This is a genomic window from Achromobacter xylosoxidans (genome assembly GCF_014490035.1).
Classification (GTDB): Bacteria; Pseudomonadota; Gammaproteobacteria; order Burkholderiales; family Burkholderiaceae_B; genus Achromobacter; species Achromobacter bronchisepticus_A.
In genome coordinates this window covers 903,658-1,019,000 of the sequence record NZ_CP061008.1, presented here as the reverse complement: position 1 = coordinate 1,019,000, position 115,343 = coordinate 903,658, and the positions used below count along the sequence as shown (strand labels likewise).

At 66.5% G+C, this 115,343-nt stretch carries 93 protein-coding genes, 1 tRNA gene and 2 riboswitches (2 of these 96 only partly in view); of the genes, 45 read left to right on the top strand and 49 right to left on the bottom strand.

Translation table 11 applies throughout. The features are described 5' to 3' along the window. The 7 genes from pth to IAG39_RS04615 all read right to left on the bottom strand — a co-directional run. A protein-coding gene (gene pth / locus IAG39_RS04645; RefSeq protein ID WP_013396185.1) for an aminoacyl-tRNA hydrolase crosses the window boundary here: on the bottom strand, positions 1–27 show its 5' end (the start). The gene continues 570 nt to the left of window position 1, outside the view; 27 of the gene's 597 nt are visible here — the first part of the coding sequence; the start codon lies at positions 25–27; the stop codon falls past the left edge of the window. Between the two features lie 97 nt (positions 28–124). Next, positions 125–739: a 50S ribosomal protein L25/general stress protein Ctc gene (locus IAG39_RS04640; RefSeq protein WP_042797362.1), complete on the bottom strand. Its 615-nt coding sequence runs from the start codon at positions 737–739 to the stop codon at positions 125–127. A 148-nt stretch (positions 740–887) separates the two neighbouring features. Beyond that, positions 888–1,838 (bottom strand): ribose-phosphate pyrophosphokinase, encoded by a 951-nt coding sequence (locus IAG39_RS04635; RefSeq protein WP_006227587.1) that lies wholly within the window; start codon positions 1,836–1,838, stop codon positions 888–890. Positions 1,839–1,978: 140 nt separating this feature from the next. After that, positions 1,979–2,055 (bottom strand) — tRNA-Gln (locus tag IAG39_RS04630). A gap of 1 nt (position 2,056) precedes the next feature. After that, positions 2,057–2,968, bottom strand: coding sequence for a 4-(cytidine 5'-diphospho)-2-C-methyl-D-erythritol kinase (ispE, locus tag IAG39_RS04625; protein ID WP_118931363.1), 912 nt, complete (start codon positions 2,966–2,968; stop codon positions 2,057–2,059). A gap of 76 nt (positions 2,969–3,044) precedes the next feature. Continuing rightward, the gene (gene lolB, locus IAG39_RS04620) at positions 3,045–3,587 is read right to left on the bottom strand and encodes a lipoprotein insertase outer membrane protein LolB (protein ID WP_059371488.1); all 543 of its coding nucleotides are present in this window, start codon (positions 3,585–3,587) and stop codon (positions 3,045–3,047) included. A gap of 53 nt (positions 3,588–3,640) precedes the next feature. Beyond that, positions 3,641–5,527: a tetratricopeptide repeat protein gene (locus IAG39_RS04615; RefSeq protein WP_059371350.1), complete on the bottom strand. Its 1,887-nt coding sequence runs from the start codon at positions 5,525–5,527 to the stop codon at positions 3,641–3,643. Here IAG39_RS04615 and mutM point away from each other — a divergent pair. The 4 genes from mutM to IAG39_RS04595 all read left to right on the top strand — a co-directional run bounded on the left by mutM (position 5,526) and on the right by IAG39_RS04595 (position 9,441). Continuing rightward, on the top strand, positions 5,526–6,353 hold the full coding sequence (gene mutM / locus IAG39_RS04610; RefSeq protein WP_118931364.1) for a bifunctional DNA-formamidopyrimidine glycosylase/DNA-(apurinic or apyrimidinic site) lyase: 828 nt from the start codon (positions 5,526–5,528) through the stop codon (positions 6,351–6,353). The two genes, IAG39_RS04615 and mutM, sit on opposite strands and share 2 nt — an antisense overlap. Positions 6,354–6,492: 139 nt before the next feature. Beyond that, positions 6,493–7,446, top strand: a complete 954-nt coding sequence (locus IAG39_RS04605) for an MBL fold metallo-hydrolase (protein WP_059371348.1) — start codon at positions 6,493–6,495, stop codon at positions 7,444–7,446. Positions 7,447–7,556: 110 nt separating this feature from the next. Next, on the top strand, positions 7,557–9,227 hold the full coding sequence (locus IAG39_RS04600; protein WP_118931365.1) for an FAD-dependent oxidoreductase: 1,671 nt from the start codon (positions 7,557–7,559) through the stop codon (positions 9,225–9,227). Positions 9,228–9,246: 19 nt separating this feature from the next. Next, complete coding sequence (locus IAG39_RS04595) at positions 9,247–9,441, top strand: DUF2783 domain-containing protein (RefSeq protein WP_054451956.1); 195 nt, start codon at positions 9,247–9,249, stop codon at positions 9,439–9,441. A 6-nt stretch (positions 9,442–9,447) separates the two neighbouring features. On the opposite strand, the gene IAG39_RS04590 is transcribed toward IAG39_RS04595, so the two are convergent. After that, positions 9,448–10,356 (bottom strand): LysR family transcriptional regulator, encoded by a 909-nt coding sequence (locus IAG39_RS04590; RefSeq protein WP_118931366.1) that lies wholly within the window; start codon positions 10,354–10,356, stop codon positions 9,448–9,450. Positions 10,357–10,521: 165 nt separating this feature from the next. Between IAG39_RS04590 and hmgA the strand changes: the two genes are divergently transcribed. Beyond that, complete coding sequence (hmgA, locus tag IAG39_RS04585; protein ID WP_088142609.1) at positions 10,522–11,820, top strand: homogentisate 1,2-dioxygenase; 1,299 nt, start codon at positions 10,522–10,524, stop codon at positions 11,818–11,820. Between the two features lie 124 nt (positions 11,821–11,944). Then, complete coding sequence (gene fahA / locus IAG39_RS04580) at positions 11,945–13,261, top strand: fumarylacetoacetase (RefSeq protein ID WP_118931367.1); 1,317 nt, start codon at positions 11,945–11,947, stop codon at positions 13,259–13,261. Here the strand turns inward: fahA and IAG39_RS04575 are convergent. From IAG39_RS04575 to IAG39_RS04540, 8 genes are all read right to left on the bottom strand, one after another. Then, positions 13,258–14,175, bottom strand: a complete 918-nt coding sequence (locus IAG39_RS04575) for an acyltransferase (RefSeq protein WP_118931434.1) — start codon at positions 14,173–14,175, stop codon at positions 13,258–13,260. The two genes, fahA and IAG39_RS04575, sit on opposite strands and share 4 nt — an antisense overlap. 537 nt (positions 14,176–14,712) lie before the next feature. Then, complete coding sequence (locus IAG39_RS04570; protein WP_118931368.1) at positions 14,713–16,608, bottom strand: LTA synthase family protein; 1,896 nt, start codon at positions 16,606–16,608, stop codon at positions 14,713–14,715. A 144-nt stretch (positions 16,609–16,752) separates the two neighbouring features. Next, complete coding sequence (locus IAG39_RS04565; RefSeq protein WP_118931369.1) at positions 16,753–17,481, bottom strand: FadR/GntR family transcriptional regulator; 729 nt, start codon at positions 17,479–17,481, stop codon at positions 16,753–16,755. A 156-nt stretch (positions 17,482–17,637) separates the two neighbouring features. Beyond that, positions 17,638–18,372 carry a phosphatase PAP2 family protein gene (locus tag IAG39_RS04560; protein ID WP_059371341.1) on the bottom strand — a complete coding sequence of 245 codons (735 nt, stop codon included), beginning with the start codon at positions 18,370–18,372 and terminating at the stop codon, positions 17,638–17,640. 62 nt (positions 18,373–18,434) lie between these two features. Beyond that, complete coding sequence (locus IAG39_RS04555; RefSeq protein WP_118931370.1) at positions 18,435–19,805, bottom strand: sensor histidine kinase; 1,371 nt, start codon at positions 19,803–19,805, stop codon at positions 18,435–18,437. Next, the gene (locus tag IAG39_RS04550; RefSeq protein WP_059371339.1) at positions 19,802–20,518 is read right to left on the bottom strand and encodes a response regulator transcription factor; all 717 of its coding nucleotides are present in this window, start codon (positions 20,516–20,518) and stop codon (positions 19,802–19,804) included. Before IAG39_RS04550 ends, IAG39_RS04555 begins: the two co-directional genes overlap by 4 nt. Before the next feature lie 29 nt (positions 20,519–20,547). Beyond that, a complete protein-coding gene (locus IAG39_RS04545) occupies positions 20,548–21,963 on the bottom strand; it encodes an FAD-binding oxidoreductase (protein WP_118931371.1) in 1,416 nt (471 codons plus the stop codon). 118 nt (positions 21,964–22,081) lie between these two features. Continuing rightward, the gene (locus IAG39_RS04540; RefSeq protein WP_118931372.1) at positions 22,082–22,714 is read right to left on the bottom strand and encodes a BPTD_3102 family carboxylase-like protein; all 633 of its coding nucleotides are present in this window, start codon (positions 22,712–22,714) and stop codon (positions 22,082–22,084) included. Positions 22,715–23,046: 332 nt separating this feature from the next. Here IAG39_RS04540 and IAG39_RS04535 point away from each other — a divergent pair, with 332 nt between their 5' ends. Together IAG39_RS04535 and pgi are read left to right on the top strand one after the other, a co-directional pair. After that, on the top strand, positions 23,047–24,438 hold the full coding sequence (locus tag IAG39_RS04535) for a phosphomannomutase/phosphoglucomutase (RefSeq protein WP_118931373.1): 1,392 nt from the start codon (positions 23,047–23,049) through the stop codon (positions 24,436–24,438). Positions 24,439–24,446: 8 nt separating this feature from the next. Further along, positions 24,447–26,000, top strand: coding sequence for a glucose-6-phosphate isomerase (gene pgi / locus IAG39_RS04530; RefSeq protein ID WP_118931374.1), 1,554 nt, complete (start codon positions 24,447–24,449; stop codon positions 25,998–26,000). Positions 26,001–26,038: 38 nt separating this feature from the next. On the opposite strand, the gene IAG39_RS04525 is transcribed toward pgi, so the two are convergent. The 10 genes from IAG39_RS04525 to coq7 all read right to left on the bottom strand — a co-directional run bounded on the left by IAG39_RS04525 (position 26,039) and on the right by coq7 (position 38,891). Further along, entirely contained in the window at positions 26,039–27,172 is a 1,134-nt protein-coding gene (locus IAG39_RS04525; protein WP_118931375.1) for a glycosyltransferase family 4 protein, read from the bottom strand. Then, on the bottom strand, positions 27,169–28,326 hold the full coding sequence (locus IAG39_RS04520) for a glycosyltransferase family 4 protein (RefSeq protein ID WP_165867755.1): 1,158 nt from the start codon (positions 28,324–28,326) through the stop codon (positions 27,169–27,171). Before IAG39_RS04520 ends, IAG39_RS04525 begins: the two co-directional genes overlap by 4 nt. Next, a complete protein-coding gene (locus tag IAG39_RS04515) occupies positions 28,323–29,438 on the bottom strand; it encodes a glycosyltransferase family 4 protein (RefSeq protein ID WP_059371332.1) in 1,116 nt (371 codons plus the stop codon). The genes IAG39_RS04520 and IAG39_RS04515 overlap by 4 nt, the downstream gene beginning before the upstream one ends. Before the next feature lie 3 nt (positions 29,439–29,441). After that, a complete protein-coding gene (gene asnB, locus IAG39_RS04510) occupies positions 29,442–31,373 on the bottom strand; it encodes an asparagine synthase (glutamine-hydrolyzing) (protein ID WP_118931376.1) in 1,932 nt (643 codons plus the stop codon). Between the two features lie 45 nt (positions 31,374–31,418). Then, on the bottom strand, positions 31,419–32,561 hold the full coding sequence (locus IAG39_RS04505; RefSeq protein ID WP_118931377.1) for a glycosyltransferase family 4 protein: 1,143 nt from the start codon (positions 32,559–32,561) through the stop codon (positions 31,419–31,421). Further along, positions 32,562–33,911, bottom strand: a complete 1,350-nt coding sequence (gene murJ / locus IAG39_RS04500) for a murein biosynthesis integral membrane protein MurJ (RefSeq protein ID WP_059371329.1) — start codon at positions 33,909–33,911, stop codon at positions 32,562–32,564. It abuts the gene before it with no gap. A 1-nt stretch (position 33,912) separates the two neighbouring features. Further along, a complete protein-coding gene (locus tag IAG39_RS04495; protein ID WP_118931378.1) occupies positions 33,913–34,938 on the bottom strand; it encodes an SDR family oxidoreductase in 1,026 nt (341 codons plus the stop codon). Positions 34,939–34,947: 9 nt separating this feature from the next. Continuing rightward, the gene (gene tviB / locus IAG39_RS04490) at positions 34,948–36,225 is read right to left on the bottom strand and encodes a Vi polysaccharide biosynthesis UDP-N-acetylglucosamine C-6 dehydrogenase TviB (protein ID WP_118931379.1); all 1,278 of its coding nucleotides are present in this window, start codon (positions 36,223–36,225) and stop codon (positions 34,948–34,950) included. A gap of 102 nt (positions 36,226–36,327) precedes the next feature. After that, positions 36,328–37,434 (bottom strand): MraY family glycosyltransferase, encoded by a 1,107-nt coding sequence (locus IAG39_RS04485; RefSeq protein ID WP_013396215.1) that lies wholly within the window; start codon positions 37,432–37,434, stop codon positions 36,328–36,330. A gap of 779 nt (positions 37,435–38,213) precedes the next feature. Further along, positions 38,214–38,891 (bottom strand): 2-polyprenyl-3-methyl-6-methoxy-1,4-benzoquinone monooxygenase, encoded by a 678-nt coding sequence (gene coq7, locus IAG39_RS04480; protein WP_118931380.1) that lies wholly within the window; start codon positions 38,889–38,891, stop codon positions 38,214–38,216. Positions 38,892–39,015: 124 nt separating this feature from the next. Here coq7 and IAG39_RS04475 point away from each other — a divergent pair, with 124 nt between their 5' ends. The 4 genes from IAG39_RS04475 (at position 39,016) to IAG39_RS04460 (ending at position 43,535) form a co-directional block, all read left to right on the top strand. Beyond that, positions 39,016–39,459 (top strand): OsmC family protein, encoded by a 444-nt coding sequence (locus IAG39_RS04475; RefSeq protein WP_088142589.1) that lies wholly within the window; start codon positions 39,016–39,018, stop codon positions 39,457–39,459. Positions 39,460–39,569: 110 nt separating this feature from the next. Next, positions 39,570–40,541, top strand: a complete 972-nt coding sequence (locus tag IAG39_RS04470; protein WP_059371324.1) for a thymidylate synthase — start codon at positions 39,570–39,572, stop codon at positions 40,539–40,541. Between the two features lie 360 nt (positions 40,542–40,901). Next, entirely contained in the window at positions 40,902–42,965 is a 2,064-nt protein-coding gene (locus tag IAG39_RS04465; RefSeq protein WP_118931381.1) for a putative bifunctional diguanylate cyclase/phosphodiesterase, read from the top strand. Positions 42,966–43,049: 84 nt separating this feature from the next. Beyond that, positions 43,050–43,535 (top strand): dihydrofolate reductase, encoded by a 486-nt coding sequence (locus tag IAG39_RS04460; RefSeq protein ID WP_059371322.1) that lies wholly within the window; start codon positions 43,050–43,052, stop codon positions 43,533–43,535. 1 nt (position 43,536) lies between these two features. Here the strand turns inward: IAG39_RS04460 and IAG39_RS04455 are convergent, their stop codons facing one another. Further along, positions 43,537–44,964, bottom strand: a complete 1,428-nt coding sequence (locus IAG39_RS04455) for a PLP-dependent aminotransferase family protein (protein ID WP_118931382.1) — start codon at positions 44,962–44,964, stop codon at positions 43,537–43,539. Between the two features lie 161 nt (positions 44,965–45,125). Between IAG39_RS04455 and IAG39_RS04450 the strand changes: the two genes are divergently transcribed. The 10 genes from IAG39_RS04450 to IAG39_RS04405 all read left to right on the top strand — a co-directional run bounded on the left by IAG39_RS04450 (position 45,126) and on the right by IAG39_RS04405 (position 60,106). Continuing rightward, the gene (locus IAG39_RS04450; protein WP_165867756.1) at positions 45,126–46,451 is read left to right on the top strand and encodes an aspartate aminotransferase family protein; all 1,326 of its coding nucleotides are present in this window, start codon (positions 45,126–45,128) and stop codon (positions 46,449–46,451) included. A 91-nt stretch (positions 46,452–46,542) separates the two neighbouring features. Continuing rightward, positions 46,543–48,036, top strand: coding sequence for a CoA-acylating methylmalonate-semialdehyde dehydrogenase (locus IAG39_RS04445; protein WP_059371319.1), 1,494 nt, complete (start codon positions 46,543–46,545; stop codon positions 48,034–48,036). A gap of 190 nt (positions 48,037–48,226) precedes the next feature. After that, positions 48,227–49,735 carry a M81 family metallopeptidase gene (locus tag IAG39_RS04440; protein WP_118931383.1) on the top strand — a complete coding sequence of 503 codons (1,509 nt, stop codon included), beginning with the start codon at positions 48,227–48,229 and terminating at the stop codon, positions 49,733–49,735. An 82-nt stretch (positions 49,736–49,817) separates the two neighbouring features. Further along, complete coding sequence (locus tag IAG39_RS04435; protein WP_054451985.1) at positions 49,818–51,383, top strand: ABC transporter substrate-binding protein; 1,566 nt, start codon at positions 49,818–49,820, stop codon at positions 51,381–51,383. A gap of 26 nt (positions 51,384–51,409) precedes the next feature. Then, positions 51,410–52,351: an ABC transporter permease gene (locus tag IAG39_RS04430; RefSeq protein ID WP_059371317.1), complete on the top strand. Its 942-nt coding sequence runs from the start codon at positions 51,410–51,412 to the stop codon at positions 52,349–52,351. A 4-nt stretch (positions 52,352–52,355) separates the two neighbouring features. Next, positions 52,356–53,261 (top strand): ABC transporter permease, encoded by a 906-nt coding sequence (locus tag IAG39_RS04425; RefSeq protein ID WP_059371316.1) that lies wholly within the window; start codon positions 52,356–52,358, stop codon positions 53,259–53,261. A gap of 5 nt (positions 53,262–53,266) precedes the next feature. After that, the gene (locus IAG39_RS04420; RefSeq protein WP_118931384.1) at positions 53,267–54,958 is read left to right on the top strand and encodes an ABC transporter ATP-binding protein; all 1,692 of its coding nucleotides are present in this window, start codon (positions 53,267–53,269) and stop codon (positions 54,956–54,958) included. Between the two features lie 34 nt (positions 54,959–54,992). After that, positions 54,993–56,402, top strand: a complete 1,410-nt coding sequence (locus IAG39_RS04415) for an amidase (RefSeq protein WP_118931385.1) — start codon at positions 54,993–54,995, stop codon at positions 56,400–56,402. A gap of 33 nt (positions 56,403–56,435) precedes the next feature. Then, positions 56,436–57,911, top strand: coding sequence for a M81 family metallopeptidase (locus IAG39_RS04410; RefSeq protein WP_118931386.1), 1,476 nt, complete (start codon positions 56,436–56,438; stop codon positions 57,909–57,911). Positions 57,912–58,141: 230 nt separating this feature from the next. Beyond that, positions 58,142–60,106, top strand: a complete 1,965-nt coding sequence (locus tag IAG39_RS04405; RefSeq protein WP_118931387.1) for a DUF945 family protein — start codon at positions 58,142–58,144, stop codon at positions 60,104–60,106. 97 nt (positions 60,107–60,203) lie between these two features. On the opposite strand, the gene gcvP is transcribed toward IAG39_RS04405, so the two are convergent. From gcvP to IAG39_RS04365, 8 genes are all read right to left on the bottom strand, one after another. Beyond that, complete coding sequence (gcvP, locus tag IAG39_RS04400) at positions 60,204–63,077, bottom strand: aminomethyl-transferring glycine dehydrogenase (RefSeq protein WP_118931388.1); 2,874 nt, start codon at positions 63,075–63,077, stop codon at positions 60,204–60,206. 103 nt (positions 63,078–63,180) lie between these two features. Further along, complete coding sequence (gene gcvH, locus IAG39_RS04395; RefSeq protein WP_042795177.1) at positions 63,181–63,558, bottom strand: glycine cleavage system protein GcvH; 378 nt, start codon at positions 63,556–63,558, stop codon at positions 63,181–63,183. 98 nt (positions 63,559–63,656) lie between these two features. Beyond that, a complete protein-coding gene (gene gcvT / locus IAG39_RS04390; protein WP_118931389.1) occupies positions 63,657–64,757 on the bottom strand; it encodes a glycine cleavage system aminomethyltransferase GcvT in 1,101 nt (366 codons plus the stop codon). Between the two features lie 86 nt (positions 64,758–64,843). Then, positions 64,844–64,966, bottom strand: a riboswitch (glycine riboswitch). A 35-nt stretch (positions 64,967–65,001) separates the two neighbouring features. After that, a riboswitch (glycine riboswitch) is annotated at positions 65,002–65,097 on the bottom strand. Between the two features lie 55 nt (positions 65,098–65,152). Then, entirely contained in the window at positions 65,153–66,046 is an 894-nt protein-coding gene (locus IAG39_RS04385; RefSeq protein ID WP_059371309.1) for a ZIP family metal transporter, read from the bottom strand. Positions 66,047–66,076: 30 nt separating this feature from the next. Then, on the bottom strand, positions 66,077–66,691 hold the full coding sequence (locus IAG39_RS04380; protein ID WP_118931390.1) for a superoxide dismutase: 615 nt from the start codon (positions 66,689–66,691) through the stop codon (positions 66,077–66,079). 149 nt (positions 66,692–66,840) lie between these two features. Beyond that, on the bottom strand, positions 66,841–68,043 hold the full coding sequence (locus IAG39_RS04375) for an NAD(P)/FAD-dependent oxidoreductase (RefSeq protein ID WP_059371307.1): 1,203 nt from the start codon (positions 68,041–68,043) through the stop codon (positions 66,841–66,843). After that, a complete protein-coding gene (locus IAG39_RS04370; protein WP_054451997.1) occupies positions 68,043–70,304 on the bottom strand; it encodes an arginine/lysine/ornithine decarboxylase in 2,262 nt (753 codons plus the stop codon). The genes IAG39_RS04375 and IAG39_RS04370 overlap by 1 nt, the downstream gene beginning before the upstream one ends. A 265-nt stretch (positions 70,305–70,569) precedes the next feature. Beyond that, a complete protein-coding gene (locus IAG39_RS04365; protein ID WP_059371486.1) occupies positions 70,570–71,022 on the bottom strand; it encodes a hypothetical protein in 453 nt (150 codons plus the stop codon). Positions 71,023–71,135: 113 nt separating this feature from the next. Between IAG39_RS04365 and IAG39_RS04360 the strand changes: the two genes are divergently transcribed. Then, positions 71,136–71,654, top strand: a complete 519-nt coding sequence (locus tag IAG39_RS04360; protein ID WP_059371306.1) for a GNAT family N-acetyltransferase — start codon at positions 71,136–71,138, stop codon at positions 71,652–71,654. Positions 71,655–71,664: 10 nt separating this feature from the next. Here the strand turns inward: IAG39_RS04360 and IAG39_RS04355 are convergent, their stop codons facing one another. Beyond that, complete coding sequence (locus tag IAG39_RS04355) at positions 71,665–72,906, bottom strand: sensor domain-containing diguanylate cyclase (RefSeq protein ID WP_059371305.1); 1,242 nt, start codon at positions 72,904–72,906, stop codon at positions 71,665–71,667. A 165-nt stretch (positions 72,907–73,071) separates the two neighbouring features. Here IAG39_RS04355 and IAG39_RS04350 point away from each other — a divergent pair, with 165 nt between their 5' ends. Continuing rightward, positions 73,072–73,923, top strand: coding sequence for a GNAT family N-acetyltransferase (locus IAG39_RS04350; protein ID WP_118931391.1), 852 nt, complete (start codon positions 73,072–73,074; stop codon positions 73,921–73,923). A gap of 4 nt (positions 73,924–73,927) precedes the next feature. Here IAG39_RS04350 and dcd read toward each other — a convergent pair whose 3' ends face one another. From dcd to apbC, 4 genes are all read right to left on the bottom strand, one after another. Next, positions 73,928–74,491 (bottom strand): dCTP deaminase, encoded by a 564-nt coding sequence (gene dcd, locus IAG39_RS04345; RefSeq protein ID WP_041654363.1) that lies wholly within the window; start codon positions 74,489–74,491, stop codon positions 73,928–73,930. A gap of 101 nt (positions 74,492–74,592) precedes the next feature. Then, positions 74,593–78,297 carry a translocation/assembly module TamB domain-containing protein gene (locus tag IAG39_RS04340; RefSeq protein ID WP_118931392.1) on the bottom strand — a complete coding sequence of 1,235 codons (3,705 nt, stop codon included), beginning with the start codon at positions 78,295–78,297 and terminating at the stop codon, positions 74,593–74,595. Continuing rightward, complete coding sequence (locus IAG39_RS04335; RefSeq protein ID WP_118931393.1) at positions 78,294–80,186, bottom strand: autotransporter assembly complex protein TamA; 1,893 nt, start codon at positions 80,184–80,186, stop codon at positions 78,294–78,296. The genes IAG39_RS04340 and IAG39_RS04335 overlap by 4 nt, the downstream gene beginning before the upstream one ends. Before the next feature lie 3 nt (positions 80,187–80,189). Continuing rightward, entirely contained in the window at positions 80,190–81,278 is a 1,089-nt protein-coding gene (apbC, locus tag IAG39_RS04330; RefSeq protein ID WP_059371302.1) for an iron-sulfur cluster carrier protein ApbC, read from the bottom strand. 101 nt (positions 81,279–81,379) lie between these two features. On the opposite strand from apbC, the gene IAG39_RS04325 reads away from it, so the two are divergent. Both IAG39_RS04325 and metG read left to right on the top strand, forming a co-directional pair. Then, entirely contained in the window at positions 81,380–81,655 is a 276-nt protein-coding gene (locus IAG39_RS04325) for a hypothetical protein (protein ID WP_006226181.1), read from the top strand. A gap of 252 nt (positions 81,656–81,907) precedes the next feature. After that, entirely contained in the window at positions 81,908–83,974 is a 2,067-nt protein-coding gene (gene metG / locus IAG39_RS04320) for a methionine--tRNA ligase (RefSeq protein WP_059371301.1), read from the top strand. 72 nt (positions 83,975–84,046) lie between these two features. On the opposite strand, the gene IAG39_RS04315 is transcribed toward metG, so the two are convergent. From IAG39_RS04315 to IAG39_RS04305, 3 genes are all read right to left on the bottom strand, one after another. Continuing rightward, positions 84,047–84,784 carry a sulfurtransferase gene (locus tag IAG39_RS04315; protein ID WP_059371300.1) on the bottom strand — a complete coding sequence of 246 codons (738 nt, stop codon included), beginning with the start codon at positions 84,782–84,784 and terminating at the stop codon, positions 84,047–84,049. Between the two features lie 85 nt (positions 84,785–84,869). Beyond that, on the bottom strand, positions 84,870–85,667 hold the full coding sequence (locus tag IAG39_RS04310; RefSeq protein WP_118931394.1) for an META and DUF4377 domain-containing protein: 798 nt from the start codon (positions 85,665–85,667) through the stop codon (positions 84,870–84,872). Between the two features lie 132 nt (positions 85,668–85,799). Next, positions 85,800–86,330, bottom strand: coding sequence for an META domain-containing protein (locus IAG39_RS04305; RefSeq protein WP_054452006.1), 531 nt, complete (start codon positions 86,328–86,330; stop codon positions 85,800–85,802). A 304-nt stretch (positions 86,331–86,634) separates the two neighbouring features. Here IAG39_RS04305 and IAG39_RS04300 point away from each other — a divergent pair, with 304 nt between their 5' ends. Continuing rightward, the gene (locus IAG39_RS04300) at positions 86,635–87,783 is read left to right on the top strand and encodes an acyltransferase family protein (RefSeq protein WP_059371297.1); all 1,149 of its coding nucleotides are present in this window, start codon (positions 86,635–86,637) and stop codon (positions 87,781–87,783) included. Here IAG39_RS04300 and IAG39_RS04295 read toward each other — a convergent pair. Next, the gene (locus tag IAG39_RS04295) at positions 87,764–88,105 is read right to left on the bottom strand and encodes a helix-turn-helix domain-containing protein (protein ID WP_059371296.1); all 342 of its coding nucleotides are present in this window, start codon (positions 88,103–88,105) and stop codon (positions 87,764–87,766) included. The genes IAG39_RS04300 and IAG39_RS04295 overlap by 20 nt on opposite strands. 715 nt (positions 88,106–88,820) lie before the next feature. On the opposite strand from IAG39_RS04295, the gene IAG39_RS04290 reads away from it, so the two are divergent. Both IAG39_RS04290 and kch read left to right on the top strand, forming a co-directional pair. Then, complete coding sequence (locus IAG39_RS04290) at positions 88,821–89,636, top strand: response regulator transcription factor (RefSeq protein ID WP_118931396.1); 816 nt, start codon at positions 88,821–88,823, stop codon at positions 89,634–89,636. A 429-nt stretch (positions 89,637–90,065) separates the two neighbouring features. Next, complete coding sequence (gene kch / locus IAG39_RS04285; protein ID WP_054452010.1) at positions 90,066–91,277, top strand: voltage-gated potassium channel protein; 1,212 nt, start codon at positions 90,066–90,068, stop codon at positions 91,275–91,277. A 3-nt stretch (positions 91,278–91,280) separates the two neighbouring features. Here kch and IAG39_RS04280 read toward each other — a convergent pair whose 3' ends face one another. Together IAG39_RS04280 and IAG39_RS04275 are read right to left on the bottom strand one after the other, a co-directional pair. Continuing rightward, entirely contained in the window at positions 91,281–92,855 is a 1,575-nt protein-coding gene (locus IAG39_RS04280; RefSeq protein WP_118931397.1) for a cyclic diguanylate phosphodiesterase, read from the bottom strand. Positions 92,856–92,951: 96 nt separating this feature from the next. Next, entirely contained in the window at positions 92,952–93,569 is a 618-nt protein-coding gene (locus IAG39_RS04275; protein ID WP_059371293.1) for a TetR/AcrR family transcriptional regulator, read from the bottom strand. 195 nt (positions 93,570–93,764) lie between these two features. On the opposite strand from IAG39_RS04275, the gene IAG39_RS04270 reads away from it, so the two are divergent. Genes IAG39_RS04270 through phbB form a run of 6 tightly spaced genes read left to right on the top strand, consistent with a single transcriptional unit; the run spans position 93,765 to position 101,459 of the window. Further along, positions 93,765–95,249, top strand: a complete 1,485-nt coding sequence (locus IAG39_RS04270) for an efflux transporter outer membrane subunit (RefSeq protein ID WP_059371292.1) — start codon at positions 93,765–93,767, stop codon at positions 95,247–95,249. A gap of 21 nt (positions 95,250–95,270) precedes the next feature. Further along, complete coding sequence (locus IAG39_RS04265; protein ID WP_059371291.1) at positions 95,271–96,338, top strand: HlyD family secretion protein; 1,068 nt, start codon at positions 95,271–95,273, stop codon at positions 96,336–96,338. Then, positions 96,338–99,082, top strand: coding sequence for a ribosome-associated ATPase/putative transporter RbbA (gene rbbA, locus IAG39_RS04260; RefSeq protein WP_118931398.1), 2,745 nt, complete (start codon positions 96,338–96,340; stop codon positions 99,080–99,082). Before IAG39_RS04265 ends, rbbA begins: the two co-directional genes overlap by 1 nt. Before the next feature lies 1 nt (position 99,083). Further along, complete coding sequence (locus IAG39_RS04255) at positions 99,084–100,208, top strand: ABC transporter permease (protein ID WP_059371289.1); 1,125 nt, start codon at positions 99,084–99,086, stop codon at positions 100,206–100,208. A gap of 47 nt (positions 100,209–100,255) precedes the next feature. Next, positions 100,256–100,723, top strand: a complete 468-nt coding sequence (locus tag IAG39_RS04250) for a hypothetical protein (protein WP_118931438.1) — start codon at positions 100,256–100,258, stop codon at positions 100,721–100,723. After that, positions 100,713–101,459, top strand: coding sequence for an acetoacetyl-CoA reductase (gene phbB / locus IAG39_RS04245; protein WP_118931399.1), 747 nt, complete (start codon positions 100,713–100,715; stop codon positions 101,457–101,459). Before IAG39_RS04250 ends, phbB begins: the two co-directional genes overlap by 11 nt. 22 nt (positions 101,460–101,481) lie before the next feature. Here the strand turns inward: phbB and IAG39_RS04240 are convergent, their stop codons facing one another. Next, positions 101,482–102,378 (bottom strand): LysR family transcriptional regulator, encoded by an 897-nt coding sequence (locus IAG39_RS04240; RefSeq protein WP_059371286.1) that lies wholly within the window; start codon positions 102,376–102,378, stop codon positions 101,482–101,484. Between the two features lie 138 nt (positions 102,379–102,516). Here IAG39_RS04240 and IAG39_RS04235 point away from each other — a divergent pair, with 138 nt between their 5' ends. From IAG39_RS04235 to IAG39_RS04190, 10 genes are all read left to right on the top strand, one after another. Beyond that, a complete protein-coding gene (locus tag IAG39_RS04235) occupies positions 102,517–103,134 on the top strand; it encodes a nitroreductase family protein (RefSeq protein WP_187523952.1) in 618 nt (205 codons plus the stop codon). A gap of 20 nt (positions 103,135–103,154) precedes the next feature. Further along, positions 103,155–104,033: an EamA family transporter gene (locus IAG39_RS04230; RefSeq protein ID WP_118931401.1), complete on the top strand. Its 879-nt coding sequence runs from the start codon at positions 103,155–103,157 to the stop codon at positions 104,031–104,033. A gap of 87 nt (positions 104,034–104,120) precedes the next feature. After that, on the top strand, positions 104,121–104,816 hold the full coding sequence (locus tag IAG39_RS04225) for an alpha/beta hydrolase (RefSeq protein ID WP_059371283.1): 696 nt from the start codon (positions 104,121–104,123) through the stop codon (positions 104,814–104,816). Between the two features lie 300 nt (positions 104,817–105,116). Next, positions 105,117–106,553: a cytochrome ubiquinol oxidase subunit I gene (locus IAG39_RS04220; RefSeq protein ID WP_054452023.1), complete on the top strand. Its 1,437-nt coding sequence runs from the start codon at positions 105,117–105,119 to the stop codon at positions 106,551–106,553. A gap of 4 nt (positions 106,554–106,557) precedes the next feature. Next, positions 106,558–107,565 (top strand): cytochrome d ubiquinol oxidase subunit II, encoded by a 1,008-nt coding sequence (gene cydB / locus IAG39_RS04215; RefSeq protein ID WP_059371281.1) that lies wholly within the window; start codon positions 106,558–106,560, stop codon positions 107,563–107,565. Then, positions 107,565–107,708 (top strand): DUF2474 domain-containing protein, encoded by a 144-nt coding sequence (locus tag IAG39_RS04210; RefSeq protein WP_118931402.1) that lies wholly within the window; start codon positions 107,565–107,567, stop codon positions 107,706–107,708. Before cydB ends, IAG39_RS04210 begins: the two co-directional genes overlap by 1 nt. A gap of 27 nt (positions 107,709–107,735) precedes the next feature. Next, on the top strand, positions 107,736–109,145 hold the full coding sequence (locus IAG39_RS04205; protein ID WP_059371280.1) for a PLP-dependent aminotransferase family protein: 1,410 nt from the start codon (positions 107,736–107,738) through the stop codon (positions 109,143–109,145). A 77-nt stretch (positions 109,146–109,222) separates the two neighbouring features. Continuing rightward, a complete protein-coding gene (locus tag IAG39_RS04200; protein WP_059371279.1) occupies positions 109,223–109,735 on the top strand; it encodes a sigma-70 family RNA polymerase sigma factor in 513 nt (170 codons plus the stop codon). After that, entirely contained in the window at positions 109,732–110,709 is a 978-nt protein-coding gene (locus IAG39_RS04195) for a DUF4880 domain-containing protein (protein WP_118931403.1), read from the top strand. Before IAG39_RS04200 ends, IAG39_RS04195 begins: the two co-directional genes overlap by 4 nt. Positions 110,710–110,813: 104 nt before the next feature. Further along, a complete protein-coding gene (locus IAG39_RS04190; protein ID WP_118931404.1) occupies positions 110,814–113,258 on the top strand; it encodes a TonB-dependent siderophore receptor in 2,445 nt (814 codons plus the stop codon). Here the strand turns inward: IAG39_RS04190 and IAG39_RS04185 are convergent. Then, positions 113,255–114,232 (bottom strand): Bug family tripartite tricarboxylate transporter substrate binding protein, encoded by a 978-nt coding sequence (locus tag IAG39_RS04185; RefSeq protein ID WP_118931439.1) that lies wholly within the window; start codon positions 114,230–114,232, stop codon positions 113,255–113,257. The two genes, IAG39_RS04190 and IAG39_RS04185, sit on opposite strands and share 4 nt — an antisense overlap. Before the next feature lie 73 nt (positions 114,233–114,305). After that, a protein-coding gene (tcuB, locus tag IAG39_RS04180; RefSeq protein ID WP_118931405.1) for a tricarballylate utilization 4Fe-4S protein TcuB crosses the window boundary here: on the bottom strand, positions 114,306–115,343 show its 3' portion. 192 nt of this gene lie beyond the right edge of the window; the window shows 1,038 of its 1,230 coding nt (coding positions 193–1,230); its start codon lies beyond the right edge, outside the window — the gene reads right to left on this strand; it ends in the stop codon at positions 114,306–114,308.

Sequence of the window (115,343 nt, the reverse complement as noted above, 5' to 3'; positions counted from 1 at the left end):
GACGATGAGGCGTATAGGAGTAGACATGATGGGGGTGTTTAAACCAAAAAACCCTGCGCATGCAAATGCACACGCAGGGTTTCGGGTACCAGCCGGGGAAAGCCCGCAGGCTTTCCGGCGGAACTTAGGCGGCCGGAGCTTCGGCAGCGCCTTCGTCGGCGGCAGCGCCGCCCTTGACCACGGCCGTGGCGGCCAGCAGCGGGTTGGCGTCACCGCCGTGGGGCACGTACGTCACGCCCTTGGGCAGCTTGATGTCGGCCAGGTGGACCGAAGCGCCAGGCAGCAGATCCTTCAGGTCCACTTCGATGAACTGAGGCAGCGCTGCCGGCAGGCAGGTGATTTCCAGTTCGGTCAGGACGTGGCTGATGATGGCGCCGCCCAGCTTCACGGCCGGCGAGACTTCAGCGTTGATGAAGTGGAACGGGACCTTGGTGTGCAGGGCCTGGTTGGCGTCCACGCGCTGGAAGTCCACGTGCAGGACTTGCGGCTTGTAGGCGTGCCATTGAACCGAACGCAGCAGGACTTGCTCTTCCTTGGCTGCGCCTTCCAGCGCCATTTGCAGGATCGACGCGTGGAATTCTTCCTTGCGCAGGGCGTGGTAGATCTCGTTGTGGTCGAGTTCGATGTTCAGGGGGGCAGCCGTACCGCCATAAACGATGGCGGGAACGCGGCCCGCGCGGCGCAGGCGGCGGCTCGCACTCGAACCCTGGACGCTACGCGCAGTGGCATTGAATTTCATGGAAAACTCCAAAAACAATAAATGGCGAAGAGGCTTCGCCGATTAGTGCACGGCACGCGAAATGCGCGCCGTGTTGGTTGCCCCTTGCCGCGACCAGCAAGGCGCAAAACTCTGTACCCGGACTACCCGTCCGAGGGGACGCTGCGTCTTAATCGACGAACAGCGAGCTGACCGATTCCGCGTTCGAGATACGCAGGATGGTCTCGCCCAGCAGCGCGGCGCACGACAGCTGGCGGATCTTGCCGCTGGCCTGGCCTTGCTCGGAGAGCGGAATGGTGTCGGTGACGACCAGTTCGTCCAGTTCCGACGCTTCGATGCGGTCGATGGCGCCGCCCGACAGCACGGGGTGCGTGCAATAGGCGTAAACGGCGCCGGCGCCGCGGTCCTTCAGGGCCTGCGCCGCCTTGCACAGCGTGCCGGCGGTGTCGACCATGTCGTCCATGATGATGCAGGTGCGGCCGTCGACTTCACCGATGATGTTCATCACTTCCGACACGTTGGCGCGCGGACGGCGCTTGTCGATGATGGCCAGATCGGCTTCCAGCTGCTTGGCCAGCGCGCGGGCCCGCACCACGCCGCCGATGTCCGGGGACACGACGACCAGGTTCGAGAAATTGCGGCGCCAGATGTCGCCCAGCAGGATCGGACCCGCGTAGATGTTGTCCACGGGGATATCGAAGAAACCCTGGATCTGGTCAGCGTGCAGGTCCATCGTCAGGACGCGGTCGACGCCAGCCACTTGCAGCATGTTGGCCACGACCTTCGCCGAGATGGCCACGCGCGCCGAGCGCGGGCGGCGGTCCTGGCGGGCATAGCCGAAATAGGGAATGGCGGCGGTGATGCGGCCAGCGGAAGCGCGGCGCAGGGCATCGACCATCACCATGATTTCCATCAGGTTGTCGTTGGTGGGAGCACAGGTGGGCTGCAGGACGAACACGTCCTTGCCGCGCACATTCTCGTTGATCTCGACCATCACTTCGCCGTCCGAGAAGCGACCGACGGTCATCTTGCCCAGGGACATATCGAGGTGGTTGACTACGTCCACGGCCAGCCGAGTGTTGGCGGTGCCCGTGAAAATCATGAAGCTATCGTTTGCCATGATGGATGATGCGATGGTCGTTTTAAGACACTAACGAGGTGATGCGAGGTGATGCACCAGCGGACCCGGAAAATAAAAAAGCTGCTGAACCCGGGCCAGTGTCTTACAGGCGTGTTCAACAGCTTTTTTATGTATTCGGTTGGCTGGGGAGGAAGGATTCGAACCTTCGCATGCCGGAATCAAAATCCGGTGCCTTAACCAGCTTGGCGACTCCCCAACTATCTTGCAATCCAATTCCGCAACGGATGTTCAGCTAACCCAGTACATGCCTGCACTAACCGAAACCGTGGATGCGTTTGGCTGAATGTTTTATCAGCGCCGCGCATTATAGCGGATATTTCTGCTTCTGCCAAAACGGCTTCGGAGAGTTCGGAAAATTCGGCGAATAAACACGCACCAGATCCCGACATGCGAACTGGGTTTCCACGAAGGACTCCCTGTTCAGCAAGCCACCGCGATGCCCCAAGCACTTCTGGGTAAAGACGGTAGACCACCGGCTCCAAATCATTCCTGCCGAAGCGGGAATTAGGCGAAGCAAGAAAGACCGCTATTGTGATGGAAGAAGAATCCCTTGTCAAATCGGGTGCGGAAAATATTCGTGGCGTGGGCACGCTGGCGTCCGGCTGCGCCACCAGATACGCGCAATCCGGCAGCGTCACCGCCGTCAGGTCTTCGCCGACGCCCTGGGCAAATGCGGACTGGCCGAAGACGAATACGGGTACATCGGCGCCCAGCGGCAGCGCAAGCGCCATGAGTTCGCGCCGCGACAGCCCGGTGCCCCACAACCTGTTCAGCGCAATCAGCACCGAGGCGGCATCGCTCGAGCCTCCGCCCAACCCTCCACCTTGCGGTATGCGTTTTTCCAGTCCGATCTGCACGCCCTGCTTCGTGCCCGTGGCCCGCTTGAGCGCATGCGCGGCGCGCAGGGTCAGGTCCAGTTCTTCCGGCACGCCCGGCAGTTCCTGGGCGCGGCTGATGACGCCATCGGCGCGCACATCGAAATGCAAGGTGTCGCACAGGTCGATAAAGCGGAAGGCGGTCTGCAGCAGGTGATAACCGTCGGCGCGCCGGCCTACGACGTGCAGGAACAGATTGAGCTTGGCGGGAGCGGGTACGTCGTAGAGAGTCACGGCTGAACGAACAAAAAAAAGCGGTCGCCCGATTTTACCGGGCGACCGCTGATTCCGGGCCACGACGGCCCGCTATTCAAGGCTGATTGACGACCAGGCGCAGCATGATGCGCCGGCCCGGCTCCAGGCGTTCCAGCACCAGCAATTGGGGACCTAGCGTGTCGTAGCGCGAGAGCCGCGCGCGCCAGCCGCCCTGCTCGAAAGCCGCCGGGCGGCCCAGTTCATCGCGCGACACTTCGGTCGCTTCGGGCGTGGCGGCCAGCTTACCGCGCAACCAGTCGCGCAGCCCGGACACGGGCATGCTGCTGCCCAGCGCTTCCGCAGCCAGGGCATCGGGGTTGTCGGCAACCAGACGGGTGCCGTCGGCCTTGGTCAGACTGGCCGCGCCGGGCCGTCCTTCCACCCGCGCCTCGGTCGAGCCCAGGGGATTGGTCAAGTCCAGCACATAGTGGCGGCCATCGTCAGACCACGAGAAGCCGCCCTGCACGGCGTTCTGCTTGCCGCTTTCCTCGTTGACGGTGATGGCGAAGCGGCCGATACGCGAAAACGCGTCGGCGCTGGCGCCTTCAATCGGCTTGGGCGTGGTGCAGGCGGCCAGCGTCGCCGCCAGCATCGCCATCAGGAACCAGCGCAGCGGCGCGGCGGCGCCGAGCGCACGTTGAAACACTGCGGTCACAGGCTGATCCCCAGGCGCTTGGCAACGTCCTGAACGGTCTTGTTCTTGGGATCCTTGGACACCGCGGCGCGCAGCAATTCGACGGCTTGGTCGCGCTTGCCCTGGGTCCAGAGGACTTCAGCCAAGTGGGCGGCAATGTCGGCTTCCGGACGCACGCTGTAGGCGCGCCGCAGGTAGTCGGCGGCGGCCGCCGAATCGCCCATGCGGTACTTGACCCAGCCCATGCTGTCGAGGATGAACGGATCGTTGGGCGCAAGCTCCAGCGCTTGCGTAATCAGATCCAGGGCCTCGGGCAGGCGCTGGTTGTGGTCGGCCAGGGTGTAGCCCAGCGCGTTATAGGCATGCGCATGATCCGGGTCCAGCGCGATGACCTGCCGCAGCATGCGTTCCAGGTCAGCCAGGCGGTTCTGGCGCTCGTACAGCATGGCCAGTTCGTATTTGATCTCGACCGTGTCGGGGAGCGCCTGATCGGCCGCTTCCAACACTGACACCGCCTGCTGCACGCGGTCGGCGTCGCGCAGGATCTGGGCCTTGGTCAGCACGCCCAGCGTGCGCTCTTCCTCGTCCTGGGGACCGGCGGCGTCGATCATGGCGAGCGCGTCGTCCACGCGGCCGCTCTTGGCGCGCAAGGCAGCCTGGCGCATGCGCACCGAGTAGCGCAGCGTCGGATCGTCGATGCGGCCCAATTCGGCAATGGCGTCGTCGTATTGCCCCTGGTCTTCGGCGATGCGGGCCAGCAGCACATGGGCATCGGCCGCGGCGGCGCCGGCGTCGGTCGCGCCCGGCACGGTAGCGCGCTGGCGCTGCTGCTGCACGTCCAGGTACTGCTGCAGCAGGTTCTTGGCCTGCGGCAGTTGCCCGGCCTTGTAGGCCAGTTGCGCCTGCATGAACAGGAGGTCGAAATCTTCCGGGGAACGGCGCGACATGGCCTGCAATTCAGACAACGCGCCGTTGTAGTCGCCGCTGTCGGCCAACTGGCCGGCCAGCATCAGGCGCACCTTGCGGGAGTTGGGGTTGCGGGCGATGTAGGCGCGCGCCTCGGTCTGCGCGCGCTGCGGGTCCACCTTGTAGCCGTACTCCAGCACGCGCAGAGCCGCGGGCTCCGACTTGGGATCCGCCGCCAGGGCCGCTCGGGACTCCTGCGCGGCGCGGGTGTAGTCGCCAGAGGCGGAAGCCACATCCGCCAACGCCAAGTGCGCGGCCGGCAGCTTGCGCACGTTGTCGCTCAACGATTCATCCAGGATGCGCAAGGCCAGGCGGCGGTCGTTCAACCGGCTCAGCACGGCCAGCGCCTGGCCAATGGCGGCCGGCTTGTCGCGCGAGGAATCGATGCGGTTGCGCAAGGCCTGCGACAGACCCTTGGTCTGGCCGTTGGCCGCGGCCAGCGCCAGCTCGGTGGAACTGGCCTCGACGTCATTGGGAGACAGGCGCGCCCAGACCCGGGCCGCGTCCAACGCGCCCGGCAGGTTACCGCCGGCCAACTGGAATTCCAGGGCGCGGCGGGCCAGGCGTGGATCACCGGTATCCCGCGCCAGGCCCAGCATGGTGGTCGCCGCGGAACCGTACATACCGCGCTGCGCGGCGATCTCGGACGCGAGCACGCGATAAAAGATGTCCGCGGTCAGCGAGACATAGGGCAACTGCCCGGGGCGCAGCCGGATGACTTCGGTTTCAGGGTGGCGGCTCTGGGGCGCCATCCTGGGCCCGGTCGCATCGCGCGTCCGGCTGTCGGCGGCCTGGGCCGGCGGGGTCAATATTGCTGCCAGCGCAAGCGCTAGCGCGGCGATCCCGATATTTATAGGTTTGAAAGACGACTTCACGCGGCCCGTCCGGTTGATGGCACAATCTTCGTACACGCAATTAATGATCTTACACTGGCTCATGCCGGAACTGCCTGAAGTCGAAACCACGCGTCGGGGAATCGACGCCGTCATCACCGGCCGGACGCTGACGCGGCTGGTCATCCATGAATCCCGCATGCGCTGGCCGATCCCGCAGGATCTGCCAGCGCAGGTCGCCGGCCGCGCCGTGCTGGAATGCGCGCGCCGCGGCAAGTACCTGCTGCTGCGGTTCGAACACGGCACCCAGATCGTGCATCTGGGCATGTCGGGGTCGCTGCGCAGCGTCGCGCCCGGCGAATTCCTGCGCAAGCACGACCATGTCGAATGGGTCTTCGAGCAAGCGGTACTGCGCCTGCACGACCCGCGGCGCTTCGGCGCGGTGCTGTGGCACCCCGAATCCGACGGCCCCATAGAGGCCCATCCCCTGCTGGCCAAGCTGGGCATCGAACCCTTCGACCCGCGCTTCGACGGCGCCTGGCTGCACCGCCACTTCAAGAACCACGGCGCTGCCATCAAGCAGGTGCTGCTTGCCGGCATGGCGGTGGTGGGCGTGGGCAATATCTATGCGTCGGAAAGCCTGTTCCGCGCCCGCATCAATCCCAAGACGCCGGCCAACAAGCTGTCGCCGGCCCGCTGCGAACGCCTGGCCGAGATGGTGCGCGCCACCCTGGCCGATGCCCTGACCTCGGGCGGCAGCACGCTGCGCGACTATGTCGGGGCCACCGGCGAGCCGGGCGCCTACTTCGAGATCCACGCCGCCGTCTACGAACGCGAGGGTCAGCCCTGCCGGGTCTGCGCCATCCCGATACGGCGCATCGTCCAAGGGCAGCGTGCCACCTACTATTGCCCGAAATGCCAAAGGAATTGACCGCTGACACCGCTGAAATCCGCGGGAAATCCCTGTAAAAACAAGACCATTTGTTTATAGCAAACGTATTGCACGAAAACTAACGCCGGGCTATATTCCTTCCACACACCCTATTCCTATAAAAGTGGAAGGAGCCTCCATGAGCAAGCAATTCGCCTCGCACGCCGACCTGGACGACAAGGTCGTCTCGTTCGAAAAACTGTCCGACAACGCCTATGCCTACACGGCCGAAGGCGACCCCAACACGGGCGTGATCATCGGCGACGAGGCCGTCATGGTGGTCGACACCCAGGCCACCCCGGTCATGGCGCAAGACGTGATCCGCCGCATCCGCGAAGTCACGGACAAGCCCATCAAGTACATCCTGCTGTCGCACTATCACGCCGTGCGCGTGTTCGGCGCGTCGGCCTACAACGCCCAGGAAATCCTGGCCAGCCGCGACACCTACGACCTGATCGCCGAACGCGGCGAACAGGACAAGGCCAGCGAGATCGGCCGTTTCCCCCGCCTGTTCCGTAACGCCGAATCGATTCCGCCTGGCCTGGTCTGGCCGACGATGACGTTCAAGGGCGAAATGACCGTCAACCTGGGCAACCTGGAAGTCAAGCTGCTGCAAGTGGGTCGCGGCCACACCAAGGGCGACACCATCGCCTGGCTGCCCGAGCAGAAGATCCTGTTCGCCGGCGACCTGGTCGAATACCAGTCCACCCCCTACTGCGGCGACGCCTACTTCCGCGACTGGCCCAGCACGCTGGACGCGCTGTCGAGCTTCGAAGCCGAGAAGATGGTGCCGGGACGCGGCCCCGCCTTGAAGAACGCCACTGAAGTGCGTCAGGGCCTGGCCGGCACGCGCGCCTTCCTGACCGACCTGTACGGCGCGGTGAACCGCGGCGTGGCCGAAGGCAAGGACCTGAAGACCATCTACCGCGAGGTCTACGACTTCATGAAGCCGCGCTACAGCGACTGGGTGATCTTCGACCACTGCATGCCGTTCGACGTGTCGCGCGCCTATGACGAAGCCACCGGCTACACCCACCCGCGCATCTGGACCGACAAGCGCGACCTGGAAATGTGGGCACAGCTGGAAGGCTGATCCCCGCCGGGCCGCCAACGGCCCATCCAAGCAGCAACCGTAATCGCGCGCCGCAAGGCGGCGCGCGGCTTCGCGACATAAAAACAATATGACCCACACAGGAGACAACCGTGGGAGACATCGACTTTCAGGCGATGGAATTCGCCTATGAAAAACACGCCGACCAGGCCGCCAGCGAGCTGGCGCGCCATCAGGTGGTGGTGGTGGGAGCCGGCCCGGTCGGCCTGACCACGGCGCTGGACCTGGCGCGCCAGGGCGTGCGCGTGGTGGTGCTGGACGACGACTTCCGCCTGTCGACCGGCTCCCGCGCCATCTGCTTCTCCAAGCGCACGCTGGAGATCTGGGACCGCCTGGGCGTGGGTCAGCGCATGATCGACAAGGGCGTGTCCTGGAACGTGGGCAAGGTCTTTTTCCGCGAGCAGGAAGTCTGGCGCTTCGACCTGCTGCCCGAACCCGGCCACCGCCGCCCGGCGTTCATCAACCTGCAGCAGTACTACGCCGAAGGCTATCTGTACGAGCAGGCGCGCCAGGAACCCAATATCGATCTGCGCTGGAAGAACAAAGTTGTCGGCCTGGAACAGCGCGATGACGGCGTGGTCCTGAACGTGGAGACCCCGGACGGCGCGTATGCCTTGCATGCCGACTGGTTGATCGCCTGCGACGGCGCGCGTTCGCCGGTGCGCAAGCTGATCGGCCAGGAAAGCCATGGCCGCATCTTCCGCGACCGCTTCCTCATCGCCGACGTCAAGATGCAGGCAGACTTCCCGACCGAGCGCTGGTTCTGGTTCGACCCGCCCTTCCATCCCAACCAGTCCGTGCTGCTGCATCGCCAGCCCGACAATGTCTGGCGCATCGACTTCCAGCTGGGCTGGAACGCCGACCCGGTCGAGGCCGTCAAGCCTGAAAACGTGCTGCCGCGCATCCGCGCACTGCTGGGCCCCGACGCGCGCTTCGAGCTGGAATGGGTCAGCGTCTATACCTTCGCGTGCGAACGCATGGACAAGTTCCGCCACGGCCGTGTCGTCTTCGCCGGCGACTCCGCGCACCGCGTATCGCCGTTCGGCGCCCGCGGCGCCAACAGCGGCGTGCAGGACGCGGAGAACCTGGCCTGGAAACTGAAGCTGGTGCTAGCCGGCCAGGCGCCCGAGACGCTGATCGACAGCTACGCCGTCGAGCGCGAATACGCCGCCGACGAGAACATCCTGAACTCCTCGCGCGCCACCGACTTCATCACGCCCAAGAGCGACATCAGCCGCAACTTCCGCAACGCGGTGCTGAACCTGGCCAAGACCCATCCGTTCGCGCGCTCGCTGGTCAACAGCGGCCGCCTGTCGCTGCCCGCGACCTACGCCGGTTCACCGCTGAACACGCCGGACACCGACGCCTTCAGCGGCCGCATGGTGCCGGGCGCGGTCGCTCTGGACGCCCCCGTGAACGCGCAGGATTGGTGGCTGGCGCAGCTGGACGGCGAATTCGTGCTGGCGCTCTTCTGTGGCGACTCCCTGCCCGACCGCGAGACGCTGATCGCCCTGCAGGCCCTGCGCATGGCGCCCGTGCCGGTGAAGGCCGTGCTGGTCGCCAGCCCGCAATGCGACCTGTCCGCGCTGCCCAAGGAACTGGCTTGCGTCACGGACCGCGAAGGCTGCCTGGGCAAGCGCTATGACGCGCAAGCCGGCACGGCTTACCTGATCCGCCCCGACCAGCACATCACCGCCCGCTGGCGCGCTTTCGCCCCCGGCGCCGTCACCGCGGCCGTCAGCCGCGCCACGGGCCGCGCCTGAACTTCGAGATGACTCCATCATGCTGATTACCGAAACCAACCTGGTCTCGCCGGACGACTTCTACGAAGCGCTGATCGAGACCCACCGCGACCTCACCAACGAGCAGAGCCAGGAGCTCAATGCGGCGCTGATCCTGCTGCTGGCCAACCACCTGGGCGACATGGAAGTGCTGCGCGAGGCGCTGCGCCAGGCGCGGGCGTCGGTGGCGCCGTAGTTCCGATCACGCCCCGACCGCGAACGTATTGACGATCAACGCGCGCAGCCACTGGTTGCCGCCATCCCGGTCCACCCGGCGCTGCCAGTACATATTGGTCTGCAGCGCCGGCACTCTTATCGGCGGCGTGATGTAGCGCAGGCCGAACGGCGGCGCGGCGCTGGCGGCAAGTTTTTCGGGCACGGTCGCCAGCAGGTCGGTCGCGCTGACGATATAGGGCACGGCCGAAAAATGCGGCACGCTGAAGTGCTCAGCCAGTTCGACGCCGGCGCGTTCCATGGACTGATTGACCTGTCCATAAGGCGCCGCGCGCGACACGATGAGGTGGCGTTCGGCCCGGAAGGCCTTGAGGCTCATGCCGGCGTGCGCCGTCGGATGCGCCTGCCGGAACAAGGTCGCATAGCCCTGGCGGAACAGCATGCGCTGCAGCGTACCCGCCCCCATTTCATCGAAGGCGCCGATCGCCAGATCCACCCGCCCGGCCTCCATTTCCCGCGGCAGGTCCGGTCCCTGCACCCGCACGGAGTCGATACGCACCAGCGGCGCCACCTGCACGCAGACTTCCATCAGGCGTGGCATGAAGTGAATCTCGCCCACGTCCGTCATCGCCACCCGGAAGCGGCGCGTGCTGGTGGCGGCATCAAAGACATCCTGGTCCTTCAGAGCCTGCGACAACATGGTCAACGCCTCGCTGACCGGCCCCGCCAGGCGTTGCGCGCGCGGCGTGGGCAGCATGCCCTGCGCCGTGCGCACGAACAGATCGTCGCCGAATGCTTCGCGCAAGCGGCGCAGCGCGTTGCTGACAGCCGGTTGCGACAGGTCCATGCGCCGCGCCACGGCCGAAAGATTGCGGTCCTCCAGCAGATGCTGGAACAACAGCAGCAGGTTCAGATCGACATCGCGCAGCTCGGCCATACACCCCCCTACTATTCACAAAATTTATAGTCTCTATTTTTACATTCCCATAGCCGTAGCGGGGATTTTTTCCGACAATGCCATATGGGCTCCGGACCCCTTCCGGACGAGCCACCCGCACCAGGCCGCGCGGCCAAGCACCGCGCCGCCGCTCAGGAGGAATCCATGGAACTGCAATACCAGACCGGCTTCGGCAACAGTTGCGCCACCGAAGCCCTGCCCGGCGCGCTGCCGCTGGGCCGCAACTCGCCGCAGCAATGCCCCTATGGCCTGTACGCCGAGCAGCTGTCCGGCACCGCCTTCACCGCGCCGCGCAGCGAAAACCGCCGCTCCTGGCTCTACCGCATCCGCCCCGGCGCCCAACACAAGCCGTTCGAGGCCTTTGACGGCGCCGCCGGCTGGCAAAGCACCTTCGGCCAGGGACCCGTCACGCCCAACCAGCTACGCTGGAGCCCGCTGCCGATTCCCGCCGCCCCCACCGACTTCCTGGAAGGCGTGAAGACCTGGGGCGGCAACGGCGGCCCCGACGAACTGAGCGGCGTAGGCATCCACCTGTACGCGGCCAACCGCTCGATGCAAGGACGCTACTTCTACAACGCCGACGGCGAACTGCTGCTGGTGCCGCAGGAAGGCCGCCTGCGCCTGGCCACGGAACTGGGCCTGATCGACCTGGAGCCCCTGGAAATCGCGGTCATCCCGCGCGGCGTGCGCTTCCGCGTCGAACTGCTGGACGGCAGCGCGCGCGGCTACATGCTGGAGAACTTCGGCGCGGCCATGCGTCTGCCGGAGCTGGGCCCCATCGGCTCGAACTGCCTGGCCAATGCCCGCGACTTCAAGACCCCGGTGGCCTGGTACGAAGACCTCGAAGGCGACTTCGAACTCATCGCCAAGTTCACGGGCGGCTTCTGGCGCGCATCCATCGACCATTCGCCGTTGAACGTGGTGGCCTGGCACGGCACGCACGCGCCGTACAAGTACGACCTGCGCAACTTCAACACCGTCGGCTCCATCAGCTACGACCATCCGGACCCCTCGATCTTCACCGTGCTGACCGCGCCGTCGGACACCCCGGGAACGGCCAACATGGATTTCGCGATCTTCCCGCCGCGCATCCTGGCCATGGAAAACACCTTCCGTCCGCCCTGGTTCCACCGCAACATCGCCAGCGAATTCATGGGCCTGATCCAGGGCGTCTACGACGCCAAGGCCGACGGCTTCGCGCCGGGCGGCGCCAGCCTGCACAACTGCATGAGCGGCCACGGCCCCGACGCCGAGACCTTCGAAAAGGCCTCCCACGCCGACACCAGCAAAGCCCACTACATCCGTGACACGATGGCGTTCATGTTCGAGACGCGGCGCGTCATCCGCCCCACGGAACAGGCGCTGGCCTCGGTAGAATTGCAGGGCGACTACTACCGGTGCTGGCAGGGCATCGCCAAGCATTTCGACCCCAGCAAGGCGTGACGCGCAGACCTCCTGCTTTCCACGCCCGCGGCGATGAGCGCAAGCTCATCGCCGTTTGGCATTTGTAATTTCCGGCGCCTGGCGCCCGGCCACCGCATAACCACACTGAAAGAGACACGCAGCCATGACCACCATCAACGAAACCCACGACCCGTCCCTGAAGAGCTGGATCGCCAGCGCCAACACCGGCGAGTCGGATTTCCCGGTGCAGAACCTGCCCTACGCCACCTTCCGCCGCAAGGGCACGACGGAGCCGTTCCGCCCCGGCGTGGCCATCGGCGACCAGATCATGGACCTGGCCGCGCTGGCCGCCAAACAGCCCTTCGAAGGGCTGGCAGCCGAGGCCTTGGCCGCGTGCGCCACGGACAGCCTGAACGCCCTGATGGCCCTGGGCCAGGCCCACTGGAGCGCCCTGCGCCTGGCGCTGTCGCGCGCGCTGCGCGAAGGCGCTGCCCTGCGCGCCACGGTCGAGCCGCTGCTGGTTGCGCAAGCCGACGCCGAATACACCACGCCCGCCCGCATCGGCGACTACACCGACTTCTATATCTCGGTGCACCACGCCACCGCCGTGGGCAAGCAATTCCGCCCCGACAACCCCTTGCTGCCGAACTACAAGTGGGTGCCCATCGGCTATCACGGCCGCGCCTCCAGCATCGGCGTGGACCAGAAATTCCCCCGCCCCGTCGGCCAGACTCGTCCCGCCAATGAAGGCGAAGCGCCGCAATTCGGCCCCTGCGCCCGCCTGGACTACGAACTGGAACTGGGCATCTTCGTCGGTACGGGCAACGCCCAGGGCGACCGCATCCCCCTGGCCGACGCCGAATCGCACGTGTTCGGCCTGTGCATCCTGAACGACTGGTCGGCGCGCGACATCCAGGCCTGGGAATACCAGCCCCTGGGCCCCTTCCTGGCCAAGAACTTCGCCTCCACGATCTCGCCCTGGGTCGTCACCATGGAAGCGCTGGAGCCGTTCCGCACGCAGTGGATGCGCGGCCCGTCCGAACCGCAGCCCCTGCCCTACCTGGCATCCGACGCCAACCGCGCCAAGGGCGCCTTCGACGTGCAGATGGAAGTGTTGCTGACCACCGAGAAATCGCGCGCCGACAAGCAGCCGCCCGCCTTCCTGTCGCGCAGCAACTTCCGCGATGCCTACTGGAACGTGGCGCAGCTGATCACGCATCACACCGTCAACGGCTGCAACCTGCAACCGGGCGACATGCTGGGCACCGGCACCCTGTCCGGCCCGCAACCCTCGGAAGCCGGCTCGCTGCTGGAACTGAGCAACGGCGGCAAGAACCCGATCGACCTGCCCTGGGGCGAAAAGCGCACCTTCCTGCAGGATGGCGACCAGGTCATCATCCGCGCCGAATGCGTGAAGGCGGGCTATCCGCGCATCGGCTTCGGCGCCTGCTCCGGCACGGTGCTGCCCGCCCGCGCCTAATCCGCGCCGGCGCCTGCCCAGGCGGGCGCCGTCAACGCCTCGATCTCGTCGTCCTTGGCCCGCCACTGCTGGCCCAGCCAGTGGTGGAAGGTCGTGCGGAACGCCTTGTCGCCGGAGTAGTTGCCTTCGCAGAACTCCGGCGGCACCGGCAACTGCCGCATGCGCACCAGCACCCGCCCCGCACGGCCGCAGGCCAGATCCCAAAAGCTGGGCGCGCCCTCCGGATAGGCAATCGTCACGTCTATCATCGAGCGGAAACGCTTGCCCATCGCATTCAACGCCACCGCCAGCCCGCCCGCCTTGGGCTTGAGCAGATGCCGGTACGGCGATCCCTGCGCATCGCGCTTGGCAGGACTGAAACGCGTCCCTTCAGCGAACACCATCACGCTGGTCGGCACCAGTGAAAACTTCGCGCAGGCCCGCCGCGCGGTCTCCTGATCCTGCCGCCCCAGATCCGGATTGCGGCGCAACGCCGCCTTGCCGTGGCGCTTCATGAACGGAAAATCCAGCGCCCACCACGCCAGCCCGATCACCGGCACATAGATCAGTTGCTGCTTCAGGAAGAACTTCAGCAACGGAATACGCCGGTTCAGCGACTGCTGCAACACGAAGATATCCACCCAGGACTGATGATTGCAATTCACCAGATACCAGTCCGCATAGCGCAGTCCGTCATTGCCCTGCACATCCCAGGACACATCCTGGATCCGCGCCAGCCATCCGGCGTTGCAGGACACCCAGGCCGTGGCGATACCGTTGAGCACGGGATCGATCCCCCGCCTGACCGCCGCGAACGGCAGCAGCAGCTTCAACAAGGCCAGCGGAAACAGAAGCAGGCACCAGAACACCGTGTTGAGCGCCAGCCAAACGGTACTGATCACACCCGTCACCCAGGCGAAACGCCCGCGCGGCAACGGCAGCACGCGGCGGCGCGGCGGCACGCGAATACTAGATTTGTTTGATTGGGCAGCCGCAGCACGGCCTGCCCCGGAAGACGATTCAGGAAAAGTCATGCGCCAGTTTCCTACCTTCACAAAAAATCCGACTTGCGCAGAATCAAGCCGCGGTCAGCGATCAGCGCACAGTCCCACCACCCAAAACAACACAGCGCAAGACGCCGCGTATGCTCGATTGGGCCGCCCGGGCGGCTTAATCGAGCGGGCACCGCAAGATCTTCCACCGCCCCGCCGCCCGCGGCAAGCATGCCAAGCACACCACCCGTCCCTGCGACCGTGAAGTTTCAAACACCGAAGCTTGGGGCGTTGGGGGCCTGGGGCGCGCGGGGCGTCGATAAGCCCAAGGGAATCCGTAGGGAGCCGAAGGCGTACGAGGATGACGCAGGGGAAGTCCGGAGCGAAGGCTCCGGACCGCAATCGTTGCCCCGCGCACCCCAGCCCCCCGACGCCCCAAGCGTCTTAAGAACCAGCATCATCCCGCATAAAGCGCCACCATCAAGGCAACCGATACCGCTCTTCCCGATACGCCCAACTAGCCCACAAAGCATGCGCCAAGGCCTCTTCCGAGAGCCGAGGATCCAAAGGCTCCACCGGCGCATAAACCTCATCCCGCCCCACAGGCGCCGCCTCATACCTGAACTGCCGCGGCGCCTTCGAAGGCTCCAGCACCAGCAACTGATCCCCCTGCAGATAGCCGAAATTATCCGCGTACTGCATCATCGCCCGATTCGGATCCCGCTGCGTCAGATCCACGCCCAGCATGGGATTCACGTTGTCCAGTCCCATCAAGGACAACATGGTAGGCGCCATGTCGATCTGGCTGACCAACCGTTCATCCTGCCGAGGCGCAATCCCCGCCCCCAGAATCAGCGCGGGAATCTGGAAATGCCGCACCGGCACCGGAATGGAGCCATAGACGCGCGAATCGTGATCCGCGATCACCAGGAAGACCGTGTTGTCCCAGTACGGCGCCTTGCGCGCCTTGTCGAAGAACTGCCCCAGCGCCCAGTCCGCGTAACGCACCGTGTTATCCACCGTGGCCGGATCTCCCACCGGCTTGATGCGCCCTTCCGGATACTCCCACGGCGAATGATTCGACACCGAGAATGCCAGCGTGAACACCGGCTTGTCGCCATCCGCCCGCAGCAGCCGGTCCACCTGGTTGAACATGTCCTCGTCCGAGGCGCCCCACGACCCTTCGAACACTGGATTCACGAACTTGGGACGGTCCACGATTTCGTTAAAGCCGTTACCCAGGAAAAAGGCCCGCATATTGTCGAAGTGCGACTCGCCCCCGTACACGAAGCGCGAATGGTAGCCATGCTTGCCCAGCACCTGCGCCAGCGTGAAGAAACCCGTCTGCGAACGCGGCAGCTTCACCACCGCGTCAGCCACGCTGGGCAGGAAGCCCGCCGTGACCGCCTCGATGCCCCGCACCGAGCGCGTGCCCGTCGCGTAGGCGCGGTGGAACATCCAGCCCTCCTTGCCCAGCCGGTCGATGTTGGGCGTGAGATCACGGCCGCCCAGGCTGCCCACATACTGCGCGCCCAGGCTTTCCTGCAGGATGATCACCAGGTTCAACGGCTTATCCCGGCGCGCCATCGCCTTCTGCTCATGCAAGCTGGGATACCGCGCGTCCAGCGGCGCGCCCGTCAGCCCGGCCTTCTCGCGCACGATGGCATTCATTTTGTCCACCGCCATCTTGGGATACATCGCTGCCGACGAACGCTCATCGCGCATGCGGTAGGCGGCGTCGAACACGCTATACAGCGAATTCAGCGCCAGCGCATTGACCATGGCGTCGGAACTGTAGGCGACCTTGGCCGGATTGATCGGACGATGCTCCAGCGTGCCGCGCGCGCCCAGGAACACCAGCGCCAGGATCACGAACGACGCCAGCGGCCGCTTCCACCACGACATGAACGGATCGCGGGCGCGGGTGGGAAACAGGCGGACCGACAGCCAGGCCGCCAGCGCCAACACGACAAAGGCCGCCAGCAGCACGCCCTTGTAGCCCTGCCACAGCATCGAACCGACTTCCTTCGGATTGAGCAGATAGATGAAATAGAGCCGGTTGGGCCGCGTGTCGTATTCCGCGATGAACTGCGGCGTGGAGACCTCCAGCAGCACATACAGCATCCACCAGACACGGAACCACCAGGCGGTGATGCGGGCGGCCAGCGGCCGATGGCCGAACCAGGGCGAAAACACCGCCGGCAGCGCGATCACCATGGACATCAGGCAGACGTCGATGCGCAGGCCGCCCAGCAGCAACGGCCCCAGCCCGCCTGCCGCCTCCACCCGGTCCCACATCCAGAAGGCCAGCGCCAGCCGCGACAGCGTCAGCAGCGCCAGGACCGCAATGATGAACCGCAGAGTCAGACGGCGCATGCGTACACCCTCCCCTGGCGTCGCAACGCCTGTTCAGATGAAAGAATGCCGCTGTATATGCCGAGCAGAGCCATGCCGCCTCGTGGTTCGAAGTTTGAAAACGCGCAAAGGTTAACGCGGTTTGGGACGAGCCTTCGGCCGCGCTTACTGCGCGCGCCGCAGCCGTTCGCGGCTGTTGCTCAGATGCGTGCGCATGGCTGCGCGCGCGGCTTCAGCGTCCTGGCGCTGGATCGCGCCGTAGATGTCTTCGTGCTCGAGGTTCACCCGCGCCAGATAGGCGGCACGATCCTCGTGCGCAAACTTCGCCGAATTGATCCGGGTGCGCGGAATGATGGCCGAACCCAGATGCGACATCAGGTCCGCGAAGTAACGGTTGTCCGTGGCTTGCGCGACCAGCAGATGGAACTGGAAATCCGGCGTGACGGTGTCGCCGTCGTTCTCCAGTGCGCTCTTGAAGGCTTCCAGTGCGCGCCTCATCTCATGCAGCTGCTCCGGGCTGCGCCTGGCCGCGGCCAGGCCGGCAGCCTCGCTTTCCAGGCAGATACGCAGCTCCAGCAACACCAGCACGTCGCACACCGTGGCGATGTCGGCGGGATCCACGCGGAAATCCCCGCCGCCGCTAGGCTCCAGCGCATACGTCCCCACGCCATGATGCGTCTCGACCAGGCCCGATGCCTGCAGCCGGGACAGGGCCTCCCGCACCACCGTACGGCTGACGCCGAACTGGCGCATGATCTCGGATTCCGTCGGCAACTTGTCGCCGGGCCTGATGTCCCCGCCACGGATACGCTCCGTGATGCTCTCGACCAGCCCCTGAGCCAGGTTCCGGGGACGACGCCGCGGCGTGACGGGAGTATCGGCGGGAACATTCATTGGCAAGGATCCGAAAGCGGTTGAGCGCGGCCCGGGACCGAGCGTCGCTGCCCATTGTACTTTGGGCCGGGTATCAGGCCCGCGCGCCAGAATGGCGCCAGCGACGCGCAGCGCGCCGATGTTTCGCCCGTACCAACCGACCCGGGCATCCCGCGACTAACGGTTCAAGCCCGCGGCGGCGGGACGGGCCACGATGAGGGGATAGAAAAACAGGGCCGCCAGGAACCACATCAAGGTAGCGGACCAAAGCGTCTGGCTGAGAAAATGGGCGCCTTGCAGGATACGCACCGTGGAAAAACCCACTCCCCCCGCGATACCCGCTGCCAGCCCCCACCAGCGCCACGCCGGACGCCCCAGCGCCCAGCCCACGAAATACAGGGTCAACATCGAATAGCCCGCGCCAGCATGACCGCTGGGTAAAGCGCCGCCCCCCGCAGCCCGCACCCAGGTCCACCAGAACGACGGGTAAGGGGTATAGCCGCCCAGGGAGTCCAGATCATAAGGACGGGGCAGCGTCGTGTAGTGCTTCAGTTGATTCACCAGCACCTGCCCCGTCAGGCAGGTTGCCGCCAGCGCCAGCGCCGGTCCGCGCCATGGCCGCCAGGCCGGAATGCGATAGCTTGCCGCCGCCACGCCCACCGCGGCCAGTCCTATCCCGATAGGCAGGGCCAGCACCATGCGATGCCCGATCAGATCCAGCCAACGGTTCAGGCGCAGCGGAAAATCGTCCAGCGCCGGATCGAACAGCGCTCGAGCGATTCGCATATCCAAGCCCGAGACATTGGCCCACCATGCCAGGCAGGCCAGCGCAAGCGTGATCGCAAAGACATGGCTCAACAGATACGAGGCCGGCGTCGGCTTGCGCAACGCGGGCGGCGATAGGGGCGGCATGGTGGCGACAGGAGGTCCGTCAGGCAAACGGGCAGCTTAGGCCGCCGACAGTCAAACTTTCGTCAAATTTGACCTTGCGCCCCGCCGGCCGCCGCCATCGCGTGTCCCTCATCGGCCTCGAAACGCAGCGTGAAACAGGTTCCGCGCTGCTCGCCTTGCCGCGAAGAATCGACCGTCAGCGACCAGCCCTGCATGTCGCAGACGCGCTTGGCGATCGCCAGCCCCAGCCCGCGCGCCGTTTCGTCGGGGCTGCCCGCGCCGGAATCCCGCATGCGGCCGCTGTAATAGCGGCGGAACAGGAAAGGCAAGTCGTCGGCGGCAATGCCCTTGCCATCGTCGCGCAGCTCCAGCGCGCCGTCGGCGGTCACGCTCGCGGTCAGCGTCGCCGGCGCGGCGTGCTCCACCGCGTTGCGGATCAGGTTGCGCAACACGGTCAGCAAGGCATAGCGATCCAGCATGCGAACCTGACCGGCGGCGATCCGGTTTTCGAAACCAAGCCCAGCCAACCCTGCCTGGGCTTCGTAGCCGCGCCAGGCGTTGTCCATGCATTCGCTGAGGTCGACGGACTCCGCCGGGCGCAGCTCATCCCGCGCCATGGAGCGTGCGCTCTCCAGCGACACGATCACATCGTCCACGTTGTCCACCACGCGGGTCAGCCGCTGGCGCTGGTCCGGGGTCAATACCTGGGTCAGCAGCATCAACTCGCTATCCGAGCGGATCGCGGCCAAGGGCGTGCGCACCTCGTGGCTGAGATTGCCCGCGAATTCGCGCTCGCGCGCAATCGACCTGTCCACCTGGTTCTGCACCCGGTTGAAGGCCTCTATCAGTCGCCCCGCCTCATCGTCGCGCGTCACCGCCATATCGGGCGCGCCAGGCGCCCAAGTGGCCAGCCGGTCGGTCAGGTCCAGCAGCGGCCCGACCGCGATGGCGGCCACGCGCCGCGACAGCGCATAGGCGCCCACCACGCAAATGGCGCCCACGCCCAGCACGATCAGGCCGAAGTCGTGAACCCGCCCTTCGTTCTCGGTGGCGTCGTAAAGCAGGTACACCTTGCCCCGCGCCGTTTCGGCCACCATCACATGCCAGGTGTAGGCGCCCGGTTCGACCAGATGCAGGCCGCTGTCCAGGGCATCGATTTCCTGGGGCATGCCAGTGGGCCGCTTGCCGTCCACGCTGACCCAGGCGCGCATGGAGCCGCCCAGTTCGCGCACGCCTTCACGGGGCAGAAAACCGTCGCTGACCTGCGCATGCTGCACCAGCCGGTCCATTTCCGTATTCAGAATGTCGTTGACCAGGTCGTCTTCCATCTGGTCGAAAGTCAGGTAGGCCAGCAGGGCCAGCGCCGTCACGAACAACGCCACGGTTCCGGTCAGCGCCCACACCACCCGCTGGGTTAGCGTACCCCCGACCGACGCCGCGGAAATGCCGCTCATCTGGCCGCTCCAGCTTCCAGCGTCAGGCGCCAGCCGGTCCCATGTATGGTTTCGATGCCATCGAAGCCGGCATCGGCCAAGGCGCGGCGCAACAGGTGCACCTGGCTGCGCAGCGCGTCCGAGGAAGGCGGTTCGTTGCCCCACAGCATGGACTCCAGCTCCTCGCGCGAGACCACCCTGCCAGGATCGCGCAACAGCGCTTCGATGATGAGGCCGGCCTTGCGCGTGAGATGCACGGGAGTGCCGTTGACCGACACCGCGCGGTTGCGGGTGTCGTAGGACAGCGGGCCGAAAGCCCGCACCGAATCCACCGTCGCCCCCTTGGAGCGCTGGATCAGCGCAATCAGGCGCGCCTCGACCTCAAGCAGCGCAAAAGGTTTGGTCAGATAATCATCAGCGCCATGCGAGAACCCGACCAGTTTGTCTTCCAGGCTGTCACGCGCCGTCAGCATCAGCACCGGAACGTCGGCGCGCATGTCGTTGCGCAGCGTATGCAACACGGCGTTGCCGTCCATGCCCGGCAGGCCGATGTCCAGGATCAGGGCATCGAAGCGCTGCTCCCTCAGCCGCTCCAGCGCGGCCGGCCCCGAATAGGCGGCATCGGGCAGGAAGCCGCGCGCTTCCAGGAAGGTGTACAGGTTGCCGGAGATCACCGGATCATCCTCGACGATCAATACCCTGCAATTCGCGCCCGCCGCGGGACTGGTTGCCATGGTTGCGATTCCCTTTCGTGCGCGGCGCCCTAGGCCCGCAATACCTTGCCCGGATTCATCAGCCCTTGCGGGTCCAGCGCTCGCTTTACTCTGCGCATCAGGTCCAGTTCGACAGCGCTCTTGTAGCGCGGCAGCTCGTCGATCTTGAGCTGGCCGACGCCATGCTCCGCGCTGATCGAGCCATGGTGCGCATGCACGCTGTCGTGCACCACGCCGTAGATATCGCTTTGCAACGCCAGCAGCTCGGCCTCGGTCTGCCCCGGCGCATGGGCCACGTTGTAATGCAGATTGCCGTCGCCCAGGTGGCCGAAGATCACGTGGCGCACACCCGGAAAACGCGCCTGCAGCAAGGCGTTGGTCTTGTGCACGAAGCCGGCGATGGCGGAGATCGGGATGGACACGTCATGCTTGACCGACTTGCCCAGCTCCGCCTCGGCCAGCGGGATGCTCTCGCGCAGGTGCCACAGCGCCTTGCTTTGCGTCACGTTCGCGGCGATGGCGGCATCGTTCACCAGCCCGCTTTCCATGGCCTCGCCCAACACGGTTTCGAATCGTTCACGCGCGTGCTCCTCGCTTTCACTGTCGGACAGTTCCAGCAGGGCGAACCACGGGGACGCGGCGGAATCTCCCTCGAACGGCAAGCGTTGTTGCGGGAAGAGCCGCACGACCGCCTGCAGGCATGCCCCGCTCATCAGCTCAAAGCCAGTCAGCGCCGCGCCAAAACCCGCGCGGGCACGCGACAGCAGCTCGACCGCTTGGTCGATACCGTCCAGCGTCAGCAATGCCGTGCACGAAGCCACCGGCCTTGGAAACAGTTTGAGCGTGGCGGCGGTGATGATGCCCAGCGTGCCTTCGCTGCCGATGTACAGGTCGCGCAAGTCGTAGCCGGTGTTGTCCTTGCGCAAGCCACGCAGGCCGTGCCAGATCTCGCCTTCGGCGGTCACGACCTCCAGGCCCAATGTCAGTTCGCGCGTGTTGCCGTAGCGCAGCACCTGCGTGCCGCCCGCATTGGTCGCCAGGTTGCCACCTATGGTGCAACTGCCTTCGGCGGCCAGGCTCAGCGGAAACAGCCGGCCGGCTGTGGCGGCAGCCTCCTGCACCGCTTGCAAGACGCAGCCCGCCTCCACGGTGATCGTGTCGTTGTCGGTATCCAGCGCGCGCACCGCCGTCAGGCGAGTGGTGGACAGGATCACCGCGCTGCCGGATAGGTCAGGCGTGGCGCCTCCGCACAAGCCTGTATTGCCGCCTTGCGGCACCACCGGCACGCCATGCCTGGCGCACAGCTTTACGGCCGCCGCCACTTCCTCGGTCGACCCGGGACGGATCACCGCCAGCGCGACGCCTCGATAGCGGCGGCGCCAGTCCAGCACGTAGGTGTCGGCGTCCGTGCCCGTCAGCACGTGGGAAGCGCCCAGAAGGGACTGTAGATCGCTCAGCAAGGTCATATGCGCGGCCAAGTAGAGCCTGGATGCATCCAGGCCAGGGATGTGCCGACTATTGTAGGGGTTGAAACGCCCCCGGGTCGCCACCAGGCGGACCCGCGCAGCCCGCCGCCAGGACAGATCAGCCGACCGCCTGATCCAGCCTCGCACCCGTCAGCCCCGAGCAATAGGCCCGAGAGGCAATGCGGTTCATGAGAAAAGCGCGGTCGACGCCTGCGGGGCCGGGCATTTCCGATAGGGCGCGGTAGGCGCGGCGCAGCACCTCGCCCCGGGTCGCGCCGCACACCAGCAAGCGCGTGCATGGCAGGCGACGGTCCACGCAGCCGTCGATGCGCACTTCCAGCGCATGGGCGGCGACGGGTTCGCAATCGGCTACGGCCGTGCCCGAATGGGCCTGCGCCTGGGCGTCGATCACGCGGAACACGCCGCTGCGATCGTCCAGCGCGAAAGCAACGGTACCCATGCCCTGCCAGCCGCGGTCCCGCGCCACGTCGGCGGCGACGGTGCGCAGCGCGCTTTCCATCGAAGCCGGCAGATGGGGCGCCGGGGATTCGGCGATCAGGACCCGGGCGTCGCGCCATACGCAACGTTCCCAGGCCCGGCCCGTGGCCAGGCCGCCCGCCTCGGAAACGAACACGTGGATGTCGAGCCGGCGCTCGCGGCCTGCGGCTGGTCCGGCGTGATCCGTGGGCGGACCCCGCCGGTTTGAGGCGCCCCTGGATGACGACATGACAGTAGAAACTTTGGCGCCCATGGCCCCTCCCGGTCTTTCTGCTTGCATAGCAAGCGTATCACCTTCGGACGACGAGCAAGTTTTATGCCACGCCCAGCCTCCCCTGCAAGCCCTGGAGCGCGGCCGGGCGCCGCACCGTAACCAGGCGTTGACGTCCGCGCAGGCACCAGATCAGGGCAGACGTCCCGCCGAGGTGCAAGGACGGAAAAAGCCCTACGCCGTCTGCCGGATGAAGGGGGAGCGCCAATGGGGGATAATTCCGGTTTAATCCCTAGCCAGGCGCGTTTTGATACGCGGGTTTACCTGAATCCGCGCCAGAACCCGAGCTGCAACCCAACATCCAAGGAACCGCCGTGGGCAACAATACGCAATTTCCCGGCTCGGTCTTCAAGGCCTACGACATCCGCGGCACCGTGCCCGACCTGATTGACGCCCGCTTCGCCCGCGCCCTGGGCGCGGCGTTGGCCGCCCGCGCGCGCGAACAAGGCGTACAGACCCTGGTCGTCGGCCGCGATGGCCGCCTGAGCAGCGAGATGCTGTCGGTGGCGCTGCAGGAAGGCATGCTGGAAGGCGGCGTGGACACGCTGGATATCGGCATGGTGCCCACGCCCCTGGTCTATTTCGCCGCCAACGTCATGCAGACGGGATCGGGCGTCGCCATCACCGGCAGCCACAACCCGCCCAAGTACAACGGCTTCAAGATGATGATGGGAGGCCGCGCGCTCTACGGCGAGGACGTGCAGGCGCTGGCCGCCACCATGAACGCCCCCGCCAGCGCCCCGGCGACGCGGCCCGGCGTGCGCCGTCAACTGGACCTGGTGGCGTCCTACATCGCGCGCGTCGCGTCCGGCATCAAGCTGGCGCGGCCCATGAAAATCGCCATCGATTGCGGAAACGGCGTGGCCGGCGCGGTCGCCCCGGCGCTGTTCCGCGCCCTGGGCTGCGAAGTCACCGAACTGTTCTGCGAGGTGGATGGCACCTTCCCCAACCACCATCCCGACCCCGCCGAACCCAAAAACCTGCAGGACCTGATCAAGTGCGTGGCCGAGACCGACTGCGAACTGGGCCTGGCTTTTGACGGCGACGGCGACCGCTTGGGCGTGGTGACGAAATCGGGCCAGATCGTCTGGCCGGACCGCCAACTGGTGCTGTTCGCCCGCGACGTGCTGGACCGCAATCCGGGCGCCACCATCATCTATGACGTGAAGTGCAGCCGCCACGTGGGCCTGTCGGTCGAAGCCGCTGGCGGCGCGCCGCTGATGTGGAAGACCGGCCATTCGCTGGTGAAGGCGAAGCTGGCCGAGACCGGGGCCCCGCTGGCCGGCGAAATGAGCGGCCACATCTTCTTCAAGGAACGCTGGTACGGATTCGATGACGGACTCTACACAGGTGCGCGCCTGCTGGAGATCGTGTCGCGCGACGCCGATCCCTGCGCCGTGCTGGAAGCCCTGCCGCAAGACGTTTCTACTCCCGAACTGAAGCTGGAAATGGAAGAGGGCCAGCCTTTCACCCTGGTCCAGGCTTTGCAGGAGCAAGGACAGTTCCCCGGCGCGAATCGCGTGATCACGATCGATGGCGTGCGCGCGGAATATCCTGACGGCTTCGGCTTGGCGCGCCCCTCGAACACCACGCCTGTGGTCGTGCTGCGTTTCGAAGCGCAGACGCAAGCGGCGCTGGAACGCATACAAGCCGACTTCCGTCGCGAACTGAGCAAGCTCGCGCCGCAGGCCGATCTGCCTTTCTAGTTTTGCCTATGTCCTTATCGAACAGCCCAGCCTGGCAACAGTTCATCGCGGCCACGCGCACCGCACCGCGCCGCGGCGAGCAATTGCGCGTCCTCAATGCCCCCGGCCTACGCCTGGACCTGAGCGCGCAGGCGTATTCACCGGATCTGCAAAAAGCCGAGGCCGCCCTACTTGAGCAACAAGGTTTCGACGCTGCCCGGGCCTGCCTGTTCGACGGCGGCAACGCCAACTGGACCGAGCAACGCGCCGCATGGCACACCGCGCTGCGCGCCCCGCAACCGCCCGCCAGGGTGGCCAAGGCCGTGCTCGGCGAACGTGAGCGCATGCGTGAATTCGTGCGCCAGGCCGACGCGGCCGGACGCTATGGCAGCGTGCTGCATCTGGGCATAGGCGGCAGCGACTGGGGCCCACGGCTAGTCACGCGTGCCCTGCGCCACGGCGGTGCGCGACGCGAAGTGCGTTTCGCGTCCAACGTGGATTCGCATTCGGTCGCGGACGCGATGAGCCGCCTGGATCCGCATGACACCCTGGTCATCGTCGCCTCCAAGTCGTTCACCACCACCGAACCCCTGGCCAATGCCGAGGTCGCCATGAACTGGCTGCGCGATGCCGGCGTGGCGGATCCGATCAGGCAGGTCGTGGCGGTCACCGCCAACGTCGAGGCGGCCTTGAACCTGGGCATCCTGCCCGATCACATCTTCCAGATCTGGGATTGGGTCGGCGGACGCTATTCGCTGTGGTCCGCGATCAGCCTGCCAGTCGCGCTGGCGCTGGGTACCGACGCCTTTGACCAGTTGCTGGCGGGCGCGGCCGCCATGGACGAGCATTTCCGCACCACGCCCGTCGAGGAAAATGCGCCCGTCCAGCTGGCGCTGGCCGGCGTCGTCAACCGCAGCGTGCTGGGCTACGATTCCCTGGTGATTGCGCCCTATGATTCACGGCTCTATCACATCGTGCCTTGGGCTCAGCAGCTGGAAATGGAGTCGCTGGGCAAGGTCGCCACCGCCGATGGCAGCCCTGCCGGCGTGCCCACCGGCCCGGCCGTTTGGGGCATGTCGGGCACCGATTGCCAGCACACCTTCTTCCAGTGGCTGCACCAGGACACCCGGGGCGCCCCCGTCGACTTCATCCTGTGCGAAAAACCCGACCACGCCTACGCGCGGCACCACGAGCTGCTGATCGCCAACTGCCTGGCGCAGCGTTCGGCGCTGCTGCGCGGCAAGTCCTACGAGGAAGCGCTGGCCGAAACCTCGGCCATCGAAAGCGATCCCGACCGCGCGCGGCTGCTGGCGCTGCACCGTGTCCATCCGGGCGGCCGGCCGTCCTCGCTCATCGTGCTGCCGCGCCTGGAGGCCTATACGCTGGGCGCGCTGCTGGCGCTGTACGAACACAAGGTGTTCACGCAGGGCGTGGTCTGGGGCATCAATCCCTTCGACCAATGGGGCGTTGAATTCGGCAAGGCCCTGGCCAAGGGCATCATGCATGAGTTGAATTCGCAGCAAGCCAGCCAGCAGGATCCTTCCACCCGCTACTGGATCGACGCGATCACGCGCCGTCCTTGAGCGCTAGCCGGCGCCTCCCCGGCGCCGGCGCTGCCGTATCAGGCGCTGAGCGCGTCGTAGATTTCCACGTGGATGCGCGCCACGCGCTCGATGTTGAACTCGCGCTCGGCCAGCGCCCTGCCTGCGGCGCCCATGGACTGCCGCAAGACCGGATCCTCGGCCAGACGCGCGATGGCGTCCGCCAACGCCTGCGCGTCGCGCACCGGCACCAGCAGTCCCGTCTCGCCGGGTTCGATCGCATCGCGGCAACCAGGCACATCGGTAGTCACGACCGCGCGCGCGCAGGCTGCCGCCTCGATCAGCGACTTGGGCAGACCTTCACGATAGGAAGGCAGCACGGCGATATGCGAGGCGGCGTACAGCGCGGCCACGTCGGAGCGTTCGCCCAATGCGCGCACGCAGCCTTCCCGCTGCCAGGCATCCACATCGTCCTGCGTCGCCGAGGCCGGATTGCCGGCGTCCACGCCGCCGACCAGCTGCATCGTGACAGACAAGCCACGCTCGCGCAGCAGCCTGGCCGCCTGCACGAATTCCTGCACGCCCTTGTCGCGCAGCAATCGGGCCACCATGGTGACCACGACCGGCGGCGCCGGCGGTTCGGGCTGGGCCCGATACGCATTCAGGTCCACGCCCGCGCCCCGGATCATGACGACCTGGGCGTCGCGCACCGCACCCAGCGACTTGAGCAAATCGCGGTCGCTGGCGTTCTGGAAGATCACGCGGCTATTGGGATGGCCCAGCGCCAGCCGGTACAGGCGCGCGACCACGGCGCGCACCAGCTTCATCTTCAGGGAATTGGACAGGAACACAAAGCCCAGTCCGGAAATCGCCGCGACCATGCCCGGCACGCGCGTCAAGCGGGCAGCGATGCCGCCATAGAGCACGGGCTTGATCGTGACCAGATGCACGATCTGCGGCCGCAGGCGGCGGAACAGCCGTATCAGGGCCAGCAGCGTACCCAACTCCTGCAAGGGATGCTTGCCGCTGCGCGTCATGGGTATGGCGTGATGCGTCATGCCCAGCGCCTCGATGTCCGCCACGGCCGGACCGTCCATCGTGGCGACATGTACCTCGTAGCCCGCCTGTTGCGCGGCCAGCGCCACCGGCACGCGGTGCGACATGAAGAAGGCCGGATTGTTGACGACAAACAGCAGGCGGCGCCCTGCGCTCATGCTTTGACTCCTGAGATGCGGCGCCACACCGCGATATAGCTTTGCACCATGCGCGCCAGGTCGAAATTTTCCAGCACGCGGGCGCGGCCCGCCTCGCCTGCACGCGTACGGCCGCGCGAGGCCACTTCGCACAGGGCTGTTTCAATGCCGCGGGCCAGCGCCTCGGACTGCTCCGGCGGCACCACCACGCCGGCATCGCCAACGATAAAGGCCGCGTCACCCACGTCCGTCACGACGCAGTAGACGCCGCAGGCCATGGCCTCGGCTACCACGTTGGGAAAGCCTTCCGCGCAGCTGGACAGGACATGCAGGTCCAGCCCGTTCATTGCGGCGGGCACGTCGTCGCTGGGACCCGCCAACACCAACCGGTCGCGCAGGCCCAGCCTGTCGATCAAGGCCGCCAGCTCAGTGTTTGCGGTGTCCATGCCACGACCTATCAGCACGCAGCGCAGTCCCGCGTCGCGTCCATCGCGTACCAGCGCGGCGATGGCGCGCAGCAGGTTGGCGTGGTCCTTGAGCGGATCCCAGCGGGCCACGCAACCGATGGCCGGCACGTCCTGCGGCAAGCCCCATTGCGCGCGCACCCGCTGCCGGGCCTCGTCATTCGGCGCATAGCGCGACAAGTCATAGCCGTTGGCGATCACCACCATGCGTTCGCGGTCATAGCCTTTGTCGGCATGGCGCTGCGCCGACTTCTGGGCGGCGCATACGATGGCCTTGGGTATGCGGCCGGACAGCAGCGCGCACGCCCGCAGCACCAAGCGGGCCGAACGGCTGCTGCGCTCCAGGTGTTCGCCCGAATTGCGTATGCCCCAGGCGATGGCCCGCACGCCTGCCAGGCGCGCCGCCAGGCCGCCGATCAGATCGGCGTGGTACATCCAGGTCTGCACCGCGTCGGGACGCGTCGCGGCGATCAGCGAACGCAGCGCCATGAAACCGCCCAGGCTGACCCGCCCGCGTTTCATGCCCAGCGCATGCACCGCGACGCCTGCCGCGCGCAGGCGCTCGCCATAGATGCCCTCGTCGGTCAGCGACACGATGACATGTTCCACATCCGCCCCGGGATAGGTCGCCAGGCGGAACAGCACGGATTCCGCCCCACCCTGCCCCAGGCCGGTGATGATGTGCAGGACACGCAGCGGCCGAGCGCTCATTGTCCCTCCCGCACGGCATCGAACAATTCATCCCATTCCGCCAGGACGCTGGCCAGCGCATAGCGCTGGCGCACCGCGGCGGCGCCGCGCAAGCCCAGTTGCTGGCGCAGGGAGGCGTCTCCCAGCAGACGGCGCAGGGCCTCGCGCAGGTCATCTCGATTGCCGGCGGGCACCAGCAGAGCGTCCTCGCCGTTGCGCGTCATCTCGCGCGGCCCGCTGGGGCAATCGAACGCCACGCAGGGCAGGCCCAGCGACATGGCTTCCAGCAGCACATTGGGGAAGCCTTCCACCAGCGAACTCAGCACGAAGGCCTGGCCCCGCGCAAGTTCATCCCAAGGCGCCTCGGTGCGGCCAGGCAAGCTGATGCGCGACTGCAGGCCCAGGCGCGCGACCTGCTGCTCCAGCGCGCCGCGCTCGGGGCCTTCGCCCCAGATGCGCAGATTCCAGTCCGGGAAGTCGGGCGCCAATTGCGCGAACACGTCGATCAGCAGGTCAAACTGCTTGTCGGTGACCAGGCGTCCCATCGCCAGCAATTCGCGGGGACCGCCGTCTTCACGCTGCGGCACCAGCGGCGCATCCAGCAAGGGCGCCGGCAGCGGATTGGGAATCACGGCCAGGCGCTTGATGCCGGGCACCTGCCGGGCGAACGGGCCAGCGGTATCCTCCGCCTGCACCGTCACCATGTCGGCGCGGGGATACAGGATGCGACGCAGCTTGCGCCACACGGTTCCCGTCGTGGTTTCGGCCACCGGATTGGTACGCTCGCAAACAATCAGCGGCACCTTCAATCCCAGGGAAGCCAGTATGGCGGCCACGTTGACGTTGGTCAGGAAGGACACCACCACGTCTGGCTTCGAATCGCGGATGTGTTTGCGCAGCGCTAGCAGACGCTTGAATGCGGCCTTAGCCCCCGATGCGCGCGTGCCTGCCAGATCCGCCAGCCAGGCCAGTTCGACCTTGTCCGACAGCGGATAGAAGCAGTTGCCCTTGGACGAGTAGGTGGGCGTCAGGATGACGGAATCCCCGCGCTCGGCCCATGCGTTGACCAGCGTGGCGGCGACCCGTTCGGCGCCGCCCGCGTGCATGGAACTGACCAGCATCAAGATTTTCATGCGTCAAAGACTCCCAACCGATCCTCCCTGCTCCTTGTCGCCGCGGTAGCGGTCAAGCCAGGCCTGCATCATCAACACGCCCCACAGATGACTGTCCCAATTGCGATGGCCCGACGTATGCTCGCGCCATTTGCGCAGAATGGGTTCGGGCTCGAACCAGCCTTCCTGGCGCAGGCGCGCCGGGTCCAGCAGCGCATCGGCCCATTCGCGCAGCGGGCCGCGCAGCCATGCGGCCAGCGGCACGGCGAAACCGCGCTTGGGGCGGTCCACCAACGCCTGCGGCACATGGCGGTGCAGCACCTGGCGCAGCAGCCACTTGCCCGTGTTGCCGCGCACCTTGTATTGGTGCGGCAGGCTCCAGGCGAACTCATATACGCGGTGATCGATCAGCGGCACGCGCGTTTCCAGGCTGACGGCCATGGCGGCGCGATCCACCTTGACCAGGATGTCGTCCGGCAGGTAAGTCACCGTGTCCAGCTTCATCATGGCTTCGAACGTGGAACCCTGCATCGCCCGGGCGAACTCGGACACCGGTTCCACGCCGCCCTTCACCACGCTGGAAGGATCGGCCCAATACGATACGAAATGGCGGTAGAACTCGCCGCGCGTATCGGTGCGCAGCAGTTCGCCCAGCTTGCCGACCTTGCCGCGCCAGGCGCCGCGCCCGGGGAGATGGGTGGACGCGCTCAACAGCGCGCCGGCGGGCTTGCGCAGCAGCGCCGGGACGCGCTCGCATTGCTGCCACCAGTTGTTCACGCGGAAATAACGCGAATAGCCGCCGAAAAGCTCATCGCCGCCATCGCCGGACAGCGCCACGGTAACGTGCTGGCGCGCCATGCGCGTGACCAGCGAGGTCGGAATCTGCGACGAATCCGCGAACGGCTCGTCGTACATGTCGGCCAGCGTGGGCACCACGGCCAGCGCATCCTCCGCCGTCACGTACAGTTCGGTATGGTCGGTGCCCAGATGCGTGGCCACCGCCTTGGCATGCTGCGCCTCGTCGTAGCCCTTCTCGTGAAAGCCGATAGCGAAGGTGCGCACGGGCTGCGAGCTCTGCGCCTGCATCAAGGCCACGATGGTGGAGGAGTCGATGCCGCCGGACAGGAAGGCGCCCAGGCTCACGTCCGACAGCATCTGGCCGCCAACCGCCTTGGACAGCACGCCTTCCAGCGCGTCGGTCGCCTGCGCATCGGATTCGAACGACAGCAGCGATTGCGCCGAGGTGTCGGCGGCCTCGCGGGCCGACCAGTACACGCGCGGCTCGGGCATGCGGCGGCTGCGGGTATCGTCGGCCGTGAATTCGACCCAGGTACCCGGCGGCAGCTTGGCAATGCCCTGGTAAATCGACTGCGGCGCCGGAATGTAGTTGTGCCGCATGAACGACGCCAGGGCGTTGCGGTTGAGCTCGCGGCCGAAGCCGGGAATCGGCATCAGACCCTTGAGTTCCGACGCGAACACCAGTTCGGCGCCTGAGTAGCCGTAGTACAGCGGCTTCTCGCCCATGCGGTCGCGCGCCAGCATCAGCTTGCGCGACGCGCGGTCCCACAGCGCGATGGCGAACATGCCCACGGCGGCCTGCAAGGTGGCTTCGATGCCCAGGGCGGTAAAGCCCGCCAGCAGCGTTTCCGTATCGGAATGGCCGCGCCAGGACGGCGCCAGCGCCGATTGCTCGAGCTGCTTGCGGATGTCCAGGTGGTTGTAGATTTCGCCGTTGAACACCATGACATAGCGGCCGCAGGCCGACGTCATGGGCTGATGGCCGGCCTCGGTCAGATCCAGGATCGCCAGGCGCACGTGCGCCAGCGCCAGTTCGGCCTCGGGGTCTTCCCAGAAACCATTGCTGTCCGGCCCGCGGTGGCGGATGCGGCGGCAGCTTTCCGCCAACACACGTTCCTTGTTCCCGACAGGGCCCCAAATCCCGACTATTCCGCACATGATGAAGTTCTCGTTGTCACTGTAGCAACAGCGCGACGCGCGGCCTCAACGGCCGGTTCCGCGCACGCCGTCAAAAAGTTCCTGCCATTTCTGCAGCACGCGCGCGGCCGAAAAACGGTCGCGCACGTCGATCGCCGCCTGCGCCATGCGCGCGCGGTCCGCGTCATTGCGCATGACGGCGTCCAGCGCCTTGCACAGCGCGGGCACGTCGCCATTGGGGCGCACCAGCACGCCGTCCACGCCTTCGCGGATGATCTCGCGCGGCCCCGTGTCGCAGTCGAACGATACGGCGGCCAGCCCGCTCGCCATGGATTCGAGCAGGGTATTGGACAGCCCTTCGAAGCGCGAGGTCAGCACGTACAGATCGGCGCTTTCATACCAGTCGCCGACGTTGCCTGCTCGCCCCGGCATGAAAATCCGCGACGCCAGACCAGCCTCGCGCACTTGCGCCTCCAGGGCGGGCCGCTCGTCGCCCTCGCCCAGGATAACCAGATCCCAACCGGGATGCGACGCCGCCAATTGCGCGTAGGCCTGGATCAGCAGGTCGAAACCCTTGTCGGCGTGCAGACGGCCCACCGCCAGCAGGCGCTTGCGGCCGTCGCCCGACACCGGGGTCAGAACCGGTTCGGCTCGCGGCAGGGGAAAGTGTACCGGGTTGGGAATGACGGCCAGCTTGCTGCCCGGCACGTGCTGCGCCAGCCAGTCGGCGGTGCCGCGTGTCAGCGCGACCACGCTGGCCGCTCGCGGATACGTCAGCCGACGCAGGCGCTGCCAGAAGCCCGACAGCGTCTGCGAAGGCGGATGCGTATGTTCGGTGGCGATCACCCGGCAGGACAGGCCCGCGCAAGCCAACACCGACAGCACCGACGCCGTCGTCATCATGCCCAGCACGATGTCCGGGCGGAACGACTTGATCACGCGGCGCAAGGCGCGCACCCGTTGCACATTGCTCCAGATGCCGCGCAGACCACCGCCCTCGCCCGCCGTATGCAGGACCTCGCGACGCACCTTGGAGTGCAGCGTGTAGACGTCGCCCTCTGCACTGGCCTGCGTCACCACCATGACTTCCCGCCCCATGTCCGCCCAGTGCGCGCTCAGGTCCGCAGCCACGCGTTCCGCGCCGCCGCCATGCAGGGAGTGGATGAACAACAGGACGCGCGGCGCCGGGCCGGTATCGGTCACGGGCATTCAATCGGCCTCTTTGGGTTCAACTTTGCGCATCGCCACCGCCAGGTAGCAGGCAAAGGACAACAGATACATGAGGCTGGTCGCCAGCATGATGCCGGCCGCGCCCATCCTGGGCGCCAGCACGGTGTTCAACACCGCCTTCAGGGCGAAATTGGCGACGGCGATGGCTGCCATCACACGATAGCGGTTCTGGCTGGCCAGCAGTTGCACCAGGATCAGCACGCCAAAATAGAACGGCAACTGCAGCAGCCCCCAGCGGAACACATGCGCCACGGCCTGGGTATTCTCGGCGGTGAAGGCGCCGCGCTGGAAAAGCACGGACACGCCCCACGGCGCCAGCATCCAGCCCACGGCGACGGCAACAGCGCCTGCGGCCACCATCAGCACCGACCATTTGAGAGCCATGCCGCGCGCACGAGCGGTATCGCCCCGCGCTTGCACATCGGCCAGCACCGGCAAGGCCGCCCGCCCCACTGACACGGCGCCGATCCCCAGCACCAGCGACAACAGCCGGCTGGCGTAGCCCAGCGTGGCGTTGGCGTTCGCGCCCAGGTTGGCGGCGGCGTACTGGTCCAGCGGACCGACGAAACTCATGGCCACCTGGCCGATCAGCATCACGCCCGCGGCCCCCAGCAGTTCGGGCCAATGCGGCGATTGCAGCGTCAGTCGGGGCGCGCCCCAGAAACCGCCATCGGCGCGCGCCGCCAGCCACGCCAGCCAGACCGTCTGGATCGCGTAGCCGACCAGCGTGCCCCACAGCAGCGGCCCGACGCCGTCGGCGCTGGCGGCCAGCATCACCCAGGCCAGCGTCGCCACGGCCGGTACGCTGTCCAGCAGGGTATTGACGTGTCTTTCCTGCGCCCGCAGCCGCGCAGCGCTGATGCCGGCGACGAGCAGCAGCGCCGACACCGGCGCGAACGCGGCAAGCAGCTGGCCTGTCATGTCGCTCACACGGGCCGACAAGCCCTGGCCCAGCACGCCGACCACCTGCGGCCAGGCGAACCAGGTCAGCAGCGCCAGCGCGATGCCTGCGGCCGCCACCCAGCCCTGCAGTTCGCGGATGAACAGATTTCTTTCGGCGGCATCGGCGCGGCGCAGCCGCACCAGCACCGGGATCAGGACCACCGACAGCACGCCCACGATGGTGACCGGCAGCCAGGTAGCCATGGTCATCGTGAACTGGTAGGCGTCCACGGCGTCGCTGACGCCGTAGCGGTACGCCACCGCCATCTCCTTGATGGCGCCGGCGGCCTTGCCCAGCAGCAGGAACACCGCCACCCGGAAGGCGCCCTTGAAGATGCGCTGGTGGTCCGGGTGGATGCTGCCGAGTTTTCTGACGAGTGCTTTCAAATCAACGCAGGAATTGCGTGTACCAGGGCATGGCCACTTCCAGGCCTTGCAGCACGGTGTGCGTCGGCTCGTAGCCCAGCAACCGGCCCGCCTTGCTGACGTCCGCCTGCGAGTGGCGCACATCGCCCGCGCGGAAATCGGCGTAGACCGGCTTCTTGCCATAGACCACGCCCTGGTTGCCCAGGGCGTGAGCCAGGAAACCAAACAGCTCATTCAGAGTGCTGCGGCCGCTGACGGCCACGTTGTAGACCTGGTTGCGGCCTTCAGGCGCCGCCATGGCCGCGAGAATGTTGGCCTGCACCGCGTTGTCCACGAAGCAGAAGTCCCGGCTGGTCTCGCCGTCGCCGTTGATGGTGACGTCCTCGCCCTGGATCATCGCGGCCGTCCACTTGGGGATCACGGCCGCATAGGCGCCGTTGGGATCCTGCCGCTTGCCGAACACGTTGAAGTAGCGCAGGCCGACTGACTCGAAGCCGTAGGAGCGCGCGAAGACGTCCGCGTAGAGTTCATTGACGTACTTGGTGACCGCATAAGGCGACAGGGGATTGCCGATGTGCTCCTCGACCTTGGGCAAGGCCGGGTGGTCGCCATAGGTCGAGCTGGAGGCCGCGTAGACGAAGGATTTGACTTCGGCATCGCGCGCTGCCACCAGCATGTTCAGGAAACCGCCGATGTTCACCTCATTGGTGGTGATCGGATCCTTCAAAGAGCGCGGCACCGAACCCAGCGCGGCCTGGTGCAGCACGAAATCGACGCCCTGCGCCGCGCGGCGGCAGGCTTCCAGGTCACGGATGTCGCCTTCGATGAAGGTAAAGCGCGCCCACTGCTCGGGCGTGACCGAGTCGCGCACCTCGTCCAGGTTGTGCTGATGGCCGGTGGCGAAGTTGTCCAGGCCGGTCACGGTCTGGCCCAGCTTCAGCAGGGTCTCCAGCAGGTTCGACCCGATGAAACCGGCGCAGCCGGTCACCAGCCATTTGCGCGGCGCGGCCGACAGTTCCTTCTTGATGGTCTCAAAGCGTGTGGTCATGGGCAGTCCTTACAGGCGCAGATCGGATTCGGAAGGCGAAAGCACGTACTTCAGGTCATACAGGATGTGCTGCGCCTTGCCGAGCTTGCGGATGCCTTCCGCGCCCATCGCCTTGAACTGATTGTGCGCCACGCCCAGGATCACGGCGTCGTACTGGCCTTCCTCGGGCTTGGCCACCGGGGTCAGGCCGTATTCGTGCATGGCTTCTTCGGGATCGACCCACGGGTCGTACACGTCGACGTCGACGTTGTAGTCGCCCAGTTCCTTGACGATGTCCACGATGCGCGTGTTGCGCAGGTCGGGGCAGTTTTCCTTGAAGGCCAGGCCCATCACCAGCACACGGGCGCCCTGCACGTGGATGCGGCGCGTGGTCATGGCCTTGACCAGTTGCGACACCACGTAGCTGCCCATCGAGTCGTTCAGGCGGCGGCCCGCCAGGATGATCTCGGGGTGGTAGCCAATGGATTGCGCCTTGTGGGTCAGGTAGTACGGATCCACGCCGATGCAGTGGCCGCCGACCAGGCCCGGACGGAACGGCAGGAAGTTCCATTTGGTGCCGGCCGCCTGCAACACGGCTTCGGTGTCGATGCCCATCTTGTTGAAGATCAGGGCCAGCTCGTTGATCAGCGCGATGTTCACGTCACGCTGCGTGTTCTCGATGACCTTGGCAGCCTCGGCCACGCGGATGCTGGACGCCTTGTGCGTGCCGGCGGTGATGATCTGCTTGTACAGCTGGTCGACCAGCTCGGCCACTTCGGGCGTCGAGCCGGAGGTGACCTTCTTGATGGTGCTGACGCGGTGGTCCTTGTCGCCCGGATTGATACGCTCGGGGCTGTAGCCGGCGTAGAAGTCCACGTTGAACTTCAGGCCCGACACGCGCTCCAGCACCGGCACGCAGTCTTCTTCCGTGGCGCCAGGATAAACGGTGGATTCGTAGATGACGATGTCGCCGCGCTTGAGCACGGCGCCGATGGTCTCGCTGGCCTTGACCAGCGGAGTCAGGTCCGGCTGCTTGTATTCGTCGATGGGGGTCGGCACGGTCACGATGAACACGTTGGCCTGGCCCAGCACGGCGCGGTCCGCCGTGTAGCTCAGCTGGGTTGCTTCCTTCAGCTCTTCATCGCTGACTTCCAGCGTATGGTCGTGGCCCGCCTTGAGCGCGTCGATGCGACGCGTATTGATATCGAACCCGATGACCGAACGCTTCTTGCCGAACTCCACCGCCAGGGGCAGGCCGACATAGCCCAGGCCGACAACAGCGAGTTTCACATCCTGAATTCGCAACATAACTCTCCCTTCACCGTAGAACGATTACGGCATTTCAAATATGGTCGGGTAATTAAGAAAAGATTACCGAGCCCCCGGCGGCAGCCGCCGGGGCGCCCAAAACTAATCGGAAGTCCGCAAAACGGATGGCAGCAGCAGCCAGCCTGGCCGGCGCCAGGACACGAGCCGCGAATACAGCCAGATATAGACGGCGGCGAACACCACCAGGCTGGCGCAAAGCGCCCAGGCGTTGTCCCACCAGATGGTCGCGGGCACCAGGCCGATCAGGGCCAGCACCCACATGTAAGGCGAGGCCAGCGCATTGCACAGCGCGGGCACCGCATGCCGCCGGCCACGGCTGAACGTGACCCGCACCAGACGGCGGAACACCAGTTGGTGCAAGTGCAGCGCATCCGGCTGGTCCACGGGCACGCCGCGCTTGAAGCGCCGGCGCCAGATCGAAAAACCGGTTTCGAAGACGGGATAGAACAATACGGCCAGCGCGTAGAACGGCGACACCGAAGGATTGCGCACCACCAGCAGCACGGCCAGCTCGGCCAGCATGAAGCCCAGGAAGTACGCGCCGCCATCGCCCAGGAACACGCGCCCGAACGGGAAGTTCCAGACCAGGAAGCCCAGCGTGGCCGAGGCCAGCGCCGCCGCCACCAGGAAAATCGGCACGTCGCCCACTTGCAGCGCCACCAGGCTGATCGAGACGGCCATCAGCGTGGCCACCATGCCGGCCAGGCCGTTCATGCCGTCAACGATATTCAGCGCGTGCGTACAGCCGCCCACCGCGAACATGGTGAACAGCAGCGACACCGGCCAGAAGGACAGCACGTAATCCACCGGCGCCATCCCCACGCGGCTGACGCCGCCCAGCAGCCACCAGGCGATCGCGGCCGACAGGAAGGCAGCCAGCAGGCGCTTGCTGGCGCCGATGTCCTTGGTGATGTCTTCGAGCAGGCCTGCCACGAACACGGGCAGCGCCGCAACGAACAGCGCGGGCCAAAGCCAGGTCAGCGTCATGTTGCTGGGTCCGAGGACCAGCAGGCCCGCCAGCGTACCCGCGAGCACGGCCAGCCCGCCGACGCGAGGCGTGGCGCGGGAATGGTTGGCTTGGGGCTTGTTGAGGTCGCTGTCGCCGGTGAAGGCGCCATGCCAGCGCTCCGACGCCACGATGAGTCCCCCCACCATGAATGCGACCACGCAAATGTACAGCCAGGTCACCGAGTCACCTCTGGTTGGTCTATCGAGACAGGCCCGCCATTATCGGTGGCAGGTGTAACGCCCATATATGGGAGGAATAAGGAAGTGCAATTCACCGGCACAGAACGTAACGCATTGCGCCATGTCGCCAGTCCCAGGCAGAAACTGTCATTTGGCAGGATCGCCAAGGCGAAACCGCGCAGGCGCGGAAATAGGGGTTTCATGGAACGATTGTAGAACTTTCCGCCCTGACGCACGCGAAATATCCAAGGGAAAACGCGAAGGCCGCCCTCTGACGGAAGTGCCAGGCAGGGCTACAGGCGATACCCCGCCACAGCCAAATGGGGACACACCAAAAACATCGAAAAAAAAGCCCGAGATCGTGAGATCTCGGGCTAAATCCACCAAAGGAGGAGGGTGGAGGAGACAACCGTGGCATGTTGGGAGCTGGCCTTCCGCTCACTACGCTTTCGGGGTTTTGCACCGCGCCGACTGCGTTTCAACATCCGATGTATGAATAGTACCGAGGTTTTTTGTGCGATGCAAGAATTTTTTTAGCCTGTCGCGCAAGAGATTTTTCGCGTTGCAAATTTGCCGCAAAGTCCTGGACTCCCCTCTGGAAACCCGCGCCAATCAATGGCTATTCCAAAAACAGGGTTTTTGCCAAATGGGTAAACCCGCCCGGGGCTTACCCTAGCCTCTATCGGGTTATCCCGCTCTGGATTTTGCACCGAGATGGTGCGCCCGGCACCAACTTGCAGCTATTTTTGCGCATTGCAACATTTCACGTTTCAGGCGTATCAGACCCAGTAAGCGGTGGTCGTCATGACCTTCGACATGGCCCGCATCGCGGCCTTTACCGGCGCCGGCAAAGGAACACCGCCCGCCGCTTCCGCGCTGGCGCGATGCTGCGCCTCGTCCTCTTTCATCTTGTGCACGATCTGGCGCGAGCGCTCGTCCTGCACCGGCAAGGTGCGCAGATGTTCTTCCAGATGCGCTTCGACCTGCTTTTCGGTTTCCGCCATGAAACCCAGGTTGCGCGGCACGCCGGCGTAGCTGGCCAGCACGCCAAGCGCAAACGAACCCGCGTACCAGACCGGATTCAGCAGGCTGGGGCGGCTGCCCAGTTCCGTCAGCCGCTGATTGCACCAGGCCAGGTGGTCCACTTCCTCGGAGGCCGCGTTCAGCAGCAGGGCTCGGGGCGCGGGCTCTCGGCATACCGAAGCCTGGCCCCGGTACAGCGCCTGGGCGCAGACCTCGCCCACATGATTCACCCGCATCAGGCCGGCCGCGTGGCGCTTTTCCTGGGCCGACAGGGCTTGCGGCGCCTCGTCGGCAGTGGCCGGATACGGGCGGCCGGCAGTGGCGCTGCCGGACAGCACCCGCAACGCGCGGTCGGCCTCGGCCAGCAGCGCATCCACGGGGCTGATGCGGCGCAGGAAGGAAACGGGGCTGGGGCGGGACAGAGCGGTGGACATGGGACAACTCCTCGGCAAGGCTGGCACGCACACCCCTGATGCGGGGCGGGGCTCTCATGCCCGGAATTGTACGCAACAGGTATCATCAGCCATTGACAGCGCTCAAGCTCAAGGACACGACAATATGGAATGCACGATCGACTGGGGCGGCCCGAACGGCATGCTCTTCACCGCCAGCACCGGCAGCGGCCACGTGGCCGTCATGGACGGCGCCGTGGACGGCGGCGGGCACAATCTGGCCCCCCGTCCCATGGAAATGCTGCTGGCCGGTACCGGCGGCTGCACCGCCTACGACGTGGTGCTGATCCTCAAACGCGGACGCCACGCCGTCAGCGGCTGCAGCGTCAAGCTCCAGGCCGACCGCGCCGATGCCGACCCCAAGGTCTTCACCCGCATCCATTTCGCCTTCACCGTCACCGGCCGCAACCTGCCGCGCGCCGCGGTCGAACGCGCAGTGCAGCTGTCGCACGAAAAATACTGCTCGGCCTCGGCCATGCTGGAGAAAACCGCGGCGCTGACCTTCTCGGTCGAGATCGTCGACACGCAGGAAACGCCCGCCGCGGCCTGAACCGCGCCCGCGTGGTGTAATTCGTCTATCCGTAACTTATAAGAGCCGCCGCGATCCGTTCGCGGCGGCTGTCTGCGTCACCCGCCGGGCGAGCGTGCGCAAGGACCGCCATGAAACAATACCTGGACCTCGTTCAATCCATCCTGGACACCGGCGCGTGGCAGGAGAACCGCACGGGCATACGCACCCTGAGCATGCCGGGCGCGTCGCTGCGCTTCGACCTGCAGAAGGGCTTCCCCGCTGTCACCACCAAGAAGCTGGCCTTCAAGTCCGCCATCGGCGAAATGGTGGGTTTCTTGCGCGCCTCGCGCAGCGCGGCGGAATTCCGCGAGCTGGGCTGCAAGGTCTGGGACCAGAATGCCAACGAGAACAGCCAGTGGCTGGCCAACCCGTACCGCGAAGGTCCCGACGACCTGGGCCCGGTCTACGGCGTGCAATGGCGCCAGTGGCCGGCCTACAAGATGCTGGACGCCAGCCGCTCGGCGCAGATCGCCGACGCCCTGTCGCGCGGCTACGCCAAGGTCGCCGATCTGGAGGAAGGCGGCGCGCCCAAGGTGCTGCTCTACAAGGCGGTGGACCAGCTGCGGCAATGCCTGGACACCATCCACGAACGGCCGGGCGACCGCCGCATCCTGTTCCACGGCTGGAACTGGGCGCAGATCGAGGAAATGGCGCTGCCCCCCTGCCACCTGCTCTATCAATTCCTGCCGAACGCGACCACCCGCGAAATATCGCTGTGCCTGTACATCCGTTCCAACGACGTCGGTTTGGGTACGCCATTCAACCTCACGGAAGGCGCGGCCCTGCTGCATCTGGTTGGCCGACTGACCGGCTACACGCCGCGCTGGTTCACCTATTTCATCGGCGACGCGCACATCTACGAAAACCACCTGCCGATGCTGCGTGAGCAACTCACGCGCGAGCCCTACGAAGCGCCCACGCTGGTGCTGTCGGACCGCATTCCCGATTTTGCGGTCACCGGACGCTACGAGCCCGAATGGCTGGAGAAGGTGGAACCAGGCGACTTTTCGTTGTCGGGCTACACCCATCACGCCCCCCTCACCGCCGCCATGGCCGTGTAGACAGTGGCTGCCTGCGTGCCCTGGGCCGCAGGTGAAGATTGGTGAGCTTCTGGAAGCGCGTTTTCGGTATAACCCATCCCTTAGCCATGGGCGCGCGTCCAGAAATGCCCGCGCGCCATTGCTTCCGACCGGCACCTGCCGCGCCGTGCCTGTCGCTCGCAGCGAAACCGGGCCGTTCGCCCGGCAGCGCCGTCCGCAGGCGTTGCTCAGCCGCACTCCCCTTCCCAAAAAGAGAGCACGTGTATCACCAGCGTCGACCGCCGAATTCTGTCTTGCGACCGACTTGCAACCATAGACTACCAATTGAATTGATATGAAGCCCGCGCGGCGGCAGCATGCGCCAAGGACAGGACCCTACCAATGCTCGTCGGAACTTATAACCCTTCGCTCGTCCTCGTATCTCTAGGAGTCGCCATCCTGGCGTCCTACACGGCGTTGGGCATGGCCAACCGCGTCAGAGCCTCGAACGGGTTGCCCAGCGCGCGCTACTGGCTGGCGGGCGGCGCGTTCGCGATGGGCGTGGGCATCTGGTCCATGCATTTCGTGGGCATGCTGGCCTTCAGCCTGCCCATTCCCATGGGTTACGACCTGCCGCTGACCGTCCTGTCGCTGGTCATCGCCATCGGCTGCTCCGCCTTCGCCCTGTGGACCGTGAGCAAGGACGAGCTGCCGCGGCGGCGGCTGGTGATCGGCGCCCTGCTCATGGGCGCCGGCATCGCGGCGATGCATTACCTCGGCATGGCCGCCATGCTCATGGAGCCCGGCATTGTCTATGACGCCAAATGGTTCGCACTGTCCATCGTGATTGCCGTGGCCGCCTCCGGCGCGGCGCTATGGATCACCTACCGGCTGCGCCACGGCGGCCCCCGCGTGGTCTGGTCGCGGCCGCTGGCGGCAGCGATCATGGGCATCGCCATCGTCGGCATGCACTACACCGGCATGGCCGCCGCCGGCTTCCCCGCGGGCAGTATCTGCATGGCGGCCAACAGCGGCATTTCGGCCGGCTGGCTGGCCATCGCCGTGACCGCCGTGACCCTGAGCGTGCTGGCCATCGCCCTGCTGGTCGCGGTGCTGGACAACCGGCTGGAGGCGCGCACCTCGGCCCTGGCTTCATCGCTGGCCGAGGCCAATGAAGAACTGGTGCAACTGGCGCTGCACGACACGCTGACCAAGTTGCCCAACCGCATCCTGCTGGAAGACCGGCTGGAGCAGGCGATCGAAAGCGCCAGCCGGCGCAAGGGCTATTTCGCGGTGCTGTTCTTCGACCTGGACGGCTTCAAGGCGGTCAACGACGCGTACGGACACCACACCGGCGACGCCCTGCTGATCGACCTGGCGCAGCGCATCCGCCAGACCTTGCGCACACAGGACACGGTGGCGCGCCTGGGCGGTGACGAGTTCATCGTACTGAGCGAAGTGGTCGAACCCACCGACGCGGCCAATGTGGCCGACCGTCTCATCGACGCCATCGCCCGCCCCGTCACGGTCTACGGGCATGAGGTGATGGTGACCTCGAGCGTGGGCATCGCCATCTATCCCAACGACGGCCAGGACACCCACGCCCTGCTGACCAACGCCGACGCGGCGATGTACCACGCCAAGCGCCTGGGCGGCACTGGCTACAGTTTCTTCGAACCGTCCATGAACGCGGACGCGCACGAGCAGATCGAACTGCTGCACGACCTGCGCCTGGCGCAGGAACGCAACCAGCTCGTCCTACACTACCAGCCCAAGTACGAAGCGCCCGCCGGCCCGATCATCGGCGCCGAGGCGCTGCTGCGCTGGAACCATCCGACCCGCGGCCTGGTTGGCCCGGACCAGTTCATCCCCACGGCGGAAAAGACCGGCCTGATCCTGTCCATCGGCGAATGGGTGATCAACGAGGCCTGCCGCCAGATGCGTGAATGGATCAACGCGGGCCAGGGCCACTGGACCATCGCCGTCAATATTTCAGCGTTGCAGTTCGCCCACGCCAGCCTGGTGGAAACGGTGCGCTCGGCCTTGGAACGCCATGGCGTGCCGCCGGCCTGCCTGACCTTGGAAGTGACCGAATCCACCGCCATGCGCGACGCCGAGGCCAGCCTGGCGGTGCTCAAGCGCCTGTCGAACCTGGGCGTGACGATTTCGATCGACGACTTCGGCACCGGCTATTCCAGCCTGCTCTATCTGAAGCGGCTGCCGGCCACCGAGCTGAAGATCGACCGCGGCTTCGTCAACCAGCTGGAAAACGACAACGAAGACGCGGCCATCGTGTCGGCCATTGTCGCGCTGGCGCAGCAGCTCAACCTGCGCATCGTGGCTGAGGGCGTGGAAACGCCGGCGCAGCAGAAGTTCCTGACCGGCCTGGGCTGCGATTCGCTACAGGGCTTCCTGCTGGGCAAACCCATGCCCGCCACCGAATTCCTGGAACACGCGGTCGACTGAGCGGCCGGCGCGGCGCAAGCCGCCGCGCAAATTTGCTACGCTTGCCGTAGCCAACCGGCCGAACCCCAACCGTCCCGACCCCGCATGCCCGCCAGCCTTACCCTCATCGTCGCCTATTCCACCAATCGCGCCATCGGGCGCGACAACGCCCTGCCCTGGAAACTGCCGGGCGATCTGGCGCATTTCAAGCGCAGCACCCTGGGCCACCCCATCATCATGGGCCGCAAGACCTGGGACTCGCTGGGCCGGCCGCTGCCCGGCCGCAGCAACATCGTGATCAGCCGCAATCCCGATTTCAGCGCCGCGGGCGCCATCGTGGCGCCGTCGCTGGAAGCGGCGATCCAGGCCTGCGGCGACATCGACGCGGCCTATGTGATCGGCGGCGCGCAAATCTACGCGCAAGCCCTGCCGCTGGCGCAACGCGTGCTGGCCACCGAAGTCCGCGCCGAGGTCGAAGGCGACGCCTTCTTCCCCTTGCTGCCCGCCTTTCAATGGAAGGAAACGGCGCGCGAAGCGCAGCCGGCCGAAAACGGCTACGAATACGATTTCGTGACTTACGAGCGGCAGTGACTCAGGCGGCCGCCCCGGCGTTGCGCATGAAACGCCAAAGGGCCGGCGCTTCCGAGTAGGCCACGTTGAAGCGCACCCAGGGCGTATCGGCCTCGTCCGCCTCGAAGTAAGACCCGGGCGCCAGCCAGATGCCGTCTTTCAGCGCCAATTCCGCGAGTCCGTTGGCGCCGCGTTCGCGCCACTGTCCGGCCACCTTGGCCCACAGGAACAGGCCGCCTTGCGGCCTCCCATAGATCTCGAAACCATGCTGCGCCATCAGCTCGCCCACGCCCGCATGAGCCTCCGCCAGCCGTTCGCGGGTGCGGGCGATGTGGGCGCGGTAGCGGCCCTCGCGGATGACCTGGTGCACGATGCGCTCCATGATCTCCGGCGAGGTCAGGCCCACCGCCATCTTGGTGCGCGCGATGTCGCGCGCCAGATCGCGGTGCGCCACCACATAACCCACCCGCACCGACGGACTGATGACCTTGGAGTAGCCGCCCAGGTAGACCACGCGCCGCGCCCCGTCCAGGGCGGCCAGCATGGGCGTTACGCCGGGCGCGAGCTCGCGCGAGATATCGTCTTCCACCACCCACAAGCCGTGCCGCTCGGCCGCCTGCAGGATGCGGAAGGCATTGGCCATGCTGATGCTGGCGCCCGACGGGTTCTGCAATGCGGTGTTGACGACCAGCGCCCTGGGCCGGTGGCGAGCCACCACCGCTTCCAGCGCCTCGCAGTCCAGCCCGTCCGGCGTGCGCGGCACGGACACCGCGCGCAAGCCGGCCAAACGCAGCATCTGCAGCAGATTGGCATAGGCGGGCTGCTCCACCACCACCGTGTCGCCTGGCCGCAGCAAGGTGCGTATCACCATGTCCAGCCCATGCGTCACGCCCTGGGTCAGCACGACCTGCGAGGCCTCGACCTCCATGCCCTGCGCGCTCAGGCTGGCCGCGATGGTCTCGCGCAGTGGCGCATAGCCATAAGGATGCCCGTAGTTCGCGATACGCATGGCCGGCACCCGCCCCATGTGACGCAGGGCCATGTGCAGCCCCTCCTCGTTCAGCCATTCGCCTGGCAGCCAGCCGCAGCCCGATTTGATCGGGATGGAATGGTCCGCGAAGATGTCCGACAGCAGCCAGCCGGCGTTCAGGCGCGGCGGCTCCCAGGACGGCGGCTGGACGGGGCGCGCCGGCGCGTCCGGCGTCGCGACCCGATAGCCCGCGCCCGGCCGCGCCGCCAGCCAGCCCAGCGATACCAGCCTGCTGTAGGCGCTGGCCACCGTGAAGGTGCTGACCTCGTAGAGGCGCGCAAACTCGCGCACCGAAGGTAGGGACATACCCGGACGCAGCGTCTGTTCTTCGATGGCGCGCAGGATGGCGGCGACCAGCTGCTCGACCAGGGTCGGCGCCTGTCCGCGGCCACGGGCGCGGTTGGGCTGGAAATCGATCACGGAGATAACTGTACAGTTGTGTCGTTCATAACTATACAGTTAGCCGCATTTGCGCGGATCGTATATTTTCATTCCCATCCGGACGCACCAGAATCGTTTCAATCCCGCTGGCTGCACAACCGTCGCCCAAGTCCAGCGCTTGTCCGTCCCCTGGAGCCGCCATGAACGTCCCCGACAAACTACCCGACCTGTCCCACCTCTGGATGCCCTTCACTGCCAACAAACAGTTCAAGGCGCACCCGCGCATGCTGGCGACCGCCAAGGGCATGTACTACACCTCGACCGACGGCCGCCAGATCCTGGACGGCACGGCCGGCCTGTGGTGCGTCAACGCCGGCCACGGCCGCGAGGAAATCGTCGCCGCGATCGCCAAACAGGCAGGCGTGATGGACTACGCGCCGGGCTTCCAGCTGGGCCACCCGCTGGCCTTCGAAGCCGCGACCGCCGTCGCCAGCCTGATGCCGCAGGGCCTGGACCGGGTCTTCTTCACGAACTCGGGATCCGAATCCGTCGACACCTGCCTGAAGATCGCCCTGGCCTATCACCGCGCCCGCGGCGAAGGCCAGCGCACCCGCCTGATCGGCCGCGAGCGCGGCTACCACGGCGTGGGCTTCGGCGGCATCTCGGTGGGCGGCATCTCGACCAACCGCAAGACCTTCTCCGGCGCGCTGCTGCCCGCCGTGGACCATCTGCCGCACACCCACAACATCGAGCAGAACGCCTATTCCAAGGGCCAGCCGGCCTGGGGCGCTCACCTGGCCGACGAACTGGAGCGCATCGTCGCGCTGCACGACCCGTCCACCATCGCCGCGGTCATCGTCGAACCGATGGCAGGTTCGACCGGCGTGCTGATCCCGCCCAAGGGCTATCTGGAAAAGCTGCGCGAAATCACCGCCAAGCACGGCATCCTGCTGATATTCGACGAAGTCATCACCGCCTACGGCCGCCTGGGCGCCGCCACGGCATCCGAGTTCTTCGGCGTCACGCCGGACATCATCGCCATGGCCAAGGGCGTGAGCAATGCCGCCGTGCCGGCCGGCGCGGTCGCGGTCAAGCGCGAAGTGCATGACGCCATCGTCAACGGCCCGGCCGGCGGCATCGAGTTCTTCCACGGCTACACCTATTCGGCGCACCCGCTGGCCGCCGCCGCCATCCTGGCCACGCTGGACATCTACCGCCGCGAAGACCTGTTCGGCCGCGCCCGCAAGCTGTCCGGCGCCTTCCAGGACGCCGCCCACAGCCTGAAGGGCGCGCCGCACGTCATCGACGTGCGCAATCTGGGTCTGGTCTGCGGCATCGAGCTGGCGCCGCGCGCCGGCGCTCCCGGCGCGCGCGCCGCCGAAGTCTTCCAGAAGTGCTTCGACAACGGCCTGATGGTGCGCTACACCGGCGACATCATCGCGATCTCGCCCCCGCTCATCATCGAAGAGGCGCAGATCGGCCAGATCTTCGAACAGATCGGCCGCATCCTGAAGGAAGTCGCCTGATCGTCCGCCGCCCCGCGAGGGGCGGTTTTTCGCCTGGGCGGCCGACGGCCGCCCTGTGGCATTTTTCAAAGCCCCAGATTCGAGCGTTCCCATGAAGAAGATCCCGCATTTCATCAATGGCCAGCACTACGACGGCCGCAGCAACCGCTACGCCGACGGCTTCAACCCCGCCACCGGCGAAGTCACCGCTTCCATTCCGCTGGCGTCGAACGACGAAGTCGCGCTGGCCGTGGCCGCTGCCAAGGCCGCGTTTCCGGCCTGGTCCGAAACGCCCGCGCTCAAGCGCGCGCGCATCCTGTTCAATTTCAAGGCGCTGCTGGACAAGCACCAGGACGAACTGGCCGAACTGATCACGCGCGAACATGGCAAGGTCTTCTCCGACGCCAAGGGCGAGGTCACGCGCGGCATCGAAATCGTCGAATTCGCCTGCGGCATTCCGCAGCTGATGAAAGGCCAGTACTCCGACCAGATCGGCGGCGGCATCGACAACTGGAGCATGCGCCAGGCCCTGGGCGTGGTGGCCGGCATCACGCCGTTCAACTTCCCCATGATGGTGCCGTGCTGGATGTTCCCGGTGGCCATCGCTTGCGGCAACACCTTCGTGCTCAAGCCTTCCGAGCGCGATCCCTCGGCGTCCGTGCGCCTGGCCGAACTGCTGGCCGAAGCCGGCCTGCCTGAAGGCGTGTTCAACGTCGTGCACGGCGACAAGCAGGCGGTGGACGCGCTGATCGCGCATCCCGACGTCGAAGCCCTGTCCTTCGTCGGTTCGACGCCGATTGCCGAATACATCTATGCCGAAGGCACCCGCCGCGGCAAGCGCGTGCAGGCGCTGGGCGGCGCCAAGAACCACATGGTGGTCATGCCCGACGCCGACCTGGACCAGGTTACCGACGCGCTGATGGGCGCGGCCTACGGCTCGGCCGGTGAACGCTGCATGGCCATCTCGGTCGCCGTGGCGGTGGGCGACGTGGCCGACAAGGTCGTCGAACGCCTGACGCCGCGCGTCAAGGCGCTGGTGGTCAAGGACGGCATGCAGGGCGATGCCGAAATGGGCCCGCTCGTCACCTCGCAGCATCGCGGCAAGGTCGTGGGCTACATCGAGGACGGCATCGCCGCCGGCGCGACGCTGGTGGTCGACGGCCGCGGCCTGAAGGTGCCGGGCAACGAAAAGGGCTTCTTCCTCGGCGGCACGCTGTTCGACCACGTCAAGCCCGCGATGAACATCTACCGCGAAGAAATCTTCGGCCCGGTGCTGTGCGTGGTGCGCGTGCCGGACTTCGCCTCGGCGGTCGAACTGATCAACGCCCATGAATTCGGCAATGGCGTGGCCTGCTTCACGTCCGACGGCGGCGTGGCGCGCGCCTTCGCGCGCCAGATCAAGGTCGGCATGGTCGGCATCAACGTGCCGATTCCGGTGCCCATGGCCTGGCATTCGTTCGGCGGCTGGAAGCGCTCGCTGTTCGGCGACCATCACGCCTACGGCGAAGAAGGCATCCGCTTCTATTCCCGCTACAAGAGCGTGATGCAGCGCTGGCCCGACAGCATCGCCAAGGGTGCGGAATTCACGATGCCTGTGGCGAAGTGAACCCACCCCCGAAGCGCTGCGCGCTTCCCCCTCAAGGGGGCGTCGCTGCGGACCGGCGGAGCCGGATCCGCGCGACCCCGCTTGGGACGATCTTGCCAGTTAGTTGCGTTGTGCCCGTTTGCAGCGGGAACTGAAATGGGCGCGGCGTAGCCGCGTCTTCCTCATATCAAAAACGACAAGGGGAATCCTGATGCGCATCGGGATAGGCGGCTTTCAGCATGAAACCAATACGTTCGCGCCTTCGCGCGCGGCGTGGGAAGATTTTGCCGAGAAAGGCGGCGGCTGGCCCAAGCTGGTCAGCGGGCCAGCGATGTTCCAGGCGGTGGCGGGCGCCAACATACCGGTGGCGGGCTTTATTGAAGCCATGGGGCGGCACACCTTGCTGCCCACCACCTGGGCCGCGGCCAGTCCTTCGGGACCGGTCACCCAGGATGCGTTCGAACGCATCAGCGCGATGATCCTGCAAGGCCTGTCGCAGGCGCTGCCGCTGGATGGCGTCTACCTGGATCTGCACGGCGCCATGGTCACGGAGCACCTGGACGATGGCGAAGGCGAACTGCTCAAGCGCGTGCGCGAGCTGGTGGGTCCGGACGTCCCCGTCGTCGCCAGCCTGGACTTGCACGCCAACGTTACCCGCGCCATGGTGCGCCACGCCGACGCGCTGGTCTGCTACCGCACCTATCCTCACATCGACATGGCCGAAACCGGGCAGCGCGCAGCCGAATTGCTGGCCAGGCGGCTGGCAGGCGCGCCGCGGCCTTGCGTGGCCCTGCGCGCGCTGCCCTATCTGATTTCACTGTGCTGGCAGTCCACCGATATCGAACCCTCGCGCAGCCTGTACCAGATGGTGGGCGACATCGAAACGCGCGGCGCGCTCAGCCTGTCGTTCGCCACGGGTTTTCCCGCAGCCGACTTCCCCGAGTGCGCCCCCACGGTGTGGGCTTACGGCGCGACCCAAGCCGAAGCCGACGCCGCTGCCGACGAAATGGCGCGCGCCGTGCTCAACGCGGAACGCGACTTCGGCGGCAAGCTCTACACGCCCGACGAAGCCGTGCAGGAAGCCATGCGGCTGGCGCGCGACGCGCACAAGCCCGTGGTCATCGCCGACGCGCAGGACAACCCGGGCGCGGGCGGCAGCTCGGACACCACTGGCGTGTTGCGCGCCCTGATTCGGCACGATGCGCGCGACACCGCCATCGGCCTCATCGTCGACCCCGCGGCCGCGCTGGCCGCCCACCGCGCGGGCGCTGGAAACAAGGTACGCATTGCATTGGGTGGACACTCGGGTATTCCCGACGATGAGCCGCTGGACACCGAGTTCATCGTCGAGAAAACTTCGGATGGACGCTTCGATACGCACGGCGCCTTCTATCGCGGCTTCCATATGGACCTGGGCCCCAGCGCCTGTCTGCGGATCGGCGGCGTACGCATCATCGTCGCCTCCAACAAGGTGCAGATGGCCGACCAGGAGATGTTCCGCTTCGCCGGCGTGGAACCGCAGCGCGCAGCGATCCTGGTGGTCAAGAGCTCCGCCCACTTCCGCGCGGATTTCACTGGCATCGCGGAAAAGATCCTGGTGTGCGCGGCCCCGGGTTCCATGCTGATGGATGCGGCAAAACAACCATGGACACGGTTGCGTCCCGGCATCAGAATGGCGCCTTGCGGACCTGTCTTTTCCGGCGGGTCCGCTACCGCCTGAAGCTCGCACGCCGCCACCGCGCGGCGGACCAACGACGCAGCGGCGCGATGGCGCCGCTCACTACGCATCAAGGGGAACATTCATGCTGAAGTACGTCCGAGCGGCCGCGCTGGCCGGCGCCACCATGATGATGGCTCACGGCGCCTACGCCGAGACCGTCATCAAGTCGGTGATGCACTCGCCTCTGCGCCTGACCGACCCGCACGCCACCACCGCGTACATCACGACGTGGCACGGCTACATGATTTACGACACCCTGCTGGCTACCGACGCCGACAACAAGATCCAGCCGCAGATGCTGGAAAAGTGGGAAGTCTCCCCCGACGGCAAGACCTACACCATGACCTTGCGCGACGGCCAGAAATGGCATGACGGCAAGCCGGTGACGTCCGAGGACTGCGTCGCTTCGATCAAGCGCTGGGCCGCCGGCGACGGCATGGGCCGCACGCTGCTGAAGTTCACCGACAAGATCGAAGTCATCGACGACAAGAACTTCCGCATCGTCATGAAGGAACCCACGGACCTGGCGCTGCGCGCCCTGTCCAAGCCCACCGGCACCGCGCCGTTCATGATGCCCAAGCGCATCGCCGAACAGGCCATCGGCCAGCCCATCACCGACATGACCGGCTCGGGTCCGTTCAAGGTCATCGAATTCAAGCCGGGCGTGAAGACCGTCTACGCCAAGAACGCCGACTACGTGCCGCGCAAGGAGCCCGCCAGCGGCCTGGCCGGCGGCAAGGTCGTCAACGTCGACAAGGTCGAATGGGACGTCATGCCGGATGCGCTGACCACCGCCAACGCGCTGCTGGGCGGCGAGATCGACTTCGTCGAGCAGTTCCCCTATGACCTGCTGCCGATGATCGAAGGCAACAAGGATCTGAAGGAAGAGTCGCTCAGCCCGGTCGGCTACTTCACGATGTACCGCTTCAACTTCAAGTACCCGCCCTTCAACAACAAGAAGGTGCGCCAGGCCGCGATGTACGCCATCGGCCAGGAAGACGTCATGAAGGCGCTGGTCGGCAATCCGAAATACTGGAAGACCTGCGCCTCGCTGTGGGGTTGCGGCACGCCGCTGGAAAGCGACATCGGCAAGGACATGGTGGTGCCGTCCAACATCGAGAAGGCCAAGGCGCTGCTGAAGGAAGCGGGCTACGACAACACGCCCATCCTGGTCATGCACGCGACCGACGTCGGCACGCTGTCGGCCCAGCCGGTGGTGATGGCGCAGGCGCTGCGCAAGGCTGGCTTCAACGTCAACCTGGCCGCGATGGACTGGCAGAGCGTCGCAACGCGCCGCGCCTCGAAGGCTGCGCCCGCGGAAGGCGGCTGGAACATCCACAACACCAACTGGTACGCCACGGACGTGATGGACCCGGTCCGTTCCGCCCCGGCCGCGGCCAACGGCGACAACGCCTGGTTCGGCTGGCCCGACTTCCCGCAGATCGAAGAGTTGCGCACGAAGATGGCGCTGACCTCCGACCCCGCGGAACAGAAGAAGATCGCCGAGGAAGTGCAGCGCATCGGCATCGATGAAGGCCTGTACGTCCCGCTGGGCCAGATGTCCGTGCCCACCGTCTACTCGACCAAGCTCTCGGGCCTGGTGCACGCGCCGGTGTTCGCGTTCTGGAACGTCAAGAAAGCCCCTTGATGGGCAAGTAGTTCAGGGGGAAATTCATGCTGGCATTTGTCTCACGCCGGCTCCTCGCGACCATCCCCGTTCTGGTGATGGTCGCGGTGGTGGTCTTCGCGATATTGCGTTTCAGCCCGGGAGATCCGGCCATCATCATGGCGGGCGACGGCGCCACGCCCGAGCGCATCGTCCAGATACGCCAGACGATGGGCCTGGACCAGCCGGTCATCAAACAATTCTTCATCTGGGGCGGCAAGCTCCTGCAAGGCGACCTGGGCACCTCGCTCATGTCCGGCGTGCCGGTCACCAAGCTGATCGGCCAGCGCCTGGAACCGTCGCTCAGCCTGGCGGTGCTGACCTTGGTGTTCACCCTGCTCGTCGCCATTCCGCTGGGCGTGCTGGCCGCATGGCGTCAAGGCAAGCTGCTGGACCGCGCCGTGATGGGCTTCTCGGTGCTGGGATTCTCCGTGCCGGTCTTCGTCACGGGCTACGTGCTGATCTGGCTCTTCGCCATCAAGCTGGGCTGGTTCAACGTGCAGGGCTACGCGCCGCTGGCCAAGGGTTTCTGGCCTTACCTGCACCGCCTCATCCTGCCGTCGCTGGCGCTGTCCACGGTCTACGTGGCGCTGATCGCGCGCATCACGCGCACCAGCGTCATCGAGGTCATGGGCGAGGATTTCATCCGCACGGCGCGCTCCAAGGGCCTGGGCGAAACCGGCGTGCTGCTGGGCCACGCCCTGCGCAACGCCGCCGTGCCCATCGCCACGGTGGTGGGCCTGGGCATCGCGCTGCTGATCAGCGGCGTGGTCGTGACGGAATCGGTGTTCAACATCCCCGGCCTGGGCCGGCTGGTGGTGGAAGCCGTGCTCGCGCGCGACTACCCCGTCATCCAGGGCCTGACGCTCTTCTTCGCGTTCGTCTACGTGTTCATCAATCTGGTTGTCGATTGCGCCTACACGGTGTTCGACCCGCGAATCAGGTATTAACGCCATGCAAACGCCAACCGATGCCGCCGCGCAAGCGGCCGCCGATCTCCCCGGAGGCGGCACGCCCCAGGCTACCGCCTGGCGCCAGATCCGCCAGGGACTCAAGAGCTGGCCCGTGATGCTGGCGCTGATCGTGCTGGTGGCGGTCGTCGCCATCGCGCTGTTCGCGCCGCTGCTGGGTACGGTCGACCCCACTTCCATCAACCCCGGCGCGCGCCTGAAGCCGCCCTTCTCCGACTACCTGCTGGGCACCGACGCCTTTGGCCGCGACGTCTGGTCGCGCGTGGCCTACGGCGCGCGCATCTCGCTGATCGCGGGCCTGGGCGCGGCGCTGGTCAGCGTCGCCATCGGCCTGGTCATCGGCGTGATCGCCGGCTGGTTCCGTTCGCTGGACGGGCTGATCATGCGCACCATGGACGCCATCATGGCCATCCCCGGCATCCTGCTGGCGATCGCCCTGGTGTCGGTCACGGGCGCCAGCATCACCACCGTGCTGGTCGCCATCACCATCCCGGAAATTCCGCGGGTGGTGCGGCTGGTGCGCGGCCAGATCCTGACCGTGCGCGGCGAACCCTATGTCGAAGCCGCGCTGGCCCTGGGCACACCACTGCCGCTGCTGCTGTGGCGCCACATGGTGCCCAGCACGATCGCGCCGCTGACGGTGCAGGGTACCTATGTGTTCGCCTCCGCCATGCTCACCGAAGCCATCCTGAGCTTCCTGGGCGCGGGCATCCCGCCCGAGATCGCCTCCTGGGGCAACATCATGTCCGAAGGACGCATGTACTTCCGCATGCTGCCCGGCCTGATCCTGTTCCCCGGCCTGTTCCTGTCGCTGACCGTGCTCAGCGTGAACATCCTGGGCGACGCCTTGCGCGACGCGCTGGACCCGAAAATGGTGCGCAGGATCTGATGCCGATGACCTATTCCCCCACTCCTCCCGCAGGCGATACCTCCACCGCCATCCTGGCCATCCGCAACCTCTCGGTGGAAGTCGCCGGCGCCGGCAACCGCGTCGTGCGCAACCTGAGCCTGGACGTGCATGCCGGCGAAACCGTGTGCGTCGTCGGCGAATCCGGCTCCGGCAAATCCGTCACCTCGCTGGCCGTCATGGGCCTGCTGCCTCCCGGCGTGCTGGGCGTCAGCGCGGGTTCGATCCGCGTGGAAGGCGAAGACGTGGTCACCGCCACGCAGCGCCGCCTGCGCGAGATGCGCGCCACGCGCATGGCCATGGTGTTCCAGGAGCCCATGACCGCCCTGAACCCCGTGCACACCGTGGGCAAGCAAGTCGACGAGGTGCTGCGCCTGCACCGCAAGCAGATGTCGGCCGCGGACCGCCGCGCCAAGGTGCTGGACATGTTCCGGTCGGTGCACCTGCCCGACGTCGAGCGCATCTTCGAGGCCTATCCGCACCAGCTGTCGGGCGGCCAGCGCCAGCGCATCGTCATCGCCATGGCGCTGATCCTGGAGCCCAAGCTGCTGATCGCGGACGAGCCGACCACGGCGCTGGACGTCACCACGCAGAAGCAGATCCTGGCGCTCATCAAGGAACTGCAGGTCAAGCACCAGACCGCCGTACTGTTCATCACCCACGACTTCGGCGTGGTGGCCGAGATCTCCGACCGCATCGTGGTGATGAACCGCGGCGACCTGATCGAAAGCGGCACGCGCAACGAGATCCTGGCCGAGCCCAAGCAGTCCTATACCCGCCGGCTGGTGTCGTCGGTCCCCAGCCTGGTGCCCTCGCGCCGCGAGGCGCCGGCCGGCATGCCGGTGCTGCACGTCAAGGGCCTGGGCCGCACCTACGGCACCAAGAGTTCGCTGTTTTCGCGCCAGGCTGCGCGCAACGTGATCGCGGCCGCCGACGTCAACCTGACGCTGCGCAAGGGCGAGATCCTGGGCATCGTGGGCGAGTCCGGCTCGGGCAAATCCACCGTGGCGCGCTGCATCGTGCGCCTGATCGAACCCACCGCGGGCCACATGATGATGGGCGGCGAAGACCTCAGCACCTTGTCCGGCTCGGCGCTGCGCCCGGTGCGCCGCCGCATCCAGATCGTGTTCCAGGATCCGTACCGTTCGCTGAATCCGCGCCGCACCGTCGGCGAATCCATCATCGAGGGCCTGCTGAATTTCGGCGTGGCCCGCGAACAAGCACTGAAACGCGCCGGCGAAACGCTGAGCGTCGTGGGCCTGAGTCCCGACGCGATGAACCGCTATCCCCACCAGTTCTCCGGCGGCCAGCGCCAGCGCATCTGCATCGCGCGCGCCCTGGTCATGGACCCCGAGATTCTGGTGGCCGACGAAGCCGTGTCCGCCCTGGACGTATCGGTGCAGGCGCAGGTGCTGGAATTGCTGGAACAGGTACGCCAGCGCACCGGCGTGGGCGTGCTGTTCATCACCCACGACCTGCGCGTGGCCGCGCAGATCTGCGACACCATCATGGTGATGCAGCGGGGCAAGGTCGTCGAGACCGGCTCCGCCGAAACCGTGCTGACCGAACCGCGCCACGAATACACACGGGCCCTGATCGACGCCGCCCCCGGACGCGACTGGGACTTCCGCAACTTCCGGCCGGTCGCGGCCGGCCTGGGCCACACCGCCGCGCCCTGAAACGCGCGCAGCCTGTACACACACTGGAACCGCAATGCCGCAACCGCATGAACTGTCCGCCGTGGAGCTGCTCCAGGCCTACCGCGACAAGACGCTCTCGCCCGTCGAGGTCACCCGATCCGTGCTGGACCACATCGCGCGCTGGGAACCGCAGTTGAAGGCCACCTACGCGCTGGATGCGGACGGCGCTCTGGCGCAGGCCCGCGCCTCCGAAGCCCGCTGGATGAAAGGCGAGCCGCTGGCGACCGGCGGGCACACGCTGGACGGCGTTCCCGCCACCATCAAGGAAAACATCGCCACGCGCGGCGTGCCGGTGCCGCTGGGCACGGCAGCGACGGAATTGAAGCCTGCCGCCGCCGATGCGCCGCCAGCCGCCCGCATGCGCGAGGCCGGCGCCGTGCTGCTGGGCAAGACCACCATGCCCGACTTCGGCATGCTGTCCTCGGGCCTGTCCAGCTTCCATGAACTGACCCGCAACCCCTGGGATCTGACCAAGAACCCGGGCGGCTCCAGCGCCGGCGCGGGCGCCGCGGCGGCCGCCGGTTACGGCCCGCTCCATATCGGCACCGACATCGGCGGCTCCGTGCGCCTGCCGGCGGCCTGGTGCGGCATCGCCACGCTCAAGCCCAGCCTGGGCCGCATCCCCATCGACCCGCCGTTCATGGGCCGCTGCGCCGGCCCCATGACGCGTACCGTCGCCGACTCGGCGCTCATGATGGGCGTGCTGTCGCAGCCCGACGCGCGCGACCACATGAGCCTGCCTTACCAGGACTTCGACTGGCTGGACCTGGAACTCGACCTGCGCGGCCTGCGCATCGGCCTGCTGATGGACGCGGGCTGCGGCCTGCCGCTGGATCCTGAAATCCGCGCCGCGGTCGAGGCCGCAGCCCGCGCCTTCGAAGCCGCCGGCGCCATCGTCACGCCGATGCAGCCCTGGATGACGCCGGACATGCTGGAAGGCGTGGACCGCTTCTGGCGCACGCGCTCGGCCGTCGACCTGTCGGCCTTGTCGCAGGCGCGCCGCGACAAGATCCTGCCCTTCATCCGCACCTGGGCGGAAAGCGGCGGCGGCCAGTCCGGCGAGGCCGTGTTCCGCAGCTATTACGAAACCATGAACGTGCGCGCCAGGACGGTAGCGGCTTGCGCGCCCTATGACTACGTGCTTTCGCCCGTGGCCCCGGTGGTCGCCTACAACGCCAAATGGCCGTCGCCCACCAACGAGGTCGCGACCACCATGCACCACATCGGATTCACGCTGCCCTACAACATGAGCGAGCAGCCCGCGGCGTCCGTCAATTGCGGCTATACCAAGGCCGGCCTGCCCATCGGCCTGCAGATCGCGGGCGCGCGCTTTGACGACCTGGGTGTGCTGCGCATGGCGCGCGCCTGGGAAGCCATGCGGCCTGAACAACACCCCTGGCCCCAGCCTCCCCGGGCTGCCTGACCGATCCTCAACAGCAAACCCACAGGAATTCCCATGCGTTGGCTTTTGGCAATGATCAAGCACGAGACGAATACGTTTTCGCCCGTGCCTACCCCGCTTGAACGCTTCTTCCGCGGCAATCCCGAGATCCTGGCCGGCGAACGCGCCATCAAGGCCTACGAGAACACCGACAGCGGCCTGGGCGGCTATATCGAAGTGGCGCGGCGCGAAGGCGCCGAGATGGTCGTGCCCGTGGCGGCCGAGTCCTGGCCCAGCGGCCCCGCCAGCGCCGAAACCCACGAACGGCTATGCAAGCTGGTCCTGGACGAGGTCCAGCGCGGCGGCTACGACGCCATCCTGCTCGACCTGCACGGCGCCATGGTCGCCGAAGGCGTGGAGGACGCCGAGGGCGACCTGCTGCGCCGCCTGCGCGAGATCGATCCGCACACGCCCGTGGCGGTGACGCTGGACATGCACGCCAACATCTACGACGACATCGTCAAGCATGCCACGGTCATCACGGGCTTCCATACCTATCCGCACGTGGACATCCGCGCGGCCGGCCTGCGCGCCGCGAACGTGATCGCGCGCACCCTCAAGGGCGAGATCAAGCCGGTCATGTCCTGGGCCAACAAACCCATGCTGCCGCACATCATGTGCCAGGGCACCCACGCGGCGCCCAACCAGCCGCTACAGGAACGCTGCAAGGCAATGGAAGCCGGCGGCGTCCTGGCCGCTTCCGTCTTCGTGGGATTCCCGCACGCCGACATTCGCGAAGCCGGCCTGAGCGCGGTGGTCTGTACCGACGGCAACCTGCCCGAGGCGCAGCGCCACCGCGACGAGCTGCTGGACCAAGCCTGGAACGGCCGCGCCGACTGGGTGTTCCACCCGGAGCCGCTGGCGCCCACCATTGCCCGCGCCAAGGCCATCGAACAAGGCCCGGTCGTGCTGCTGGACCACTACGACAATACCGGTTCCGGCGGCACCATGGACACCACCGCCGTGCTGGCGGAAGTGCTGCGCCAGGAACTGGAGAACGTGGTCTTCTACGCCATTTGCGACCCGCAGGCCGCACTCGAGGCGGCTGCCGCAGGCGTGGGCCAGACCATCACGATCCAGCTCGGCGGCAAGCTGGCCATGCCCGCCATCAAGGAACCCAGCGAGCCGCTGGAGGTCACCGGCCGCGTCAAGCTGGTGTTCGACGGCGTCTACCTGAACCGCGGCCCCATGTACCGCGGCGTGCGCAACGACACCGGCCTGACGGTCGTGATCGACACGGGCCGCGTGGAAATCGTGGTGGTGTCCCGTCACCAGGAGCCGTTCGACATCAATTGCCTGCTGTCGGCCGGCATCGATCCGCTGCAAAAGCGCTATGTCGTGCTCAAGAGCCGCGTGCACTGGCGCGCGGGCTTTTCCGACATGGCGACGCAGGTCATCGAATGCACCGGCGTGGGGGTGACCACCTCGGACTACGGCCAGCTTGATTTCAAGCACGTGCGCCGGCCCATCTATCCCCTCGATCCGATGTAGACCCGGCCGCAGCGCCCACCCCGGAAAGCCGGCGCAACTGCGCCGGCTTTCATTTTGAAATCTTCTGTAACGGTGAGCGCCCTCAGATGACCATCGGCCTCGGTATACTCGCCGCGGGCCTTACAGGCCGATGAATACGTGTATTCCGATGGCGGGCGTCAGCGTCCGGCGGCCATAAGCAGCCGCGGTTCACCGGATATGACTCGATAATCAACGATACAAGCAGAACGATGAAAAAGAGCGTAGCGATCACCCTGGGCGTGGTCATAGTGGGAGCGGGAAGCTGGGTCGGGGCCACGTGGTACACCGGCAAGCGCATCGAGGAAAGCTCGCAGCGCCACCTGGCGGAAGCCAACGAAAAGCTGGCCAAGATCACGCCTCTGTTCGGTCTGCGCATCGATCAGCTCAAGTACGAGCGCGGCCTGTTCTCGACGCAGGCGCGTTATGGCGTGTCGCTGGTCAAGGGCGACAAGGTCGCCGAAGACCTGCCCAAGGGCATGATCGAGTTCGACGCATCCATCGAACACGGCCCCTTCCCCAAGAGCGCGCTGGCGCGCGGCGCCATCGCGCCCAAGCTGGCGTTCACGCACGCCGAGCTCGCCAAGACCGAAAACATCAAGGAGCTGTTCGAGCTGACCAAGGGCGTCGCGCCCCTGAGCGCCGACACGATCATCAGTTTCGGCGGCTTCGCCACCTCCACCGCCAATATCGCCCCCGTGCAGATCACGCACGAAGGCAACGCCGTCAATTTCAGCGGCATGGCGATCAACGGCACCTTCGACCGCGCGCTGCAGGCCGTCACGGCGCACGCCCTGATGGAAACGCTGTCGGTGGATGGCGAAAAATCGGACGATCCCATCAAGATGCTGGTGTCCGGCCTGACGATGGACGTCAACAGCCGCATGGGCAAGTTCGGCCTGTCCATTGGCGACTCCAGCGTCAAGCTCAAGCGCATCGACGTCACCCGCCCTGGCGACGACGTCAAGGTCTCGCTGGACAACCTGGGCTACGGCGTCAAGCTGGCCGAAGACGACAAGAACGTCAACGTCGAAGCCACCTACCAGACCGGCAACATCACTCTGAATGACGTGGCCTTGGGCAACGGCCAGGCCGTGATCAAGCTCGCCAAGCTGGACGGCGCCGCCATCAAGCAGCTGTCGGACACCTACAACCAGATCGTGCGCCAGTACATGCTGGGCGCCAGCGACGAAGGCCTGAAGGACGAGCAGTTCGACGCCGTGCTGGAAAACGCCGGCAAGCTGCTCAACGGCAACCCCACGTTCAGCATCGACCCGATCAGCTGGAAGACCGACAAGGGCGAAAGCAAGCTGACCTTCGCCCTGGACCTGACCAATCCGCCCAACGTCAAGGACCTGACGCCCCAGGAGATCATGGTCAAGGCCATCAAGCAGATCGATGCCACCCTGGTCATCTCCAAGCCCATGGTGCGCGACCTGATCGTGCAGTACGCCGTCAAGAAGCAAGGCTTGACCGCGGAGAAGGCCGCCGAGGAAGCCGACGACCAGATGCGCTCGATGTCCGGCATGGCTGAAATGCTCAACGTCGGCAAGAACGACGGCGACAACATCATCGGCAAGTTCCACTACGCCGATGGCATGGGCGACCTGAACGGCCAGAAGATCCCCGCCGACGAACTGTTCTCGGGCCTGCTGGGCGCGACCGGCATGGACGACGACATGGACGGCATGGAAGAGGAAGGCGAACCGGCCGAAGGCGCGGAACTTGCCGCGCCCTCCGACACCGCGTCCGTGGCCGGCTACATGCAGGACTTCGACGTGGACACCGTGACGACCATGCTGGACGACATGGTCTACAACCCGCGCAAGCAGGACGGCGACGAAGGTCCGGTCCTGATCCTGGATCCCCGCGACACCGGCGCCAGCGAGCTGCGCGTCGACTTCCTGTGCAACGACTTCACCGAGAAGTGCCATGACCTCGTTGTGACCGCGACCTACAGCAGCAAGAAGCCGGTCTCGCTCAAGGCCATCAACGCCTGGAACCAGGAATACCGCTGGACCCGCGCCTACCTGGACGACAAGAACCGGGCCGTGCTGCAGATGGACATGAACTCGGAAGGCGGCATCGGCAAGGAAAACCTGCAGATCATGCTCAACACGTTCTTCAGCATCGCGGAAGACTTCTCGGTGGCCAGCAAGGCCGCGCCGGCGAAGTAAGCCTCGGCTGACGCAAGACAAAAAAATCCCCCATCTTTCGGATGGGGGATTTTTTTTGCCTAGGGGCCCGGCTCGCGCCGGGACTCGCGGCCCACGCTCAGGCGTAGGCTTCGATCGGCAAGCAGGCGCAGACCAGGTTACGGTCGCCGTAGGCGTTATCCACGCGGGCAACCGGCGGCCAGTACTTGGCGTCGCGCAGCGAAGCCACCGGGTAAGCGGCCTGCTGGCGCGGGTAGTCGTGCAGCCATTCCTCGGCCAGCAGCATCTGCGCGGTGTGCGGCGCGTTCTTCAGGACGTTATCCTCGGCATCGCGCTCGCCGCGCTCGACCTGGGCGATTTCTTCGCGGATCGAGATCATCGCGTCGATGAAGCGGTCCAGTTCGGCAACGCCTTCCGATTCGGTCGGCTCGACCATCAGCGTGCCGGCAACCGGGAAGCTCATGGTGGGCGCATGGAAGCCGTAGTCCATCAGGCGCTTGGCGATGTCTTCGGCGCTGATGCCGCTGGTTTCCTTGAGCGGACGCACATCGAGGATGCACTCGTGCGCCACGCGGCCATTGCGGCCCGCATACAGGACCGGATAGTGGTCGCGCAGGCGGGTCGCGATGTAGTTGGCGTTGAGGATGGCGACTTCGGTGGCGCGGCGCAGGCCGTCGGCGCCCATCAGCGAGATGTACACGAACGGAATCGGCAGGATGCCGGCCGAGCCGAACGGCGCGGCCGACACCGGGCCGACCTTGGCGTCGCCGGGCAGCTTGCCCTGCTCGTTCACCACGCCCGGCAGGTACGGCGCCAGGTGCGCGCGCACCGCCACGGGACCCACGCCGGGGCCGCCGCCGCCGTGCGGAATGCAGAAGGTCTTGTGCAGGTTCAGGTGGGACACGTCCGAACCGAACTTGCCCGGCTGGGCCACGCCCACCATCGCGTTCATGTTGGCGCCGTCCAGGTAGACCTGGCCGCCGGCCTGGTGCACCAGATCGCAGATCTCGGTGACGGCTTCCTCGAACACGCCATGGGTCGACGGATACGTGATCATCAAAGCGGCCAGCTTGTCGCCGACCTGTTCGATCTTGGCGCGCAGATCAACCAGATCGACGTTGCCGTTGGCGTCCGACGCCACCACCACCACGTCCATGCCGGCCAGTTGCGCCGAGGCCGGGTTGGTGCCGTGCGCCGACGACGGGATCAGGCAGATGTTGCGCTGATGCTGGCCGTTGGCCTGATGGTAGCCGCGGATCGCCAGAAGGCCCGCGTACTCGCCCTGCGCGCCCGAGTTGGGCTGCAGGCTGATGTTGTCGTAGCCGGTGATCTCGCACAGCGCGGCCGACAGGCGGTCGATCAGTTCGTTGTAGCCCTGGCTTTGCGAAGCCGGCGCGAACGGGTGGATCAGCGCGAACTCGGGCCAGGTGATGGGGATCATCTCGGCGGTCGCGTTGAGCTTCATGGTGCACGAGCCCAGCGGGATCATGGTGCGATCCAGCGCCAGATCCTTGTCGGCCAGCTTGCGCAGGTAGCGCAGCATGTCGGTTTCCGACTGCACGCTGGAGAACACCGGGTGCGTCAGGATCGCGCTTTCGCGCGCCACGCCGGCGGGGATGCCACTGGCGGCGGCCGCGTCCAGGGCGTCGATGTCGAGCTCGACGTCGTCACGTTCCAGGCCGGCGGCGAAGACATTGACCAGCGCCTGCAGGTCGGCCACGGTCACGGTCTCGTCCAGCGACACCGCCAGGCGGGCGCCGTCGACGCGGCGCAGGTTGATGTGCGCACAATCGGCGGCGGTCAGGATGGCCGGCGTCGCCGCGCCGGTTTCCAGCAGCAGCGTATCGAAGAAGGTGTCGTTGACGACGTTCACGCCCAGCTTGACCAGCTCGGCGCGCAGGATGGCGGTGCTGCGCTGCACGCGCTCGGCGATGCGGCGGATGCCGGCCGGACCGTGCCACACGGCGTACATGCCGGCCATCACGGCCAGCAGCACTTGTGCGGTGCAGATGTTGGAGGTGGCTTTTTCGCGGCGGATGTGCTGTTCGCGCGTCTGCAGCGCCAGCCGCATGGCCGGGTTGCCCTGCGCGTCCTTGGACACGCCGACCAGGCGGCCAGCCATGTTGCGCTTGAAGGCGTCCTTGCAGGCCATGAAGCCGGCATGCGGGCCGCCGAAGCCGAACGGCACGCCGAAACGCTGGGCCGAACCGATGGCGATATCCGCGCCCCATTCGCCGGGCGCGGCCAGCAAGGCCAGCGCCAGCAGGTCGGTGGCGACGGCCACGATGGCGCCTTGCGCATGCGCGGCTTCAGCCAGCTTGCGGTAGTCGGCGACGGAGCCGGTGCTGTGCGGGTATTGCAGCAGCACGCCGAAGCACTCGGGCAGGCCTTCGGCCTCGTCGCCGATGGTGATTTCAATGTCCAGGCCTTCGGCGCGCGTGCGCACGACTTCGATGGTCTGGGGATGCACGTGGCGCGAAATGAAGAACACCGGGCTCTTCGACTTGGCGCTGCGGCGTGCCAGCGTCATCGCTTCGGCGGCGGCGGTGCTTTCGTCCAGCAGCGAGGCGTTGGAGATGTCCAGCCCGGTCAGGTCGGCGACCATGGTCTGGTAGTTCAGGAGGGCTTCGAGGCGACCCTGCGAGATCTCGGGCTGGTAAGGCGTGTAGGCCGTGTACCAGGCAGGATTCTCAAGAATGTTGCGCAACACCACGTTGGGCGTCTGCGTGCCGTAATACCCCTGGCCGATGTAGCTGCGGTAGACCTTGTTGCGGCCGGCGATCTGCTTCAGTTCGGCCAGCACGTCGGTTTCGCTGCGCGAGGCGGGCAGCGCCAGCGGGGCCTGGCTGCGGATCTTGGGCGGCACGACTTCTTCGATCAGGGCGTCCAGGCTGGCGCTGCCGATGACGGCAAGCATGGCGGCCTGGTCGGCGTCGGAAGGGCCGATGTGGCGGGGAATGAAGTCGGTGTGGGTGTCTAGGGCGCGCGACATGGAGAGGTCTCGGGATAGCGGGTGTCGTCGGAGGACGGACGGTATTGCATCTTGCGGAACGGGCGCGTGGCTGGCGCCTGCGCGCCCGTTCCGGCCAGGCGGCTTAGCCGTTGGCGACGGCTTCGTAGCCGGCGGCGTCGAGCAGCTTGTCGGCGTCGGCGGCGTTGACCGGCTTGATCTTGAAGATCCAGGCGGTGAAGGCCGATTCGTTGATCAGGTTGGGATTGTTTTCCAGCTCTTCGTTGAACGCGACGATTTCGCCGGCCACGGGAGCGTAGATGTCCGAAGCGGCCTTGACCGATTCGACCACGCCAGCGGTTTCACCGGCGTTCAGCTTGGCGCCGACCTTCACGTCGCCAACGAAGACCAGGTCGCCCAATTGATCCTGGGCGGTATCGGTGATGCCGACGACGAACACGTCGCCTTCGGCTTTGACCCATTCATGGGACTCGGTGTACTTGCGATCGGTGGGCAGACTCATGGGAACTCCTGAGGGAATGCGGGTAGATGAATGGTGTTGCGCGCCTCGCGCGGGCGGCCGTCGCCCCAGGGGCCGGCGGCTCGCGCGAAGCTTCGAGTTTACGAGTGTTCGACCGCTTTGCCGTTACGCACGAACGGCAATTTGCAAGCCAGGGCGGGCACCCATTTGCCGCGGATGTCGACCTCGACCGTGTCGCCCGGCTTGACGCCTTGCGGCAGGCGGGCAAAGCCGATCGACACGCCCAGCGTCGGCGACATGGTGCCGCTGGTGAGCTCGCCCGTGCCTTCCTTGGTGCGCACGGCCATATGCGCGCGCATCACGCCGCGCTCTTGCAGCTTCAGGCCGATGAAGGTGGCGGGCGTGGCGAACTGTTCCAGCGCGTCGCGGCCGATGAAGCGGCGCTCGGCGTTCTTCAGGGACACGGTCCAGGTCAGGCCGGCCTGGTCGGGCTGGGTCAGCTCGTCCATGTCCTGGCCGTAGAGATTCATGCCGGCTTCCAGGCGCAGCGTGTCGCGCGCGCCCAGGCCGCAGGGACGAACGCCCTGGGCGACCAGGTCGCGCCACAGTTGCACCACGTCGGCGGCGGGCAGCACGATTTCAAAACCGTCCTCGCCGGTGTAGCCGGTACGGGCCACCAAGGTGTCGTCACCCACGCGGGCGGCCACGAAGGGCGTCAGCGGCTCGCTGGCGGCCTGCCAGGCCGGGCGCGCGGCCCAGACCTTGGCGCGGGCGTTCGGGCCTTGCACGGCCACCATGGCCAGGTCGCGGCGCGGGTTGATGGCGACGTCGAACTGGCCGGCCTGCTTGACGCGCTGCATCCAGGCGACGTCCTTGTCGGCCGTGCCGGCATTGACCACGACGCGCCATTCGTCGGCGGCGAAGAAATAGATGATCAGGTCGTCGATCACGCCGCCTTGCGGGTTCAGCATGCAGCTGTACAGCGCCTTGCCGGGCACGGTCAGCTTGGACACGTCGTTGGCGACCAGACGCTGCAGGAAGGCGAACGCGTCCGGACCGGCCACGTCGACGTTCAGCATGTGCGACACGTCGAACATGCCGGCGTCCTGCCGCACCGCGTGGTGCTCTTCCAGTTGCGAACCGTAGGCCAGCGGCATGTCCCAGCCGCCGAAGTCGACCATGCGGGCGCCAGAGGCGATGTGTTCTTCAGCCAGCGGGGTGCGTTTGAGGGTTGCGGACATGCGCGGAAACTCCGGGGCGGCAGTGTTGCCAGGGTTACGGAATGCCAGTGGTGCCAAGCGGGGTGCACTTGTACAACGGCTGAATCTTCCGCCCCTCTGTCCTTTTGCCTGAGAGTTGCCCCGCATGGCGGGTTTGCACCTTCGGCGCCTGGGCTGCTCGCTATGTCCCTAGTTCAGGGGCGGCGCCAGGTCTCTCCAGAGTACTGTTTTGCCGCGTCCGCGCGGTAAAAAAACCGGGACAGGGCAAGCATGGGCGGTATGGGTTACCTGAGCGATTCCGGGCGAATTGCGCCTTCGGCGGCGGCCGGACGTACAGGCCGCTCTCTCCCGCAACATGCGTGACAGCGGCGCAAGCATACAACGAAAGCCGCAGCCAGGGAATGCCTGCGGCGGCCTCAGCCCAGCGCCGTGTCCAACAACATCATCAGCACGAAACCCAGCATCAGCCCGCAGGTCGCGTAGACCTCATGCCCCTTGCGGTGCGATTCGGGGATGATCTCGTGGCTGATCACGAACAGCATGGCGCCCGCGGCAAAACCCAGGCCCCAGGGCAGCAGCGGCTCGGACCAGCCCACCACGGCGGCGCCCAGGACCGCGCCCAGCGGCTCGACCAGGCCGGACAGCATGCCCAGCGCCACGGCAAACGCGCGCTGGTAGCCCGCCGCCAGCAGCGCCACCGCCACCACCAGCCCTTCGGGAATGTCCTGGATAGCAATGCCGGTGGCCAGCGCGGTGCCGCGCATGGCGTCGTTGCCCGCATAGCCCACGCCAATGGCCAGGCCCTCCGGCAGGTTATGCAGGGTGATGGCGAAAACGAACAGCCAGGTACGGCGCAGGCGGTGCGCCTCGATGCCTTCCCGGCCCTTGATGAAATGCTCGTGCGGCAGGGTACGGTCCATGAGCAGCAGCACCGCCGCGCCCAGCAACACGGCAGCGCCTACCGTCAAGCCGGCGCCCCAGGGGCCATAACCCAGGTCGCGACCCGCCGCGATGCCCGGCGCCACCAGCGAAAAGGCGCTGGCGGCCAGCATCACGCCGGCGCCGAAGCCGAACATGCTGTCCTGCATTTTCTGGGGGATGGTCCGGGCGAACAGGATGGGCAAGGTGCCCAGGGCGGTAGCGCCAGCTGCGACCAGTCCGCCCAGAAGGGCATCGCCCACGTGCGGCGCACGCACGTCCAGATAGACCCACAGCTGGTGCAGGCCCAGGCAGGCCACCAATACGGCCAGGGTCCACACGCTGATGCTGGTGGCCGCCGGCCGCACGCGATGACGGCTGAAGGTATTCATGTGCCGCTGCCCTCCTTGCGAGAGATGCGCTCAGCGCTGGGCCGCCGCGTAGCGGCGCGCCACTTCAGGCCAGTTCACGACATTGTAAAAGGCGCCGATGTACTCGGGCCTGCGGTTCTGGTACTTCAGGTAGTAGGCGTGCTCCCACACGTCCAGCCCCAGAATGGGCGAGTTTCCGTGCATCAGGGGGCTGTCCTGGTTGGCGCTGCTTTCCACCACCAGCTTGCCGGCCGGTGTGACCGAAAGCCAGGCCCAACCGCTGCCAAAGCGGGTCAGCGCGGCCTTGGTGAACGCATCGCGGAAGGCGGCCTGCCCGCCCAGCTCGGAGTCAATGGCCGACGCCAACGCGCCATCCGGCTCGCCTCCGCCCTCGGGCGACATGACCGACCAGAACAGGCTGTGGTTCGCGTGGCCGCCGCCATGGTTGCGCACGGCGCCGCGTATGGCTTCGGGCAACTGCTCCAGCCGCGCCACCAGGGACTCGACCGGCTCGTTGGTGACGATGCCCGCGCCTTCCAGCGCGGCGTTCAGGCTGTTGACGTAGGTCTGATGGTGCTTGCTGTAGTGGATCTCCATCGTCATCGCGTCGATGTGGGGTTCCAGGGCGTCGTAGGCATACGGCAGGGGCGGGAGGGTATAGGCCATGCATGTCTCCGTGAGATCCGCCCCCGATTCAGGGCTTGGATCTATATCGAAAACATAAATGATAAGTATTTTTATTTGATATAACAATGGCAGGTTTCCAATACCTGCCATAGCGCCGGCCTATCGGCGCCCTGTCCCGCCTGGGGAAGCTAGAGCGCCTTGCCGCAGGCCACGCCCGAGGCCCAGGCCCACTGGAAGTTGTAGCCGCCCAGCCAGCCCGTGACGTCCACGGCTTCGCCGATGAAATAAAGACCGGCGACGGTCTTGGCCTGCATGGACTTCTGGTCCAGGCCGCGCGTGTCCACGCCGCCGCGCATGACTTCGGCCTTCTTGTAGCCAGCGGTGCCGCTGGGCACCAGGCTCCACTGATGGATGTCCTGCGCCAGCGCGCGCAGGGTCTTGTCCGGCGCGTCGGCCAGGCGCAGCGCCGCCAGGCCCGGCTTGCCGCCCTGCTCCGCCAGGTGCAGCCAGCGGTCAGCCAGGCGCTTGGGCCAGAGGCCCGCCAGCACGGTATGCAGCTGCTGCCGGTTGCCCGACTTCGACGCCAACAGTTCTTCCGCCAGATCGCGGCCAGGCGCCAGATCGATCACGATGGGTTCGCCAGGCTTCCAGTAGCTGGATATCTGCAGAATGGCGGGGCCGGACAGGCCACGATGGGTGAACAGCAGGTCTTCGAGGAACTCGCCGCGCGCCTTGCCCTGCCCCGTGTGCAGATTGACCTCCAGCGCCACGCCGGACAATTCGGACAGGGACCGCCATTGCTCGGCATCGAAGGTCAGCGGCACCAGGGCGGGCCGCGGTTCCACGACCTTCAGGCCGAACTGCCGCGCGATCTTCAGGCCGAAATCGGTGGCGCCCAGTTGGGGAATGGCCATGCCGCCGGTGGCGATCACCAGTTTCGCGGCGCGGATCGGGCCTTGGCTGGTGCGCAGCTCGTAGCCCTGCTCGCCATGGCCGATCTCGGCCACCGAGCATCCCATGCGCCACTGCACCCTGCCCGCGTCGCACTCGGCGCGCAGCATTTCGATGATGGATTCGCTGGAATCGTCGCAGAACAGCTGGCCGCGATGCTTCTCGTGCCAGGCGATGTGGTGGCGCTTCATCAGCGCCAGGAAATCCTGCGGCGTGTAACCCGCCAAGGCCGAACGGCAGAAGTGCGGGTTGTCGGAGAGGAAGTTGGCGGGGCCGGCGCCGATATTGGTGAAGTTGCAGCGGCCGCCGCCGGAAATGCGGATCTTCTCCGCCAGGCGCTCGGCGTGGTCGACCAGCACCACGCGCAAGCCGCGCTGGCCGGCGACCGCGGCACACATCATGCCCGCGGCGCCGGCGCCGAGTACTGCTACATCGAACATCAGTCTTCGATCAGGCAGTCGACGTAGTAGCGCTTTTCGCCGTCCGGACCCACTTCGTCGGCCAGGCCGTGAATGTAGGTTTCGAAGCCCGGGAAGCGCTGGTTGAACTCGCGCGCGAACTGCAGGTACTGGACGATGGTGCGGTTGAAGCGTTCGCCCGGGATCAGCAGGGGGATGCCCGGAGGATACGGCGTCAGCAGCACGCCGGTGACGCGGCCTTCGAGCTTGTCGATGTCGACGCGCTCGACCTCGCGGTGCGCCATGCGGGCGAAGGCGTCCGACGGCTTGAGGGCCGGCACCATGTCGCTCAGGTACATCTCGGTGGTCAGGCGCGCCACGTCGCGGGCGCGGTAGGCTTCGTGGATCTCCTGGCACAGGTCGCGCAGGCCCATGCGCTCGTAGCGGCGATGGTCGCGGCAGAATTCCGGCAGGATGCGCCACAGCGGCTGATTACGGTCGTAGTCGTCCTTGAATTGCTGCAAGGCGGTCAGCAGCGTGTTCCAGCGGCCCTTGGTGATGCCGATGGTGAACAGGATGAAGAACGAATACAGGCCGGTCTTCTCGACCACCACGCCATGCTCGGTCAGGTACTTGGAGACCAGCGCGGCGGGAATGCCGGTTTCACCGAAGCTGCCCGACATGTCCAGGCCCGGGGTGATGATCGTGGCCTTGATCGGATCCAGCATGTTGAAGCCTTCGGCCATTTCGCCGAAGCCATGCCAATGGTCGTTGGATTCCAGGATCCATTCGTCGCGGTTGCCGATGCCTTCGGAAACCAGGCGATTCGGGCCCCAGACCTTGAACCACCAGTCGTTCTTGCCGAACTCGGACTCCACCTTGCGCATGGCGCGGCGGAAGTCCAGGGCTTCGCGGATGCTCTCCTCGACCAGCGCGGTGCCTCCCGGCGGTTCCATCATGGCGGCGGCCACGTCGCAGGACGCGATGATCGCGTACTGGGGCGAGGTGGACGTGTGCATCAGATAGGCTTCGTTGAAGACGTTGCGGTCCAGCTTGCGGGTCTCGGACTCCTGCACGATGATCTGCGAGGCCTGCGAGATGCCGGCCAGCAGCTTGTGCGTGGAGTGGGTGGCGAACACCATCGCGTCCTGGCTGCGCGGGCGGTCCTGGCCGATGGCGTGCATGTCCTGGTAGTACTCGTGGAACGAGGCGTGCGGCAGCCAGGCTTCGTCGAAGTGCAGCGTATCGACATAGCTGCCCAACTGCTTCTTGATCATTTCGACGTTGTAGATGACGCCGTCGTAGGTGCTCTGCGTCAGCGTCAGGATGCGCGGATTCTTGTTCACCGCTTCGCGCGCGAAGGGGTTGGCCTCGATCTTCTTGCGGATATTGTCCGGGTGGAACTCTTCCAGCGGGATCGGGCCGATGATGCCCAGGTGGTTGCGCGTGGGACGCAGGAACACCGGGATCGCGCCCGTCATCGTAATGGCGTGCAGGATCGACTTGTGGCAGTTGCGGTCCACCACCACCACGTCGCCCGCGGCCACGTTGGCATGCCACACCACCTTGTTGGAGGTGGAGGTGCCGTTGGTCACGAAGAAGCAGTGGTCGGCGTGGAAGATGCGCGCGGCGTTCAGTTCGGATTCGGCCACGGGGCCGGTGTGGTCCAGCAGCTGGCCCAGTTCGTCCACGGCGTTGCAGACGTCGGCGCGCAGCATGTTCTCGCCGAAGAACTGGTGGAACATCTGGCCCACCGGGCTCTTCAGGAACGCCACGCCGCCGGAGTGGCCGGGGCAGTGCCAGGAGTACGAGCCGTCCTGCGCGTACTTGACCAGTTCGCGGAAAAACGGCGGCGGCAGGCTGTCGACGTAGCTGCGGGCCTCGCGGATGATGTGGCGCGCCACGAATTCGGGGGTGTCCTCGAACATGTGGATGAAGCCGTGCAGTTCGCGCAGGATGTCGTTGGGAATGTGCTCGGAAGTGCGCGTCTCGCCGTACAGGTAGATGGGGATGTCGGCGTTGCGGAAACGCAGCTCGCCGATGAAGGCGCGCAGGTTCTTGATGGCGCTGGCCACGTCCTCGGGCGAATCCACGTCGAACTCTTCGTCGTCGATCGACAGAATGAAGGCGCTGGCGCGGCTCTGCTGCTGGGCGAACGAACTCAGGTCGCCGTAACTGGTCACCCCGATCACCTCGACGCCCTCGGCCTCGATCGCCGCGGACAAGGCGCGGATACCCAGACCGGACGCGTTCTCGGAACGGTAGTCTTCGTCGATGATGAAAATGGGGAAGCGGAATTTCATGCAGGCGCTCCTGGGGGCAAGGCGGGTTCGGACGCGTAACGCGGCGCGAGTGTACTTCTAGTAAAAATCCGCCTGATGACAGACGGCGCGAGCACCCGCCAGGGCGGCGGGAATGGCCGAATTGTAGGGCTGTTTTTCTTACAGTCCTAAGGGAAATCCCGGAATGGCCCGGACGGCCGTTGTCATCGCGCCAAAAGCGGACGTTTTCAGCACAGAGAGCCGGGCCGCGCCGGGGAGCAAACCGGGCGCCCGAAGCGCCGGGACGCTAGCGGATGGTGCGGGCTTCGCCCGCCTGCAAGGCCATCAGGAACTGTTCGAAATAGGGCGGGATGGCCTCGGCGGAGCCGTAGCGGATGCGCCTTTCGACCTTGGCGATGGCGCCGAAGCAGACCTCGGCTTCGGGTTCGCCGCAGACCAGCACCACCGGGTCCTCGTCGTCGCACACTTCGTAGAGACCGCCATACGCGCGGCGTCCCACCTCGTAGAGGTAGGCGGCGGCGCCGACGGTCTGCATGGGAGTGAGAGGCAAGGTCCCGAGATGGGCGGCCTCCAGCGCCTCGTCCAGCGCATGGACGCTGGACGGCGTGTAATCCAGCACGGCGCCGGCCGATCCGGCTGCCTGGACGAAGTCCTGCGCAGCACCCGCCACGCGCGCCACGAACTCTTCCTGGACTTCGTCGCGCTTGGCGTCCTGGTTTGTCTTGAGGAAACCGAACATCATTGGCTCCTTTGTGAAAACCGCAAGCGGCGTTAGGACCATTATAGGCAGCGTGTCCCCCTATACTGCCCAATCCACCGCCGAACGTTCCCTATTCCCAACACTTGCCGACCATGTCCCCGATCTCCGTCCGACGCCTTGTTCCCGCCGACGCCGCGCCGCTGCGCCAATTGCGCCTGGACGCCCTGGTGGAAACCCCTGAATCGTTCGGATCGAGTTACGAAGAGGAACACACGCTGACATTGGAGGATATCCGCGGCTGGATCCAGCCTTCGGACGACAGCGCAATGTTTGGCGTGTTCTGCGGCGAGACCCTCGCCGGCATGGTCGGCGTGGGCCGCCAGCGCAAACTGAAGATGCGCCACAAGGCGCACATCTGGAGCATGTACGTGGCGCCGGCGCAGCGCGGCCAGGGCCTGGCGCGGCAACTGATGCAGGCGGCGATCGCCCATGCAGCAGGCATGCGCGGCATCCGCCAGGTGCAGCTGAGCGTGACCGCCAACAATCAGGCCGCCACCGCGCTGTACCTGAGCCTGGGCTTTGCCGAATACGGACGCGAGCGAGAAGCGCTGTGCGTGAACGGTGAACTCTACGACGAAGCGCTGATGGCACTGCCGCTGGCCGGCAAGTAGCGGCGCCGCCTCAGCCCGCGCCAGCCCGGCGCCGCGTGCCGTAGGCCCGCACCAGATTGCGGCCTTCGTCCTTGGCCTTGTAGAGCGCCTGATCCGCCGCCTTGATCACCGCTTCGGGCGCGCGCAGGGCGTCGCTGCGTTCGGCTACGCCTATGCTGACCGTCACCCGCAGCGGCCGCGCATTGCGCACATCGCGCCCGCCACGGCGGCGCAGGCCGATCTGGTCGGCCTTGGGGCGCACCGGCTTGTCGCGCAGCCGCATCTGGTAGGCCTCGATGGAGCGCCTGACGCTTTCCAGGTGCGGCATGCTTTCCGCCGCGGTCTTGCCCGGGAACACCAGCGTGAATTCCTCGCCGCCGTAGCGGTAGGCCCGGCCGCCGCCCGGCACGCGCCGCAACTGGGCCGCCACCATGCGCAGAACCTGGTCGCCCACGTCATGGCCGTGGGTGTCGTTGAAAGCCTTGAAGTTGTCGACGTCGGCCATCGCCAGCGTATAGACGCGGCCCATGCGCTGCAGCCGTTCGTTCAGCGCGCGCCGGCCCGGCAAGCCGGTGAGCTCGTCGCGGAACGCCATGTGGAAACCTTCATGGGCCAGCGAGATGCAAAGGGCCGTCAGCGCGGCGGTGGACATCAGCGCCAGTTCGACGGGATGTTCCGCCCCGCGCGGCAAGGCCCACGCCATGCACACGAAGCCCAGCCACTGCCCCGCCTGTTGCGGACGCCCATAGCGCAATAGCAGCAGGGTCAGCGTCAGGCCCGTAGCCAGCAGCGCAATCAACCCTTCGATCGGCACGCTCAGGTGCGCCAACCTGCCTTGCACGGACAGCATGCCGAACAGATCGGACACGCCGTCCTTGCCGGCCAGCGCGATCGCGGCCGCGCCAGCGGCGATCAGGCCGATGCGAGCGGCCAGGTCCAGCAGCATGCTGGAGCGTTCGGACCACAGGGCGTTGATGGTGTAGGCCAGCGACCACCACGCCAGCGCCGGTCCGACGGCCCAGGGTGCTTCCGTGGCCAGCGCCGGCCAAGCCGCCGTGGCGGCCAGCACGCTGAGCATCAGCACCATGGTCTGCGCGCGTTGGTACATCAGGCACACGGCCACGCCGATCAACGCCATCACCCAAGGCACGAACGGCACGATCTGCGTCAAGGCCGGCGGCCATTCGCGCCACAGCAGCAGCCCCACCGCGGCGGCCACCGGCAGCGCAGGATAGAACAACAAAGGCAGCCAGGGGATATGGGGGTAACGCACGGGTCGGGGCTTTTTTACGCTTGCGGAGATGACGTCGCCAAATCGGCAAACACATGTACTGTCATTTACGGACGCGGCGGCGATGTTCTTTAGCGGATTTGCAAGTAACACCGGGCGCCGCGGCCATGATATGTTTTTCGCCTTCACTCAGCAGACGGATCCCCAATGCGCATCCTGGTCAACATCGACGTGCCCGATCTCGAACACGCCATCGACTTCTATCACCGCGCTTTCGGCCTGACACTGCGACGCCGGCTGGGACCGAAAGCGGCCGAGATGCTGGGGGCCGAGGCGCCCATCTATCTGCTGGAAAAGGCTGCGGGCACGCCAGCCGCCGGCGCCATGCGTCAGCCGCGCGACTACGCGCGGCACTGGACGCCAGTGCATCTGGACGTGGTGGTGGAGGACGCGGACCGCGCGGTCGCACAGGCGGTGGCCGCCGGCGCGCGCCTGGAAGATCCAGCCGTCTCGCATGCCTGGGGCCGCATCGCCCACCTGAGCGACCCCTACGGACACGGCATCTGCATCCTGCAGTTCCTGGGCCGGGGCTACGACGAGTTCGCCACGCCGCCGCTGCAATACTCGCCGGTCTCGGAAGCCGATTTCGAAGACCTGCTGGCGCTGCGCATCGAAGCCATGCGTGAAAGCCTGGAGCGCCTGGGGCGCTTCGACCCGGCGCGCGCGCGCTCGCGGCTGCGCAGCACGTTCCGGCCGGAACATACCTGGTCCATCGAGCAGGACGGCCAACGTATCGGGTTTTACGCGCTGCGCCCGGAGGGCGACGGCTTGCGCCTGGATCATCTGTACATCCGCCCCGCCGCCCAGGGTTCGGGGCTGGGCGGACAGGTCATGCGCAAGATCCTGCTGGAGGCCGACCGCCTGGGGCTGGCGGTAAGCCTGGGCGCGCTGCGCGGCAGCGACTCGAACCGCTTCTACCGCCGGCACGGGTTCGTGCAGACGGGCGAAAGCGAGTGGGATATCGACTACCTGCGCCCGGTGTCCGGGCGCGCAGGCTGAGGCCTCAGGTGCGCGGCAGGGTCACGCCGCGCTGACCCTGGTACTTGCCGCCGCGGTCGCGGTAAGAGGTCTCGCAGACTTCGTCGCTTTCCAGGAACAGCATCTGCGCGCAGCCTTCGCCGGCGTAGATCTTGGCCGGCAGCGGCGTGGTATTCGAGAATTCCAGCGTCACGTGCCCTTCCCATTCGGGTTCCAGCGGCGTGACGTTGACGATGATGCCGCAACGCGCATAGGTGCTCTTGCCCAGGCAGACAGTCAGGACGCTGCGCGGGATGCGGAAATACTCGACCGTGCGGGCCAGCGCGAAGGAGTTGGGCGGAATGATGCAGACGTCGCCCTTGAAATCCACGAACGAGCCTTCGTCGAAATTCTTGGGGTCGACGATGGTGGAATTGATGTTGGTGAAGATCTTGAATTCGTCCGCGCAGCGCACGTCGTAGCCGTAGCTGCTGGTGCCGTAGCTGACGATGCGCCCGCCATTGGCCGTGCGGACCTGCCCTGCTTCGAAGGGTTCGATCATGCCGGCTTCGGCCTGGCGGCGGATCCAGCGGTCGCTTTTGATGCTCATGGTGGGAATGGTGCTAGGGAATGGAGTGGACGCCATTTTATCCCGAGTGCGGATGCGCCACCTGCGAGGGGCCGGGCGGGACCGTGCCGCCCGATTCCGCCTCAGTTCCCCCAGAAGGTCCGGTAGACCAGCGCGATGCCGTTGACCGCCCCGCCCTTCAGGTCCACCGACAGGCCGCGCGCCAGCCGGTAGCTGGCCCGGCCCACGGTGTCGGTGCCGGAAAGCGCCTGCTCCACGCTCAGCGTGATGCCATTGGCGAAGGTCTTGCTGGCCACCAGGAACTGCGTGGCCAGCTGGCTGTCGCTGTCCCGGTTGACGTCGCCGGCCACCGTGCGGTCCGGCAGGATGCTGCCGGAGCTGCCGATGTTGCCCGTCTTGATGCTGACGTCGTCCAACCCGAACTGCTTGTAGAACGGCTGCCCGCCGCCCAGCAGCGCGGTACCCACCGACATCAGCAGCGCCGCGTCGCCGCCGCTTTCGTCAGGACCTCGGCCCAGCAGCAGCCAGGACAGCTTTTCCACGTCGCTGACGTCCGGGTACGACACCAGATCGATGCGCGGCCGCTGCGCCGTGCCGACCACCTTGACGCCCGCCTCGACCTGTTCGCCCGTGCGCAGCGCCTCGATATCCAGCAAGGGGTTGTCCAGACGGCCCTGGAAGGTCAGCGTGCCGCGGCTCAGGCGCAGCTTCTGGCCGTAGGCCTCGATGCCGCCGCCGCGGGTGCGCAGCGCCCCCACGCCGGTCAGGCGCCCATCGTTCAGCATGATCTGGATGGAGCCCAGCAGGCCCGCGTCCAGCCCCATGCCGGTGATGTAGAAGCGCGGCCCCATGTCGAACTTCAGGTTCATGCTGGTCTGCAGCGGCGTGGAGACCGTGCCAGGGTCGTCGCCCGGGCGGCGCACCTTGACGTCGTCGTCCAGCGACGGCACGCCCTGCAGGATTTCCAGGCTGAACCAGCCCGCGTCCGCTTTCAGGTCGCCCACGATGTCGATGCGCGGCATGGCAGCCTTCACGTCGATGACCCCGGAAACCATGGCGTAGCGGTCCGAGCGCTGCAGCGCCGGGAAGCGGTACAGGGTCAGCCGGATATCGCCGCCGCCGTCGATGAAATTCCATTGTCCCTTGGCCTCGGCGTAGCCGCCCTTGGCCTCGGGATTGGTGGTGATCCACTCCTTGGTGCGCCATTCGGCCGGCATCACCCGCAGCGAAGCCGGGAAGCGCAGGCTTTCCAGCACCACCCGGTCGCCCTCCAGGCGCGCGGACAAAGTGCCGTCGATCAGCCGCACGCCGTCGTCGATGCGCACCACGCGCAGCTTGTCGCCGCGGATGTTGCCGCTGGCCGACCATTTGCCCGCCAGGGTGCCCTGGGCTTCCAGATTGGCCTTGACCGTGCCGCCGACTTCCATCGAGTCGCCCACGAACAGGCCGACCCAGGCCAGGTCGGCGATATCGGCGTCCAGCTTGGCGCGCAGCGGCTGGCGCGGGTCCAGCGCCATGCCGCCCTTGGCGTCCACCACCAGCACGGCGGTGCCGGTGCCGTTGATGAGGCCCATCTTATCGGTGGCCAGGTTGACCTTGGCGTCCAGGCGGCTGGCATTGGCGGAGGTCGGCGTGGCGGTCAGGTCCAGCACCAGCGCCTTCAGGCCGAGCGGAATGGGAGGATCGCCCGGTATCAGCAGATCGCCCTCGCGGCGCGCGATGCGCGCGCGGCCGCCCAGCCGGCCATCGAACTTCAGGTCCCACAACACGTCCAGCGCGATGCGGCGCTGGCCCTCGGGCACCATCGCGTTCACGCGGCCGGGCCGCTTGCCCAGCTTGGCCGCAGCCTCGGGATCGACGGCGCCTATCACCTGGCGCGCCATGGCGGCCGTGATCACCAGGTTGTCGGCCTGCCCGGCCGTTTCCCAACGCTTGCCGCCGCCCCGCGACCCCTGGTGCGCCAGGACCACGCGTTCCTTGCCGGGCAGGGTCAGGCTCAGCGCCGTCTGCCCCACCTGCCACTGCCATTGCGGTTCCACGGCGGACGGCACGAAAGCCAGCGTGACCGGCCGGTCCACGGCCACCGCGAAGCCGGCGGTCTCGGCCGTCAGCCGCGAAAACGTGCCGCGCCATCCCGGCAGAGCGGCATCCGGCGTGCCCGCAGGACCCTTGCCCCAGGCGCCGGCAAAAACGATGTTGGCCTTGGCGGGCGCCTCGCCCAGTACGCCCGCGCGCGGCTTGGGCGGCGTGTAGCCGGCCGCAAGCTCGCCGCGATGCGCAGCCGGCGTGCCCGTCAGCTTGCCCTTCAATTCCGCGCCGCCGGGAATGCCCGGCCAGAACGCGTCGAGCTGGGGCGCCTGCGCGTCCAGCGACAGCGCGCCGTCCTTGGCGTCCAGCTCTCCCTTGGCCTGGACTCGGTTGCGGCCCAGCTTCAGGTCCACGTCCAGGCCGTGGATGCGCAGCCCGGCCAGAGGATCGGCCTCGGGCGCGGCGGCGGCGTTCGGCGCGGCGGCGGGTCCCCCGCTATCGGTCGCCGCCGCGATATCCACCTGGGCCTTGAGCGCGCCGGTCAGGGGCTGCTTGTTCCAGCGCGTGCCCTCTTCGAAGCGCAGATCGACCGCGGCATGACGCAGCTGGCTCAGGTTCTCGATGTCGGCTTGCACGTCGCCGCGCACGGTCAGCACCGCAGGCGGAATATCCTTGCCCAGCCAGGGCGACAGGTCCAGGCGCTGGGCGCTTATCGTGCCCGCGATGCGGTCGCGGCCCGAGCCTTGCGTGGTATCGGATTGCAGGTCGAGCTGCGCGGTCAGGGTCGATTTGTCTGGCAATTGCGCCTGCGCCCGGGCGCTGCGCAGTACCAGCGCCGTGCGCGGGGCCAGGTCGGCGGTCAAGTCCAGCAGCAGGCCGGAGCCCTCGCCGTCCACCTTGGCCTGGATACCATCCAGGGAACCGGCGGCATCGGCGCGCAGCACCACCTGGCAGGCGGGCCGGGGCGGCTCGGAAGGCGCGGTCTTGGGATCCGCCTTGGCCCCGGCTTTGGATTCGTCCTTCGATTCGGCCTTGGGGTCGGTCTTGGCGGCTGGCTTGGGTTCCGGCTTCCTGGCAGCGCCCGCCTGACGCTCATACACGCCGCTCAGCTTGTCGGCTTCGCACAGCGGAGAATCGGGGCCGGTCCCGCGCGCGGTCACGTCCAGGCGAGCGGCGAACGGCCACGGATCGGCCATGCCTTGCAGCTCGGCCTGCCCGGAGATGTCCGCTTGCGCAGCCTCGTGTCCCACCCTAAGGCTGGCGATGCGTAGCTGCGCGCCCTGCTTGCCCGCGGCAAAGGTGGCGTCCAGATTGCCCAGGGTCACGGGCAAGGGCGCGCCGTCCTGTTCCAGCTGGAAGTCGCCCAGCGCCAGCCGGTCCACGGCGATGTCCACCGGCAGTTCGGGCAACGAGAACGGCTCGCCGTTGTCCTCCGCCGGCGTCGTCTCGGACGACGCGGCCAGGCCGATGTACACCGAACCCGCCGAGACATCGCGCACGTGCAGCAGGCGGTCGCCCAGGGCGCGCCAGTTCACGTCGAGGTGCAGGTCCGTGATGTCGACGCGGGTGCCGCCCGCGTCCAGGTCCAGCTTGCCCACCGACACGCCACGCAGCAGCGAACCGCTCACGTCCAGCGCCTGGCCGTTCAGTTGCTGGGCGGCCGTGGTCAGGAGCAGCCGCGTGCCGTTCTGCGAGCCGACCAGCCAGAACAGGAAACCGCCGGCCAGCACAGCCAGCATGGCCAGGCCAGGCAACCACCACACCAGCACATGGCGCAGGAATTTGCGCAGGCCCTTCAAAACGCGATCCCCAAGGAAAAGTGCAGACGCAGGTCGCGGTCGCGCTGGCCGTAGGCCACATCCAGGAACAAGGGCCCGGCCGGCGTGCGCACGCGGGCGCCTACGCCGTAGCCCACCGCCATCGACATGTCGCCGAACGATTCCGCGGCGTCGCCCGCGTCCACGAAAACGCCCATGCCCCAGCGCTCATTGAAATAGTGGTCGTACTCGATGCTGCCGACCAACAGCGTGGGCGCGCCCACCACGGCGTCATCCTGCTGCACGCCTATGCTCTGGTACTTGTAGCCGCGGATCGAACGCGCGCCGCCGGTGCGGAAACCGAAATCGTCCGGCACCCGCACCTTGCTGTTGGACCACACCCGGCCGACTTCGCCACGCACGGTCAGCACGTCCAGCTTGCCGATGGGCCACCATTTCTGGGCCCGCAGCCGGGCGCGGGTATAGGGTTCGCCGGAGTCCAGCGTCACGCCCACACCGCCGCCCACCGCGATCAGATTGCCTTCACGCGGGTCGTACTTGTTGTCCACATCGCGGCGCAGCCATTCGGCCGTGGCGGTCAGGGTCGGCAGCTTGTATTGGTCGCCGCCGTCGATCTTCACGTGATCCTCCGCCAGCAGCAGGCCCCAGCGGGTTTCGTATTCGACCCGGCTGTTGCCCGCGCCCTTGCGCTCCTGCAGGCGCGTCGCGCCCAACGCGTATCGCGTCACATCCAGCCCCTGGATGTCGGAGTGGTCGTACAGCACACCGAACGAATCCTTGTAGCCGCGCTGATTCGGCGGCAACAGGAAGTCCGCGTAGACGCGCTGCTGCAACCGGTCCACGCTGAAGCCCGTCTCCATGGTGAGCGGCTGGCCAAAGACCACGTTCTGCCGGTACAGCGATTCCACGCGCAGGCCGGCCTCGTCGTCCACGCCTATCGAGCCGGTGAACCGCTTGGGCGGCGCTTCCACCACCCGCACCTGGACCGGCAAGGTCACTTCGCCGTTCGAGTCGTAGGCGGGCGCTGGCGGTGGCATGCCGCCGGACACGGAAGGATCTCCTGCCGGCGTGGAGGCGGCCAGATCGGTCGAGCCCGGCGCGCGTGCGCGGTCGGCGTTGGGTCCAGGCGTCGGCTGCGCCTGGCCCGGCTGCTCCAGCGATACGAACGCGCCGCGGAAGAACGCGGTCGATTGCAGGTCCTGCTGCCAGGTGTCCAGCTTGTCCTGGTCATAGGCAGCGCCCGGCGAGTAGCGCACATAGCGCTCCACCAGCTTCTCGGGCACCCGCTTCAGGCCTTCGGTGGTGAGTTCGCCCATGCGGACCTGGGGACCGCTGTCTATCGTGACGCGCAGGGCGGCCGACGCCGTATCGGCCTCGATTTCCGCCTGCGACGCGGTCATGCGCGCCAGCATGAAGTCGCGCGATGACACCGCGTCCAGCAGGCTCGACTTGGCTTTGTTCCAGTCGCTGTTGATGAAGGGCTGGCCCGTCTTCAACTGCCAGTCGTCGCGCAGCTTCTGCACCCGGGCAGCGAACTCGGGCCGGGTAATGCGGCCGGTGAAATTCAGGTCCACGGATGCGACGGTGGTGCGCTTGCCCGAGACGATGCTGATGTCCCAGGTTTCTCCGCCGATATCGGTGCCGGCCTCGAGCTTCACGGTGGGCGAGAAATAGCCCTGGGTGGCCAGGGCCGCCAGCGTCGCGTCGCGCGCGCGGCGGCGCAGGCGGTTGATTTCACCGCCGTCCTGGTCCTCCGCCAGCCGCGCGATCGCATCGACGGCTTCGGTAATCGCCTGCAGGGCGGCCGGCGGCACGCCGCCGGGGTCCACAATGATTTCCGGGCGCTTGGCCAATGCCTCGCCCGTCATCACCACAAGTCCTGCCAAGAAGGCGCGGGCTGCCCACCGCATGCGTCAGGTCGGTTGCTGCACGACGATGGACGGGAATTTCCCAGCCATGTCGCGGGGAAGCGCCGCCACGCCAGCCGCCAGCTTACGGGCAATGCCGCGGTACAGCGCCGCGGCTTCGCTGCCCGGATCCGACACCACGGTCGGCGAGCCAGCATCGGTCTGCTCGCGGATCGCCAGGGTCAGCGGCAGGCTGCCCAGCCAGGGCGTTTGGTATTGCTCGGCCATGCGCTGGCCGCCGCCCTCGCCGAAGATATGCTCGGCATGGCCGCATTGCGAGCAGATGTGGATGGCCATGTTCTCGACCACGCCCAGGATCGGCACCTCAACCTTCTGGAACATGCGCAAGCCCTTGCGCGCGTCCAGCAGCGCCACGTCCTGCGGCGTGGTGACAATGACGGCGCCCACTACCGGCACCTTCTGCGCCAGGGTCAGCGCCACGTCGCCCGTGCCGGGAGGCATGTCGACGATCAGGTAATCGAGGTCGCGCCAATTGGTCTGGCGCAGCAGTTGCTCCAGCGCCTGCGTCACCATCGGGCCGCGCCAGATGGCGGGCGAGTCGGCGTCGATCAGGAAGCCGATGGAGTTTGCCTGCAGGCCGTGGCCCGTGAGCGGCTCCATGCTCTTGTTGTCCAGGCTTTCGGGACGGCCCGAGATACCCAGCATGGTCGGCACGCTGGGGCCGTAGATGTCGGCGTCCAGCACGCCCACCTTGGCGCCTTCCGCCGCCAGGGCCAGGGCCAGGTTCACGGCCGTGGTGCTCTTGCCCACGCCGCCCTTGCCAGATGCCACTGCAATAATGTTGCGCACATTGGGCAAGGGCTTCAGGCCTTTCTGCACCGCATGGGCGGCGACCTTCCAGCTCACCTCGACCTGGGCATCGGCCACGCCGGCCGCGGCCAGCGCCGCCACGGCGATGTCGCGGACCTGGGCGCGCGCGGCGTCGGCGGGATACCCCAGCTCCAGCGCCAGCGAAACCCGTCCGCCTTCCAGCTTGATGTCACGATCTTTTACAGAAACACCCAAATCCATACCGGTATTCGGGTCCTGCGCGGCGCGCAGCGCGGCGCGAATTTGTTCTATCGTTATACTCATGTCACTATGGTTCCGTAGGCAGCGCGGCTTCTGCGGCCCGCCATCCCCTAAAGGATAGCGGATACCCGGGAACCTTTCCCTGCGTTTTGCATCCGATCTTCATGACCAACACACTTATCCGCTTCTTTCGTGCCGTCCTATTCGCCGCCCTGGCCTTGATCGGCATGGCGATGGCGCTGGTGTTCATGCTTTCCACGGCGATCGCCGTGGCGATCCTGTACGTGGTCGCCAAGGTGCGCGGCAAACCTTTCGGCGTGCGCGCCTATTGGAGCCAGCGCCAAGGCGCCCGCCCAGGACCGTTCCAGTCCGCCACCGCCCCCTTCGCCACGCAGCCGCGCGGCGACGTGATCGACGTCGAAGCCCGCGAAATCCGCTGACGGCGGCTTTCCCGCATGCTTGCGCCGCGCGCGGCGCAAGCGGGCCATGGGTTTGTGCGTCCGCACGGCGGAATTGCCGGACGGCCGGCCCCCCTGTATCGGCGCCCATTCCCGCATTCTTTCGCAACCCGCCTGATTCGCCTGCCGCGAAGGGCGGGTTGAGCCATTGATGGGCCGCTGTCCGGCAAGTCTGCGCGGTTGCCCTAAAATGGCCGGCCTACCCCTTTTTTCCCTCAACCTCCAAAGACAACCATGTCTCGCACCCTTTTTGTCACCACAGCGCTGCCCTACGCCAACGGATCTTTCCACATCGGCCACATCATGGAGTACATCCAGGCCGATATCTGGGTTCGTTCGATGCGAATGGCGGGCCACACGGTGCACTTCGTGGGTGCGGACGACGCGCACGGCGCGCCGATCATGCTGAAGGCGGAAAAGGAAGGCATCACGCCGCAGGCCCTGGTGGCGCGCTACGCCGCCGAGCGCCCGCAGTACCTGAACGGCTTCCACATCCGCTTCGACCACTGGCACTCGACCGATTCGGCCGAGAACGTCGCGCTGTCGCAGGACATCTACCGCGCGCTCAAGGCCCAGGACCTGATCGAAACCCGCTCCATCGAGCAGTTCTACGATCCGGTCAAGGGCATGTTCCTGGCCGACCGCTACATCAAGGGCGAATGCCCCAAGTGCCACGCCAAGGACCAGTACGGTGACTCCTGCGAGGTCTGCGGCGCGGTCTACGCGCCCACCGAGCTGATCAACCCGTACTCGGCCCTGACCGGCGCCACGCCGGTGCTGAAGTCCTCGGACCACTTCTTCTTCAAGCTGTCCGATCCTCGCTGCGTGGAATTCCTGCAGCAATGGACCACCGGCTCCAACGCCGCCGGCGGCAAGCACCTGCAGCCTGAAATGCTGGCCAAGACGCGCGAATGGCTGGGCTCGGACGATGGCGAGGCCAAGCTGGGCGACTGGGACATTTCCCGCGACGCGCCCTACTTCGGCATCGAGATCCCGGACGCGCCGGGCAAGTACTTCTACGTCTGGCTGGATGCGCCCGTGGGCTACCTGGCCTCGCTGAAGTCGTATTGCGCGGTCAAGGGCATGGACTTCGACGCGCTGCTCGATCCTGCCGGCCCCACCGAACAGGTCCACTTCATCGGCAAGGACATCGTGTATTTCCACGCGCTGTTCTGGCCCGCGATGCTGAAGTTCGCCGGGCGCAAGACGCCTGACGCCGTGAACGTGCACGGCTTCATCACTGTCAGCGGCGAAAAGATGTCCAAAAGCCGCGGCACCGGCATTTCGCCGCTGCGCTACCTGGAACTCGGCATGAACGCCGAATGGATGCGCTACTACATCGCCGCCAAGCTGAACGCCCGGGTCGAAGACATGGACTTCAACCCCGAGGACTTCATCGCCCGCGTCAACAGCGACCTGATCGGCAAGTACGTCAACATCGCCAGCCGCGCCGCCAGCTTCATCACCAAGCATTTCGATGGAGTCCTCGGCTATTCGGGCGACACCTCGGCGCTGGCCGCGGAGTACGCCGAACAGGCGGAGTCCATCCGCGCCGCGTTCGAGGCGCGCGAATACAACCGCGCCATCCGCGAAATCATGGCCTACGCCGATCGCATCAACCAGGCGTTCGACACGGCCCAGCCCTGGGTGCTGGCCAAGGGCATCGCCACCGCCGATGACGCGCAGAAGGCCGCCCTGCAGGACATCTGCTCGCGCTCGCTGGCGGGCTTCAAGGCGCTGTCCGTGATGCTGGCCCCGGTCTTGCCCGAACTGGCCGAACGCGTGGCCCTGGAATTGTTCGGCGCGCAGGCGCCCTTCACCTGGGCCGATGCCGCCGTGCTGCCGCAGCGCGTGGCGCCCTTCAAGCACCTGATGCAGCGCGTCGAACCGCAGATGCTGGAAGACCTGTTCGAGCCGCCTGCCGCCCCCGTGGTGGTGCCTGGCGGCGAGCCCATCGCCGAGACCATCTCCATCGACGACTTCGCGCGCGTCGACCTGCGCATCGCGCAGATCGTCAATTGCGAACACGTGGAAGGCTCGACCAAGCTGCTGCGCCTGACGCTGGACGCGGGCGAAGGCCGCCACCGCAACGTGTTCTCGGGCATCAAGTCCGCCTACAAGCCGGAAGACCTGATCGGCAAGCTGACCGTCCTGGTGGCCAACCTGGCCCCGCGCAAGATGAAGTTCGGCGTATCCGAAGGCATGGTGCTGGCCGCCAGCCATGCGGATGAGTCCGTGGACGCCGGCATCTACGTGCTGGAACCGTTCCCCGGCGCCAAGCCCGGCATGCGCGTGCGCTGATCCCGCGCCCCGCTGAATGCAAAAAGCCCGCCGGTTCAAATCGGCGGGCTTTTTGTCACTAAGCGCGGTACATCAGGCCTTGCTGGGCGCCAGCGCCGGATCCAGCGAAATGCGCTCATCGAAGACGAAGCATTTGCCGTCATAGCCGGGACCGCCGGTTTCCTCGAAGTACTTGAGGATGCCGCCGTCGAGCTGGTAGACGTGTTCGATGCCGGCCTCGTTCATGTAGATCGCGGCCTTTTCGCAGCGGATGCCGCCGGTGCAGAAGCTGACCACTGTCTTGCCTTCCAGCTCGGCGCGGTGCGCCTGTACCGCAGCGGGAAACTGGGTGAAGCGTTCGATGCGCCAGTCGATGGCGTTCGTGAAGGTGCCCTCGTCGACCTCGAAAGCGTTGCGCGTGTCCAGCATGACCACGGGCCGTCCGGCGTCGTCCACGCCGGCCTCCAGCCAACGCGCCAGCGTCTTCGCATCGACGCCGGGCGCGCGGCCCGCTTCCGGGCGGATCGCCGGATGATCCATGCGGATGATCTCGCGCTTGATCTTCACCAGCAGCTTGCGGAACGGCACTGCCGCGCTATGGCTGAACTTGACTTCCAGGTCGGCGAAGCGCGGATCGGCGCGCAGCGTGCGCAGAAACGCGTCTATGCCATCCGCCGACCCCGCCAGGAACAGGTTGATGCCCTCTTCGGCCAACAGGATGGTGCCCTTGAGCGCGGCCTGGCCGGCCTCGTCCAGAAGGCGGGCGCGCAACTCGGGCAGGGCATCCAGCGAAACGAATTTGTAAGCGGCGATATTGACGACGGAAGTCATGGAAAAGCGGAAAAAAGCGGGCGACGAAAGGCGTAATAGTAAACGCTGGGCGGTTTTTACCACCCGCCGCCCCGCTTGATCCCGCTCAACGATTGACGATTTCCTGCTCGACTACCGCGTCCAGCACCCATTGCACCGTCGACGCATCGGCCGGCGGATTCGGGTTGCGGACCTCGACCACGCGCAGGCGGTAGCGCACGCCAGGCTGGAAGTTGAAGCCCGTGATTTCGCCGTACCAGAGCTGCCAGGGCTGCCCGGCGCTGTCGCGCACCTGGTAGCACATGGCGCGGCCCGCGCCGGCGGTGCAAGGCACGCGCTCCGAGTTCACGTAGACCAGCTTGGTCGGCCCCTGCTGGCCGCCCGCGATGGGGTCGGTGCGACGCCCGAAGTCCAGCCGGTCGCCCGAGCTGAGCACCCAGGTCATGCGCTGCGGATTGTTGGCGTTGTCCACCGACGAGGCGGTGATGCTGGTGAGCGCGGCCAGGAAATCCTGCTCCAGCTTCATGTTCTGCGGCGCGCAGGCCATCCTGGTCGACACCGGACGTCCCTGCACGATCAGCAAGCCGTTGGCGACGGTGTAGGAACCGTTGTACTGGTTGCAGCCGGAGAAACCGGAGATGCGCGGCGAGCCCTGGTCATGGATGAAGCTCGCCGTAAGCGGACGCGAATTGGAGGACGGATGCGGAATCTGCCGCAAGCCGCCGCCCGGCAAGGTCCAGCGCGCCAGGTCCCAACTGGTCTGCGCCAGCATGTCGGATGCGGAAGCGGGCTGGAAGCGCGGATCCTGGCCATCCGCGGCGCGCTGAGGCGGCGCGGAGCAGGCGGCCAGGCCGATGGACAACAGGCAAGGCGCCAGCCAGCGCAAAGACGCGGAAAAGGGCATGAGAATCTCCCGGGGAAAAGCGAGGAATGCAGCGCCCGCGCAAGGAGGCGGGCCGGACCACGCCATTGTAGGCTTGCCCCGGCACCGTTATTCACGGCTTAACACTCTTTGATGCGCGCCCCGCCGGCCGCGTCAGGGGGTGGGCGGATCCTGGCGCCGCGCGAACTCCAGCACGTCGCCGCCGCGCAGATTGAAGGTCAGGTGCCGCGGCGCGCCGCCGTTGTCCAGCGTGAACGTGTCGATGGACGCCAGGCCGCGCAGATAGTCCGCCTCGAGACGGGCGCGTTCCGGCGCGGGGCAGGCCATGCGCGTGGCGGCTGGGGCGTCGATGTAGAGCTTGCCGCCTTCGAGCTTGTAGGTGCCCATGTAGCGATTGCAGCCGGAAAAGCCATTGACGCGGTACTGCTTGCCTTGCGCCAGGAACGTCAGGCGCACGGGTTCGCCGTTGTCGCCATGGGGAATGTCGCGCAGCGCGCCGCCCGCCTGGGTCCAACGCACCAGTTCCCAACTGGTCTGGGCCAGCGAATCCGCGCTGCTGGCGGCGTTGGCCGCAGCCGCGCCTTGCGGGCGCGCGCCGCCAGTCGATCCGGCGCAACCCGCCAGGGCTGCGGCCAGCAGAGCCGGGGCAATCAGGCGGCAGCGCGTGGACAAGAGCTTGGACATGTACGGGACTCCATCAATTACACATCCCTCGACTGTAACCGGCCTTGTGGTCCCGCATGCGTGTTCTCAGCCCATAAGCGGTATCCAAAAGCAGCACGGCGTTGCGGGACCACGCTCCAATTGCATGGCCTTGCTGCATCGAACGCCCCATGGCGGCGGCGCACATCGACGCGCAGAATCAGTACAGATCGCCATCCGTGCCAGGCCGGCATGCAAGCGCGGAAGCCGATCGCAACGACCGCAGGCGCAGGTGTCCGGCTCCTCACGGGGGCCAAGAATAAGATCAATCCGGGGAGACACGGCGATGGGCTTTTTGAGAACCTTGTTGGCATTGTCGGTGGTGCTGGACCATCTGGGCGCAGGCGCCACCGATCATCTGGTGGGCGGCCGTCTCGCGGTACAGCTGTTCTACGTCATTTCAGGCTTCCTGATTTCCTATGTACTCACCGCCACCGACCACTATCAAGGCGCGGTGGGCAAGTTCTATGCAAACCGCTTCCTGCGGCTGTTCCCGATCTATCTTGCCGTTGCGGCGCTGACGCTGGCTGCGCACGTGATGAGCGGCGGCGCATTCTTCCGCATCTACGACGCGCTGCCCTTCAGCGCCGAGCTGTTCCTGGTGCTCTCCAACATTTTCATCATGGGCCAGGACTGGCTGATGTTCTTCGGCATCGAACATTCAGCGCTGAAGTTCACCGGCAGCTTCGCGCACAGCGAAGTTCCGCTTTACGAAGGACTGCTGGTGCCGCAGGCATGGACGCTGGGCGTGGAGATGAGCTTCTATCTGGTCGCTCCCTTCATCCTGCATTCGCCGCGCCGGCTGCTGGCATTGCTGGCCGCATCGCTGGCGTTGCGCGGCGTGCTGATCGCCACGGGCATAGGCTTGAGCGATCCCTGGACGTATCGGTTCTTCCCGACGGAACTCGCTCTGTTCCTGCTCGGTTCGCTGTCGCATCAGGTGCTGTTGCCGCGCTACAAGGCCTGGACGCAGCGGATCAAGCGCCTGCCGGAAATCGGCACGGCCGTGCTGGCGGCCTACTGTGTGCTGCATTTCTCGATCGCCATGAACCACAATGTGCGCGACGGTCTGGCCGTGCTGCTGTTCGCGGCGTTGCTGCCGCTGGCCTTCCTGTTCCAGTCGCGCCACAGGCTCGACAAGGCGATAGGCGAGTTGAGCTACCCGATCTACATCTGCCATTCGCTGGTGATCATGTTCTTCAAGTGGCTGCTTGAAGAAGCGCATCTGGATCAGCCGCTGCTGTTCATGGCCCTGGTGATCACGAGCACCATCGCATTCTCGGCCCTGCTCAACAGCGTGATTGCGGACCCCATCGAACGCCTGCGCAGCCGTCTGCGCACCGACGACCGCGATCCAGCGCCTGCGTCCGACGCCAGGCGGCGCCCCGCTGGCGCCCCCGCGCAGCCCCTCGGGTCTATTCGCCGCGTGCCTTGATGTAGGCGGCCAGCACTTGTTCGATCTGCCGCTTTTCCTGGGAACTCAGGCGCGCATAGGTGGCATAGGAGATGGATTCGAACGGCCAGGCGGCAGGGAGCGCCACACGCTCCGCGCCCGCCTGGATGGCGCCCGGCTCCGGGTTCAGCATCGGCCCTTCGCCGGTGCTGAGCCACATGGGATTGACGCATAGCGCACGGGTCAGCTTGATGAGGGCGTCGCTGGACGGCCGCCGGCGCTGCCCGCTCTCGTAGTTGCCGATAGCGCTTTGCGACAGGTTGCTTGCGACCGCCAAGTCCTTTTGAGTCCATCCCTGAAGCATTCTTGCGTTGCGCAGACGATGGCTAAACGTGTCCAATCGATCAACCTGAGACATTAATAAGAATTTATTTTTTGATTAAAACATCTCAATACTGGCGCCAAATAAACGGATTGCGCCCCAATTGCGGGGCTAATCCGTAAATCGCGCCTTGCGGCCGCCTGCGCACGCATCGAGCCGGTTCCAAGCGCCTCGCAGAAGGCCGAGGCGCCATCAAAAAGACCATATCTATCATTGGCTTGCATAGGCCAACCAGTATCACGGCGCGGTGGCGCCCCTCGGCCTGCAGGCGCACTGCAGGGGCAAAAGCCTGGCGAGTTTATGGCGTTTCACGTATTCAAAATCGAAAATAATGTATCGGCGATACATAATGCGTTAACACCCGCGTCCCAAAACAAACAGTATTTCAAGCGTTTCCATGGCGCAGCCCCCACGCTTTCTGTTACTGTCAGAAACTACAGAAACGTATCTTCACAAAAAAACACGCCCGTGTTTAAATGAAACACGGGCGTGACTTCCAAGCAGCATCGAAGCATGGGCGGCCATCGGCATAAGCACGAAACCAGGGGCAATCCCCCCGGCCTCGCGCCCATCCGAACAACACCGCCCGGCGCTCTCGCGCCTCGGCGCGCAGCACAGGGAGACGGGCATGACACGCAGCGCCACGCCTAGGCATCAGGCACAGCCGCCCAGGCCGGTCTCCTCATTGGAAGCATCAATGAACAACACGCTGGATGTCATATTTCTGGGTCACGACGACGCGCGGCATGCGGGACTCATCGAAGCCCTCTCGCACCTGGGTTTCAACGTGCGCCGCTGCCACGACCTGGCCGACGTCTACGACAGATACTCGCGCCGCCCCTGCCCGCTGGTAGTGCTGAAGGCGCCGCTGCCCGACATCCACAATGCCGCAGTCCGGCTGCGCGCCGTGGACCGCGGCCTGGGCATTGTCGCCATCGCCGCATTCGCCGATGCCGAAAGCCGCATCCGCACGTTGCTCTGCGGCGCGGATGCCTGCCTGCCCCCGGACGTATCCGGGCTGGAGCTGGCGGCGGCGCTGCAAGCGCTGGTGCGTCGCGCGGTCGGCCTGGACGGCGCGGACTCCGCAGCCGACGGACACACGCCGGATGAATCCGCGCACGACACCTGGCGCCTTGCGAACAAGGGCTGGACCCTGATCAGCCCCGCGGGCCGCACGCTGGGGCTGACCACCGGCGAGCGCGACTTCCTGTCGCGGCTGGTGAACGCGCCCGACCGCAAGGTCAGCCGCGATGCCTTCTACGCGGACGGCGCGGACGACACCGACAGCGGCATCTCGCGGCGCCGTTTCGTGGACGTCATGATCAGCCGCTTGCGGCGCAAGGCGACGGCCAACCAGATGACGCTGCCGATCCGCGCCGTGCACGGCTGGGGCTACATGTTCGCAGCGGACATCGCGCTGGACCTGGATTTTCGGATAACCGGGGAAGAAAGCCGCCTGGAGGCCCAGGGCGACTGGCGCCGCGAAACGGCGGACGCGAACGCGTCCATCTGAGGTCCGGCCCGCAACGGGCCTGGACGAAAAAAACGCGGCGCTGCCTCGAAAGGCTAAGACGCCGCGCTAAAACAACACGTGAGCCTGGAGTCATCAGCCGGCACTGATGCCTACTACCTGGATCACGCGATTCCAACATTCGTGCCTCATACTCACGTACGGTCAGACCGTGAACCTGGGCCGGGTCTCTAGTCCCTGCACAGGCTGCAACGTGATCAACGCCTGGCGATTCGTCCGCTTGCTAAAACAGCGGGCGTCCCGCCCTTATCAGCGGCGTTCCTCATGGATAGCCGCTTGATGCACGAAGTTTAGGACCTCGGACAGGTTTCCAGTAATTCTTTGTTGATAGCCTTCCATACATATCTGATATAGCGCGGCACGCCCCCTACAATGCCGGCAAAGGACTTGGGACCCGTTCCCGCCAACGCCATGCCCACACTGCCCGTTCCTCTCAAGCACCGCCTGCGCAAACTGCTGGCGCTGTTTCCGCCCAACTGGTGCCTGGCCATCCTGGTGGCGCTGGACGGCTATGCCTTCATGCATCCGGTGCTGCGCGAGGTGCGGGCGCGCGAGTACGGATTCTGGCTCGCCATCGACAACTGGCATGAGGTCATGCGCGTGGTGGGCCTGCTGGAGATACCGCGCCTGGTGTTGGGCGTGGGGCTGCAGGTCATTGCGCTGGGGCTGATCCTCAAGGCGCGCATCGCCTGGGCGTTCTCGCTGGTGCTGCTGATCGGCGTGGGCACCTTCGCCATCATGGGAGACAGCGGCCGCGCCGGCCTGGGCATCTATACGCTGGTCCTCGTCATCGCGTTGATCGCCTACTGGCGCCGCTTCGACCGCGCCAGCGTGACCGCCGGTTCGCTGTTTGCCCTGGTCAGCATGCTGTCGCTGCTGATCTACGCGGTCTTCGGCACGCTCTATCTGGGCAACGAATTCAATCCGCCCATCACGGACGCCACCACCGCGCTCTACTTCTCCATCGTATCCATGTCCACGGTCGGTTATGGCGACATCACCCCGCACACCGGAACCGCGCGGCTGTTCACCGCGTCGATTATCATCCTGGGCATCACCATCTTCGCCACCTCCATCAGCGCGATCGCCGGGCCGGTGATCGGCGGCAATCTGAAACGGCTGGTCAAAGGCAGGTTCTCCACCGCCATGCGCAAAAACCACATCATCATCGCGGGCGCGACGCCCCTGGCCATGAGCGTCTACGACGGCCTGCGCCGCCGCGGCGACGAAGTCACCGTCATCGTGCCTCCCGGCGTGCCGCAGGAATATCCGGCGGCCACGGACCTGATCGAAGGCGACCCGTCCAGCGTGGACGTGCTGCACAACGCCGGCGTGACGCGCGCGCGCTACGTGCTGGCGCTGCGCGACGACGACGCCGAGAACGCCTTCATCGTGCTGGCAGCAAAGGAAGCTTGCGGTGAAAACGGCGCCAAGACGGTCGCGCTGGTCAACACCAGCAAGCACCTGGAAAAGATCCGCCGGGTGAACCCCGACCTGGTGTTCTCCGTGCAACTGCTGGGCGCCGAGCTGCTGGCCCGCGCCATCAACGGCGAGCCCATGGACAGCCAGAGCATCACCGACCTGTTCTTCGCCAAGGCCGCCCCCAACGGCAAGGCCGCCTGAGGACTATGCGTCGCCGGGCTGTTCATGCCCGGCGTACCAGCGCACGAATTCGGCCGACGGCATCGGCCGCGCGAACAGATAGCCCTGGATGAACGCCACGCCGCGCGCCTTCAGGTAGTCGAATTGATAGGGCGTTTCCACGCCTTCCGCCACGACCGACAGCCCCAGACGATGCGCCAGCGTGATGATGGCGTCCAGCACGGGCGCTTCTTCGCCCGCGGGTCCGATGGCCTGCACGAAGCCCTGGTCGACTTTCAGGTAGTCCACCGGAAATTTCTGCAGGTACGACAGCGAACAGTGGCCGGTGCCGAAATCGTCGATCGCCACGCGCAGGCCCTGGGCGCGCAAGGCATCGATGTTGCGTCGTGCCTGCCCGTTGTCCGTGATCAAGCTGCGTTCGGTGATCTCCAGCACCACCAGCGGATGCCGCGCCGCGACCTGGGCCGCAAAGGACTGCACGTCGGACAGCAGTTCCGCGCTGGACAAGTGCTCGGCCGCGATGTTCACGCCGATGTGGAAATCCGGCGGCGTGGGCCAGGTCCGCATGTCGCGCTCGATCAGCGTGAGCAGGTGCTGGGTCAGCGGAATGATCATGCCCTCGGCTTCGGCCTCGGCGATGAAGACATCCGGACGTACCGGCCCGATACCCGGCCGCTGCCAGCGCATCAACGCCTCCACACCCTCGCAGCGGCCCGTGGCCTGCCCATACACGGGCTGGTAGTGCACCAGGAACTCGCCGGCCGCCATGGCGCGGCGCAGCCGTTCCCTGACCGAACGCCTGCTGACCTGCAGCCGGTGCGTGGCCACGGCCAGGCCCAGGCCGAGCAGCAGCGCCACCGGCAGATACGTCGTCATGGACCGCGACCACGCGCGCACCAGGGTTTCGGGCGGCGCCAGGACGTTGACCCTGAGGCCCGTCGCGGTGGCGTCGTCCCCGTCGCGCAGCGGCACCGCGCGCGCCGCCGCGCCACCCCAGGAATCGCTGCGTATCGGCGCGCCGTTCCTGCCGACGACCAGTTCCAGCTGCAGGTCGTCCATGGTGGCCACGGCATTCACCAGGTCCTGCACGTAACGGCCATCCACCACCACGATGCCGCCATGGCCGTCGGCGCCGGACTTGCCTATCAGGATGGCCGGACGCTCCGGCGCCAAGGGGGTGCCAGCCACCGAGATCTGCCAGTGATCCGACACGACGTTGATTATCCATTTGCTGAAATCGTCGAGCGACGCGTCCACGGCGCCTACCGCCGATGAGCAGTAGACGCGCTGGTCGCGCACCAGGACCAGGGAACGGAAATACGGATTCAGGGCGCCCCAGCGTTGCAGCATGGGCAGCACCTCGTCGCAAGGCTTGCCAGCCTGTTCCGCCACCCGCCCCAACATGTCCTGGGATTGGATGAGGATGCTCTCGGCCTGGGCGCGCACGATGCGCGCGGCGGTCTCGCCTTCGAGCCGCTGCGCGTTGTGCGCCTGCAGCCAGGTCCAGCCGACACAGGCCAGGATGGGTAGCACCAAAGCCAGGGCCACTGGCAGATAACGCCAGGACGGTGTGTCGCCGGTCACTCCCGATGTCGCCATGTCACCTCGCCGCGTAGGTCGTGCATGGCCGCCGCGCGACCACTCTGGATAGGACACCAAGCCGGGCGCAGCGTCAAGGAACTCGGTATCGCTCCGTCAGGCGGGTCCCTGGCGCAGAAGTTCGCAGATCAGCGCCACATGCGCCTGCCGCCGTTCGGGCAGGTCGATGCGCTCGTCAGGCCCCATCAGCGCGGACATGACCAGCGTATGAACAATGGGCGACAGCAGCAGCCATGGATGCTTGAGCGCCACGCAATCGGCGCACAGACCGCGGTCGCGTGCGCGCTCCAGCAGCCGCGCGATGTCGGTTTGATGCGCCTGCGCGGTCTCCTGCCGCCAGCGCGCGGCCAGATGGGGCACGCGCCCGCTTTCGGCCAACAGCAGCCGCATGGTGCTGATCATGGCCGGATTTCCGAGGCTGACGTAGAGATGGTTGACGATGCGTTCGGCCAGATGGCGCGGCGACTGCGCGCCATCCACCACCGCGTCGATGTCGAGCCGCGAGGGGCTCAGGTGGCGCGCCAGCAGGGCTTCGAAGACCGCTTCCTTGCTCTCGAAATGCGCATAGAGCCCGCCCTTGGACAGGCCAGCGCGCAGCGCGATGTCATCCATCCTGGCGCCGGCATAGCCCGCCTGCGAGAACTCCTGCAGCGCGGCGTCGAGGATCTGCCCGACCCGCACCGCCGGAGGAAGACGACGGCGCTGCATGACCATCCCTCTGCTCCCTGTACATGTGCAATTCATTAAAAACCGACCAGTCAGTCGCTACTTTGATTCTGATCAAGGAATGCGCAGCCGCCGCACTGCACAATATCTGCAAGCACGAACCCGGTATCGGGTCCGCCCCGAAGGCGGCGACCACAAGCCTGCCCTGGGACGCGCCCGGCCCCTGCGCTGGAGAGACCCCGCATGACACTCCGCCCGTTTCCGGCCACGATCGCCACGCGCCTCGTTCCCGCAGCCCTGCTGACGCTGCTGGCCAGCGGCTGCGTGTCCATGGCGCCCGACTACGAGCGCCCCGCCCTGCCCGTGCCCGCCGCGTATTCAACCCCCGGGCCTGAAGCGACAGCGGCCCACGCCGCGGCCGCCGCCGAAATCGGCTGGCGGACCTACTTCCCCGATCCGGCGCTGCAGACGCTGATATCCACCGCTCTGGACAACAACCGCGACTTGCGCCGCGCCCTGCTGCGCGTGGAAGAAGCGCGCGCGCTGTACGGCATCCAGCGCGCCGACCAGTTCCCCACCATAGGCGTGCAAGCGGACGGCTCCCGCGCCCGCGTGCCGGGCGACCTGAACCTCACGGGACAGCCGCTGGTCTCCAGCCAATACCAGGTGGGTCTGGGCATGGCCAGCTGGGAACTGGACTTCTGGGGCCGCGTACGCAGCCTGAAAGATGCCGCCTTGCAGAACTACCTGGCCTCCGATGCGGCCGCGCGGGCCGCGACGCTGAGCCTGATCGCCGAAGTGGCGGACAGCTACCTGTCCCTGCGCGAACTGGACGAACGCCTGGCGCTGACCCGCGAGACCATCGCCTCGCGCGAAGAGTCGCTGCGCATCTTCCGCCGCCGCTTCGAGGAAGGCGCGATCTCCAAGCTGGACCTGACCCAGGTCGAAACGCTATGGCAGCAGGCCAAGGCGCTGGGCGCGGACCTGGAACAGACCCGCGCCGCCCAGGCCAGCGCGCTGGAGCTGCTGGTGGGCGCGCCGTTGAACCTGCCCAAGCTGCCCACGCATCTGGATGACGACGCAGTCATGCGCGAGCTGCCGGCGGGCCTGCCCTCGGACCTGCTGGTCAACCGCCCCGACATCGTCGCCGCCGAGCATCAGCTCCAGGCCGCCAACGCCAATATCGGCGCGGCCCGCGCCGCCTTCCTGCCGACCATTACCCTGACCGGCGCGTTCGGCACCGCTAGCAGCGAGCTGGACGGCCTGTTCTCGGGCGGCAGCCGCGCCTGGAACTTCGCGCCCAGCATCAGCCTGCCGATCTTCGACGCCGGCCGCCGCTCGGCCAACCTGGACCTGACCGAAGCGCGCCGAGACCAGGCCGTGGCCGCCTACGAACAGACCATACAGACCGCCTTCAAGGACGTGTCCGACGCGCTGTCCGCGCGCTACTGGCTGGCCGAACAGGTGGACGTGCTGCGCGCCACCGTGGCGGCGCAGAGCGAACGCGCCCGCCTTGCGCAACTGCGCTACGACCATGGCGCCTCGCCTTACCTGGAGGTGCTGGACGCGCAGCGCGATCTGCTGGCCGCCCAGCAGAAGCTCGCGCAGACGCGCCGCGCCCTGCTGTCCAGCCGCGTCCGCCTGTACGCGGCGCTGGGCGGCGGCACGCAAGCGGCGCCCGCGGCGCAGACCGCCTCGACTCCCGCCCCAGCCGCCAGCCCCCGATAAACCAATAACCAAGGATCCCCGATGCGCCTGCCTACCCGAAAACTGGTCCCTGTCCTGATCGCCCTGGCGGTCGCCGCCGGCGGCTACTACGGCTGGCGGCTGCTGTCCGACCGCGGCCCGGGCGAAGGATTCATCAGCGGCAACGGCCGCATCGAAGCCACCGAAATCGACGTGGCCGCCAAGCTGGCCGGCCGGGTGCAGGAAGTGCTGGCGGTCGAAGGCGACTTCGTCTCCGCCGGCCAGCCGCTGGCGCGCATGCAGATCGATACCCTGCAGGCGCAGCGCGAGGAAGCGCGCGCCCAGCACCAGCAGGCCGTCAACGGCGCCGCCAGCGCCAGCGCGCAGGTCGCCCAACGCGAAAGCGACAAGCTGGCCGCCGAGGCCGTGGTGGTGCAGCGTGAAAGCGAGCTGGATGCCGCGCGCCGCCGCCTGGCCCGTTCCGAGACGTTATCCAAAGAAGGCGCCTCGTCCATCCAGGAGCTGGACGACGACCGCGCCCGCGTGCGCAGCGCGCAGGCCTCGGTGCACGCCGCGCGCGCGCAGGTGAAGGCCGCGCAGGCCGCCATCGATGCCGCGCGCGCCGCCGAGGTCGGCGCCCGATCCGCCGTCACCGCCGCACTGGCCACCATCGCCCGCATCGAGGCCGACATTGCCGACAGCGAGCTGCGCGCGCCGCGCGACGGCCGCGTGCAGTACCGCGTGGCGCAGCCCGGCGAAGTGCTGGGCGCGGGCGGCAAGGTGCTGAACATGGTGGACCTGACCGATGTCTACATGACCTTCTTCCTGCCCGAGCAGGCGGCCGGCCGCGTGGCGCTGGGCCAGGACGTGCGCATCATCCTCGACGCCGCGCCGCAATACGTCATCCCCGCCAAGGTGTCCTTCGTGGCCAGCACCGCGCAGTTCACGCCCAAGACGGTGGAAACGGCCAGCGAAAGGCAGAAGCTGATGTTCCGCGTCAAGGCCCAGATCAGCCCCGAGCTGCTGCGGCGGCACCTGAAGCAGGTCAAGACCGGCCTGCCGGGCGTGGCCTGGCTGAAGCTCGATGCCGACGCGCAATGGCCCGCCAACCTTGAAGTCAAGGTGCCTTGATGGCCTCCCCGGACACCGCGCCCGTGGTGACGCTGTCCGGCGTCAGCCTGCGCTACGGCAAGACGGTGGCGCTGGATGGCATCACCCTGGACATTCCCGCGGGCCGCATGGTCGGGCTGATCGGCCCGGACGGCGTCGGCAAATCCAGCCTGCTGGCCTTGATCGCGGGTTCGCGCGCGGTGCAGGAAGGCAAGGTGGACGTGCTGGACGGCGACATGGCCAGCCGCCGCCACCGCGACGACGTATGCCCGCGCATCGCCTACATGCCGCAGGGCCTGGGCAAGAATCTCTATCCCACCCTGTCGGTCGAAGAGAACCTGCAGTTCTTCGGCCGCCTGTTCGGCCATGACGAAGCCGAGCGCCGCCGGCGCATCGACAGCCTGACGCGCAGCACCGGCATGTCGGCCTTCCTGTCGCGCCCGGCCGGCAAGCTGTCCGGCGGCATGAAGCAGAAGCTGGGGCTGTGCTGCGCCCTGATCCACGACCCCGACCTGCTGATCCTGGACGAGCCGACCACCGGCGTGGATCCGCTGGCGCGCGCGCAGTTCTGGGACCTGATCAACGAGATCCGGCGCGAACGCAGCGGCATGAGCGTGATCGTGGCCACGGCCTACATGGACGAGGCGCAGCGCTTCGACTGGCTGATCGCCATGGACGAAGGCCGCGTGCTGGCCACCGGCACGCCCGCCGAACTGCAGCAGCGCACCGGCGCGGACTCGCTGGAAGCCGCCTTCATCGCCTTGCTGCCGGAAGAAAAGCGCCGCGGCCACAAGCCGGTGGAGATCGTGCCGCTGGCCATCGACGAGGACGCCGAGATCGCCATCGAAGCGCGCGACCTGACCATGCGCTTCGGCGACTTCGTCGCGGTGGACCACGTCAACTTCCGCATCCGCAAGGGCGAGATCTTCGGCTTCCTGGGATCGAACGGCTGCGGCAAGTCCACCACCATGAAAATGCTGACCGGCCTGCTGCCGGCAAGCGAAGGACAGGCCTGGCTGTTCGGCGCCGAGGTCGATCCGCGCAACATCGATACCCGCCGCCGCGTGGGCTACATGTCGCAGGCGTTTTCGCTGTACGGCGAACTGACCGTGATGCAGAACCTGGTGCTGCACGCGCGCTTGTTCCACGTACCGGAGGCCGAGATTCCCGCGCGCGTGGACGAGATGGTGCAGCGCTTCGACCTGGGCGAAGTGCTGGACACCTTGCCCGAGAACCTGCCCATGGGCGTGCGCCAGCGCCTGTCGCTGGCCGTGGCCATGGTGCACAAGCCCGAACTGCTGATCCTGGACGAACCGACCTCGGGCGTGGACCCCGTCGCGCGCGACAACTTCTGGCGGCTGCTGATCGCGCTGGCGCGGCAGGACCAGGTCACCATCTTCATTTCCACCCATTTCATGAACGAGGCGCAGCGCTGCGACCGCATGTCGCTGATGCATGCGGGCAAGGTGCTGGTCAGTGCATCTCCGGACGAGATCACGCGCATGCGCGGCGCGCAAACGCTGGAAGAGGCTTTCATCGCCTACCTGATCGACGCGGGCGCCGGCACCAAGCCTGAAGACGCTGACGCGCAGGCCGCTCCCGCCTTGGCGTCCAGCCCGGCCGAAGCGCCGGAGCACCGCGGCTTCAGCCTGCAGCGCATGCTGAGTTACATGTGGCGTGAATCGCTGGAACTGCGCCGCGATCCGGTGCGCGCCACGCTGGCCCTGGCCGGGTCGCTGCTGCTGATGTTCGTGATGGGCTTTGGCATCAGCATGGACGTGGAGGACCTGCGCTATGCGGTGATGGACCGCGACCAGACCGGCCTGAGCCACAACTACAGCCTGAACCTGGCGGGTTCGCGCTACTTCATCGAGCATGCGCCCATTTCGAGCTACGAGGAGATGGATGCGCGCATGCGCAGCGGCGAACTGTCGCTGGCCATCGAGATTCCGCAAGGCTTCGCGCGCGACGCGGAGCGCGGCAACGGCGCGCAGATCGGCGTCTGGATCGACGGCGCCATGCCGCAGCGCGCCGAGACCATTCGCGGCTATGTGCTGGGCATGCACCAGGGCTGGCTGATGCAGCAGGCGCGCGAACGCCTGGGCGCGGACGCGACCCTGCCCGTCGGCATAGAGACGCGCTTTCGCTACAACCCGGACGTGCGCAGCCTGCCCGCCATGGTGCCCGCCGTAATTCCGCTGCTGCTCTTGATGATGCCGGCGATGCTGACGGCGCTGGCGGTGGTGCGCGAAAAGGAGCTGGGTTCCATCATCAACCTGTACGTCACGCCCGTGACGCGGCTGGAATTCCTGCTGGGCAAGCAGGCGCCCTACGTGGCGCTGGCCATGCTGAATTTCCTGCTGATGACGTTGCTGGCCGTGACGCTGTTCGGCGTACCCATCACCGGCAGCTTCCTGACCCTGCTTGCCGCCGCGCTGATCTACAACGTGGTGGCCACCGCCATCGGCCTTTTGGCCTCCACCTTCACGCGCAGCCAGATCGCGGCGCTGTTCTTCACCATGATAGGCACGCTGGTGCCCGCGGTGCAGTTCGCCGGCCTGCTCAACCCGGTGTCGTCGCTGGAAGGCGCCGGCCGCCTGATCGGCCAGGTCTACCCCGCCACGCACATGCTGACCATCAGCCGCGGCGTCTTCAGCAAGGCCCTGGACTTCTCCAACCTGCAAGGCTCGTTCTGGCCGCTGCTGATCGCCATTCCCGTCATCCTGGGCGCCTCGGCGCTGCTGCTGAAGAAACAGGAGACCTGAGATGCGGCACCTGGCCAATATCTACCGCCTGGGCGTGAAGGAGCTGTGGAGCCTGGCGCGCGATCCGATGATGCTGATCCTGATCCTCGTGTCGTTCACGCTGATGATCTACACCGCCGCCACGGCCGTGCCGGAAACCCTGCACAACGCCCCCATCGCCGTGGTCGACGAGGACGTATCGCCCCTGTCCGCGCGCATCACGTCGGCCTTTTATCCGCCGCACTTCACGCCGCCGGAGGTGACGACTTCGGCCGAGGCCGATGCCGGCATGGACGCGGGGCGCTACACCTTCTCGGTCAACATTCCGCCTAATTTCCAGCGCGACGTGCTGGCCGGGCGGCCCGCCGAAATCCAGCTCAACGTGGACGCGACCCGCATGAGCCAGGCGTTCACGGGTAGCAGCTACATCCAGCAGATCATCAGCGACGAGATCAACGAGTTCGTCAAACGCTACCGCGCGCCCACCGAACTGCCGGTGGAGCTGGCGGTGCGCATGCGCTTCAACCCCAATCTGACCCAGGCCTGGTTCGGCGCGCTGATGGAGATCATCAACAACGTCACCATGCTGTCCATCATCCTGACCGGCGCCGCGCTGATCCGCGAACGCGAGCACGGCACCATCGAGCACCTGCTGGTCATGCCGGTGACGCCGACCGAGATCATGGTCGCCAAGGTCTGGTCAATGGGGCTGGTGGTGTTGGCGTCTGCTGGGCTATCGTTGACTTTCGTGGTACGCGGCTTGCTGCAAGTACCGATCGAGGGATCGGTGGCGCTGTTCCTGGTCGGGGCGGCACTGCACCTGTTCGCGACCACCTCCATGGGCATATTCATGGCCACGCTTGCGCGCAGCATGCCGCAGTTCGGCATGTTGCTGGTACTAGTGCTGCTGCCCCTGCAAATGCTGTCGGGCGGCACCACGCCGCGCGAAAGCATGCCGCAGTTCGTGCAGGACATCATGCTGGCCGCCCCCACCACGCACTTCGTGGAACTCGGCCAGGCCATTCTCTACCGCGGCGCAGGCTTGAGCGTCGTGTGGCAACCCTTCCTGGCGCTGGCGCTGATAGGCTCGGTCCTGTTCGCGTTCTCGCTGGCGCGCTTTCGCAAGACCCTCAGCCAGATGGCTTGAGGCCTGTGTGTTCGTTACCCCTTACCACTCTCTTAGAAGGACGGATGATGAAGAAAACCACTGCCTCCACGCCTCAGGGCCTCGCCAGCGCCAATGCCGCCTACTGCCAGCGCATGGCGCAGCTTGCGCAGGAAAGCCAGCAGCGCTGGGTTGAACTGGGCCGCCGCCTGGCCGGCGGCAACGCGGAACAATACATGGCCGCGCTGGCGCCTCTGCAACAATCCGGCAACTGGCAAGAAATCGCCCCCGCGCTGGGCGAGATGACGCGCAAGCAATGGCAAAGCCAGCTTGAAGCCAGCCAGGCCATCACCCACGCGCTGCTCGAAGAACAAGCCACCCTGGCCGCCGGCATGAGCGAAGCGATGCGCGGCTGGCTGAAACAAGCCACCGGCGGCGCCATGGGAATCGAAGACACGCCCATGGCGCAGATCTGGAAGACGCTGTCGAACCAGATGGCTTCGGCGTGCTCGGCCATGCGCGACGCCAGCCAACCGGGGGCCCATCATGACGGCTGAACGCACTGCGCTCGTCACCGGCGGGGCCGGCTGCCTTGGACAGGCCATTGCGCGCGCCCTGCACGATGCCGGCCACCAAGTCATCATCACCTACCACTCCAGCGAAGACGCCGCGCGGGCGTGGGTGGACGCGGAGGCGGCCCAGGGTCGCCGCTACGCCATGTACAAGGTGGACGTGGCCGACTACGACTCGTGCCAGGCGCTGGCGCGGCGCCTTGAGGAAGACGGCCGCCAGATCGACATCCTGATCAACAACGCCGGCCTCACCCGCGATGCCAGCCTGCGCAAGATGAGCTACGAAAACTGGACGGACGTGCTGCGCGGCAACCTGGATTCCATGTTCAACATGACGCAGCCGCTATGCGGCGCCATGGCGGACCGGGGCTGGGGCCGCATCGTCAACATCTCGTCGGTCAACGGCAGCAAGGGCGCGTTCGGCCAGACCAACTACGCGGCCTCCAAGGCCGGCATCCACGGCTTCACCAAATCCCTGGCGCTGGAGCTGGCCAGGAAAGGCGTGACCGTGAACACCGTGTCGCCCGGCTACCTGGCGACGCGCATGGTGGAGGCCGTGCCCGAAGAGGTGTTGAAGGAGAAGATCCTGCCGCAGATCCCGCTGGGCCGGCTCGGCCGCCCGGAAGAGATCGGCGCGCTGGTCGCCTTCATCTGCAGCGACGCCGCGGCGTTCATGACCGGTAGCAATGTCGCCATGAACGGCGGCCAGCACATGTATTGATGCGGCAAGGGGCCGCCGCGGCTCATTCCCGCGGCGCGCCCAGCTCTTCCAGCAGGAAATCGACGAAGGCGCGAACCTTGGCCACCATGTGGCGGCGCGACGGATACACCGCGTACACGTAGGTCTCGTCGGGTTTCCAGTCCTGCAGCACGGCCTGCAGCGCGCCGCTGTCCAGGTCCTGCTGCACGTACACGCGCGGCACCAGGCTGACGCCGAAGCCGGCGCGCAAGGCATCGCGCACCGCCAGGCTGGAGCTCACCCTGTAGCGCCCCCGCACCGGCACGCGTTCGGTCTCCCCCGCGCGCTTGAAGGTCCATTCGTCCGCGTGGCCAGACAACGTGAACTGCACGCGCTCCATGTTGCGCAGCGCCAGCGGCGAGGCCGGCACGCCATGGCGCTGGAAGTAGGCCGGCGCGCCGCAAAGCACGTGGTCCAGCGTCATCAGCTTGCGCGCCACCAGGCTGGAATCCTCCAGCCGGTCGGTGCCGCGGATCGCCAGGTCGTAGCCTTCCTTGACGATGTCGATGCGCCGGTCCTCCAGGTTGAGGTCCAGCGATACCTGCGGATAACGCTGCAGGAAGCGCGGCATGGCGGCCGACAGCCGGACCAGGCTCAGCGACATGGGCGCGCTGACCCGCAAGGTGCCCGACGGCGCCTGCTGCAAGGGTCCCAGCGATTGCTCGGCTTCGCTCAGGTCGTCCAGGATGCGCGCCACCTGTTCGTAGTAGCGCGCACCGGCTTCGGTCAGGCTCATGCGGCGGGTGGTGCGGTTGAGCAGGCGCGCCGCCAGGTGGGCTTCCAGTTCGGCGATGTTCTTGCTGACGGCGGCGGGCGACAGGCCCATCTGCCGCGACGCCGCGGCGAAGCCGCCCCGCTCCACCACTTGCCGGAAGACCCTGAGCGCGGTCAGATGATCCATAGATTATTCACTGTTGGTGAATGATATTGCCATTGAATTGGATATTATCGCCAAACAAGGATTCAATTAGCCTGTGGACATGGAGACGGCGCGCATGTGGCGAGCCGGCAATCTCAGCAAATCCCAAGGATGGCAGCCATGAACCACGCCCTGACCGACGCAATCGCGCAACGCATTTCCGCCAACTTCTTCGACCCCGCCCGCGGCGTGGACGACGACAACATCCATACCCTGATTGCCTGGGCCACGCGCGCCCCCACCGCCTTCAATCTGCAGAACTGGCGCTTCATCGCCGTGCGCAGCCAGGAGGGCAAGCGCCGGCTGCGCGAACTGGCGTGGAACCAGCCCAAGGTGAGCGAATCGGCGGTGACGTTCATCGTGCTGGGCGTGCTGCCCCAGGCCGCCTGGATGGCGGACCGCCTGCAACCGTCGGTGGACGCGGGCTTCATGCCGGCGGCCATGGTGCCGTCCTGGGAAGCCGCGGCCAGCCGCCTCTACGCCGACTCGCCGCAGACCCGGCGCGACGAGGCCGTGCGCAGCGCCACCTTCGGCGCCTCCACCCTGATGCTGGCGGGACAGGCCCAAGGCCTGGCCGCCAGCCCGATGACCGGCTTTGACGCCGCCGGCGTGGCCCGGGCCTTCGGCTTGCGCCAGGAGGAGGTGCCGGTCATGCTGGTCGCCATGGGCTACGCGCAGGAAGGCAATTGGCCGCAGAAGCCGCGCCGCCCCGTCCGCGACGTGCTCGAACTTGCCTGAACCCTTGCCGGAGCATGACCATGAACCGCGGTTCCGATCTGCTGCTGACTGCCCTGGCGCCCGCCATCTGGGGCAGCACCTATGTCGTCACCACCCTGATGCTGCCGCAGGACTACCCGCTGACGGTCGCCATGCTGCGCGCGCTGCCGGCCGGCTTCCTGCTGCTGCTGATCGTGCGCCAGCTGCCGCAAGGCATCTGGTGGCTGCGCGCCTTCATCCTGGGCGCGCTGAACTTCTCCGTCTTCTGGGCCCTGCTGTTCGTGGCGGCCTACCGCCTGCCTGGCGGCGTGGCCGCCACGCTGGGCGCGATCCAGCCGCTGGTGGTGATCCTGCTGGCGCGCAGCCTGCTGGGCACGCCCGTGCGCGGCCTGTCGGTGCTGGCGGCGCTGGGCGGCCTGGGCGGGGTGGCGCTGCTGGTGCTGACGCCCAAGGCCGCGCTGGACCCGGCGGGCATTGCGGCCGGGCTGATCAGCGCCGCCTCGATGGCGTTGGGTACGGTGCTCAGCCGCCGCTGGCAGCCGCCGGTGTCCGCGCTCACCTTCACGTCCTGGCAACTGACGGCGGGCGGCATCCTGCTGGCGCCGCTGGCGTTCGCCGCCGAGCCCGCCCTGCCGCCGCTCACCGCGCTGAATGTGGCCGGCATCGCCTACCTGGGCTTGATCGGCGCGGCGCTGACCTATGTGCTTTGGTTCCGGGGCGTGGCGCGGCTGGAACCCGCCGTGGTGTCGTCGCTGGGTTTTCTCAGCCCCATTACCGCCGTGCTGCTGGGCTGGGGCATCCTGGGGCAGCAACTGAGCGCCGCGCAGATCGCCGGCATGATGATCGTGGTCGCCAGCGTGTGGCTGAGCCAGCGCGCCCAGCGCCCGGCCGCCATCGCGCCCGCCCCGCGTCCGCTGTAACCGCGCCGGAAACGCTGCAAAAAAATGTGGCGGCGGCGGCTGGGCCGGCGCATGATCGTTGCTCCATTCCGAGGAAGGAGCCGCATCATGAGCAGCAAACCCAGCATCATTCTTGTGCACGGTTTCTGGGGCGGCGCCGCCCACTGGAGCCGCGTCATCCTGGAACTGGCGCGCAAGGGCTATCAAGACCTGCACGCCGTCGACATGCCGCTGGCCTCCCTGGCCGGCGACGCCGAACGCACGCGCAAGATGATCGCGCAGCAGAAAGGCCCCGTGCTGCTGGTGGGCCATTCGTACGGCGGCGCTGTCATCACGGAAGCCGGCAACCAGCCCAACGTGGCCGGCCTGGTGTACATCGCCGCCTTCGCCCCGGACGCGGGGGAAAGCCCCGGCGGCATCACGCAGGAAATGCTGCCCGCGGCCGCGCCCAACCTGGCGCCCGACAGCGACGGCTATCTCTGGCTGCGCGCCGACAAGTTCCATGAGAGCTTCTGCCAGGACCTGTCCGCCGACGAGGGCCTGGTCATGGCCGTCACGCAAAAGGCGCCGCTGGCCAGCGCCTTCGGCGAAACGGTGTCCGTCCCCGCATGGCGCAGCAAGCCGTCCTGGTACCAGATATCCAGCCAGGACCGGATGATCGCCCCCGAAAACCAGACGCGCATGGCCGCGCGCCTGAACACTCGCAAGACCATCACGCTGGACGCCAGCCATGCCTCGCTCGCGTCGCGCGCCGGCGAAGTGGCCGGCCTGATCGACGAAGCGGCGCGCGCCTGCGCGTCCTAGGCGCCGGCCTGGCGGGCTGCGTACTCGGAACGAGCGTATCAGGGGACGCACCCGCCTTTGCTGTGCTGCTTTTTTTGTAACTTCACGGCCTTCGCATGACTTGCAGCACAGTTATTTTCCCTATGAAAAGCGGGTTTTTTTCCTGCAAGTCACCCAAACTGATCCGCTTTTTTCTTCACTCTCTGAATCTGTACTGATCCAGGCTGCGGCTCTAACTTCACGGTGTAGGTCAAACACCCGTCAGCGCACGCCGTCTTGTGGCGGTTGAGGCGCGCTGGCGAAGAAGTCAGGAATACCGCCATGGATAGCGACGCGCTATTGCTTGCCCGAATACAGTTCGGCTTCACCATCTCGTTTCACATCATCTTCCCCGCCATCACCATCGGCCTGGCCAGCTACCTCGCCGTGCTGGAAGGCCTGTGGCTGCGCACGCGCAATACCGTCTACCGCGACCTCTACCATTTCTGGACCAAGATCTTCGCCGTCAACTTCGGCATGGGCGTGGTGTCCGGCCTGGTGATGGCGTATCAGTTCGGCACCAACTGGAGCTTCTTCTCCGATTTCGCCGGCAGCGTCACCGGGCCCCTGCTGGCCTACGAAGTGCTGACCGCCTTCTTCCTGGAAGCCGGCTTCCTGGGCGTAATGCTGTTCGGCTGGTCGCGCGTGGGGCCGGGCCTGCACTTTTTCTCGACCGTGATGGTCGCGCTGGGCACGCTGGTGTCGGCCACCTGGATCCTGGCGTCCAACAGCTGGATGCAGACGCCCGCCGGCTACGAAATCCTGGACGGCCGCGTGGTGCCCACGGACTGGCTGGCCGTGATCTTCAATCCGTCCTTCCCCTACCGCCTGGCGCACATGGGCATCGCCGCCTTCCTGGCGACCGCGCTGATGGTGGGCGCCTCCGGCGCCTGGCACATGCTGCGCGGCGATCGCAGCCCCGCCGTGAAGAAGATGTTCGCGATGGCGATGGGCATGCTGCTGCTGGTGGCCCCGCTGCAAGCCGTGGTGGGCGACTTCCACGGCCTGAACACGCTCAAGCACCAGCCCGCCAAGATCGCGGCCATCGAAGGCCATTGGGAAAACGAGCCCGGCGCGGGCGTGCCGCTGACGCTGTTCGGCATCCCCGACATGGAGCGCGAGGAAACGCGCTACGCGGTCAATATCCCGCGCCTGGGCAGCCTGATCCTCACGCACAGCTGGGACGGCCAGTTCCCCGGCCTGAAGTCCTATCCGCCCGAAGACCGGCCCAACGCCACGGCCGTGTTCTGGTCGTTCCGCGTAATGGCGGGCCTGGGCATGCTGATGATCGCGCTGGCCCTCTGGGCGGCCTGGTCGCGCTGGCGCGGCCGGCTGTACGAATCGCGCTGGCTGCACCGCTTCGCGTTGTGGATGGGACCGTCCGGGCTGATCGCCATCCTGGCTGGCTGGTACGTGACGGAAATCGGCCGCCAGCCCTGGGTGGTGTATGGCGTCATGCGCACCGCCGACGCCGCCACCCCGCACGGCCTGGGCGAACTGACGCTGACGCTGGCGCTGTTCGTGGTGGTGTACCTGCTGGTGTTCGGCGCCGGCGTCTCGTACATGCTGCGCCTGATCCGCATGGGCCCCAGCCCCGCCCCCGGCCACGCGCCGCTGTCGGGCGGCCCGGGCGAACCGCGCCAACCGTCGCGGCCGCTGTCGGCCGCCTCCACCCTGGCGGGCATCGAGCCCGCGCAACGCAAGCATTCGGGAGTCTGAGGCCATGGGCATCGACCTTGCACTGGTATGGGCCGTCATCATCCTGTTCGGCGTGATGATGTACGTGATCATGGATGGCTTCGATCTGGGCATCGGCATCCTCTTTCCGCTGATCTCCGACCGCGAGGAACGCGACGTCATGGTCAACACCGTGGCGCCCGTGTGGGACGGCAACGAGACCTGGCTGGTGCTGGGCGGCGCCGGCCTGATGGCGGCGTTCCCGCTGGCCTATTCGGTGATCCTGAGCGCGCTGCACCTGCCGCTGGTGTTCATGCTGCTGGGCCTGATCTTCCGCGGCGTGGCATTCGAATTCCGCTTCAAGGCGGACGAGCATCACCGCCCGCTGTGGGACCGCGCCTTCGTGCTCGGCTCCGTGTGCGCCACGTTCTTCCAGGGCGTGACGCTGGGCGCCTACATCGAAGGCATCCCGGTGGTGGACCGCGCTTACCAGGGCGGCGCCTGGGACTGGATCAGCCCCTTCTCGCTCTTCACCGGCGCGGGACTGGTCGTGGCCTACGCGCTGCTGGGCTGCACCTGGCTCATCATGAAGACCGAGGGCCGCCTGCACCGCCACATGTGCGACATCGCCCGTCCGCTCACGCTGCTGCTGCTGGCCGTGATCGCGGCGCTCAGCGTCTGGACGCCCTTGGCGCAACCGCAGATCGCGCAGCGCTGGTTCAGCCTGCCCAATATGTTCTGGTTCCTGCCGGTGCCGCTGCTGGTCGCCGTGGCCGGCTTCGATCTCATCCGCCGCGTCAAGGGCATGCCCAATGCCGGCCCCTTCGTGCTGTCGCTGGCGCTGCTGTTCCTGGGCTACAGCGGCCTGGGCATCAGCATCTGGCCCGCCATCATCCCGCCTGACGTATCCATCTGGACCGCGTCCGCGCCGCCACAAAGCCTGGGCTTCGCGCTGGTGGGAGCGCTGGCGATCATTCCGATTATTCTCATGTACACCGCCTGGTCGTACTACGTGTTCCGGGGCAAGGTGCGTCTCGGCGAGGAGTTCCACTGATGAACGGCTCCCAACCCTCCCTGCCCACGTGGCGCAGCCGGCTGCTCTGGCTGGCGATGATCTGGGCATGCAGTGTCGCGGCCCTGGGCGTGGCGGCCTACGCGCTGCGCCTGGTGATGAGATCCATCGGCATGTCGACCTGAAACGACCCACGCAAACGGACCCGCCCCATGAAGCGCTATGAACGGCTGACAGAAGAAATCACCGCCTCGATCCGATCGGGCCTGCTGCAGGCGGGCGACCGCCTGCCCTCGGTACGGCAGACCAGCGCCAGCCGCGGGGTCAGCCCGTCGACGGTGTTCAAGGCCTATTACCTGCTGGAAGCGCGCGGCCTGATCCGCGCGCGCGACCGCTCCGGCTACTACGTGCTGCGCGCGCCGCACGCCACGCTGCCGGAGCTGGACGGCCTGTCCAGCGCCAGCGCAGGACGCCATCCAGTGGACGTCAGCGACAACGTGCTGCAGGTGCTTAACGCCACCCTGCGCCGCGACATGCTGCCCTTCGGCTCGGCCTTTCCCAACCCCTCGCTACTGCCCTACGGACGCCTGGCGAAGTTCATGGCAGCCACGGTGCAGCGCCTGGATCCCTGGGGCTCGATCGACGACCTCAGTCCGGGCGATGCCGCCCTGCGCCGCGCCATCGCCCTGCGCTACCTGGCCGATGGCATGTCGGTGCCGGTGGACGACATCATCATCACCAACGGCGCGCTGGACGCGCTGAACCTGAGCCTGGCGGCAGTCACCGAGCCCGGCGACGCGGTCATCGTGGAATCTCCCACCTTCTACGCCGCGCTGCAATCGCTGGAACGCAATCACCTGCACGCCATCGAAGTGGCCACGCATCCGCGCGAAGGCATAGACCTGCAGGCGCTGGAGCAGGCCATCCTGCGCCACCGCCCCAAAGCCTGCTGGCTCATGACCACGTTCCAGAACCCGCTGGGCAGCCTCATGCCCGACGACAAGAAGGAAGCGCTGGTGCGGCTGCTGGCCAGCCACGACGTGGCGCTGATCGAAGACGATGTCTACGGCGAGCTGTATTTCGGCGAACAACGCCCGCGGCCGGCCAAGGCCTACGACCGCGACGGCATCGTCATGCACTGCTCTTCGTTCTCCAAGACCCTGGCGCCGGGCTACCGGGTGGGCTGGGTGGCCGCCGGCCGCTACACGCGCCGCATCATGCGCAACAAGCTCACCACCAGCCTGGCGACCGCCGCGCCGACCCAGGCGGCCATCGCCGCCTATCTGGAAAAAGGCGGCTTCGATCGCCACCTGCGGCAATTCCGCCAGGCGCTGGCCCAGCAGCAAGGAGAACTGCTGCAAGCCATCGCCCGCTACTTCCCCAAGGGCACGCGCGCCACGCGGCCGCTGGGCGGCTACTTTGTGTGGGTGGAGCTGCCCGCGCACATCGACACGCTCAAGGTCCATCGCGCCGCGCTGGGACACGGCATCAGCATCGCGCCGGGCCCGCTGTTCTCGGCATCCGGCGGCTTCGGTAATTTTCTGCGTCTGAACGGCGGGCATCCCTGGAATCCGGAGATGGAGCAAGGCATGGCGACGCTGGGCAAGCTGCTGGCGGGCTAGTCCCGTTGTCCTGGGCGGCGATTCACGTTATAAATGAGTGTTATTCTTATTAACACCCATTTACCGCCTCGCCATCCATGGACTCCCTCGCGTACCAGAACGTCCACCGGCTTTACGCGGAACATCATGATTGGCTGCTAGGCTGGTTGAACCGGCGCGTCAACAACCGCGCAGACGCCGCCGACCTCACGCAAGACACATTCTTCCGCGTCCTCGTCTCGCCCAACGCCGTCGTCCCTTCCGAACCGCGCGCCTACCTGCTGACCCTGGCCCGCCGGCTCACCATCGACCTATGGCGCACGCGCGATGTCGAAGCCCGCTACCTGCAGGCGCTGTCGCAGGAGCCGGAGCCGGTCATGGCATCCCCCGAGACGCTGCTGATGCTGAAGCAGGCGGTCATGGAGATCGATCGCCTGCTGGACGGCCTTCCCGTGCCGGTCAAACATGCCTTCCTGCTGAACCGGCTGGACGGAATGACGCACCCAGCCATTGCCCAGGCCTTGGGCCTGTCGCTGGCGACGGTCGAGCGTCATGTAAAGCGCGCCTTTCTGCACTGCATCGCCTCGCGCCGCGCAGCCGATCTGGCATGAGCGGTGTCTCCGCGCCCCGCGCCGCCCGCGACGCGCTGATGGAACGCGCCGTTGACTGGATCGTGCTGCTGACATCCGGCAAGGCCACGGACCACGACCGCCAGCGCTTCGAGCGCTGGCTCGCCAGCCATCCGGAAAACGCGCGCGCCTGGGCCGAGGTGGACGGCATCATGCGCCAGCCCCTGGCCCAGTTGCGAGGAGCGGCAGAAGCGGCGCCCGGTCCCGCCCGCGCCGCGCGGGCCGCCCTGCTGCAAAGCAGCGGGTTGGACAGACGCCGCGTGCTGAAGCTGGCGATGCTGTTCTCCGGCGTGTCTGCCGGCGCCTTGATGGCCGACCGCTACATTCCGCTTGCCGGACTGTCCGCCACCTATTCCACCCGCACCGGCGAACGGCAGACCTACGCGCTGGAAGACGGTTCCACGCTGACGCTGAACGCGCGTTCGGCCGTCGATGTCCGCTATGACGACTTGCGACGCACCGTCGTGCTGCGCCAGGGTGGACTCTATGCCGAGGCCCGCTCCGACAGCCGGCCCTTCGTGGTCCAAACCCGGTACGGCGCCGTGACCGGCGGCCAATCGCATCTGGCTGTGAACCAGTTCGATACCTACGCCGTCGCCAGCGCCCTTGAGAACATGCTTACGCTGCAGCCCGACCATGGCGCCGCCCTGACGCTGCCGCAAACCGGCACCGCGGCCTTCGACCACAATCGCGCGTGGCAACGGGACGGCGCCGCGCAGGCCAGCTGGCGCAGCGGCATCCTCAGTGTGCGCGACGCCCGCCTGGCAGAAGTGATAGAGCAGTTGCGCGCCTATCAGCCCGGCGTGATCCGCCTGTCGCCGCAAGCCGCCGAGCTGCGCGTATTCGGCGTATTCCCGCTGGACGCCCCGCGCCAGACCCTGCTGGCCCTGAGCGAAACCCTGCCGATACAGGTCCGTCGCTACGGTCCATGGCTGACGCTGGTGGACGCCGCATAACAAAAACAATCGCGTGGCCCGCGCGGCGATGAGGGGATTGAGGTCCGGTATCCGTCATTACCTGTGACGCAACCGAAATCTCCTTTTGCCGGACATCTTGAATCATGAATTTCCCCTTGAGCCGCAGCGCAGCGCTAGTCGCCGTCGCCCTCAGCGCTGGCGCGCTGCCGCAGTCCGCCATTGCGCAGGACGCCGCCCCCGCGCATCAGGCCGCACAGTCCTACGACCTGCCAGCCGCGCCCCTGGCGGACACGCTGAGCCGGATTTCGCTGCATAGCGGCCGCACCATCTCGGCGAACGCCGAACTTGTCGCAGGCAAGCAAGCCGCGCCGGTGCGCGGCTCGCTGAGCGCCGAAGCCGCGGCCCGGCAGGCCTTGGCGGGCACAGGCCTGGAACTCGTCGTCACCCCTGCGGGGGTGCTGAGCGTGCGTCTGCAGCCTCCAGCTGGCGCCGTGACCTCCCTGGAACCGGTCATGGTCACGGCCAGCAGCCTCATCCCGCCCAGCGAAGGCACGGGTTCCTATACCGTACCCGAATCCAACTCCGCCACGCGCATGCGCTTGTCATTGCGCGAAACGCCGCAGTCCGTCACGGTCATCACGCGCCAACAGATGGAAGACCAGGGCATCGTCACCGTTGCCGGCGCGCTGGAGCAAGCGCCAGGCGTCGTCGTCAGCCGCAGCAACTCCGAAGGCTACGCTTTCTATTCCCGCGGCTTCCAGCTGCAGAATTTCCAGTTCGACGGCCTGCCCAGCCTGTCCAGCGACGGCGGTAACGTGCGGGACAACTACAGCATCAGCAGCTCGGTCATCTACGACCGCGTCGAGATCCTCAAGGGCGCCACGGGCCTGGTCAATGGCGCCGGCTATCCTTCGGGCGTCATCAACCTGATCCGCAAGCGGCCCACCCGCGAATTCCAGGGCAGCGTCACCGCCGGCGCCGGGTCCTGGGATCAGTACCGGGGCGAACTGGATCTGGGCGGCTCGCTGGCCGAGAACGGCAGGATCCGCGGCCGGATGATCGCCGCGGTGAACGACAGCGCCAGCTTCATCGAGTACACGAAAACCCGCGAGGACGTGCTCTACGGCATAGTCGAAGCCGACATCACGCCGCGCACCACGGCAACGCTGGGTATCGAATATCAAAAAAACAAGAACGACGCCTCATCCAACATCCACCTGCCCGCGTTCTACTCGGACGGCCGGCAGGCGAGCTTCTCGCGTTCGACCAATCCCGCCGACAAGTGGACTTGGCGCAATCACGAGACCACCCGCTACTTCGCCGACGTCACGCATACCTTCGACAACGACTGGCAACTGAAGCTGGCCGCGGGGCATCGGAATTATTCGTCCAGCGAGCTGATCGCCGGGATGGGCAGTTCATTCATCGACGCGAAGACGCACAGCATCAGCCACAGCCTGGGCCAGGCCAGCCTGTTCGATACGGATTCGCGCGAGAACAGCGTGGACGTGCAGGCCTCCGGCACGTACTCGCTGCTGGGCCGCCGCCATGACCTGGTGTTCGGCTACAACGCCGCGCGCACGCACTCAACGTCGCGACGCGACGACGGCCTGAGCGACACGACCATCAAAGACGCCTTCAACTGGAACAACAATAGCTTCAAGCCCACGGTCTACAAACGTCTGCTCGACCACGATATCGAGGTATCGCAGAAGATCCTCTACGGCGCCACCGTCCTACACCCCACCGACCGATTCGCGCTGATCCTGGGCGGACGGCTGACCGACTACCGCTGGGAACAGAATTCCGTCTTCAGCAGCGGCTTTCGCGGCAACTATGGCACCGATGTGAAGAACAAGTTCATTCCGTATGCCGGCGTCACATTCGATGTGGACGCTTACCACACCGTCTATGCCAGCTACACCGACGTGTTCAAGCCGCAGGCCTTCAACTTCGACGCATCCAATCGCCAGCTGGATCCCATGACGGGCAAGAGCGTGGAAGTGGGAGCCAAGGGCGAATACCTGGACGGCCGCCTGAACGCCAGCGTCGCGTTGTTCCAGCTCAAGCAGGACAACGTCGCCGAACTGGATCCCAGCGGCGCCATGACGCCCACTGGCGGCACCGCCTATATCGCCGTACCCGGCGTAACTACCCGGGGCATCGAACTGGAGGTATCCGGCGAGTTGCTGCCCGGCTGGCAACTGCATGCCGGCTACACCTATAGCCGGTCGCGCGACCGTGCAGGCGAACGCGTCAGCACAACCCAGCCCGAGCAGTTGTTCAAGCTTGCCACCACTTATCGCCTGCCGGGAGACTGGCACCGCCTGACGGTGGGCGGCAACATGCTCTGGCAGGGAAGCACCTATTTCTCGCAGACCGTCAATGGCGCCAACCGCCGCTTCACGCAGGACAGCTACGGCGTTTTCGGCTTGATGGCGGCCTATGACTTCAACAAGGACCTGCGCGTGACGGTGAACCTGAACAACGTGCTGGACAAGACCTACTACTCCGGCATCGGCAACTACAACTCCGTCTACTACGGCGCGCCGCGCAACGTGTTGGCGCAGCTGCGCTACAAGTTCTAGTTGGCCGTGGCGCCCGAATCCTTGACCGCCTTGGCCCAGGCCGCGATCTCGCTCTGGATGAAGGCGCCGAACGCCGCCGTGTTCAGGCTGGAGGCCTGCGCGCCCTCTTCCATCAGGCGTTGCTTGACGGCCGGAGCGGCCAGCGCACCGCTCAGCGCCTGGTTCAGCGTGGCGACCACCGCGTCCGGCGTGCCGGCCGGCGCAACGATGCCGTGCCAGGACACGGCCTGAAAGCCGGGCAGGCCCGATTCCGCCATGGTGGGAATATCCGGCATGGCGGGCGAACGCTGCGGCGAGGTGACCGCCAGCGCGCGCAGCGTGCCGGCCTTCACGTGCGGCAGCACGCCGGGAATGGTGGTGAACATGAAGTCGATCTGCCCGCCGATCAGGTCTGTGATGGCGGGGCTGCCGCCCTTGTAGGGGATGTGCGTGAACTGGAGCTTGGCGGCGCTCTTGAACATCTCGCCGGCCAGATGGCCGGGGGTGCCCGCGCCGGCCGAGCCCATGTTGATCTTGTCGCCCTGCGACCGGATGTAGGACACCAGCTCCTGCACATTGGCGGCTTGCACCTGCTTGCCCACCACCAGTACGTTGGGCACCGTGGCCAGCAGCGTCACGGGCGTGAAGTCCTTCACCGCGTCATAGGAAATCCGCGAATACAAGGACGGATTGATGCCGTGCGTGCTGGCGGTGGCCAAAAGCAGCGTGTAGCCGTCCGGCGCGGACGTGGCCACCTGCTTGGCGGCGATGGTGCCGTTGGCGCCGCCCTTGTTGTCGATGACGATAGTCTGGCCCAAGGTCTTGGCGGCCTCGGCCGCAACGGTGCGTGCCAGGATGTCCGAAGTGCCGCCCGCGGAATGCGGCACCACCAACGTGATCGGCTTCGAGGGGAAAGACTGGGCGTGCGCCGCCGGCAAGGCCGGCAGCAGACAGGCGGCCAGCGCGGCGCGCGCCAGCAAGGAAGTGCGGAACATTGAAGTCTCCTGGATGTTGTCGGTCGCGGCGCCGTCGACGGGCGCCGTCATGGCCGCGCGGCTGCGCGGTGCTTCAATCCGAGCCCAGCTGCAGCTTGTTGGGCTGGCGTTTCTCGATGGCCCATTTCAGCAGCGCGGCCGAACGGTAGATGCCGTGAGCGAACTTGCCGTAAGGCAGCGTCAGGAACAGCGCCATCACCACGCCCAGGTGGATGGCCAGCAGCAGCGCCATCGCGCCGCCGTCGCGGCCGGCCAGCAAGGCCAGGCCCGTTGCGCTGGTCAGGAACAGCAGCGCGATGAAGCCGCGGTCCATGGGCTTTTGCGCCGCGTCGCCCTGCTGCGGATGGCGCTTGAGGTTCAGCCACAGCAAGCCCGCCGGTCCGATCAGCAGGCCGATGCCACCCGCCGTGCCCAGCAGCACCGGCGCGCTCCAGAACGGATACGGCGCCTGCAGGCCCAACGCATAGTGGTACAGCGTGGCCACACTGGTGGCGGCAAAACACAGCATGAAGCCGTAGAAGGTGAAGTGATGGAAGCGCCGGCGCCACAAGGTGAAGGCGTCGTCCGCGTTGTTGCAGCCCTTGCCATGTCCGCCATCCAGATAGCGCAGCCGCAGCGCGTCATGCGCAGCCTCCGCCACCGCAGCGCCTGTGGCCGCTCCCGGGCTGACATTGCGCCAGAAGCGCGTCACGCCCACGCCCAGCGCCAGCATCGCGAAGCCGAACACCACGCCAAACATCAGCGCCAGCGTGTTGTGCGGGAACACCGCGTAGAAGTTGCCGGCCATGGGCTCATGGAACAGGCCGCCCGCCATCAGCACGGCCAGCGTCAGAAACAGCGCCAGGCCCGCAGCGGCAGCCAGCGACACGGTCAGGCCATTGCGCTTATACAGGGCGCCCAGCGCCGCGGGCCAGGCGTAATCGGTGTACGTCTGCATCCGGACGCGGGCCATGGCCTGCGGCACGTTCACCGCGAACTCGTGCGGCGGCGCGTACTGGCAGGCGTGCAGACAGGCGCCGCAGTTGTGGCACAGGTTGGCCAGGTAGTTCAGGTCGGCCTTGCCGAATTCCAGGCGGCGGGTCATGGCGGGAAACACCGCGCAGAATCCTTC

Coding starts and splice junctions, on each gene's coding strand:
- IAG39_RS04640 (WP_042797362.1), bottom strand. CDS start 739: ATGAAATTCAATGCCACTGCGCGTAGCGTCCAGGGTTCGAGTGCGAGC.
- IAG39_RS04635 (WP_006227587.1), bottom strand. CDS start 1,838: ATGGCAAACGATAGCTTCATGATTTTCACGGGCACCGCCAACACTCGG.
- lolB (WP_059371488.1), bottom strand. CDS start 3,587: ATGGCGATGCTGGCGGCGACGCTGGCCGCCTGCACCACGCCCAAGCCG.
- mutM (WP_118931364.1), top strand. CDS start 5,526: ATGCCGGAACTGCCTGAAGTCGAAACCACGCGTCGGGGAATCGACGCC.
- IAG39_RS04615 (WP_059371350.1), bottom strand. CDS start 5,527: ATGAGCCAGTGTAAGATCATTAATTGCGTGTACGAAGATTGTGCCATC.
- IAG39_RS04605 (WP_059371348.1), top strand. CDS start 6,493: ATGAGCAAGCAATTCGCCTCGCACGCCGACCTGGACGACAAGGTCGTC.
- IAG39_RS04595 (WP_054451956.1), top strand. CDS start 9,247: ATGCTGATTACCGAAACCAACCTGGTCTCGCCGGACGACTTCTACGAA.
- IAG39_RS04590 (WP_118931366.1), bottom strand. CDS start 10,356: ATGGCCGAGCTGCGCGATGTCGATCTGAACCTGCTGCTGTTGTTCCAG.
- hmgA (WP_088142609.1), top strand. CDS start 10,522: ATGGAACTGCAATACCAGACCGGCTTCGGCAACAGTTGCGCCACCGAA.
- fahA (WP_118931367.1), top strand. CDS start 11,945: ATGACCACCATCAACGAAACCCACGACCCGTCCCTGAAGAGCTGGATC.
- IAG39_RS04570 (WP_118931368.1), bottom strand. CDS start 16,608: ATGCGCCGTCTGACTCTGCGGTTCATCATTGCGGTCCTGGCGCTGCTG.
- IAG39_RS04565 (WP_118931369.1), bottom strand. CDS start 17,481: ATGAATGTTCCCGCCGATACTCCCGTCACGCCGCGGCGTCGTCCCCGG.
- IAG39_RS04560 (WP_059371341.1), bottom strand. CDS start 18,372: ATGCCGCCCCTATCGCCGCCCGCGTTGCGCAAGCCGACGCCGGCCTCG.
- IAG39_RS04555 (WP_118931370.1), bottom strand. CDS start 19,805: ATGAGCGGCATTTCCGCGGCGTCGGTCGGGGGTACGCTAACCCAGCGG.
- IAG39_RS04550 (WP_059371339.1), bottom strand. CDS start 20,518: ATGGCAACCAGTCCCGCGGCGGGCGCGAATTGCAGGGTATTGATCGTC.
- IAG39_RS04545 (WP_118931371.1), bottom strand. CDS start 21,963: ATGACCTTGCTGAGCGATCTACAGTCCCTTCTGGGCGCTTCCCACGTG.
- IAG39_RS04540 (WP_118931372.1), bottom strand. CDS start 22,714: ATGGGCGCCAAAGTTTCTACTGTCATGTCGTCATCCAGGGGCGCCTCA.
- pgi (WP_118931374.1), top strand. CDS start 24,447: ATGTCCTTATCGAACAGCCCAGCCTGGCAACAGTTCATCGCGGCCACG.
- IAG39_RS04525 (WP_118931375.1), bottom strand. CDS start 27,172: ATGAGCGCAGGGCGCCGCCTGCTGTTTGTCGTCAACAATCCGGCCTTC.
- IAG39_RS04520 (WP_165867755.1), bottom strand. CDS start 28,326: ATGAGCGCTCGGCCGCTGCGTGTCCTGCACATCATCACCGGCCTGGGG.
- IAG39_RS04515 (WP_059371332.1), bottom strand. CDS start 29,438: ATGAAAATCTTGATGCTGGTCAGTTCCATGCACGCGGGCGGCGCCGAA.
- asnB (WP_118931376.1), bottom strand. CDS start 31,373: ATGTGCGGAATAGTCGGGATTTGGGGCCCTGTCGGGAACAAGGAACGT.
- IAG39_RS04505 (WP_118931377.1), bottom strand. CDS start 32,561: ATGCCCGTGACCGATACCGGCCCGGCGCCGCGCGTCCTGTTGTTCATC.
- IAG39_RS04495 (WP_118931378.1), bottom strand. CDS start 34,938: ATGACCACACGCTTTGAGACCATCAAGAAGGAACTGTCGGCCGCGCCG.
- tviB (WP_118931379.1), bottom strand. CDS start 36,225: ATGTTGCGAATTCAGGATGTGAAACTCGCTGTTGTCGGCCTGGGCTAT.
- coq7 (WP_118931380.1), bottom strand. CDS start 38,891: ATGTCCACCGCTCTGTCCCGCCCCAGCCCCGTTTCCTTCCTGCGCCGC.
- IAG39_RS04475 (WP_088142589.1), top strand. CDS start 39,016: ATGGAATGCACGATCGACTGGGGCGGCCCGAACGGCATGCTCTTCACC.
- IAG39_RS04470 (WP_059371324.1), top strand. CDS start 39,570: ATGAAACAATACCTGGACCTCGTTCAATCCATCCTGGACACCGGCGCG.
- IAG39_RS04465 (WP_118931381.1), top strand. CDS start 40,902: ATGCTCGTCGGAACTTATAACCCTTCGCTCGTCCTCGTATCTCTAGGA.
- IAG39_RS04460 (WP_059371322.1), top strand. CDS start 43,050: ATGCCCGCCAGCCTTACCCTCATCGTCGCCTATTCCACCAATCGCGCC.
- IAG39_RS04450 (WP_165867756.1), top strand. CDS start 45,126: ATGAACGTCCCCGACAAACTACCCGACCTGTCCCACCTCTGGATGCCC.
- IAG39_RS04445 (WP_059371319.1), top strand. CDS start 46,543: ATGAAGAAGATCCCGCATTTCATCAATGGCCAGCACTACGACGGCCGC.
- IAG39_RS04440 (WP_118931383.1), top strand. CDS start 48,227: ATGCGCATCGGGATAGGCGGCTTTCAGCATGAAACCAATACGTTCGCG.
- IAG39_RS04435 (WP_054451985.1), top strand. CDS start 49,818: ATGCTGAAGTACGTCCGAGCGGCCGCGCTGGCCGGCGCCACCATGATG.
- IAG39_RS04430 (WP_059371317.1), top strand. CDS start 51,410: ATGCTGGCATTTGTCTCACGCCGGCTCCTCGCGACCATCCCCGTTCTG.
- IAG39_RS04425 (WP_059371316.1), top strand. CDS start 52,356: ATGCAAACGCCAACCGATGCCGCCGCGCAAGCGGCCGCCGATCTCCCC.
- IAG39_RS04420 (WP_118931384.1), top strand. CDS start 53,267: ATGACCTATTCCCCCACTCCTCCCGCAGGCGATACCTCCACCGCCATC.
- IAG39_RS04415 (WP_118931385.1), top strand. CDS start 54,993: ATGCCGCAACCGCATGAACTGTCCGCCGTGGAGCTGCTCCAGGCCTAC.
- IAG39_RS04410 (WP_118931386.1), top strand. CDS start 56,436: ATGCGTTGGCTTTTGGCAATGATCAAGCACGAGACGAATACGTTTTCG.
- IAG39_RS04405 (WP_118931387.1), top strand. CDS start 58,142: ATGAAAAAGAGCGTAGCGATCACCCTGGGCGTGGTCATAGTGGGAGCG.
- gcvP (WP_118931388.1), bottom strand. CDS start 63,077: ATGTCGCGCGCCCTAGACACCCACACCGACTTCATTCCCCGCCACATC.
- gcvH (WP_042795177.1), bottom strand. CDS start 63,558: ATGAGTCTGCCCACCGATCGCAAGTACACCGAGTCCCATGAATGGGTC.
- gcvT (WP_118931389.1), bottom strand. CDS start 64,757: ATGTCCGCAACCCTCAAACGCACCCCGCTGGCTGAAGAACACATCGCC.
- IAG39_RS04385 (WP_059371309.1), bottom strand. CDS start 66,046: ATGAATACCTTCAGCCGTCATCGCGTGCGGCCGGCGGCCACCAGCATC.
- IAG39_RS04380 (WP_118931390.1), bottom strand. CDS start 66,691: ATGGCCTATACCCTCCCGCCCCTGCCGTATGCCTACGACGCCCTGGAA.
- IAG39_RS04375 (WP_059371307.1), bottom strand. CDS start 68,043: ATGTTCGATGTAGCAGTACTCGGCGCCGGCGCCGCGGGCATGATGTGT.
- IAG39_RS04370 (WP_054451997.1), bottom strand. CDS start 70,304: ATGAAATTCCGCTTCCCCATTTTCATCATCGACGAAGACTACCGTTCC.
- IAG39_RS04365 (WP_059371486.1), bottom strand. CDS start 71,022: ATGTTCGGTTTCCTCAAGACAAACCAGGACGCCAAGCGCGACGAAGTC.
- IAG39_RS04360 (WP_059371306.1), top strand. CDS start 71,136: ATGTCCCCGATCTCCGTCCGACGCCTTGTTCCCGCCGACGCCGCGCCG.
- IAG39_RS04350 (WP_118931391.1), top strand. CDS start 73,072: ATGCGCATCCTGGTCAACATCGACGTGCCCGATCTCGAACACGCCATC.
- dcd (WP_041654363.1), bottom strand. CDS start 74,491: ATGAGCATCAAAAGCGACCGCTGGATCCGCCGCCAGGCCGAAGCCGGC.
- IAG39_RS04335 (WP_118931393.1), bottom strand. CDS start 80,186: ATGCGGTGGGCAGCCCGCGCCTTCTTGGCAGGACTTGTGGTGATGACG.
- apbC (WP_059371302.1), bottom strand. CDS start 81,278: ATGAGTATAACGATAGAACAAATTCGCGCCGCGCTGCGCGCCGCGCAG.
- IAG39_RS04325 (WP_006226181.1), top strand. CDS start 81,380: ATGACCAACACACTTATCCGCTTCTTTCGTGCCGTCCTATTCGCCGCC.
- metG (WP_059371301.1), top strand. CDS start 81,908: ATGTCTCGCACCCTTTTTGTCACCACAGCGCTGCCCTACGCCAACGGA.
- IAG39_RS04315 (WP_059371300.1), bottom strand. CDS start 84,784: ATGACTTCCGTCGTCAATATCGCCGCTTACAAATTCGTTTCGCTGGAT.
- IAG39_RS04310 (WP_118931394.1), bottom strand. CDS start 85,667: ATGCCCTTTTCCGCGTCTTTGCGCTGGCTGGCGCCTTGCCTGTTGTCC.
- IAG39_RS04305 (WP_054452006.1), bottom strand. CDS start 86,330: ATGTCCAAGCTCTTGTCCACGCGCTGCCGCCTGATTGCCCCGGCTCTG.
- IAG39_RS04300 (WP_059371297.1), top strand. CDS start 86,635: ATGGGCTTTTTGAGAACCTTGTTGGCATTGTCGGTGGTGCTGGACCAT.
- IAG39_RS04295 (WP_059371296.1), bottom strand. CDS start 88,105: ATGCTTCAGGGATGGACTCAAAAGGACTTGGCGGTCGCAAGCAACCTG.
- IAG39_RS04290 (WP_118931396.1), top strand. CDS start 88,821: ATGAACAACACGCTGGATGTCATATTTCTGGGTCACGACGACGCGCGG.
- kch (WP_054452010.1), top strand. CDS start 90,066: ATGCCCACACTGCCCGTTCCTCTCAAGCACCGCCTGCGCAAACTGCTG.
- IAG39_RS04280 (WP_118931397.1), bottom strand. CDS start 92,855: ATGGCGACATCGGGAGTGACCGGCGACACACCGTCCTGGCGTTATCTG.
- IAG39_RS04275 (WP_059371293.1), bottom strand. CDS start 93,569: ATGGTCATGCAGCGCCGTCGTCTTCCTCCGGCGGTGCGGGTCGGGCAG.
- IAG39_RS04270 (WP_059371292.1), top strand. CDS start 93,765: ATGACACTCCGCCCGTTTCCGGCCACGATCGCCACGCGCCTCGTTCCC.
- IAG39_RS04265 (WP_059371291.1), top strand. CDS start 95,271: ATGCGCCTGCCTACCCGAAAACTGGTCCCTGTCCTGATCGCCCTGGCG.
- rbbA (WP_118931398.1), top strand. CDS start 96,338: ATGGCCTCCCCGGACACCGCGCCCGTGGTGACGCTGTCCGGCGTCAGC.
- IAG39_RS04255 (WP_059371289.1), top strand. CDS start 99,084: ATGCGGCACCTGGCCAATATCTACCGCCTGGGCGTGAAGGAGCTGTGG.
- IAG39_RS04250 (WP_118931438.1), top strand. CDS start 100,256: ATGAAGAAAACCACTGCCTCCACGCCTCAGGGCCTCGCCAGCGCCAAT.
- phbB (WP_118931399.1), top strand. CDS start 100,713: ATGACGGCTGAACGCACTGCGCTCGTCACCGGCGGGGCCGGCTGCCTT.
- IAG39_RS04240 (WP_059371286.1), bottom strand. CDS start 102,378: ATGGATCATCTGACCGCGCTCAGGGTCTTCCGGCAAGTGGTGGAGCGG.
- IAG39_RS04235 (WP_187523952.1), top strand. CDS start 102,517: ATGAACCACGCCCTGACCGACGCAATCGCGCAACGCATTTCCGCCAAC.
- IAG39_RS04230 (WP_118931401.1), top strand. CDS start 103,155: ATGAACCGCGGTTCCGATCTGCTGCTGACTGCCCTGGCGCCCGCCATC.
- IAG39_RS04225 (WP_059371283.1), top strand. CDS start 104,121: ATGAGCAGCAAACCCAGCATCATTCTTGTGCACGGTTTCTGGGGCGGC.
- IAG39_RS04220 (WP_054452023.1), top strand. CDS start 105,117: ATGGATAGCGACGCGCTATTGCTTGCCCGAATACAGTTCGGCTTCACC.
- cydB (WP_059371281.1), top strand. CDS start 106,558: ATGGGCATCGACCTTGCACTGGTATGGGCCGTCATCATCCTGTTCGGC.
- IAG39_RS04210 (WP_118931402.1), top strand. CDS start 107,565: ATGAACGGCTCCCAACCCTCCCTGCCCACGTGGCGCAGCCGGCTGCTC.
- IAG39_RS04205 (WP_059371280.1), top strand. CDS start 107,736: ATGAAGCGCTATGAACGGCTGACAGAAGAAATCACCGCCTCGATCCGA.
- IAG39_RS04200 (WP_059371279.1), top strand. CDS start 109,223: ATGGACTCCCTCGCGTACCAGAACGTCCACCGGCTTTACGCGGAACAT.
- IAG39_RS04195 (WP_118931403.1), top strand. CDS start 109,732: ATGAGCGGTGTCTCCGCGCCCCGCGCCGCCCGCGACGCGCTGATGGAA.
- IAG39_RS04190 (WP_118931404.1), top strand. CDS start 110,814: ATGAATTTCCCCTTGAGCCGCAGCGCAGCGCTAGTCGCCGTCGCCCTC.
- IAG39_RS04185 (WP_118931439.1), bottom strand. CDS start 114,232: ATGTTCCGCACTTCCTTGCTGGCGCGCGCCGCGCTGGCCGCCTGTCTG.